Raw genomic sequence first — 111,758 nt, 5'->3', positions numbered from 1 at the left:
CAAAGCATTGGGTACTTTTGGACATTTAACCTATCTACACCGTATTCAAACGGGTCATTTTGATCTTAACCCAAGCTTTACCATTGAATATTTAGAGAGTCTGTCCGAAGCTGAGCGTGAAGCATTATTGCTGCCGGTGTATTCACCTGTCGATCATTTCTGCAAAGTGCAAGCGCCGGAAGGTCGAGCTGAATATTTTAGTCGTGGAATGGAAAGTAATATTGAGCATGCTGCGGAAGCGCAGGTTTTGGTATTTGATGGGGAACGTTGCTTAGGTCTAGCGGAAATTACCGATCGTAAGCGCTTAGTACCAAAACGTGTATTAAATCTTGAATAGTCATCAACAGCCACTGAAGCCAAATTATGGAAATTGAAATCATCTTAAGCCTGCTATTTTTTGCATTTTTTGCTGGTGCAATTGATGCAGCTGTTGGTGGTGGCGGACTGATTCAAATTCCTGCCATTATGAATGCCATGCCGCACTTATCTCCAGCGACCGTATTTGGCACCAATAAGTTGTCTTCGATCTTTGGTACGGCTTCGGCGTCCTATTCTTTTTTACGCCAAGTCAAACTCCGTTGGAAATTACTTGCGGTCATTGCAAGCTGTGCATTTGTTGCTTCCTTTGTGGGAGCAGCCTGTGTATCAATGATTCCAAAAGAAGTCTTACGTCCTTTCGTTTTGGTCATGTTGATTGTGATTGCAATTTATACCTTTGCCAAAAAACAATTTGGTCAGGTGCATGTACGCCAAGAACTGACTCCTAAAATCCTCGGTTTTGCCGCTATTGGTAGTCTGATGATTGGCTTTTATGATGGCATCTTTGGACCTGGCACTGGCAGTTTCTTTATTTTCTTTTTTATTCGTTATCTACAAGCAGATTTTTTACATGCCTCTGCTTTGTCAAAAGTCGCCAACTTAACCACAAATCTAGCTGCACTGAGTTTTTTTGCGCCCACTGGCCATGTGTTATTTGCGATAGGCTTAATGATGGCTATAGCAAATATTTTAGGCTCGATCGTTGGTGTACGTGCGGCGATTAAATACGGCAGTGGTTTTATTCGAATTCTATTTTTGATTTTGGTGAGTATTTTGATTGTACGGTTGGGTTATCAAACCTTTACGGGACAAGCTTAAAACAAATCTTAACAGAGCGTTGCTGAATTCTGTCGCTGAAATGATTAGTATGAAAATAAGCGACTCGTTTGAGTTGTGGATAATAATTAAATTTCATAATACACAATTAGCTAAGCATCAGAGGTCATCACTACAATGAATATATTTGAAGCTTTACGCCAAAGTCATGAAAAGCAACGTGAACTTGCTGAAAAACTCATTCAAACATCAGGGGATACACCTGAGCGTCGAGATTTATTTGAGCTGCTCAAAAATGAGTTATTTGCTCATGCTGTTGGCGAAGATCGTTATTTTTACATCCCGTTAATGATGACTGATTCAGGCTTAAACATCACCCGTCATGCATTGGCAGAACATCATGAGATGGATGAATTATTAGAGCAACTGACGGAAACTGAATTTAGTAATCCAGGTTGGTTGGCGATTGCGAAAAAATTATCTGAAACGGTACATCATCATTTGCAGGAAGAAGAGCACGGCTTTTTTCAGCAAGCAGGTAAAATCTTAGATGAAAAACAAAAGGAAAGTTTAGCCAAACAATATTTGGCGGAATATAAGAAATACAAGAAAGCAGATAAAGACAGTTTGACGGGCTAAACGCAAGTGAAGCCTGAAGACGAATGCAAAATCAAAAAAAAGACGGCAGAGGCCGTCTTTTTGTTTCAACTATAAATATAAAAATTTAGTCTGATACGCTGCTCGGAGTATTGCGAGAGGAACGTAAAGTCACCCCGACGGATGCCAACATAATGCAGACTAAGGCCACCCATTGCCACGTCCCAATATTTTCGCCAAGCAGAACCATACCTGTAATGGCAGCTAATGCAGGCGACAAACTCGATAAAGTCCCATAACTAAGTTTACTGAGGATTTTTAACGCTTTTAAATCCAGTGCATAAGGTATGGCCGTGGCTAAAATCGCAATTAATAAGGCTTTCGGCCAATATTGGGTATCGAGTAGGGCGGGTGCATTGTTATATAGTCCAATCGGGAGCAAGGTCAGTGTGGACAGTGTGATGGCAATCGTTAGCGCATGCATACCAATATTTTGGTGTACGACTTTTTGCCCGAAATAAATATAGAATGCCCAACAGAGTCCCGCTGCTAAGGCATAGGCTGCCCCAAGTATTGAGAAATTACCATCATGAGCTTGTCCCCAAGGCACCATCAAGGTAATGCCTAAGATTGCTAAAAAGACCCAAATATAATCACTGCTGTTTTTAATGGATAACAATGCCAGACCCAAAGGGCCAATAAACTCTAAACCCACGGCAATGCCTTGTGGCAATTTACCCAGTGACATATAGAACAACACATTCATCAAACAGAGTGCCGCGCTATAGCAGAGCAGATCCCACCATTTTAAAAAAGACAGCCGTTTTAAAATGTGCCATGAACGAAACATTAAGCAGATAATAATTGAAGCAAAACAGAGTCGTAAAATGGTCACACTGAGTGGATCAAGCACCAAAAATAATTGCTTGGCGAATGATGCACTGATCTGATAGGAGATCATGGAAAGTACCATGAAAACGACTGCTAATAATTGTGAGTTTGGCATGCGGCACGCTGTGGTGGGGGGAACAAAGTACCCCAATTTTTAATTCTGCTCAGTATAGCGGTTAATATTGAATTATTGATGACTTTTCAGAGGCAGAAATGCAATTTGCAGGTTTTGAATTTAAAAAAATTGAATATAAAAAATCGTCTTTAAATCGCCACCATTTTTAAATTCAAAATAAAAAATGGAGATATTTTCAAAAGATTAAGGCGGTTTGAATTTAAATTGATTTGGTCTTTTGCGTGGTATAAGTACAGCCAATCGAAGCACTGATAATCACTGCTAATGCCAACCATTGTGTCCATAACAATTGTTCATGCAAAAAGATAAAACCCGAGAGAGCGGCAACAGCGGGTTCCAAACTCATGAGTGTACCGAAACTCAGCGCAGTCATGTTACGTAGCGCAATCATTTCTAGAGTAAAAGGTAAAGCACTAGCTAAGGTCGCAAGTGCAATAAAATACAGCAGACTACTTGGCTCAAACGCCTGTGCCGGCATACCTGCAAAGAGTGCGATGGGCATCAAAACACACATGCCGACGAACATGCCTAAGCAAACGGTATGATTGCCTGAGACCCCTGACGGTTTTTGACCAGCCACGATATAGAGTGCCCAACACGCACCTGCGCCAAGGGCGAGGGCAATGCCCAAGGGATCAAGTCGTTGTGCAGCTTGGTCAAAAGGAAAAAGTAGGATAAGGCCTAAAATAGCCAGTCCGACCCAAATAAAGTCAAATTTTCGGCGTGCAGCAAATAGTGCGACACTGAGCGGACCAATAAATTCAAAAGACACGGCAATGCCGAGCGGGAGACGATCAATCGACAAGTAAAATAGCATATTCATGCCTGCAAGAGCACAGCCATAACTGATAATCGCAGACCATTTGACTTGTTTAAAATTGATCTGCCAAACTTTAAAAATGATCGCCAAGATTAATGCACCGAGCAGTAAACGCATCGCGGATACGGTCAGGATGGGAAACTGACCAAACAGGTACTTAGCGAACGAACCACTGCTTTGCATACTGATCATTGCAATAAGCAAGATCAGTGGTGCTTGTAGAGCAGGGGTAATTTTAAAATTTGGCATAGACTAAATTTTTTTCGATGACTCGAATAGCGGGAGATTGGCAAAAGCCAGATTTTAAAAGTCTACTACAATAAAAAACCACAGCCCGAAGGCTGTGGCTTCAGTGTCTAATTAAATTAGAACAATACGCGAACGCGGATGGTACCTTCAACTTCGTGAAGAGTATCCAAAGCTTCTTTAGATGCAGTTGCATCAACGTCCATTACAAGATAACCCACATCACCTTTAGTCATTAAAGACTGACCAGAGATGTTGATACCGTGTTCAGCAAACAAGTTGTTGATTTTTGAAAGAACGCCCGGCACGTTTTTGTGGATGTGAAGTAAACGGTGTTTACCTTCAGTCAACGGTAACGCGATTTCTGGGAAGTTCACTGCAGATAAAGTCATACCTTTATCAGAGTAAGCAACGAATTTTTCAGCAACTTCAAGACCGATGTTCGCTTGCGCTTCCATCGTAGAACCACCAACGTGAGGGGTTAAAATCACGTTGTCTAAGCCACGAAGTGGAGAAACAAATTCTTCACCGTTTGCTTTTGGTTCTTTCGGGAATACGTCTACAGCCGCACCAGCAATATGACCAGATTTGATTGCATCAGCAAGATCTTCAATGATGACACATGTACCACGTGCAGCATTGAGGAAGATTGCGCCTTCTTTCATTTGAGCAAATTGCTCTTTACCGAAGAAGTTACGTGTAGATGGAACGTCAGGAACGTGTAAAGAAACCACGTCTGCATTCGCAAGAAGTTCACCCATAGAACCGACTTGACGTGCATTACCCATTGGAAGTTTAGTTACAGCATCGTAATAAATTACGTGCATACCTAAACTTTCAGCAAGTACAGAAAGTTGCGAGCCAATCGAACCGTAACCAACAATACCTAAAGTTTTACCACGAGTTTCAAATGAACCAACTGCAGACTTGTTCCAACCACCACGGTGAGTTGAAGCAGATTTTGCAGGAACACCACGAAGTAATAGAATCGCTTCAGCAAGTACTAGTTCAGCAACTGAACGCGTATTTGAGTATGGTGCGTTAAATACTGGAATACCGCGAATCATTGCAGCATTTAAGTTCACTTGGTTTGTACCGATACAGAAACAACCCACAGCAATCAGTTTGTTCGCCGCTTCAAAAACTTCTTCAGTTAATTGAGTACGTGAACGAATACCAATGAAGTGAGCATCTTTAACCGCTTCTTTCAACGCTTCACCCTCAAGCGCAGTTTTACGGTAGTCAATGTTGGTGTATCCAGCAGCATTTAGAGTGTCGATTGCGTTTTGGTGAACGCCTTCTAACAACAAGAAACGAATTTTATCTTTAGGTAAAGAAAGATGTTGGCTCATTACGGCTCCGCTACAAAGGCCAAATTTAGTGCGCATATAATAGCATAGGAAGTCGCCTGATATACATTTCCTTTATGACTGACGTCATGGCTATTTTGGCGAATGATGAGTCAATATTTTTTAGATTTGGTCTAATTAACTTGGTCATATTCCTCGTGACATTTTGAAATCACGTTTTTCTTTGGGTTTTGTCAAAAAAAGCCCAGTTATAGCTTATAATGGTGCCGCTCAAAATCATCATGACCAATTCCCTGACATTTTGATGCGCTCTGTTTCAGGCTTTTTCCCTTGAAATATGCGTTACCGCAGTTTTGACTGAATGAAGTCTGGACCTTTAAAAAACTTGTTTACTTCTTGCAAGGTCTGAAAACGATGAATGCTCCAGTCGCTTTAACCCCAGAGTTATTGACCCAATTGACCGCTATTGTTGGCGAAAGCCGAATTAAAACCGATGCGGATAGTCTCCAAAATTGGGGTCGTGACCATACTAAGCACTTCGATCCAAACCCGTCGGTCGTCGTTTTCCCTTCAAGCACAGAGCAAGTTCAACAAATTGTTAAGCTGGCAAACCAATTTAATGTCGCGATTACCCCAAGTGGCGGTCGTACAGGTTTATCAGCAGGTGCTGTGGCTGCTAACGGTGAAATCGTGGTGAGCATGGACAAGATGAATCAAATCTTGGAATTCTTCCCAGCTGACCGTATGGTTCGCGTACAAGCAGGTGTAGTGACTGAACAACTTCAGAACTATGCTGAAGAACAAGGCATGTACTACCCAGTTGATTTTGCATCTTCAGGTTCATCACAAATTGGCGGTAACATCGGTACCAATGCCGGCGGTATTAAAGTGATTAAATACGGCATGACTCGTAACTGGGTGTTGGGCATGACTGTGGTTACTGGTAAAGGTGACATCCTGCGCTTGAATAAAGGCATGATCAAAAACGCGACGGGTTATGCACTTCAACACTTATTTATTGGTGGTGAAGGTACGCTAGGTTTAGTGACTGAAGCTGAAATCAAACTTGAACGTCAACCCCATGACTTACAAGTGTTGGTTCTCGGTGTGCCTGATTTTGATGCGATTATGCCTGTTCTACATGCCTTCCAAAAGAAAATCGACCTGACTGCATTTGAGTTCTTTGGTGAGCTTGCAATGCAAAAAGTATTGGACAATGGTCATGTTCAACGTCCATTTGAAACACCATGTCCGTTCTATGTATTACTTGAGTTTGAAGCACCATTTGAACCGATCATGGATGCGGCAATGGAAATCTTTGAACATTGCATGGAACAAGGTTGGGTACTGGATGGCGTGATGAGCCAAAGCTTAGACCAAGTACACAGCTTATGGCGTTTACGTGAAGACATTTCAGAGTCAATCGCACCGTTCACACCATACAAAAATGACATCTCAGTTCTAATTACACATGTGCCTGCATTTATTAAAGAAATTGATGCAATTGTGGAAGCGAACTACCCAGACTTTGAAATTTGCTGGTTCGGTCATATTGGTGACGGTAACTTGCACTTAAATATTTTGAAACCTGCGGATTTAAGTAAAGATGAATTCTTTGCAAAATGCCAAGTGGTAAACAAATACGTATTTGAAACTGTGAAAAAATATGACGGTTCAATTTCTGCAGAACATGGCGTGGGTATGACTAAGAAGCCTTACCTCGATTACACACGTTCAGCAGAAGAAATCGAATATATGAAAGCATTGAAAAAAGTATTCGATCCAAATGCAATTATGAACCCAGGTAAATTGTTCGATCTTTAATTTTTTAAAGACGATTGGAAACGCATCTTCGGATGCGTTTTTTATGGCTATAGCATGCTTTTTAGCCGCCTATGGATGAGAAACAGCACGGTGATTTTGTGGAGTGAGGTACTTCTTTTACATTGCTTAAATAGTGTTTTGGACAAATGTTCGGCATGATAGGTCTGAATAATAAATTTGAGTTGGTTCTATGTATCGTTTAATTGCTGTGTCTGCATTGTGTGTGGGGATGTTGGCGGGTTGTGCGACAACGCAGAAAATTGTGTCTAAAGTCGGTTCTTCTGCTACGCCACTCGATCAGGTATTAAAAGAACGTCCTGATTTGCGTAAAGAGCTGTCGACTGTGGAAATTCGTCAGTACTTTAACCGTGTTGAGTCGCCAAATGCGGGGCAGGTGAAAGTGACGGAAACGGGTTTGATGGATGATTCAGTGAAATCGGTTCGTACTATTTATAGTTTTAGATTGGTGGATGGTGACTGGCAGCGTGTAAATACACAAAAGGAATATCAGTGCCAACGTGGTAAAAATACTAAGACTTTCCAATCGGCGAAGTGTCCTTAATAAATCTTTGATTTATAGTTGAAATTTAGGCATGTGTGCCTCATAAAAAGCGTATCGATTGATGCGCTTTTTTATTGGGGTAAATAAGAACAATGAATATTTTAATTGTCGGAAACGGTTTTGATTTATCACATTACTTGCCGACGAAGTATGACCATTTTATGGATGTGATGAGAGCAATTATTAAAAAAGATTTAGGAAAACCAATACAAGATGTTTTTAATAATTCAGTTGATACATTTCCAGAGTTAATATCTAAAGTTTTGGATATAAAAAGTGCATTAGATGAAAAAAGTTATCAAATGAATTTTAATGAACTTTTTTTTAAATCAAGAGATATTAAATTTATTAATAAGACTAAACAAATCTATGATACAACGGCTATTGTTGTTGATTTTGAAGATTTAGTGGAATTTCAGTATAAGTTGAAACAAAACTGTTGGTTTCAGTATTTTAATAATCATGTAGAAAAAATTAAAACATGGATTGATTTTGAAATAAAAATTGAAGAGGTTTTGGGCTCTTTTGGAAAATTAATTAATAGTATAGATAGCAATAATTTAGATTTTAATAATCTTGATCTTAATCTATATGATTTTTTAGATAAAAATTGTATTAAAGTGTTGGAGCATTTTCCTATTTTTAAAGAAGTTGGTGGTGTTTATAAAGTTAATGGGAAAAATTTTGCTATGCCGAAACAATTATATTTAAATTCAAAATTTTGTCATGGTGAAGCTGTTACTAATGGATTTTCATCTTCATCATTTTTAGAGTATTTTAATAAGGCAGTTAGACGATTTTATTGAGATTTTTAATTCATATTTGGAATTAATTATAGATAAATTAAAACCTTTAAAAAAATTAGAACTTTTCATGGAGTCTAAATCATTGTTAGAACTAGGCGAAAACTGCTGGATGGAACCGAATGTAATTTATTCTTTTAATTATACAAATACATATCAACGCCTCCATAACTTGGTAAGAACTGAATATTTACATGGAAGTCATGGCGAAAATCAAAACATTGTTTTAGGTATCTCTGATTTAGACGATGATACTCTAAAAAAAATTAAAGCATTTGGTTTTACTAAATATCATCAAAAATTATTTAAAGATACAGATTATTTATTTTTAGATATCTATAAGAAAAAAATTAAACAGCATAATTTAAAGATTGAATATTTTGAAAAAGATTTTGGGGATAGTGATCCAACAGCGAAGAAATTAGCAAGACAAAATTTAATGGATGTTGATAGTAAATTAAATTTAAACGTTCAAGTTTGGGGACATTCGCTAGATGTTTCTGATAAAGATTATATTATTGATTTATTTAGTTTAAATGATGATATGGACCGAAATGTCCGAGTAATAATTTTTTATTTTGATAAGCAAGCAAAATTTTCACTACTCAATAATCTACTCGCCATTTTAGGTAAAGACAAAGTAGAACAATGGATGAAAAATAAATGGCTAGAGTTTAAGCCTAATCCCGAAGTGAAATTCGAAGTTGACTCAAACTTAGAAGAAGCATCCTAAAACTGTGACACTGAAATCCATTTAGCCTATCGAATCAGCTATCTTTGGTAGGCTAAGATCAAACGATCCTAAATACACTTAAAACAATATGAAAACCCTCGCTTTTATTCACGTCAATGACTCAGGCTCACCGGTCGGTGACTTTGCTCCAGTGACTTCAGTATTTTCCCATTATGAATTGGGCAATACCGTTTCACCATTTTTATTGCTCGACCATTTAGGGCCTGGGGTGCTGAAACCAACCAAACTGAAAAAAGGTGTGCTGGAACACCCACATCGAGGGTTTGAAACCGTCACCTTAGTGTTTAAAGGCGAACTTGAACATCATGATACGACTGGCGGCGGTGGTGTCATCGGAGAGGGCGATGTGCAATGGATGACTGCTGCTTCAGGCATACAACACGAAGAAGTTTTTAGCCAAGCCTTTGCACAGCGGGGTGGAGCATTTGAAATCTTGCAACTTTGGGTCAACCTGCCTGCCAAAGATAAAATGAATCCTGCACGCTATCAGAGCTTAGTCAAAGCTCGTATTCCTGTAGTGGATTTAGCAGATAATGCAGGTTATGTACGGGTCATTGCAGGGCATTATTTAACAGCCCACGGCCCCGCAGAAACACATACACCTATGCAAGTATTTGATGTTTTTGTCAGAGCCAATCAAAGCATCACACTGCCTGCACAGGAAGGGGATACCACGCTGGTATATTTACGTTCGGGCAAACTAAAATTTACTGAAACAGATGAACCGTTAAATGCACAGCATATAGCAGTTATGTCGAGCCAAGGAGAAAATGTCGAATTGACGGCCGGCGAAGATAGCCACATGTTGTATTTATCGGCGCAGCCTTTAAATGAACCCATCTATGGGCGAGGTTATTTTGTGATGAATCATTTTGCAGAAGTCATGCAAGCCTATGAGGACCTAAAACAAGGTCGCTTTATCCAAAAAGCAGACAATGAAAAACCATAAAAGTGGCTAAGTAAAAAGACCAATACAACGCCAGCAAACACTGTTAAAATAGTCGGACTCAAACCGACAGATCGGTTCGTTGAAGTTCATTTTATCTCTATCTAGCGTCTAGTGAATACGACGCACATATGGCGAATACGCCGCAAATTCATTTTTAAAATTAATATTACAGTGCTCGTCATTGGGCTGAAGTGTCTCTCCCTATTTGTCATTTCTAGCTCGACAGCACATATTTGATATGTAGATAACAATGCAAAACGTACAAACCACAAAATTAAGTCGTGCCACCTTAATGTTTCCCTTGGCACTGGTTTTATTTGAATTTTCTGTCTATATCGGAAACGACTTAGTCCAACCTGCCATGCTTGCGATTACCCAAGAGTTTGGTGTGAGTAGTGCATGGGCACCCTCGTCGATGTCATTTTACTTATTGGGAGGTGCTTGTGTCGCTGCGATATTAGGACCTTTGTCAGATCGATTAGGCCGTAAAAAAGTCCTGTTAGGTGGTGTGGCATTCTTTAGCTTATGCTGTTTAGCGATATTGCTTACGCATAATATCGAAAGCTTTTTAACGTTGCGTTTTTTACAAGGTTTTGGTTTATCGGTTATTTCTGCTGTGGGCTATGCTGCTGTACAGGAAACTTTTGAAGAGCGAGATGCCATCAAAGTCATGGCGATCATGGCGAATATTTCACTACTGGCACCACTGATTGGCCCTGTCCTCGGTGCTTTTATGATTGATCACGTGTCATGGCATTGGGGTTTTATAGGAATCGCATTTCTATCTTTTCTGAGTTGGTTTGGTTTAAAAGCCAAGATGCCGACTCAGCACATCAGCATCCCAAAGCAACCGGTGGGTTATATTATCGATGACTTTAAACAGGTGTTAAAAAACGAACGCTTTTTGGCACTGACACTGGGTCTACCGATGGTGGCAATGCCACTGATGCTCTGGATTGCGCTATCTCCAGTCATATTGGTGGAGCAGCTAGGATTGAGTAGTATGCAATACGGCATGGCACAGTTTCCTGTTTTGGGCGGTCTGATCCTCGGTAATATTGTCCTGATTAAAATCATCGATAAATTGCCTCTAGGTCAGTCTGTGATGATCGGGCTACCGCTGATGTTACTCGGGACGAGCCTTGTGGTCATTGGGACGATGACTGAAAGTTATTTTCTGACCTTTCTCATACTAGGAATGAGCTTGGTCAGTTTTGGTGAAGGGATTAGCTTTTCAGTGCTCTATCGATTTGCCTTAATGTCGTCTGAAATGTCGAAGGGCACAGTGGCTGCGGCAGTGTCTGTGATCATGATGCTGACGTTCTTTGCCGTGATCGAAATCGTGCGTGTGCTGTATGAAAACTTTGGCCTTTGGGCCTATAGTTTGGCAGGCTTTACCCTCATTATCTTGTGGTTCAGCCTACCACGCTTGGTGGTGCGAGATATTATGCGACAGCGTAAATTAACGGGTGAATTTTAAATTCGAGTCCATGCCATTATAGAAAAAGCCCAATGCTGTGTAGAACAACATTGGGCTTTTTTATTTGCTCTATACCGTCTTAATTTGATGTTGCAGGTTGTTCTGCATTTTTTAATTTGCGATCGAAAATGAAAGGACCAAAAGGCAATATCGATGCAATTAAGCCCATTAGAAATACGCTGAGCGACCATTTTTGCTTTTCACAGACCACAAATAGCACCACCAAGAAGGCAATAAACAAGACGCCATGTCCCATACCGACGTATTTGACCAATATTGGATTATCCATCAGGTACTTCATTGGCATAGCAATGAACAATAATAATAAAAAGGAGATGCCTTCGAGTAGGCCCACAAAGCGTAAGGTCTTGATATTCATGCGAAGTCTAAATTCAAAGTGATTTCAGCCTTGAGTGTACCTGAAAGCACTGCAGGAACGAAGCATTCCCGTTGAAATAATTGATCCGCATATTGAATCTAAGTTGATGTATTTAAAGTTAATTCTGAGTCGTCTGCTCGGATTAACCTTCTAGATCCGTTAAGGCGTCTTCAATCGAACCCTGATCAAATTCATAGTTACAGCCGAATAAAATCATCGGGCTTTTTCCGGTCATTTCAGACAGGCTTAGTTTGTGATTGATGGCATGCAGATCATCTGTTTCAGCTTCCGTACGTAGGATTTTTTCACCACGGAAAAATGGCATATTGGCAAACATTGGATGCTGCTCAATGCCATATTTTTGGGCAAGTTTTTTCACATCGGCTTGTCGATAGATCGCGAATACTGCATTGGAAGACAAGCCAATCTCTTGGGTTGGCATGCCAAAAATTCAACAGGCTGCTTATTTTTATAGATATAAATAAACGGTTGATGTGGGTCATCATGGCGTTTCCAGCCCAATTGCCCCAGAGCCTTTTCATAATCGAGCAAAGTGTCATGGTAGGTGTCGTAATCGGCCTGACATTCCAAAATGCGCTTCAAATCTTGTGCTGTCGGTGCTGCAAAAACAGAAGACGCAGCTAAACATGAGGTCGCCACAATCGTAGGTAATATGAGGCGTCTAAAACCTAAACTAAGCATTTTCATCATGAGTCTCGAATGATTTTATTTAATTTCCGCCTGAATCAGCTGTGTTCGAAGCTGAATCAGTTCGGCTAATGTTTCTAATAATAAACTGATTTGCTTGAGCACCAGTTGTAGGTGATTAGACCGCATTTCTTCAGTGCTGAGTGTTTGAATTTCGAAAAGTTTTTGCTGAATTTTCTCAGGGTTGAGCGGTTTTTGCTGAATTAAGACGTCGTCTAGGGTGCTTTGACACCATTGCAGCAGTTCAAGGACTTGTTGGTCTTGTACCTGTTCACGGTGGCTCCCCAACGCAGAAATATAACTAAGTTGACTATGGCTATAGACCAAATAGCGAAATGCGTGTTGTATTAAGTTCTGGTCAGGATCAGGTTCAGTACTTAAACTAGAAATCATGCTCGACAGTTCAGTTTGAGCATTATGGGCTGAACGACGGGCACGCCGATAAGCAATGCTATTGGTTTTCCCATGGAGATATTGCTCAACTACGGCATCAAAATAATGAAGGGTCGCAGCAGAGCTTTTTTGAATGGTCTTGGAAATATTGCGAAAGTCCCAATCTGGCCAGATGACATTCACAGCGAACCATGCAATAAAACAGCCGAGTAGGGTATCAACGATACGCGGTAAAATAACCGCATAACCAGCGCCTTTTAAATTAAAAATCAGCAAGACCATTAAGGTTGCCATGAGGGTCGCCATGGCATATTTTTTGGCACTCAGATAGAAAAAGCATACGCCAAAAATAATCGTTAGCAGCAATTGACCTTCGACACTCGGCACAAAATACAAAATAGGAATGCCAAGTAAGACCCCTAATATGGTTCCCAAAGTCCGCATTTTTAAACGACTTTTGGTCGCAAAATAGCGCATCTGACAGACAAATAAACTGGTCAATAATATCCAGTAGCCATTTTTGGCAAAGGGCAGTAGTGAAATGGCATAGCCCATAGCAAAGACAAAAGCGATGCGAACAGCATGGCGAAATAAGGCAGATTCTGGACTCAAATGCTGTTTCAGTTTGAGCCATAAATCGTGCAAACCGTGAATGTCGTCGTCGAGTAAATTGAGGTTGTCGATATGCTGCTGATAGGCCTGTTGCTGTGAATGATCTAAATCCTGCACATGCGAAAAGCGTTCTTGCACACTGTCCAAATTACTCAAGATCAGCTGTAGATTTTTCACTTCTATATTTTGCGGATTATTGGCCATCCACTCCTGCAAAGAGGCATGCAAATGTGCCAGTGCTTGCGCAGTAATCGGATCAGGCTGATAGGGCTGTCGATGCAAAATGCAGTAGGCCAACTGTTGGCAAGCCTGCGCTTGTAATCGAATATTTTTTTGAAAACGGAAAATTAAATCGGTACGGCTAAAATTTTGATGAATTTGTTCATAGTGTAAATAATTCGCACTGGCCTGTTCGTGAATATCTTGTGCTAAGAAATATAAATTCAGCCAGTAGATGGTGTTTTTATTGGCCCTTGAGGCTTTTAAACGGGTGAGTAAAGAAGCTTTAGTCGTGTTTAAACTTGGGATGACATCACTGTTTTTGAGTGATAATTCATATAGTAAGTGTTCCACATTGTCGATATTATCTGGGTCAAATAAGCGTGCTTTTGCATTTAGTACTTCGGCGATTTGTAAAAAACAACGCGAAAGATTGTCCTGTACAGGTAGGGTAGGTTTAATCAGGTAAAAGAGAATCGAGGTCAGGCCATACCATAAGGCCCCTAGAACAAAGCAGCTAGGTTGAAAATACCAAGTGTCATATTCGCCCAAGCCGAACATGGTGTAAATCGACAGTAAAATCGTGCCAAAAGAAATCGTGGCATAGCGTTGCCCCAAAGCTCCTAATAAAATAAATACTGCACTGGACAGTGAAAGATACAAGATAAACAGCAGCTTATAGGGAAAGAGAAAATCTAAAATACTACTGACACTAAAGAAGAGTACGCAGACATAGAGCAAATTACGCAGTCGGATGCTGAGCCGGTCATCAAAGTCGGTGAGTGCGGTGGCAATCGCACCTAAGGTGGCGGGAACAATAAAACTATGAAAACCGAGAAAATATAATCCGAGCGTAGTGCCACTCAAAACAATACAAATTTGCAGGCAATACATAATGATTGCACTGGATTGAAACTGTTGAAACCAAGAGAGTCGCGTGTTCACAGAGTTATGAAGTATTCGAATGATTTTGTAAATTAGACTGAGCTTTTTTCTGTGAACTGTCAATTTTTATTCAATAGAAAAGCGGACTTAAAGTCCGCTTGTTCAAATCTATGCATAAGGTCGATTATTGAATCACACCACAGGCAATACGGTCACCGCCACCGCCTAGAGGTTTAGGGTCGTCAGAGTAATTATCACCACCAGCATGGACCATGATGGCTAAGCCTTGTACATCCGCCAATTTCAAACGCGGTGCAATTAAATTCACTTTTGCTGTGCCATCCGTTTGAACTTGAAGGATTGGTAAGTCACCCATGTGACCTGTTAGAGGCGTACCGTGGTGAGGTGCCGCTTTAGGGTTAAAGTGACCACCTGCAGCGAGTGCAGCACCCGCTTTTCCATCTTTTTCAGCAGGGGCACAAGAGCCTTTTTCATGAATATGGAAACCGTGTGGACCCGGAGGAAGCTGGGTTAAATTGGTATGAATAACCAAGCCAGCAGGGCTATCAACCAAGTTAATTTGACCGATGCTTTGACCAATACCTTGAGCAGTCACGGCATTGACCGTCACGGTTTTTGCATTCAGACCTGTAGACGTCGAGGTACTCGCACAGCCTGTAAACATCAGGGCACTGACCGCAGCAAGCGCACCGAATTTAAATAGTGAAGACATGTTTGGCATCCTGTCTGTTTTTATGGAGTTTCAACCATTGAAACAGATGCGGATACAGGATGACAGATAATTTAAGTATTTGATTGTAATATTTGTTTAATGAATTCAAGCCTGAATTAAGGTTGTTCAGGCTTATCATCTATATTGTCTAAGTCATGTGCCAATGTTGCTTTGGGCATCATGACGGCTTCAATTTGGGTTTCATGCAACCATTCACGCCAAATGGCTAACAATACTGCCAAAATCACTGGACCGATAAATAAACCGACAAGACCGAAACTGGCGATCCCACCCAAAACACCAAACATGATTAATAAGAATGGAATCTGCGTTGCCCCTGAAATCACTAAAGGACGAATCACGTTATCGGCTGTACTCACGATACATACACCCCAAGCCATGACGCCAATGGCTTCAATGGTTTGACCTTGTGAAAATAACCACAACGACACAGCGGTATATGAAATCGGTGGACCAAAAGGAATCAGTGCCAACATGAAGGTAATGATGGTTAATAACATTGGGTTAGGAACATCGGCGACAAAATAGCTCACACCGGCAAGTAAAGCTTGGGCAATCGCTGTGAGGCCGATGCCATACACTACGGCACGTGTGGTATCCGAAATAGTGGCAAGATAATGATGAATACGTGGCCCGATCACCATTTCGAGGGCTTTACTGACCTGACTTAAAATGGTTTGACCGTCACGATAGAAGAAAAATAAAGACATCACGGCAAAACACAGCTTAAAGATATTTTTACTGACTTCGCCAACCAAAACTTTACCGTAGTTCAAATGCCCCTGAATCCAAATTTGTACCGATTGAATAATACTGTTCGGGTCATTGTTCAGCTCATGCAGGGTACGACTGACTTCTTTACCAATAAACGGCAGTTGGCGAATAAAATCAGGCACATTGACATGACCCGAGAAGACCTGCTTTTGTAATTCAAAATACAAGTTACGGCCTTCATGTTGTAGCAAGAAGATCGCAAAAATCACCGGCAGACCCACCACGAGCACCACCAGTAAGATCATCAGCGCCGCACTTAGATTTGCACGATTGCCACAAAAACGATGCACCGATTGATACAGCGGCCAAGTCATATAGGCAATAATCGCTGCCCAAACAACGGGCACAATAAAGTATTTGAGTACGCTAAAGCTCAAAAAAATCAGGATAAAAAATAATCCGAACAATAAGACTTTTTGTAATGTAGGTGCGAACGTTGGCAATGCGTGCTCTGATTTTTTCATCATGTTGTGTTCAATCTTAACCGAAAAAAAAGCTCCCGAAAACGAGAGCTTGTTAACTTATGGTGAATATCTTTCAGGCTAGATCCTTGCAAGATTGGCCTTTATATCAGCGAAATGTGGAATGATGGGTTAAAACCACTCGGCTTCGTCTTCAATAATGGCATTGAGCACAGGTTGCCATTGTTGTTGCATACCGAGGTACAATTTTTGCGTTTTGTCAAAAACTGAAAGACCTTGCATGGCAAGTTGACCATAAGCGGTACGTTCAGAAATCCAAGCAACGGGCTGTTGTTCAACTTTATTGAAAAAATCTTGAATTTCTTTGGAATGAGCAGAATTGGGTTTAACACGATTGGCCAGTAATAAGATTTGGACTTTACCTTTACGAATCCGTTTAATTTCTTGCAAATGCTTTAAAAAACGACGGGTCGAGTCGATGTCAAAGAAAGATGGTTGTAGCGGGGTAATGATGGCATGGGCTTCACTGACCAACTGATCTGCATGTTCACCCGATAACGCACCCGGTGCATCGATAATTAGATATTCAATCCCTTTTGGTACATCACCAATCGACTTTTCATGACGCCAATCTAGGCTCTGAATCGGGGCGGCAGTCTCTGGGCGCTGTTTGAGCCATTGACGTGCAGACTTTTGATTGTCAGCATCTGCCAAGGCCACTTTATAACCTTTTTGCGCAAGTGCAGAGGCTAAACTGATTGCTGTGATGGTTTTGCCACAACCACCTTTTTGATTGGCAATTAATATCGTTTTCATCGACCTAAATAGATTTTATTCTGCTCATCCCTAGCATATCATTGTTTAATGCGGGGAATATGACAAAGAACCAAAGTCTAAGTTTTTTCTATACGTTTCGCTGTAATATCTTAAAAAGATTAGGAATTTTTAATGTCTGTCTGGATGGCCATGCTCATTGGCGCGTGTATTGGGATTGTACTGACCACCTTAATTTTAAGTGGCAGTCGCAATGGAAGGATTAAGGCAGAATACGAGCAATATATTGCAGAACTAGAATTGGAACATCAGCAGGCCTTGGCCCATGCACAAAAACGCAGTGTAAATACCAGTCGTGCTGTTTTAAAAGGCAAAATGGCCGAACAAATGGCGCCGATCATGCCTGAATTTCAGTATTTACCTAGCGATGCAAAGTTTCTCGGTGACCCGATCGATTATGTGGTTTTTGATGGCTATACCGACTTTCGTGATGGCGATGGCCTCGCTGAAGACATCGAAGTGGTGCTGATTGATATTAAAAGTGGTGGGGCACGTTTGACCAAAGGGCAACAAGCGATTGCTCAAGCCATTGCCGAAGGGCGAGTGCGTTTTGAAACCATCCGAATTGATTTTGAGAATATTTAAGCTCGCGTGATTCAGGCTCAGAACCGTCGAAAAGTAATAAGGACAGAATATTCACATGGAAAAACTCTTAGCGACTGCAGCCGTTTTTGCGCTCATGCTGTGGATATGGTCTGAATATTTTCGTGCCATTCCACATTTAGAGCAGACAGGTGTGCTGAAAAATTTTCAGGTCACAGCGACTCAGGCATTTTCCGGTGAATATTTGCTGTTGGATAAACGCTACTACAGTGCCAGTAGTCGTACATTACATCCGGCCGCACCGACCGTGGTGGGTGGCTTTCAAGACTTGGCGTATGTCAGCAATATTGATTTGCTACTGGGTTCAGGCGCAAATGATTTCCAGTCTTTAAAATATCATCTTGAATGGTGGCAGCAGAACCGCTGTTTTAACGTGCAAGCGAAAAACGTGCCCTCGACACAAGTTGAACAGCTCAACTCCGAATTGCAAAATGTCAGTGTGATTGCTCAATCCGAAGACGTTGCAAATCGTATTCGTCGTTTAAAATCAGGGGATCGTGTGGAGATTTTGGGTGAATGGGTGGATGTGCATTCCACCAAAACAGGGAAGTCGTATAACACCTATAATGTGTTGAATAAAAAGCCCTGTCATATCCTAAAAATTAATGCCATTCGACTAATCAAAGACTAGGTACTTTTAACTAGATTTGATTGTGCTTAAACATGGCCTTGGACGCTTTAACTCAACTTCCGTGCGCGGGCGAGCAACATGCGCTGTCCAATTTTTGGAATGCCTTCAGCATCAAAATACTGCGTTTCAAAACATTCAAACTGGGCATCTTCAAGCAACTTTTGCATATTACGATCCAGATGACAGCCATCCGCGACTTTCTTTTGAATGGGCGTCAATAAGTGTTGTAACTGCTTAATTTTCCCATTTTCATTGTGTTGTACATGCTCAACCAAATGAAATGTTCCTGTTGGTTTAAGGACACGGTAGATTTCTTCAAGCGCAGTTTCAATATCGGCAATGCTGCATAAGGTCCATGTACTCACGACATGATCTAGACTTTCATCTGCAAAGGGTAATTTTTCAGCACCGGCTAAAATATGCTGTACCTCAAAGGGTGCCGCATGTACACGTTCAGCAGCTAAATGAAAAATATCAGGATTGGGCTCAAGGGCAAAAACCGTATCAACATTTTGATAAAACGCTAAATTCAAACCTGTACCAAAGCCAATTTCGAGTACTTCACCAGACACGGCTAAAAGGAGTTCGCGTCGTTTATCCATCAGGCTCGGTACTTGCATGACTTGATTTAAAAGATGCGGAAAAATGTGTTGTTGATAAAATTTATAAATCATAGCGGGTATTGTTGTTGGCTTTTTTAAAGTGTAAATCATGTCTTTTTAATTTTAAATCATGTGGTAGGGCGTGGATATGGGCCAATTGACTGAATAACAGCATTTTGTTACCAAGTTCATAAGGTTTATGCAGACTGTGTGCGTAATATAGAGTTACAACTAGTAAAAACGACATTCATCACGCTCAACCTCGGGATTTTAAGCTCATGTTCAGGTTGGGGCATTATGTATAGATGAAGTCGGCTCAATTGCAGAATGAAAATTGAGTAATGTGAAGTATTACAGGGTAAGAGGATAACGCGATGATCAAGCGAATTGCATTAAGTACTGTGCTTGCAGGCTTTTTATTGAATGTCGGTGTCCAAGCGTCTTCAGATTATAATATTGCCAAAGGCTTAGCACCTGTTGCCAAAGGCCAGTCAATTTCTACCTTGAAAGAATTTAAAGGTGATTTCCGAATTTTAGGTTCAAAAACCTATCAAACAGATGAACAAGCAAAATTTTCTCCGATCGATTATGCAGTCAGTTGGGGCTTATTTGCAGAGCCAGAAATTGCTCGTACGATTTCAGTCAATCAATATGACCGTTTCTTAAACTGGAAAATGGATCGTGTTCCTGTACCGCAAAAGCAAGCGATGATGATGGTGTCGAATATGCACATCATTCCTGCAAACCCGCAAATTGCGAAACAAATTACTCAAGTAAAACGTGGCGATCTTGTGCGTTTAAAAGGGGATTTGGTTGAGGTGAAAGACAAAGATTTAGTTTGGACTTCATCTTTGACCCCAACAGATACGGGTGATGGGGCTTGTGAGGTTTTTCGTGTAAGTTCGATTCAGTGGATTGAAAAAGTCAAAGGCTAAACTTCGATTACATCGAGATTGTATTGAATTCGGTGTGCATTAGATTCAAGGTAAAATAATTTGATGATGAAAATGACGATAAAGAAAAAGTTTATTTTGAGTCTAATGATGGCGAGTGGTTTGGCGCTTGCTGGATGTACCAGTATGAGTTCAACTGTAGATGGGAAAACCCATGTATTTACTGAACAGCAAAGTTGTCCGACCTTGCTTGAGATGGATCGTGGACAGACTTTGGAAGTGCTGTTAAACGAAAATCCAAGTACTGGTTATGTATGGTCTTTGGCTGAGCAACCGAAACTTTTTAAAGTTGAAGAAGTGTTTCAGTCAGCTCAACAACAAGCTGCTGCGGATACTACACCAGTACTAGGCGCAGGCGGTCAAAAAACTTATCGTTTTACCGCAACGACTGCGGGTGAAGAATTACTACATTTGAAGCATGCACGAGCTTGGGAAAAAACCGCGATGGTTGAATGGACTTGTAGAGTTCGAGTGTCCTGATGTGAATCGATGATGAATGATAAAAAAGCCAGTATTTGTACTGGCTTTTTTATTGCAGACGAACTGATTTAGAACTTCTGCCTAGGCATTATTTCGCGCTGAGCGCTTGACCGTCAAATTGAATACCTTCCCAACCATTTTGCATAAATTGGCGAATGTTTTGGTGGTCAGTTGCGTCTGGTGTCGCCAAAACAGCAGCATAATGTTCAGCAAAAAGACTTAAGGTTTCAGCTTGGTTTAGACCATTCAATTGGGCAAAAGAAAATACTTTGGCACTGCCTTGATTTTCAGTCGCTGCATTGGCTTGTTTGCCATTGGTAAAAGCAGTTGGTGTGTGGTTATAACGCGCTTCAATAAATGCAATCACATCTGAAAATTTCGCAGTCCCTGCTTGAAGTTGATCTAATAATTCCTGAGCCATAATGTCCTCTTTCAATAAAAAATACCGCAAAGTGTTGCAGACTATAGCAAGCTTTGACCCAAACATTTAACACTATTTGCGTAAATTAAATGCGTGTATATTGAAGGGCGACCTTAGGCAGTCTGTTGCCTAAATTGTAGATACCAATGATGTTGAAGTAGGACAACTATGAACTGGCTTTTGGTCGCATGTGGCGGCGCAATTGGAGCAACACTTCGCTATGCAGCAGGACTGTTATTGGCCAAGCCAACAGTACTCTTTCCATGGGCTACATGGTGGGTGAATATTTTAGGTTGCTTTTGTGCAGGTGTGTTGTTTGCATTTAGCCAAAAATATCCCGTTCTACAAAATGAAGCACGCTTATTGCTTATGGTCGGGATCTTAGGTGGCTTTACCACATTTTCCAGTTTCGGCTTAGAAACCTTTCAACTGCTCAGACAAGGGCAAAGTGGGCTGGCATTTAGTTATGCCATTTCCAGTGTGGTGATTGGTGTCATCGTATTGGGGCTGGGATATTACTTATTTCATTCGATTTTAAAAATAGATGTTTAAAACAACGCTTGAAAACCACAAAATTTCAGACATAAAAAAAGAAGCTCAGGCTGGAGGAGGGGAACCCTGAACTTCTTTAATGTTTTTATTTTAAAAGAAAAAACTTAATCGAAGCTGAACTTATTGTGAGCGTTTGAAACGCGCAAAGCGTTTATTAAAGTTCGCAATACGTCCTTCGTTATTCACTTGACGTTGTTCACCTGTATAAAAAGGATGTGATGCACTTGAAATATCGAGTGTCACATATGGATAGGTCTTGCCTTCAAACTCTTTGGTTTGATTGGTGCTTAAGGTACTGCCAATCACAAAAAAGGCATTGGCATTGGTGTCATGAAAGAGCACTTCACGGTATTCGGGATGGATGTTGGCACGCATTCTTCTGTTCCTTAAATTTATTGATTAAAGAAATGTTATAACATAACAATTAAAAATGCAAATATTGCCCGAAATTTATCAGGCAATCAGCGCTTCATGTTCTCTTAAGCGCTAGGTGGGACCAACTCATCAAAGAGATCATTGAAATTGTCATTCACTTTCAAATGAATCAAATTCCAATAATGCCCTGAAACAGTCCGGTTCACCATCAGGGTGTCTGGCGACGGTTTAAACACATCCCAGTATTTAAGAGATGGCTTAATTAATTCTACCCCGTCATGGTGCGCTGAATTTTCAGCAAAGTCGTATTGTGTGGTCAGCGGACGCATCAGTACTTCAAGCCATTGCTCATACAAGTCCACAGGGAATTTACCGAGTTCATTGAGGGAATGTAGGGCATCGAGTTGCTGTTCCATCAGTGGAATATCGTGCTTGCGTGCAGCATTGATCAATTGCTTAAAGTGCGACACGATTTCAGGAGATAGGGTTTTCACACCGCCGTAGTCATATACGATGACTGAACCATCTTCACGAAAGGCGAAGTTGCCCGGATGCGGGTCACAGTGGAAACGTTTAAGGAAGAAAATTTCACGGCCTATAGCACGGAATAAGCGTCTTCCCAAGGCATTTCGGGTTTCTTGTGACCACGTACTGGCAGTTTCTATACTGTCGCCAAGCTCTAGACTTAGAGTCAAAATATGACGTGAAGAATAATCTTTATAGACCTGTGGAATAATGATTTTGTCATCCAGCGCACTATGAAAAGCACGGGCTACATCTAAGTTTTGCGCTTCAATTTCATAGTTCAATTCGTTGTCCAAACTGTCCTGAATTTCACGAAATAGCTTGTCTTGTAACTTCCGATCAATTTTCAATACGCCCATCAAACGAAGTGCAAGCCGAACTTGTTTTAAGTCACTTTCACAGGCTTCTTCGACACCCGGATATTGCACTTTCACCACCACCTGCTGACCATTAGGTAACACGGCTTTATGCACCTGCCCAATGGATGCAGCGGCAAAAGGTTGTTCTTCAAAACTTTTAAAAATCTGCGCGAGGGGCTTGCCGAGTTCTTGTTCTACTTGGGCCTTAATTTCAGCAAAAGGCATGGCTGGCGCTTGGCGTTGTAATTTACTAATGGCTTTTGCGACTTCAGGTGGAAAAATGTCTTTGTACTGCGAGGCAATTTGTCCGACTTTCATCACCGCACCTTTCATTTCACCCAAAGTGTCTGCAATTTGCAGACCGATGTCCTGAAAAAGTTTACTGCGAGATGCATTTTTCTGTTCTTCATCGGCAGTGATATTGCGGATGGAATTGGAAACGGTTTTAGTAGCAATGCTTGCCGTCATACTGGCAAGTTTCATAAAGCGACGACCCGGTGTGCTAGCCGTTTTTGCCATGTGATGTTCCTCAAGATCATCATTTATTATCTATTACCGATCATAGGCGACAAAACACAAACTGCCTACTTTAAATTGTTAAGACTTTATTTCCATTGATAAAATGATGGGCAAAAATGTAAATACTGAAAATAATTCAGGCAAATTTAAGCCACGTGCTGAATGGTTTAAAATATCGCGTCGCTAGAAGAGAACTGAACGATGAAAGTGTATCGCTATTTAACCGGTAAAGATGATGTCAATTTCTGTGCCCGTGTGACCAAAGCTTTAAATGAAGGCTATGAATTGTATGGATCACCGACCATGAGTTTTAATGGGACAGATGTGATTGTCGGGCAGGCGATCGTGAAAGACGTAGAGGACGACAGCCAAGTGCCACAAGGTTTAAAAAATGCCATCGAGGCGCTTAATTAGTTGGTTTTGGTGCTTTGCTTGCTTCACTGATGTTATGCCTGTAAAAGTATTTACGCATTTAAAAAAAGATTTTTAATTTTATTCGACGGAGTCTTTCATCTAGGGATTGAATAAAGGGATTAGCCTTCAGCTGGAGGTACTCTTACGAAACGTTGTTTCTCATTCGGCAAAATGAGAAGCGTGCTTCGCAAGGAAACCATCTTGCGGTGCAATGCACCTCACCGACAAAACTCGTTCGCTAGCGTCTAATTATTTAAAGTATCGCAAAAACATTTTTGATTAGAACTAGTCCTGTCTCAAACAATTGCAGATGACTTTTTTGTGTATCGTTCTTTTTTTGAATCAAATTGAGCAACTGATGTTACTCTGTAACATCAGTTGCTTCAGTTTTTTCCAGTTCTAAATGTGGACTGAGATATTTACTGCATTGGTTATGGTGTAAGTTTTCATTCAAGGTGATGAGGTTTTGCGTCACGATAAAATCCTGATCACCCGCAGAGGCAAACTTTTGATTGGCCTTGATGAAGTCCTGATAGGTATATGCCATACCAGACTGCTGACAACTTAACTTTAAACGTGCGGTATATGAGTCTGCTTGTTGTTCATGATAAAAGCGAAAGGCTGTCCAAAGTGCTTGATTGATGTAATCAAATTCAGGTTGTGATTGGACTTTGATGGGTGCGTAATACAAAGGAAATTCATGTCGGTTGATTGTTTGTTCAGCCTGTAGTGACATGGAGAAGCCCAAGCTCAGACAGAGACTCATCGAGCGAAATACATGGGACATGTTTATCTTCCTCTTCTTCGTATTTTTATTTATGGCATACGCTATGCAGCGTGTTAATTTGCATTAATCTTCTGCATAGCGTAGCCGTCTTTTTAAGTAATGTTTTAGATGCTTTTTTAGGGCTTATCCCGCTTGAGCTAAACGTTTATTCATCATAAATAAACGCGTAAGTAGCAGTATACATGCGACAGTCAGGCCCACAATCAGGCCAATCCAAACGCCTGCAGCACCAGTCGTGGTAAAGCGTGCAAGATAGATTCCGACAGGGAAGGCAATGATCCAATACGCGATCATGGTGATCCACATCGGCCCTTTAGTGTCTTGCATACCGCGTAAACACCCTGCGGCACTGACTTGCCATGCATCCATCAACTGATAGGCAATCGCGAACAAGACCAAATACACGGCAAGCTGAGTCACATCATAGTCATTAGTATACAGTGACACAATTTCATTACGTAAAAGCCAAAGCAGCAGCATGGTAATTAGGGCAAATACCGTCCCTGTCAACATACCGACTTTCTGGACTTTTCGCATCGCTAGCCAGTTTTTTTCCCCATAATAGGTACCGACCCGAATGGTCAGCGCAATCGCTAGTGACATGGGAATCATAAACAATTGCGAGGTAATCGAAATGGCGACTTGATGCGCGGCAATGGTGACTTCGCCCAAAGGACTCAAAACAATAGCGGCTGTACTAAAAATACTGACTTCAAAGAAAATGGCCAGGCCAATGGGAAAGCCAAGTTTTAAGATACGTTTGATCCATTCACTGTTCATTTTTTCAAAAGCAGCGAAAGGTTGGGTTTTTTGATAGGCCGATCCTTTGAAAACGTACATCGCCAAAGCAAAGAACATTAACCATTGCAAAATCGCGGTGGCAAAACCACATCCTGCAGAACCTAATTCAGGGACTGGGCCTAAACCATACATAAAAATAAAGTTCAGTGGAATTAACACCAATAAGGCCAGCAGACTCAGCACAGTGACTGGACGCGGATGCCCCAATGCTTCTGAGTAACCACGTAAAGCTGCGTACATGGTGACAGCAGGCATACCTAAACTAATGGCGTGTAAGAATAAGCTCGCCTTCGGAAGTAATGCTTCAGGGACACCAAGTAAAGGAAGTAAAAGCGGCATTGCCTGTAAAACCAGTGCAGCGATAATGCCAAGAAACAACGCAACCCACAAAGACTGACGGGCGATGGTGGCAATTTTTTCAGGCGTGCGAGCACCATTGGCTTCGGCCACCAATGGGGTGGTGGCAATCATAATGCCGCTAAATAGCAGCATGACTGGTATCCATAAGCCGACCCCGACCGCAATAGCTGCAAGGTCATTGGCGGACATGTGTCCAGCCATGATGGTATCAATGAGACCAAATCCCGCTTGCGCAAACTGCGTGATCAATATCGGGATCATTAAATGAAACAGTTGTTTTAATTCATACTTGCTGCTTGTTACAGCCGTGACAGTAGACACAGAATGTACTCATTTCTTGTGAGGTGCTTAGGAATGAGGTCTTAGCGTTGGAAAGTGAGAAGCACACCAATAAAAATCACCACGCCACCCAATAAGCGTTGCCAGTTAATCGGGGTTTTTTCAGTGCCGAGCAAGCCAAAATGGTCAAATACCATCGACATTAAGATCTGTCCAAAAATAATCAGACCGGAGAGGGATAAAAAACCCAGTTTCGGTGCGGTATAAATACTGATACTGATGGCATAAACACCCAAACATCCCCCCAGCCATAAATACCAAGGGATTTGAGCAAAACTTGCAAAGTCCGGTTTTTCGGCCGATTGAAAAAACACCATAAAGGCGAGGACTATTGTACCAACCAAAAAAGAAAAAAGGGCAGCTTGCAGCGGTGAATATAAATATTCACGCAATTGGCTGTTGATCGCTGTTTGAATGGTCATGGCGATACCAACACCCATCGCGAGCGGCAGTAAGTACAATAAATGGCTGCTTATTTTCATCTTCTAATCATCTAATTCTTCTTTAATTTTATTAGTCTACTGTATTGTGGATGAGTTTTCATAAGCGCTCTGATGCAGTCATGTTAAAATGCGCTTACTTCTTTTGTTCCTTTTGAGCATTTTCCTTGGCTGAATTAAATCCTGCAGTTGTTCCGTTATCTTTATACATTCATATGCCGTGGTGTGTGCGCAAATGTCCATACTGTGACTTTAATTCGCATGCGGTGCCGAATGGTGAATTGTCTTTAGACTTAGAACAAGAATATTTACAGGCGTTGGTTGAAGACTTTAAAACGCAAGTCGATTTTGCTCAGGGTCGCCTGATTCATAGTGTATTTATTGGTGGGGGTACACCATCGCTCATTTCATCCAAAGGCTATCAATGGTTATTTGCTCAACTCAAAGCGTTAGTGCCATTTGAAGCGGACTGTGAAATTACCTTAGAAGCCAATCCGGGCACGGTTGAGCACGATCCTTTTGCCGGTTATTTAGATGCAGGGATTAATCGTCTATCTATCGGTGTGCAAAGTTTTAATACCGACCAGCTGAAAAATCTGGGGCGGATTCATTCGAATGATGATGCGATTTCTGCCATTCAGCATGCAAAAGAGGCAGGTTTTGAACGGATAAATGTCGACTTGATGCATGGCCTGCCTGAACAAACCATTGAGCAAGCGCTTTTGGATTTGAAATTGGCTGTGGAAAATGGGGCAACACATGTGTCGTGGTATCAATTGACCATTGAACCCAATACAGTTTTTTTCCGCACAAAACCAATTTTACCTGTCGATGATGTGCTTGAAGATATTCAAGAACAGGGCGAAGCCTATTTAACAGCGCAAGGCTTTATCAATTATGAAGTATCGGCATGGCGTAAAGAAAAGCCGTCGGCACATAATTTAAATTATTGGCAGTTTGGCGATTATTTGGCGATTGGCGCAGGCGCACATGGTAAAGTGACCATGCCAGACGGGGTGTATCGTTTCCAAAAAACCCGATTGCCGAAAGACTATTTAGCCAAAGTACCTGCTGAACATCTTCAGTTTAAGCGCATCGAAGCAGCCGACATGCCTTTTGAATTTATGATGAATGCACTTCGTTTAAATCATGGGGTGGAAGCCAAGCTATATAGCGAGCGTACAGGGGAAAGTTTAGAGCCGATTGCCGAGTTATTGAACTCATTACGTGAACGTAAATTGATGGTCAATGATCCAACACGTTTGTCTTGTACCGAGCAGGGGCATATCTTTTTAAACTCAGTATTGGAAGAATTCCTGTAATGAAAGCTATGTCAAACTTGTTTTAAAATTTGAGCGACAAGTAATTTTTCATATTTCGAATGTAATTTGCAGAATGTGTATGAAATTATTCAGTTGATAATTGAATTTACATGGCATAAAGGAACTTCAGAAAATGAAATATATTTTAACTGCGACGTTATTAACTATAGCTTTGGGGGGTTGCACCGATAAAAAAGCACCATCAGAACAAAATGTTGCAACAGAGGCAACGGCCACAACTGCACAAAAAAACGATGTTGCAGTAGCTCAAGATGAGCAAGTGATTCACTTTACAGGGCCACAAGATCTAAGCCTTGAGTTAAAAACCAAAGATAATTTTGAAACCGCACAATTGACTGATAATTCTGATCGTGTGTATGAATTGAAACGAGGAGTTTCAGGAAGTGGTGTACGACTTGCCAACGACCAAGGTGTTTCAATTCACTTTAAGAACTTTAATGGTGTGAATGAAGGCACAGTTGAGTTGGTAAAAGATAAACCCATAGAGATTAAAGAATTTATTGCTGATAAAGCAAAGTAAATATTAAAAAAGACCGCATGAGCGGTCTTTTTTTAATTTAGCTTAACGATGTTTCGGTGGTATTGGCGGTAGTTTATGCTGCGAAACAGGTTTGTGTTGATTGCCTTTAAAAGCTACTGCCTTATGATTTTGTTTGGCAAATTTTGCATGAGCGTGTTGATGCTCTTTTTTCACTATTTGCGGCCCAGCAGGTTTGTGATGTGTTGCTTTAGGCGGTACAGGTTTTTTATCGAAGTATGGAGCAGGTGGTGGATTTTTATGATCGAATGCAGGCGCTGCCATTGCAGACATTGTCGCAGTTATTGCAATCAGACCAATCATCAATGAAGACATCAATTTTTCATGGTTACGCTCTCTATGAATCAATGAAGTCATCATAGGGGGAGGCTATGGAGAAGATATGAAGTTGTATGAGATACAAATGTAAAGCTAAAATTATGAAGTTAAATTTACTTTAAGTATTTAATATTTATTAAATAAAATTATGTTTTAGCGATAAGGTGTTCTATTTTTGTTGTAAAATACAACAATATTTCTCCATATAAAGTTCATCTTTATACATTGTTATTACCTCATGAAGAAATTAAGAATACTACTCGTAATTCCTATAGATCAAAATTAAAAGAGAAGACAAAAAAGACCGCCGAAGCGGTCTTTTTATAGAGTCATTTAACTCGGTTTAAAGCTTAGTAGTCAAAGCTAAAGTGTTCAGGAGCCAAAGAAGTCATGGTCTTCGATGGGTTAACCATTGCTTCAGCGTGACCTTGTGAGCGTGGTAATAGACGTTCAAAGTAGAAGTCAGCCACTTTGATTTTTGCTTTATAGAACTCAGGAACTTCTGCACCATTGCCTTCTGCTAATTTTTCAGAAGCTACAGCGGCTTGTTGTGCCCAGAAGTAAGCCATCATCACGTAGCCAGAGAACATCAAGAAATCTACAGATGCAGAAGATACGATGTCACGGTCTTTACGTGCAGCAAGCATGATACGAACAGTTAATGCATTCCACTGTGCGCAAAGCTTCGTTAAGTCCCACGCAAAACGACGCATGTATTTGTTACGTGCATGTTGACCACAGAACTTCAAGATTTCTGCTGTGTAGTCACGAATCACTTTACCTTTAGAGGTCAACAGAACTTTACGACCAATCAAGTCTAGTGCTTGAACACCGGTTGTGCCTTCGTAGAGAGTAGAGATACGTGAGTCACGAACGATTTGTTCCATGCCCCATTCTTTAATATAACCATGACCACCGTATACTTGCATACCATGGTTTGCAGCTTCATAACCCATTTCGGTTAAGAAACCTTTGAGAATCGGTGTGTAGAAGCCTAAGTGGTCATCATGTGCTTCAAACGCTGCTGTATCACCGCGGGTTAAAGCATCAGTCATTTTGTCCGCAATTTGAGCTGCATAGTAAATCATTGAACGGCCGCCTTCAGCGATCGCTTTTTGAGTTAAAAGCATACGACGTACGTCTGCATGGTGAATAATCGCATCGGCTACTTTTTCAGGATCTTTTTTACCTGAAAGTGCGCGCATAGACATACGTTCTTTGGCGTATGGAAGTGCGCCTTGGAATGCCAATTCAGCATGTGCAATACCTTGAATTGCTGTACCAATACGTGCAGTGTTCATGAAGGTGAACATTGCATGTAGGCCTTTGTGTTTTTCACCGATCAAGTAACCAATCGCATTGTCAAAGTTCAGCACAGCTGTTGCCGAAGCACGGATCCCCATTTTGTGTTCAATCGAACCACAAGTCACTGGGTTGCGTTCGCCCACTGAACCGTCTGCTTTCACAAGGAATTTTGGAACGATGAACAATGAAATCCCTTTAGTACCTGCAGGAGCATCTGGAAGACGAGCAAGTACGATATGCACGATGTTCTCTGTTAAATCATGCTCACCCGCAGAGATGAAGATTTTTGTACCAGAAATTGCATAGCTACCATCAGCTTGAGGTTCCGCTTTGGTTTTTACCTGACCTAAGTCGGTACCGCATTGAGGTTCAGTTAAGCACATGGTGCCTGACCAAGTTCCAGCAACAAGGTTCGGTAAATATTGGTTTTTCTGTTCTTCTGAACCAAATTGTAGAATGGTGTTGATACAACCTACGCTGAGACCCGGATACATTTGGAATGACCAGTTTGCTGTACCCATCATTTCAGATTTGATGAGATTCAACGACTGTGGCAAGTTTTGACCGCCAAATTCTTCAGGGAAAGACAGACCTTGCCAGCCACCCTGTACAAATTGGTCATAGGCTTCTTTAAACCCTTTTGGTGTTTTCACATCACCATTTTCAAAATGACAGCCTTCTTCATCACCCGTTTGGTTTAAAGGTGAAAGGATGTTTTCACAAAAATCCGCTGCACCTTCTAAAATCATGTCGACAGTATCTGCATCAGCAGCTTCACCATTAGACAAAGTTTTGTAGTGTGCTGGGTAATCGAGCACTTCATTCATTAAGAAACGAATATCGTGTAAAGGCGCTTTATATGCAGGCATAGTCTTAATCCTAATATCTAAATTTTTTTGGATTATCTGTATTGATGATTTGATTATTCATAATTTCATCCAAAAAACATTGATGAATACGCCCTTAAAAAATGTCAGAAAGGCGAATTGTAATATTTAACCAACATGTGAAAAGTAAACTTCTGATAGACTGGGTGTTGATCTTTTGATCATTTTTTTCTTTTAATAAATCATAAAGAACTTAGGTCTTTCGTACAATTATGCGATTAAAATATATAACACTTTGTTTACTGGGTTTGAGCATTACTGGGTGTGCTCAACATGTCATAAAAACCAATTCAACGGAGCAGTCTCTCGGGCAACAAGCCACTCAAGGCTTAAACGCAATGTTTGAAAATGCCAGTTATGACATGAAAGGGCAATTTTCAATTCAGACCGATATTCAGTTCGATGAAAAAAAGCCTGAAACCAAGTCAAAACCTGCGATAAGCACACAGCCAGAGCTGGATCCTAAACTTAAAAAACAACTGGATCAGTTGATTAAAACCCAAAATATTCCATTTAGCCAAAAAGAAAAGAAACAGCTCTATCAAGCTATTGCCAATGAATCGATCCCACCATCAGCGCGCTATAGCGATGAAGATGATGGCGTTTCTCCGCAATCTAAAATTGCTCAATCACTGCTGAATGTGTTGAATGATTTACAGTTTAGCTATAGCGGTTCAGTACATTTTAGAGAAAAACTTGCTGCCTTAACCTTGCAATTGAGTTATCAAAAACCGACTTTGCAGGTCAATGCACAGTTGCCGATGATCATTGATTTTAATCAACATAAATTTTATACCAACTACTTTGCGTTCATGCCGTTTATGGTAAATCGTGAAAGCCAAAGCAGCTTGGCTTATGTGGATTTTTCAAAACATAAAGACACGATTGCTCAGTACGATTTGAAAAAATTTGCTGACTATTTAAAACAAATGAATGCTTTGCCTTATGTCTTGGCAGAGCCGAATCAAGTGCAAAATATTGCTTTAACACGTGATGAAAAAAATGCAGGGCTGACTAAAAAAATCCGCTATGTGGGTGATCTTAATGCGCTATACACCCAGCTTGAACTTTTCGATTTTGTGAATGCCAACTATTACACCACGCAAATCAAAGGTCAGCGCAATAGTGACGCTGAGCAAGATGAATCTGTGGACGCTGCTGAGCATCTCAGTGCTTCCGAAGAGGCGATGGCTGCGGCTGAAGCGGCGGGAGGGACTGCAGTAGCGGCAGCAGCTGAGGATGAAGACTATGATGCGGCTTATGCATCTGTAGAACGTGTGAATGAGCTGCTCAATGCGAAAATGCATGGCCTGATGTATCACCAACATGAAACGGAAGAAGAACAAACGTCTTCTGCAGCTGAATCTGCTGAATACGCGATCGATACTGCAAGTGCATATGCGGAGGCGACCGCGGGTGATGATGAAGAAGCCTATAATACGGATACTGAAGTAACCGAAGCTTATGCGGCTTCCGAAGAAGATGACGAAACCGCGAACTTATCTGAGGAAGTCTGTCAGGCCTTGATGAACACCAAACAGGTGCCGATTGGTAAAGTCACACTGTGTCAGGATTATCAAGATGTTCGGGTGATACCGCTGCAAGCAGATTCTGTACCATCGGCCTCTGCTGCGGACGCATCCAATACAGATTCAGAGATTTCGGACGCTGTTGAACAGTTAAAGCCGGTATTCCAGCAATATCAAAGTGAACAACTTGTCGATGTAAAACAATTCCAGCAATTATGGCAAAAGCATCAAACTGAAATTGCGCAGGTGCTGAATGCACAGGATAAATCATCTTCGAATGTGGTGATGGATGTAGGCTTAGATCACAAAGGCCGCGTCCAAGTAATGGACTATCAATTGGCCTTTAATGAGCCACATTTAGGTCAATTAAAGCTGAAAAGTAGCAACCAAATTTTGAATTATGGCAATGCGACTAAAATTGATCGTCAAGCCATGAAACAGGCAAAATCCATTGAGGAAGTCAGTAAAGATTCACTCTTTGAAAATATGTTGAAAGGCCTGCTTGCGCCAATCACGGGAAATGATCCTCTGCTTGTTGAAGCAGAAACTGCATCGGTTGATGATGTCCGTGCTGCAAATGAAGAAATCGAACTTCCTGAATATCTCAGTACTGTGGCTTTGCAAAGTTATAAGCGCCATCAATCTGAAGTGAAAGCCTATCAAGCGGCATTTGTCGTGGCATTTGCTAACTATCGTGCTCAGTATGTGCGTTATTACTCGGCCAATGATTTGAATGAAATTGCTGAAGTCTATGCGTATCGATTTGTTGATGGCTTAAAAGAGCCAACAGGCAATGCGCTGAAACGTTTAAATCAATTACGTGATAAGCATGCTTTGCATCGCTATCAAGACTTTGATGACTTAGGTTCTTCAGTCAATCATTATGTGCAGTCGGGGATTGGTGAGTACAAAGCTCAGGTTGAGTGGAAACAATTGCAAAAAACCTATAAGACTGATCAGGCGATTTTTGCACATTTATATCAACAAAACTTTTTAGCCAGCTATGAACTGGAAGGAACTGAAAAAGCGCATTTGGTGAAAGCATCAAAAATCTATGCGCAAGCCTTTGCTGATGATATCAAAGGAAAATTATCAGAAGCGTCATTGCAAGGCCTAGCAGCAGAACACGAAGAGTTGTTCAGCCAATCGGCTTATTATGAGACTTATAAGGCGATACAAAAACATAAGAAGTAAGTTGGATCAAAAAAAGAACCTCAATTGAGGTTCTTTTTTTAGGTGTTTAGCCTGCTCAGAAAGTGAATTGAGCAAATCATTTTGAATTATAGAAAGTCTTTTAGATCAGGTTTAATGCCATTCCAAATGGAAAAAGATTCGATTGCTTGACCAACCAACATGCCAAAACCTTCTGAGGTTGGAACATTGCGTGCTTTGGCTTGATCCAAAAATGTCGATGGTTTGCCATAGGCCATTTCATAGGCGTGGGTGAATTGTAAAGCTTCAGGCAAAATTAGAGCATCACCCGTTAAGCTTGCCGATGTGGCATTAATCACCAGATCAAATTGACCTGCTAAGTCGGCGAGGGCAATGGCTGCAAGTTCGGCATTGGGGACAGCAGTTTTTAAGTCAGCAACCAATTGTTCAGCACGCGCTAAAGTCCGGTTGGCAATCACGATTTTTTTGGCCCCAGCTTGTACCAGTGGGTAAATCACGCCACGTGTCGCACCGCCTGCACCAATAATTAAAATATCCGTTTGTTCTAAATTCCAATCTAAGGCACGGATGGCATCGACTAGGCCTTGTCCATCGGTATTATCGCCATGGAGTGTGCCATCTTGCATCCATAATGTATTGACCGCACCTGCAATTTTGGCACGTTCAGTAAGGACGGCACATTGTGCATAGGCTTGTTCTTTAAACGGAACAGTGACATTCATACCGATGCCACCTTCGGCAAAGAAGGATTCGACGCTGTGCTGAAAACCATCGAGTGGCGCAAGTCGTTTGCTGTACTGAATGTCGAGGCCTGTTTTTTCAGCGAAGGCATGATGAAGTTCAGGTGAGCGTGATTGTTCAATCGGGTTGCCAATCACGGCAAATTGTTTGCTCATTGCACAGCGTCCATGTAAATGTGAAAGAGCAGACAATATACGCCAAAACCGAGGATGGCTAAAGTTCGGGCAGTCTTAAAATCGTGAAATAAAGGCGGAAAATTAAGGATTACAAATATCTAGGACGCTTTGAATCAAGATGCTCGCTGCACTGATGACTAAACCAATCAAGGCAACCACCATGAAGCCAATAGCCAAATTATCATTCAAAGACGTTTCGGAAAAAATATTAGTACTGATAGCGCTGATCAGCACAACAGCAAAGCTCCAAAACACCAAGGCAGTAAGACTGACTGCTTTTTTATTGAGTGTTTGATGTGTCATGTGCGTTGTACTCCGTACAAGAAAATTACAGCCATGAGTTTATTGACACATTGTGCAATGACATAGCTTAAAGCTGTTTAAAAGATGTGTCATTGTTGAGCAATATGATTACAAAGTAAATGCTTAAAAAATTTATTTATGCATCAAGATATTACATACAAATGAATACTCTAATCCTCAGGCAATAAAAAGCCCCTGACGGACAGGGGTAAATACATGTTTATCCGTTTTATTTCAATATATTAAGCCAATCTTGCGGTTTTAAATAAAAGTCAGTCAGTCTTTTTTCAGCAGAATTTTCTTCCCATTCAGGACGATATGACCAGCCTGCCAAAGGTGGCATACTCACTAAAATGGATTCAATACGTCCACCAGTTTGCAAGCCAAATAAGGTGCCGCGGTCATAGACAAGGTTATATTCAACGTAACGACCACGACGGTAAAGTTGGAAGTCTCGTTGTGCTTCGGTATAGGCTTTGTCTTGGTTTCTTTGGAAGATCGGTAAAATCGCCTCTAAATAACCATTACCCACGGCCTGCATATATTTGAAACAGGTTTCAAAGTCCCATTGGTTGAGGTCGTCAAAGAATAAACCACCCACACCACGTTGTTCATCACGGTGTTTTAGATAGAAATAGTCATCACACCATTTTTTATGTTCATCATAGAGTGTATCGCTAAATGGGGCACAAAGATCATGGGCAGTTTGATGCCAAGACAAGACATCTTCATCATTTGGATAAAATGGAGTGAGGTCAAAACCACCGCCAAACCACCAAATCGGATCTTGGCCTTCTTTTTCGGCAACAAATAAACGCACATTGGCATGTGAGGTCGGGACGTTGGGGTTTTTCGGGTGAATCACCAGTGACACGCCCATGGCTTGCGCTTTTGCACCTGCAATAGCGGGATGGCGTTCAGTCGCTGAGGCTGGTAATTTTGAAATGTTGATGTGCGAGAACATCACACCACCTTTTTCAATCACCGTTCCATTTTGAAGAACACGTGAGCGACCACCACCACCTTCAGGGCGCTCCCAGTCATCGATCGCAAATTCGGCACTTCCGCCACCAGCACGTTCTTGCTGTTCCAATGCGGCACAAATCTGTGCCTGTAAATCGCGAAGGAATTCATCTACACGTTGTATATCGGCTGAAGTTGGATTCTGCATGGTGACCTTTATTAAAATAATTTAAAGATAAGTGTCATCAAAGCATAAATTAGGTGAAAACTTAAGGCATTTTTCCCGATACTCAGCATCGGCTCTTTACTTTAAATCTGGAAATCTAGTGATTAAACCAAAAGATCATGCAAAGTTAGCAGCAATTGCTCAGACTGAAATTGGGACTATTCCGACAAATTTGCTAGGTTGAATTCACATCTGAAGCTCAGCACAATAATCATCAGGTAGATTTAAATTGAATCTCATTGATTGAAATGGTGCATCGATGTCTCAGCAGGCGAGTTCTTTAATTCAAAAATATAATGTACCGGGTCCACGCTATACCAGTTATCCAACCGTGCCGTATTGGGAGGAAGCTGAGTTTTCATTACAACAGTGGAAACAGGGATTAAAGCGTTCATTTGATGAGACCAATCACAGCGAAGGCATCAGTCTGTACATCCATCTACCATTTTGTGAAAGCTTATGTACGTTTTGTGGTTGCCATAAAAAAGTCACAAAAAAACATGAGATGGAACTGCCTTATATTCAGGCGGTGCTGAAAGAATGGGACTTATATTGTCAGCTCTTGGTCGACCGGCCAATAATTAAAGAAATTCATTTGGGTGGGGGAACGCCTACTTTCTTTTCTCCTGAGCATCTCACCCAGTTGATTCAAGGTATTCTAGTGCATGCTGATATTGCCGATACACATGAATTTAGCTTTGAAGGGCATCCGAACAATACCACACGTGAGCATTTACAAGCTTTGTATGATGTTGGTTTTCGACGCGTAAGTTATGGAGTGCAGGATTATAATGAGAAGGTGCAAAAAGCCATCCACCGTATTCAGCCCTTTGCACATGTTGAACAAGTGACACAGTGGGCACGTGATATTGGCTATACCTCTATTTCGCATGACTTGGTTTTTGGTTTGCCATTTCAGGATTTAAACGACGTGTTGCATACCATTGAACAGACCAATCGTTTGATGCCAGATCGTTTAGCCTTTTATAGCTATGCGCATGTGCCGTGGATTAAGGGCAATGGGCAACGTGGTTTTAAAGATGCCGATGTGCCGAAAGATGATTTAAAACGTCAATGCTATGAAGAAGGTAAGAAGCAATTACTTGCACATGGCTATCATGAAATTGGAATGGATCATTTTGCATTAATCCAAGATCCAATGTATCAAGCTTTTCAGCAGAGCAGTTTGCACCGAAATTTTATGGGCTATACCGCATCGAAAACCCAAGTAATGATTGGACTCGGCTTATCCTCGATCAGTGATAGTTGGTACAGCTTTGCACAAAATGAAAAGAAAATTGAAGACTATTATGCACGTTTAGAAGCGAATGAAATTCCAGTCTATCGGGGGCATGTGCTGACAGATGAGGACTTAATCATTCGTAAACATATTCTCAATTTGATGTGTACCTTCCAAACTTCTTGGGCAGGTCAAGAAATGCAATTTCCTGAGCTTGATGAAGTATTAGCGCAATTGGCTGAAATGCGAGAAGATGGCTTGCTCGAGATTTTTGATCAGCACATTCAGGTGAGTGATGCAGGCAAGCCTTTTGTCCGTAATATCTGCATGGCTTTTGATTTACGATTAAAACGTCGTGTTCCTGAAAATCGTATTTTTTCGATGACGATTTGAATCTCCCCTAACCCCTCTTTAATAAAGAGGGGAAAGCCTCCCTTTTGTAAAGGGAGGCTTGGAGGGATTAATTTATGGAGAATTTAAATGATTTTTAAAAATCGTCCTTTTGATACATATGCGACATACGATCATGTTTGGTTTTTAAATATTGTTCGTTAAAGGGATTTAAACCCACAGTCAGCGGAACACGATCAACGACATTCACGCCTTGCTCTTGGAGCGCTTCAATTTTTAATGGGTTATTGGTAATGAGACGAACAGCCGTAATGTTGAGATGATTCAACATGATAGGGCACATATCATAACGACGTGCATCGGCAGGAAGATCCAATAATAAATTGGCATCCACTGTGTCATGGCCTTGGTCTTGTAGGGCGTAAGCACGAATTTTATTGGTCAAGCCAATACCGCGACCTTCTTGGCGTAAATATAAAATCACCCCTTGACCTGCTTCATTAATTAATTTTTGGGTCGCTTGAAGCTGTGGGCCGCAGTCACATTTGAGTGAAGCGAAGGCATCACCAGTCAGGCATTCGGAGTGGATACGAACTAAAACAGGTTCAGAGGGAGCTTGTTCTAGTCCTTTAGAGAGTGCGACGTGTTCTTCACCGGTTTCAGGATCCTGAAAAACCGTAATATTGAATTCACCAAAAGCGGTCGGTAATCTTGACGTTGCGACAAATTCTATAGGCACTGCTTAACCCGTTTATTCGATTATAAATTGGCTAAAGTATAGCGTAATGCTTGGACATTGGTAGAATTGCAACGACGAATTTATGCAGAACATTTTCTTTTTTGTATAAAGCGAACGATAATAGTTGATAAATAGGAAGATTATTCAGGATAATCTGACTCATTCAAAATCTCCCCAACGAGATCATTGCTAAAAATTACATCGCTACAAGTTTGGCTGATTGTAAGGTGATACAATTCGACGATATGATCGAGTTACCCATTTAGACCGAGCTTAGGAATTTGCCAGGCTTTAGAAGGCTTTGCCACATTATGCTGTATAAAGAAATACCATTTCAACGCCCTGTAACACCGTTGCTGGATACGATTAACCATCCTCAACAACTTCGTTTACTCGAGCGCAGCCAATTAGAGCAAGTGGCGGATGAGTTACGTCAATTTATTTTGTATGCGGCCGGACAAAGTGGTGGGCATTTTGGTGCCAATCTTGGGGTGATCGAATTAACCGTGGCATTACATTATTGTTTTGAAACGCCACGTGATCGTCTGATTTGGGATGTGGGTCATCAAGCCTATCCGCATAAAGCCTTAACTGGTCGTCGTGAACAATTAGTGACGATTCGTGCCAAAGATGGTTTGGCTGCGTTTCCTGCCCGTGAAGAATCTGAATTTGACACCTTTGGTGTAGGCCATTCATCAACAGCGATTTCTGCTGGTCTTGGGATGTCATTGGCACGTCGCTTCAAGCAAGATCCCTGTCATGTGGTTGCAATCGTGGGTGATGGCGCGATGACAGCGGGCATGGCTTTTGAAGCCATGAACGATGCGGTGGCACACAATGCTGACCTCATGGTGGTATTGAACGACAACGATATGTCGATCTCATGCAGTACTGGTGGTTTTGCTAAGCATTTGGCTGCGATTTGGGAAAGTGGACAATCGGTGAATATTTCTGAAAATGGCGAAGCCTATATTCAACCGCATCCTGAATGGGCGTATAACTCACGCCTACATTGTGCTGCGACCGATGCTGCAGACAACCTATTTAAAGCCATTGGCTTTGACTACTTTGGTCCTTTTGATGGGCACGATGTTGAACAATTAACACACGTGTTTGAAGCCTTAAAAAAACGCAAAGGCCCACGTTTAGTGCATGTCTATACCAAAAAAGGTAAAGGCTTTGCACCTGCCGAAGCAGATCAAATTAAATACCATGCCATCAGTAAAGTGAATGCACCTGCTGCTGTGGCAACTGCACCGAAATATTCAGATGTTTTTGGTCAGTGGTTATGTGATGAAGCTGCACAGGATGATCGTTTATTAGCGATTACTCCTGCGATGTGTGAAGGCTCAGGCATGGTGCAATTTGCAAAGCAGTTCCCTGAGCGTTTTTTTGATGTTGCTATTGCAGAACAACATGCGGTGACTTTGGCTGCGGGTATGGCCTGTGAAGGGGTAAAACCGGTTGTTGCAATCTATTCAACCTTCTTACAACGTGGTTATGATCAACTGATTCATGACGTCGCTTTGCAAAATCTCGATGTGACATTTGGTATCGACCGTGCAGGTTTGGTTGGTGAAGATGGCCCAACGCATGCCGGTGCTTATGATTATGCCTTTATACGTACCGTGCCGAACATGGTGGTCATGGCGCCGAAAGACGAAAATGAATGTCGTCAAATGTTACATACGGCTTATTTGTATAAAGGCCCAGCGGCAGTACGTTACCCACGAGGTAATGGACTAGGTGTCGAGATTCAGCAAGAGATGACCGAGCTTGAAATTGGCCGTGGTGAAGTTCTTGCAAACTTCAATGTTCAGCAAGATGCAACAATTTCGATTTTAGCATTTGGTAGCCGTGTTCAGGCAGCGGTTGAGGCGGCTGAAGTATTGGCTGAAAAACTGGATGTTGCAGTTCGTGTGCTAAATATGCGTTTTGTAAAACCATTAGATACACAGTTGATCGATCAAATCGCGGCAAGCACGCAACTATTTGTGACAGTTGAAGAGCATGCAGTGATGGCGGGTGCGGGTAGTGCGGTAAATGAATATTTAGCGCAGGCTAGTATTGTTAAACCGATGCTGAATTTAGGTTTGTCAGATGAATTTATGCATCAGGCGACACATGCTCAAATGCTACAACAAGCTGGACTAGATGCTGAAGGCATTATCACTTCTGTGACACAAAGCTGGATAAAACATAAGTCAACTGTAGTTTGCTGAATTTCTAATTTTTAGAAACATTTTTTCCCTAAAAGCCCTTATATTTGATAAGATATAAGGGCTTTTATGCATTATTCTTTATCAGTATCTTCAAATTTGTAGTGGGTGTTCAATGGAACCTATGGTGGTTATGGCTGCGCGTGCGGCTCAATTAGTTGGTCAAGAGCTTTTAAAAGCGCATCAAAATCGTCATAAACTCGATCTACAAGTCGAAGAAAAAGGAATTGATGGTCCAGTAACGCGTGTAGACCGTTATTTGGAACAATTGACTATCGATACCCTACGTAAAAGCTATAAAAATCACAGTTTCCTAGGCGAAGAGTTTGGTCTTCAAGAAGGTAAAGGTCATGACGCTGATTGGTGTTGGATCATCGACCCACTTGATGGCACATTAAACTTCGTTAATGGTGTTCCACATTTCTGCATCTCTATCGCAGTTCAACATAAAGGTGTAACTCAGCACGGTGTTATTTATGACCCTGTGAAAGATGAGTTGTTCTCTGCAAGCCGTGGTCGCGGTGCGATGATGAACCAACGCCGTATTCGTGTAAATGTAAAAGACAGCTTAGAAAACACTTTCCTTTCAGTGGGTCATGCGTATCGTAAAATTCGTAATGGCGAAGTGGTTTCTTATGCGAAAAACCATTTCAACTCATTGTTAAATGTGACTGAAGCCGGTGCTCAATACCGTCGTTCAGGTTCTGCTGCTCTTGATCTAGCATATGTTGCTGCCGGTCGTTTCGATGGTTATTTCGAACTTGGTTTGAAACCTTGGGACATCGCTGCGGGTGAACTTATTGTGAAAGAAGCGGGTGGTACTGTGGTTGATGCTCGTGGTGGTAACGACTCAATGGACAATGGTCAAGTACTTGCATGTTCTATGAAAATGCTTAAACCACTTATGCAAGCTGTTGTTCCAGCTTGGGGTGAAGCTGCTAAATAATAGAACGCTTAGTTCGAGTTTATTGACAGAATAATGAAATAAAGCCCTCTTTATGAGGGCTTTATTTTTGTCTAATCGGTCAAAAATAAAGGCTTAAACACCTATAATTTAAAGCTTCTTACAAAAAACATTCTGAAGTTGACTAAAACAGGTGACATTTAAAAACTTTCTGCTATAATCGCCGCACGCACTAAATTTCGTTCATTACCTGAACATTCTCTTCTATCATTGTGTATGCGCGTTCCGGTCCAAAGAGAGGACGATATTTCGCGCCCCACCCAATCGCTAAGCGATTCCTTCAGGTTGCGGCTGTAATCATGTGTGCGTTATACACATCGTCGTTCTCGGATCGCCGCTGATTCTATATTTTCAGCGTTTTTTGCTGTGCCGCTTTTTGCCGATGTCCATCTGAATTTATATTTTTAATGGAGCACCCATTTTTGGGGTGAAATACTCTATGAGCAAAACTTTTGCTGATTTTCCTTTACATGAGTCGTTACAACTAGCATTACAAGGTCTAGGTTTTACTACTCCGACTCCAGTGCAAGAACAATCAATTCCAGCTGCATTAGAAGGTAAAGACCTTCTTGTATCAAGCCAAACTGGTTCTGGTAAAACTGCTGCATTCTTACTCCCAACTGTGAATGCTTTGGCTGGTCAAGACACTTTGATGTCTTTCAAAGAGCGCATGAAAGCGGTAACTGCACCGTCTATTCTTGTACTTTGCCCTACACGTGAATTGGCTCAACAGGTTAGCCAAGACGCAATTGCTTTAGTACGTCATATGAAAGGTGTTCGTATTGCTGCAATTATGGGTGGTATGCCTTTCGGTAAACAAATTCAACAGCTTAAAGGTGCACAAGTTGTCGTAGCGACTCCAGGTCGTCTACTTGACTTGGTGAACCGTCGTCAAATTAAACTAGACAACGTTGATGCGTTAATCGTTGACGAAGCTGACCGTATGCTTGACTTAGGTTTCTCTGAAGACCTAGAAGCGATCAGCGACTTAGCTGCTAACCGTAAACAAACATTAATGTTCTCTGCAACATTTGCGCCGCGTATCATTACACTTGCAGAACGCATGATGAATGATCCACAGCGTATTGCGATTGAAACTGGTCACTCTACAAATACTGACATTACTCAGACTCTTCATTGGACTGACGGTTTCGAACACAAGAAAAAACTTTTGACTCACTGGTTATCTGATGAGTCTGTAGATCAAGCAGTTGTATTCGCATCTACTCAAGAAGATACAGATATGTTGGCTGAAGAACTTGCAGAAGCAGGTCACTCAGTTGTCGCTCTTCACGGTGCAATGCCACAAACTGTACGTAACCGTCGTTTACGCAGCATTCGTGAAGGTCGTGCAAAAATCTTAGTTGCGACTGACGTAGCTGCACGTGGTCTAGACGTACCAACTATTTCTCACGTAATTAACTTCGGACTTCCAATGAAGAACGAAGACTATGTACACCGTATCGGTCGTACAGGTCGTGCGGGACGTACTGGTAACGCGATTACTTTAGCGACTTACCGTGAACGCGGTAAAATCCGTGCTTTAGAAGACTTCTTAGACGCACGTTTAAATGTATCTGAAATTGAAGGTCTTGAGCCATCTCCACCTCCTGCACGCGGTAGCCGTGATGGCGGTCGTGGTCGTCGTGATGGCGGTCGCGGTGGTCGTGGTGGTTTCGGTGGCGGTCGTCGTTTTGAAGGTGAATCAAACTTCAAACGTCGTGAAGGCAACCGTGATGGCGAACGTCGTTCATTCGGTGGCGAAGATCGTCCACGTCGCGAATATAACAACGATCGTCCACGTCGTGAAGGTGGTTTCGAAGATCGTCCACGTCGCGAATTTAACAACGATCGTCCACGTCGTGAAGGCGGTTTCGAAGATCGTCCACGTCGCGAATTTAACAACGATCGTCCACGTCGTGAAGGCGGTTTTGAAGATCGTCCACGTCGCGAATTTAACAGCGATCGTCCACGTCGTGAAGGTGGTTTTGACCGTCGTTCTAACGATGACAACCGTGGTAACCGTGTAGACTACAAACCAGCTCGTGAAGGTTACGGCGATCGTCCAAAACGTTCATTTGGTGAAGATCGTCCACGTCGTGAATTCAACGGTGACCGTCCTCAACGTTCATTTGGTGAAGATCGTCCAAAACGTTTCGGCGATGACCGTCCAAAACGTTTCGGTGATGATAAACCACGTGGCGAACGCACTTTCGGTGAAGACCGTCCACGTCGTAAATTCAATGACTAATTGAATTTCGAAAGAAATATCGAAAAAACCGGTGGAAACACCGGTTTTTTTTATGGATTTAAATTAGCTTTTTAATCAGAAAAATGTATACTTGATCAAACTTTATGTGTTTAATGATAATTAATATGAACGGAAACGCGTTGGCAAATATGCGTATAGTGATGATCGAGGTACTTATGCCTTATATCGGTTTAACACTCTTATTGTGTAATATCGTTTACTATATATACAATTATTTTAACTAAATTCTTCTATTGGGTTGAAAAACACCCTCTATAAAATCGCATTAATAATAAAAAACAATTTACCTGATGGAATGCAGGGATATGCGCTCATGCAATGGTAACATTTTAAACTTCAATCCTTTATAGTATGCATGCTGAAAAAAATGCAGGAAAATCCTCAGCTATGAATAATCAAACGTCTTCTCAAACTCAGGCACTGATCGAAGTGAAAAACCTGAGTTTTAAGCGAGGAGAGCGCGTCATTTATGACAATGTCAGTTTAAAAATTCGTCGTGGTCAGATCACTGCAATTATGGGTCCATCTGGTACAGGTAAAACGACTTTACTCCGTTTAATTGGTGGTCAATTGACTCCCGATAATGGAGAAGTGTTGCTTGATGGGCAGGACATTGCACAGATGTCACGTCAGGAGCTCTTCGCTGCGCGTGCGCGTATGGGGATGTTGTTTCAGAGCGGTGCATTATTTACCGATATGTCGGTATATGAAAACGTAGCCTTTCCAATTCGTGCGCATACCAAGTTGCCAGAGCATTTGATCGCTGAAATTGTTGCGTTGAAATTAGAGTCTGTTGGTTTACGTGGCGCAGAACAAATGATGCCTTCTGAATTATCCGGTGGTATGAATCGTCGTGTGGCTTTGGCCCGTGCAATTGCACTGGATCCTGAGTTGATCATGTATGACGAACCCTTTGCAGGGCAAGACCCGATTGTGATGGGGGTTTTAACTCGCTTGATTCGTTCGCTACGTGAAGCTTTAGATTTAACTACGATTATTGTCTCGCATGATGTGGCTGAAACATTATCAATTGCAGATTACATCTATGTGGTGGCTGAAGGGAAAGTGCAGGGCGAGGGAACACCTGAGCAGTTAAAAGCACATGCCTCGCCTTTTGTGAAGCAGTTCTTGACGGGTTCGGTAGAAGGTCCAGTCGATTATCAATTCAGTCATCAGCCCTATTTAAATCATGAGGTTCGTTCATGAATGCTATTGCCGCATTAGGTAGACGCGTCATTGAACGTGTTCGAGGAATCGGCGTAGCAACCATTATGTTGCTGCAGATTCTTTTTTCCATGCCGACTTTACTTGGCGTGAAATTGTTTATTTATCAGATGTACCGTGTTGGTGTGCTTTCATTACTGATTATTGTGGTATCTGGCTTATTTATTGGCTCGGTACTGGGTTTGCAAATGTATAGCATTCTGTCGACCTTTGGTAGTGAAGCAATGCTCGGTACCGCCGTTGCACTGACGTTACTGCGTGAACTTGCACCTGTGGTGGCGGCTTTACTCTTTGCAGGTCGTGCAGGCTCTGCTTTGACGGCTGAAATTGGTTTGATGAAAGCCACTGAGCAGTTGTCGAGTATGGAAATGATCGGGGTCGATCCATTAAAACGAGTGATCTCGCCTCGACTTTGGGCCGGTATTTTTAGCTTACCAATGTTGTCGGTGATTTTCGCTGCGGTCGGCATCATGGGCGGTAAATTGGTGGGTGTTGATTTTCTGGGTGCAGATGAAGGCTCTTATTGGAGTGGCATCGAGAACAGTGTGCAATTCTTTAAAGACGTCTTTAATGGCACCATCATCAAAAGTTTTGTTTTTGCATTAATTTGTACTTGGATTGCGGTCTATCAGGGTTATGCCTGTGTCCCAACTTCAGAAGGTATTGCAACGTCGACCACACGTACTGTCGTGTATTCTTCGTTGTGTGTTTTAGGTTCAGATTTCGTGTTGACTGCGGTCATGTTCGGAGGTATTTAATGAAATCACGTACGAGTGAACTGGCCGTCGGTTTTTTTGTCATTCTGTTTGCTATCGCTATTTTCTTCTTGGCGATGCGTGTGAGTGGTTTGGTCGGCAATAACATCGAAGACAGTTATGAATTGACCGCGACATTTGAAAATGTAAACGGGATTAAACCCCGTGCCAAAGTCACCTTAAGTGGTGTCAAAGTTGGTCAAGTGGAATCATTGAAACTCGATCCTGTGACGCGCTTAGTGACAGCACATCTGATTATGGATGGCTCATTAACCTCTTATAACGCAGAACAGTTAAAAGAAGTGCAAAAGAATGCACTCGAAGAACTGCGTTACACATCAGACTATGAAGCAGCAACACCTGCGAAACAAAAAGAAATGGAACAGCAACTGATTGCTAACATGAAATCCATCACCAATATCGATGAAGATGCTTACATTATGGTGGCAACCAATGGTTTATTGGGCGAGAAATATTTGAAAATTGTACCGGGTGGTGGTGTCAACTTCTTAAAACGTGGTGACCAAATTGGTAATACCCAAGGTACGATGGAAATCGAAGATTTGGTGTCTAAATTTGTGACCGGTGGTGCAGGGAACAAATCTGACAACACAGCAGATGCTGAACAAAAAACAGAAGCTGCTGACACAACAACGGCAGAAGAACCTGCATTTGTTGAATAATTTTTAGGAGAAATTAAGTGAACACATTGTTAAAACATACGCTTACAGCAAGTATCTTATCAACTATGATGGCAGGTACAGCTTTTGCTGCTCCAAGCGAAGCACCACCTGCATTTGTAAAAAAAGTGGCTGATGGCCTCATTACACGTTTAAAAGCAGACCACGCAAAACTACAAAATAACCCTGCGGCTGTGAAAACGATTGTTCGTCAAAACTTAGACCCGTATATCGATTCACAAGCGTTCACACGTATCGTGATGGGTACTTATGCAACGAATCAATACAGCTCAGCGGCTCAACGTGCGCAGTTTGAACGTAACTTCCGTGCAACACTGATCGAAAACTATGGTTCAGCTTTTGCTAAGTTTAGTAACCAAACATATAGCATGCGTCCTTATAAAGCATCGAACAGTAAGAACCCTGTTGTAACGATTGATTTCCATAACAACGGTGAAAAAATTCCAGTCTCTTTCCAGTTGGCGGATAAAGGTTCACAATGGAAAATCCGTAATATCAACGTTTCGGGTATCGACCTAGGCCTACAATTCCGTAATCAGTTTGCGGCCACTGTAAAACGTAATGGCGGTAACATAGATAAAGCAATTGCGAACTTCAAACCTGATGCTGATGCAGCATTAGACAAGAAAAAATAAGATAGGTGATGTGTGATTAAACTTCATCAACAAGAATTGATGGTTTCAGGCAAAATCGATTACAACAATGCCGAATTGTATTATCAAGACGGCTTGAAATTGATTCAACAACAGCAAGCTTTTCCCTTAGTGGTCAATCTTGCTGAGCTTGAGCATGGCAGTACTTTAGCTTTAGCTGTTTTGGTTCGTTGGTTACGTCAAACGCCAAAAGCGCAAGGTTTGCAGTTTAAAGCAGTCCCTGAAAAAATGATGAAGATTATTCAAGCCTGTCATCTTGAGCATGACTTGCAATTGATCTAAATAAAAAAAGCACCGTAAGGTGCTTTTTTTATTGCAGTGCGATAAGAAGTTCTCGCAAGTCCACGCAATAGGAAAGGATTAAATCCATTTCTTCCAGCGGAAGTACATCAATGGGCCAATAAAGAATGCCACGATGATTAAGCTGACCACGATAAAACTGGTTGTACCATGCGCGAATGGCAGTACATCGGTGTTCATCCCATAGACGCTAGCCACTAACATCGGTGGCGCAAGCATACTTGGTAAAATCGAGAATCGACGAATCGTATCGTTCTGTTCGGTGTTAATGAACCCAGAAGTGGTATCCAGTAAGAATCGAACCTTTTGGAACAAGAAGGCATCATGCTCAACAAGAGAGCGCACGTCTTCACTGAGTTCTCGGATGTCGGCATCATAAATATGACTGCCCAAGGCGCGAGGACGTGATAGGAAGGTGAGAACACGACGTAAATCGATCAGACACAGCTGAGCTTTCCCGAGCATATCTTCTAAATGCGCAAGTCGGGTAATCATGTCATCTAAGTCTAAAATCATCTCACGATGACGGTTATTCAGTACTTCTGTGGAATACTTTTCTAAGTCCTTGTGGATATCTTCCAAGATATCCGCAAGTTCATCGAGTTTGGCTTCTAAAAGACCCAATAAAATCCAAGTTGGATCTTTATAGTCAATTTCATAATCGTTACGACGCGCGCGGGCACGAAAGGCACGGAAAGCCACCAGCTTTTCACCCCGTAAAGTGAATAAGCGTTCTTTATGCAAAATAAAGGCAACTGTCTGCACGGTAGCTAAGGTGCTGGCATTTTCTTCGGGTTCGCCATCGACCTGAAAATTTTTATTTTTCGTTAAAAAATAGGTGCTGATGTGCAAAATACCATCGTCATCACGGTAGAATCGTGCACTCGACGAAATATCTTCTAATGATTTTAATGTAGGTAAATTCTGATCATAGGCATCCATAATCCATTGCTGTTCTTCCTGAGACGGGGCAATGAGATCGAGCCAGACTAAATCCTGATGTAAATCGAAGTCACCATTGATGGTGACATCTTCCAGGCTACCGCGCTCTGTGGCGTAAAAGGCTTCAAGCATGTTGTCTTTTCCCCTTACGCAGTAAGTTAAAAATGAATGGGTGTATTTTAGACAAGGATTTGCTGAAAAACACTGTTCTAATGCTTAATTTATGAAAAAATCTGTTTAAAGTTGATTTTTCCAGCATAGCGTTCCTGATCTGATGGTGATTATAAATGAAATCTATCGCAATTTTCTGTGGTTCCGCCCTTGGTAACAATCCTGCCTATTTACAGGTGGCTGAAAAAGTCGGTCGTCATTTAGCGGCCCAAGGTATTACATTAGTCTATGGTGGTGGCCGTTCAGGTTTGATGGGTGTCGTGGCAGATAGTGCTTTGCGTGCAGGTGGGCAAGTCATTGGGGTGATTCCAAAAGTCTTGGTCGATAAAGAATTGGCACATCCAGATTTAACCGAATTGCATGTGGTAGAAAATATGCAACAACGGAAAACCAAAATGTCTGAACTCTCGGATGGATTTGTAGCGATTCCAGGTGGAGCAGGGACTTTAGAGGAAATTTTTGAGCAGTGGACGTGGGCTCAATTGGGCATTCATTTAAAGCCATGTGCCTTTCTCAATGTAGATGGTTTTTATGACGATTTATTGAATTTTCTAAAAACAACTGCAGAAAAAGGCTTTACCCATCCGCGTTTTATCGAAGGCTTAATTGCAGAAGATAATATTGAAACGATTGTTGAGCAGTTTCAACATTTCACTGCGCCAGAGCCGAAATGGGGCATGGTTGAACGTACAGCCTTTATCGCCGATTTGGAACAAGATAGATGAAAATTATCACTGTTGCCGCAGCCATTATTTTAAATGAACAGCATGAACTTTTAGTGGTTCGTAAAAAACACACGGCATTCTTTATGCAAGTAGGTGGCAAGTTAGAACCCCATGAAGCTCCTGAAATCACCATGCTGCGTGAAATTCAGGAAGAAATTGGCTGCGCTGCGCAGATTGAGCAATTCATTGGTCGTTTTGATACGGCTGCTGCGAACGAAGTCGATCATCTACTGGTGAGTTATGTCTATCTGGTCCAGTTGCAAGGTGAACCGAAAATTGATGCGGAAATTGCAGCGATGCAATGGGTCAGCTTGGATGATACACAAACAAAACTTGCACCTTTAACACGTGAGGTGGTGATTCCTTGGGTGAAGCAGCAGGCGCGATCTCTTGCTGAAAGCTAAACCGCTTCGCGTGTTCATTTTTTTTAGAGGTTGATGTTTGAAACTAAGGCTGTGCCGCAGCAATGCATGCGGCATATACCTGCGTGCAATGTAGCTGATGTAACAGCTTGCTTAATGCATGGATTGAACTTCCCGTGGTCACCACATCATCAATGATGAGGACTTTACGGAAACGGCGTTTTTCAGTTGGGTCGATAATAAATTGTTGTTCGATATTTTCTAGGCGTTCTAGCCGACTCAAGCCTTTTTGAGCGTGCTGTGCTTGACGAATCACGGGTTGCCAAACAGGGATGCATAATTGCTTTGCCATCATGTGTGCAACGAGTAGCATTTGGTTGTACCCACGGTCTTTGAGGCGTTCTACTGAAATAGGCATCGGCACGATGGCTTGAACTCTAGCTAAGCGCATGCTTAAAAGGCTCTGTGCCAGTAAATTTTGATACTGCAATTGTTGCTCATACTTATAGCTTTGGATGATGCGATCTATTGGAAAATCATAGTGAAAGGCACAAGAGATGCTGTGTTCATGGCGATTAACCATTTTTTTAAACCAAGGCAGTTGTTCCCAGCAGTCAGTACAAAGCGAATGATGTTGTTGTCGATCGATACCACAGAGCAGGCAAGGGGAAACGCTCTGCATTCCTTTTCGGATGAAATGTTGGATGGATTGGAGCATATTTTTATTCTAATCATTCTTTTTTGTGTATTTTGCACAGTTTGTGGTGAAGTGCAATCACGACACCACAGAAACCTGTTCGACAAGCTTATTCGTTAAAGCCAATCTGTATAATTAGGATGATCGAACCATCATCCTAATCATACATAGGCATAACGGGGTGCTTCAGGCAGCCATCGTTTTAAAAGCGCTTGAGCCTGTGCAGGATAATCATTTAGGACTTGTTGAGCCACATAGTGTGCCTGATTGAGTAAATGGTCATCTCGCTCTAATTTTGCTACACGAAAGCCCATATCGCCTGTTTGTTTAGTGCCGAGGAGCTCGCCGGGACCACGAATTTCCAAATCTTTTTCAGCAATAATAAAGCCATCATTGGTCTCGCGCATGATGCGTAAACGCTCTTGCCCATTTTGCGATAAGGGATTTTTATACAGCAAGGCACAGAAACTGGCTTTGGCACCACGTCCTACACGACCACGTAGCTGATGCAATTGTGAAAGCCCTAAACGCTCTGCATTTTCAATTACCATGATTGAGGCATTCGGGACGTCAACACCGACTTCAATGACGGTGGTTGCAATCAGTAATTGCAATTCATTATTTTTAAATTGCTGCATCACTGCTTGTTTTTCATCGGCCTTCATTTTGCCATGAACCAGACCAATATTGAGGTCTGGAAAGCGTTCTTTGATTTCATTAAAAGTCGCTTCAGCGGCCTGAGCATCTAAAGTTTCTGATTGTTCAACTAAGGTACAGACCCAATAGGCTTGTTTACCTTCAGCACAATTGCTGGCAATCCGCTGTAGCACTTCTTCACGACGGTCAAGTGGAATAGTGACTGTTTGAATCGGTGTACGACCGGGTGGCAGTTCATCAATCACCGAGGTATCTAAATCGCCATAAGCCGACATAGCCAAGGTACGAGGAATAGGGGTTGCTGTCATCACCAGTTGATGCGGTGTCATGCCATTGAGACCTTTGTTTCGTAGCGCCAAACGCTGATCGACGCCAAAACGGTGTTGTTCATCAATAATCACTAAACCCAATTTGGCAAATTGTACATTGTCTTGAAATAAAGCATGTGTGCCGACCACTAAATTGGCTGAACCATCTTGAATACTTTGTTCTGCCGCAGCTCGAGCTTTACCTTTTTGCTTGCCTGAAAGCCAAGACACGGTCAGCCCCATCGGCTCAAACCATTTTCTGAAATTTAGATAATGTTGTTCGGCCAAAATTTCTGTCGGCGCCATCATGGCCACTTGCCAACCTTCCTCAAGCGCATGACAGGCTGCAACGCCTGCAACCAATGTTTTACCTGCACCTACATCACCTTGTACGAGTCGCAGCATAGGTTTGTTCTTTTTCAGATCGACCGCAATTTCTTTGGACACACGTTTTTGTGCGCCGGTCATTTCAAATGGCAGCGTACTTAAAAGTTGTTTGGTGAAGTTCTTACTTGCAGAGAAAGACGGTGCTTCGATTTGTTGAATATAAGCACGGCGGCTGAGCAAACTGACCTGATGGGCAACCAATTCTTCGAAAATTAAACGTTGCTGTGCAGGATGAGAACCTTGGCTCAGTTGCAACATATTGGCATCGACAGGGGGATGATGAATATAGTCCAAAGCCTGTTTTAGTGCATAGCCATTGGTGAATTTTTCTGGCAGTAATTCAGGTAAGTCATCACTATATAACTGTAGTGCTTGTTTGACGTATTCACGTAATTTGGGCTGTGTTAAGCCTTCGGTTGCAGGGTAAATCGCAGTGAGTTGGGTTTGTGGTAAAGGCGTGTGTTCAGTAATCACCTGTAGTTCAGGATGATACATTTCTAAGCCACGAGCACCAACACGGACTTCACCAAAAATCCGTAAACGATTCCCCAGTTTCACCCGATCAGTAATGCCTTTGTAGATATGGTAAAAACGTAAAGTAACTTTGCCACAGTCGTCATCCAGTAGGGCGGCCATCGATTTACGCTTTCCGGGTGGAAAGTCGATACTTTTGACTGTACCTTCCAGTAAATAACTTCGACCCACGGTCAATTGGTTCATGGGGATGATCGTGCTACGATCTTCATAGTCGCGTGGCAGATGAAACAAAAGATCATCTGTCGTGAAAATATTTAGTTTTTCAAGTAAAGCAGCGGCGGCATTGCCAACCCCTTGCAATTGATGGACGGCAGCCATGTCCCCTCAACTTCGGTTTATATGATCTAAATGGATCAGTTCTGAGAATAGGTCGTTTGATGCATATTCTATTTATCGGTTATGGTAAAACATCGCAACGTGTTGCTAAACAATTATTTCAGCAAGGTCACCAAATTACCACAGTGAGTCGTAGTGCGAAAGAGGATGATTTTGCAGAACATTTAATCCAAGATGTTCACCAACTGGATTTATCGCAGGTTCAACCGATTGATGCTGTCTATGTTCTTTTGGCTCCTGCACGTCATGCTCAATTCAATGCTGTGGATGCTTATCGATACACTTATGTCGATTCTGTACAGCCGATTGTTCAAGCATTAGCAAGTCATCCAATACAACGTTTAATCGTGGTGTCGTCCACTCGTGTCTATGGTGAACATGCGGGGGAGCGCATTGATGATGACACTGTGCCACAACCGATCGATGAGCAGGGGGTGTTGTTACTCGAAATGGAGCATTGCTACTCACAAGCATTTCCTACTGAATGCGTGATCGTACGTCCATCAGGGATTTATGGCACATCGACAACACGAATGCAGAAATTGGCCGAAACAACTCATCGCTATCCCAATATTCATTGGTCCAATCGAATACATATCGATGATTTGGCAAAATTTCTGTGTCATCTACTCCACGTGGAACATCCTGAAAAATCATATATTTGTACTAATAACCAACCTCAACCTTTACATGAGCGAATCTTGGATTTGCAAAGAGCTATGCATTTACCCGAATTGGTTTTAGAGAGCGAAGCAGAAACAGGGAAAAAGATTTATGCAACGCGGATGACGAAGAGTGGTTTTAAGTTAGCGCACGATTGATTGTGATGTGCAGTGTAAAATTGTCGTGACGTATAAAATTCAGTGCAGCTTTGTGAGTATTAAAAGAAATTCTATAAATGAATAAGATAGGTCTTTTACAACATGTATTGTTCAAATTTTCGAATGGATCTCAAAGGATAAAATTTAAATAATGACAAAATCATTTGCTGAACTTACTCAGAATCTACCCCATAGACCGATTTTGGAAAAAGCTTTGAGTTATTTTGAGAATTTACCAAAGATCGCGATTGATTGTGGTTGTGGTGCAGGAAATGAATCATCATTTCTACTCCGTCATCATTTTAAAGTATATGCATTTGATCCATCTGTTGACGCTAAAAATATCTGTCTAAGTAAATTTAAAGACAATAAGAATTTTTTATTTTCTAATCAGGCCTTTGAAGACTATAGCTTTCCTAAAGCTAGTTTAATTATTGCTTTATTCAGTTTATTTTTTTGTTCTACGGATTCGCTTGGAAGTGTTTTAAAGAAAATGCAGGAATCCTTAAGTGAGTAAGGCATCTTACTCATACAACTATTAGGGAAAGATGATGATTGGGTAAATAATTTTTCTGAAAAATTTATAGGTTTTGAGCAGGAAGAGCTTAAACAATTGTTTGATGCGGACTTTGATATTATTTATATCGATGAATTTAAAGGCAATAAACCGCTAGCCAATGGCACTCCAAAATTTTGGAATGTACATACCTTAATTTTAAAAAAGAAAATATTAAATACTTTTGTATAATCCAAAAAAAGAGACAAGTTTTTTACAACTTGTCCCTGATTTTGCTCATCTTCTTCCGCTTTTATGGCGAAAAAATCAGAACGGTTTATTTCTTCTTACGTTTCAAGCGTTTTTTGGCTTGTTCCGCAGCAACTTTATCCAGTGCTTCTTTTAACTCTTCATCACTAAAGGTCGTAATGTGCTGCAACATTTGCAGGGTCACATCATCCAAAACGAGGTTGGCATATTGCGCAACATTTTGGAAATTTTCATCAAACACAATGGCGTTGTTTTCATTGGTGCTGATATAACCTTGTTGTGTTAAGACTTTAATAAAGCTTTGGAATAAGGCCTTATCAAAGAACTCAGGCGAGTTAAATTCATACAACACAGATAGACGTTGACCAACCAAGTGACTGAGTTCTTCAACCTGACGCGTCGAGATATTGCCTGAACCACGTTGTGTGATTAAAGCCAAAGTCATGTAGTAACGCTCAAGACTTTGCATCACAGGTGCAGCTAAGACCACTAACTGATTGTGCTGCTCTGAGTTAGGCGCAGGGGAGATCAGGTTGCCTTCTGCATCTTCAGAAATCAGCTTGGCTTTGATCAGCACTTCAGCATACGCACAGATCTGATCTTTAAGCTCTTCATTATTCCATTTGAGGAATAACTCAGCTTTTAAGAACGGATACAGTGTACGAATGACATTAATCAAATCACCACGGCGAATTGAACCATTATGTTCAACCAAAGCGGCAATGAGTGATGGCAAAATAAATGCGTGCAGGATGTTGTTACGGAAGTAGGTTAACAGCACCGCTTGATTATCAGCAATGGCAATAATATCGCCAAGGACATGATTAACACGTTTGATCAGCTTGAGTTTTAAACCATAAGCAATGATTTCTTTACCTGACAGCGGTGTTACTTGCATGCGCTCATCGTAAGGTAAGGCATTTAAAAGATCGCGATAGGTGTCTAACTGCTTAATGCAAATCTCTTCATCTAAAGTGTGTTTAGATGTTGCCAATAAAATCAGTGAAAGCAATGAAACTGGGTTCACCACTGCTGCACGGTTAATATTTTCTAAAATCACGTGTGCAGAACTGTTAATGGCATCCGAAACTTCTGGCGGAATTGGGTCGTCATTTTTCTCGATTTTGATGTTGCTTGCATTATGCTGTTTCAACATATCATCAAGGAAAACCGGCTCACCAAAGTTCAAATGAACTTTACCGAAAATACGTTCGATCTTACGCAGTGTTTTCATAATCCCGATGATTGATTCGCCTTCTTTTGGCTTACCATTCATTTCGCCAACGTAGGTCGCACCTTCCATTAAACGCTCATAACCAATATAGGTCGGTAAGAACACGATCGGTTTGGCTGGATTACGTAAATGACCATGGACAGTCATCGCGAGCATGCCAGTCTTCGGTGGTAATAAGCGACCAGTACGTGAACGACCCCCTTCGATGAAGTATTCAAGTGGTGTATTGCGCGCCAAAATACTATAGAGGTATTCTTTAAAAACAGTAGTGTAGAGACCATTGCCACGGAATGAACGACGAATAAAGAACGCGCCGCCGCCACGTAAAATTTGCCCGACAAATGGCATGTTTAAGTTATCGCCCGCAGCAATGTACGGCACCATCAAACCACGCTTATAGATCACATATGACAATAATAAATAGTCGATATGACTACGATGACATGGGGTGTAAATGATCTCGTAGTCTTTGGCTAGTTCACGAACGGTACTGAAGTTATGCACTTCGACGCCATCATAAAGCTGTGTCCACAGACGAGTCAGGGCTAAGTCAGCAAAACGTACTGTTGATGCAGAATAGTCAGAAACGATTTCATTTAAATAACCAATCGCACGACGTTCAGCTTCAACCATACTGATTTTACTGCGAATGCTTTCACGACGAATCGCATCTTGCACATCCGTAGATTTGATCAGGCCATGCATCACATTACGACGGTCAGATAAATCCGGACCCAAAACCACTTCACGCTGCGCATCTAAATAATTATTCAGTGTGCTAACAATATAAGTCGCAGGTGACAAGTTTGGATGTGTAGTTTTGGCATATTCAACCAAACGACGCAAAGACTGTGGCTCATGGAATTCAAGGTACGATTGACGACCGTGCAAACCAATATTGACCAGCTGCTTCACTTTGCTTGGTGTAGACCATGTATCGGTAAATAATAATTTAAACCAAGAATCTTCTTTATCGGGTTCACGGCCCCACAGCACGGTTACAGGAACGAGCTCAATATCCGCATCAGGATTTTTTTCCAAAACCTCAATTAAACGCAATAAACGAGGTGGAAAGGCATGTGGCGGTGGATTGAGTAAGTTGTCTTCATCATGATGTTGTAAAAACACCACAGAGGCTTTTTCTGTTTGCGTACCCACAGTCATTGGGTCGAGTGCAGGGTGTAGCTTTAAACGACGGGTTTCACCATCGACAATTAAAGCATTACTCCGTGAATGATTTTGCAGAACGTAGCAGGTAATTTTCGTTGTCTGTACGCCGGTATCTGTATCGGTTTCAGTCACTACAGGTCCTACAGGGACTTCACCTAAAACATGCGGTGTTACCACAAGGTCAAGCAGTTTACTCGAAAGCTTTCGATACATCTGACCAAAGCCGCTCTTGGACATACAAACTCCTACTTTTCATGACCAAACCACAGAGATTCTGAGGGGAATCTATTCTGCGTAATTGTACTTAAAAACTGTATGTCATTTTCTGACAAATTGCATAGATATTGTAAGATTTTATCGTTAAAAAACGTATTTTTAGCAGTTATATTGCATCAGCAAGGTGACAGATCAGTCAGCGAATCTTTAGGGTTTTAGTCTGGATTTATGGCAAAATGGAAAATATATTTAAACATCTGTTGATGTTGCCTGCATTAGCTTAATCCCGAATGATAGATAGGTTTGTTATGAATGCCTTAACACAAGAGTTGGTTGATTTACTCAGCCTTGAAAAATTAGAAGAAAATATTTTTCGTGGGCAAAGCCGAAATTTGGTCGGGAAACGTGTCTTTGGTGGACAGGTTTTAGGTCAGGCGCTACGTGCGGCATCTTATACGACAGATCGACCTGCTCATTCTTTACATGCCTATTTCTTATTTGGCGGTGATATCAGTGCACCAATCATTTATGAAGTGGATCGTATTCGCGATGGACGCAGTTTTGTGAGTCGTCAGGTGCGTGCGATTCAACATGGTAAAACCATTTTTATGTGTATGGTGTCATTTGCAGAGCAAGAAGAAGGGTTGAACTACCAAGTTGCAGAGCCAGAATATCCAGCCGTGGAAGATTTAAAATCTGAAGCTGAGCTGAAACGAATGATGGTGGAATTTGTCCCTGAAAACGTCCGTGCATCTTTTATGCGCGACCGCCATGTGGAAATTCGCCCGATTGATCCGCAAAACCCGTACCAACCGCAGCCTGCTGCGCCATCGTATGCACACTATATTCGTACCCATGACACGATTGCTGCCGATGTTGATGACATCTCTTTACATCAGGCCATTGCAGCATTCTATTCAGACTTTACATTGATGACGACTGCACTACGTCCACATGGTTTAAGTTATTTATCACCAAGTTTACAGTGTGCGAGTATTGACCATGCCATGTATTTCCATAAGCCATTCCGTGTAGATGAATGGATGCTTTATGACATGGATGCCACCGTCAGCGCTAGTTCACGTGGTCTAAATTTTGGTCGCATGTGGCAAAACGGTGAGCTGGTCTGTAGTACGACACAAGAAGGCTTGATCCGTTTACGCGAAATTGAAACCCAATAAGTTTTGAACAAGATGTGTTAAGTCGTAAAAGCTGAATACTGAAAAAACCGAATCAGAAGATTCGGTTTTTTATTACCTTTATTTATCTGTATGAGCCTACTCGTAGATTTGATCTATCTCATTAGTGTCTTTTGGCATAGGTTAAATTAAGCTGAATTCGGGCTTTGCAGAAATGCAGCAGTACATGTGACAAAAAATTCCTCGATTCCCGGTGGGTCGCATGGCATAGTGCCTGAATAAAGGATGATAAATGCAAGGCACAATGAGCTTAAATACGCAGATTTTAATTGCCGCAATATTGGGTGTGGCATTTGGGTTTTTATTAATTCAGTTTCCAGAGACGCAGTTTTTATCCGCCAGCCTGTATGGCTTGGGGATTGCCAGTAGTATTTTTATTGGTTTGCTGAAAATGATCTTGGTTCCGTTGATCTTTAGTTCGATTGTGGTGGGGGTATCGAATTTACAAGCGGGTGGTCAGCTGAGTCGAACGTGGAAAATTACCTTAGCGTGCTGCGTCACCACCACAACTTTGGCACTGATCTTGGGTCTAGCATGCGCGCATATTTTTAAAGTCGGGCAGGGCGTGGACATCGTCATGTTCCAAGATGCAATGCAACAGCATCAAAGTCCTGACACCCTCACAGCAGGTTCATTCTTTACCAATTTTATTCAAAATACACTGATTAATCCGTTTAAAGCCTTTAGTGATGGCAATGTACTCGCTGTCGTGGTGTTTTCACTATTTCTCGGTGTGGCCTTGGTCAAAGGCGGTGAAAAGTTCCGAAGCGTGAGAAAGCTCAGTCAGCAATTTTTCGACATCATGATGATGATCATCGGCTGGGTGATGAAGCTTGCACCGATTGGTATTTTTGCATTATTGGCTAAATTGATTGCTACAGAAGATATTTCGGTGTTGAGTCGCCTCGCGGAGTTTGCTGCCGTAGTCACAGGGACGACGATTTTCCATGGGGCAGTGGTGTTACCTCTGCTGCTATGGATTTTTGGGAAAATGAGCCCACTGACATTTTTTAGAGGAACACGAGCTGCCTTAATCACTGCTTTTGCAACTAGTTCAAGTTCAGCAACGATGCCACTGTCGATGAAATGTGCGCAGGAAAATTTAGGCGTACGTCCTCAAACAGCAGGTTTTGTGATTCCATTGGGCACACAGTTGAATATGGATGGTACAGCGTTGTATGAAGCTGCTGCTGCGTTATTTATTGCCAACTTGATGGGCTTAGATTTAACCTTGGGTCAGCAGTTAATTGTCTGTGCAACCGCCATGATTGCGTCACTCGGCGCACCGGGCATTCCAAGCGCTGGAATGGTGACAATGATTATGGTTTTACAATCAGTCGGACTCCCTGCAGAAGCGATTGCGATTTTACTGCCGATAGATCGACTCTTAGATACGGTACGGACTGTGGTGAACGTACAGGGCGATATGATGATTAGTGTGGTGGTTGATCGTCATACCCGAGATGTAGATGAACCAGCGTTGTCGAATTAAGCAGATAAAGAGCTAAAATGTGGGTTGTAGACGATCTCCCACAGATGCCCGTCTAAGTCTTGAAAATAGCCTGCATAACCACCGTAAAACGTGGGCTGTGCGGGCTTAATTGTCTTTGCTCCAGCGCGTTGGGCTTGTTGCATGATTTGATCGACGGCCGCGGGACTGTTAACGTTATGTCCGAGAGACATTTGAGTCGGACAAAATGCTGATGTATTGATGTCTGTGTCATGACTCAGGCTATCTTGTGGCCAGAGTGCGAGCTTTAAACCGTGTTGTAAATCAAAAAATGCCACAGCGCCATGTTCAAATTCAGTCCCAATAATCCCTGTGCTATTTAGACCTAAACCCTCCTGATAAAATGCGAATGCAGCATGTAAATCTTTCACGGCCAGTGTAATGACGGAGATGTGAGCGTGCATGGAGATGCTCCTGAACGGTGTATTTTTATTTTAGGATAAGGCTGAGTATAAATGCATATTAAAGAGAATAGGGAATTCGGAAGAACTGTACTTTAAACCTTGAACTTATGACGACCCTATTCATCTTAAGTTTGTTGATTGCTCAATAAAAAAATAGAGCGTAATGGAAGTGAGCACAAAAAAAAGCAGGGCGAACCCTGCTTAATACAGATTTTAAATGGTGTTTATGCAACTTTCAGTGCGGCACGTTTTGCAGCAGGAGAGTTGTCGAGGTAAGCAATCGCATCTTCAGTTTTCGCTTCATGCACAGGATCGTACCAAGGCATTAAATACCCCAATTGCTGTGACACTAGCCAAAGCGGATGTGGCAATAAGCGATTGTCTTTTTGCGCGATACGCGCCCATTCACGCCAAATCCACGGTTTATATACGGCAGGTTTAATCGATGCATAGCGCGCGTCTTGCTGCATGATATGTGCTGCACCATCGACCCATAGACCAAGTACGGCTGCAATCACGATCACACTTTGATAATAGCGAGAAATATAGCCCCCACCGAGATGACGATACAAATCAAAGGCCACGGTACGATGCTCAATTTCTTCTGCACCATGCCATTTTACTAGATCGAGCATATTCGGATCAGCACCGAGGCGTTCCCACTCTTTATTATATAAAGCATATTTGCCTAGTACACAGGTCATGTGCTCAACTGTTGCAATTACCCCTAAACGAAAGAGATCCCATTGATGATCCAAAGCTTTAGGTACGTTGAGCCCTAGAGGTTGGTCCGCAAGCAGTTTGCCAAAGAGAAAGTCCATGATCTCAAGGTTGCGTTGAATACTGATATTGCGCTGAGATAAGTATTCTTTATTAGCAGAGTTATGTGCTTGAGCATGCATGGCTTCTTGGCGGATGAATGCTTTAACGTCCTCTGCTAGTTTTTCATCTCTAATTTGTGGCAATACTTTGTTATACAGACGGCAAAACCAAAACTCACCAGCCGGTAAGATCATGTTAATTTCATTAATAAAATAGCTGAAAAAAGGTTGGTTGGGCACCCAGTCAACTTGGGTATCTTGCCACTCAAATTTCACTTTACGTGGTTTAATTTTATATTCGATTGATGATCCAAGTTTTGTGTTTTTCAAGCGGGAGAGTAATTTCATGACCTATCCTTGTTTTTATGTGATCGAGTGCACATCTGATATATTCAGTATCCAAAAAAAATCCTGCATTGTGATTAGCAATACAGGACATTTCATTATCTTCAGATGATACTTTTTGTCAGACAATCATCCTTGCGCTGACTTTAAAAATACTGGATTAGTGGTCTGAATTTTTGTCTTCAGCTTGGGGTAAATCTTCAGATGTAGTGTGGAAGTCATTGAATGCTTCCGCGTCCACATCGATTTCAATATCATCTTCCGATGCTTCAGGTATGCTGTCGAGATCAAACTCTGTGGATTGCTCTAGAGTGAAGTTTAGACGACCCGCCATGACACTCGCTAACTCTTCTAAACCTTGTTTATTCAATGATGAGAACAATTGGATAGAGAAGTTCAGTTTCATTTTTTTCAATGCCGCTTTCACTTCTTGTAGTGCTTTAGAGGCTGGGCCACGGTTTAATTTATCTGATTTGGTGAGCAGTACATGCACGAACAATTTACGTGAATGTGCCCATTCCAACATCATGACGTCAAAATGTTGTAGTGGATGACGGATATCCATCAACAGCACAAGACCTTGTAAACTTTCACGGTGTATCAGATAGTTTTCTAACTCTTTTTGCCACACGATTTTCATCGCTTCAGGTACAGCGGCATAGCCATAACCCGGTAAGTCGACCAAACGTTGATCAGGATTTCCTAGACTGAAAAAGTTGATCATTTGGGTACGACCCGGTTTTTTCGACGCACGTGCCAATTGTTTTTGGTTAGTGAGCGCATTAATAGCACTCGACTTACCCGCATTGGAACGGCCAGCAAAGGCAATTTCATAGCCGGTATCTTCAACGCAGAGGTTGAGTTTAGGCGCACTCATTAAGAACTCAGCTTTGCGTAGCCAGTTGAGCGAGCGCACAGCATATTCAGTAATCGCAGAGTCTACTTTTTTCTCATAAGTAATCTTTTGCTTCGGCGCATTGGCCGCTTTACTGTTTCGTGATTTTCCTCTGTGCTGATGCATAACCCAACTTCAATAACTGATTTAACAACACGCATTATAAAGGAAGTCGGGCAGGCAAGCGAATTTTGTCGCAGGCAAAGTGAAATTAGAGATTGATCATTTGAATTGGAGATTGTGTTGTAAATTTAGATGCGCTGCTTGGTTGTAAGACGTCAGCAAGTTTGTACTGATCGAGACTTTGATAAAACTGTTCTAAAGCTTGGTCTAAGATGCTTTTTAAACCACACTGACTGCGCAGTACGCAGGGTGGGTCGTTACATTCAACAATCTGGTGATTACCTTGCAAAATTCGCACAATTTGACCGAGTTGAGCGTCAAGTGCTTCAGGGTTTAGACGAATACCGCCACCTTTGCCGCGGCTGGTGATTAACCAGTTTTGCTTTGCCATAAAATGCACAATTTTCACCAAGTGATTACGCGAAACGTGCAGGTCTTCTGCAATTTCAGCAATGTTATAAGGCACATCACGAGGACGTGCGATATAGAGCAAAATGCGTAATGCATAATCGGTGAATTTATTGAGTTGCATGATAATACTGTGAGTCTGAGAGAAATAAATAAGGGCTAGTCTAGCATAACTAAACTAACCCTTTGTATTTCAGGTGAATAGCTTAGTTAGTGTTTTACACCACCAGTGCCGAAAGCTTCGCTGTGAATATTGCTAGCAGGAATACCACGAGCAATTAAAGCTTTCTGTTGTTCAGCCATAAATGGCATTGGACCGCAAAGGTAATAATCCGCATTGATCGGTAACAGTGCAGTATCCATGCTGCCTAAGTCTAGACGACCAGCAGCATCATAATCTTCACCTAATTTATCATTAGCATGAGGGAACTCATACGCTGTAAAAGTGCTAAGACGTGGGTATTTTGCTTCCAAATCCTGAATGTGTTTATGCATTGCATGCACTTGTTTGCTACGGCAGGCATGGATAAAGGTTACAGGTTGTGGCATGTCTAAAGTCACCAACTGATTCAGCATCGCAATCATTGGTGTTAGACCTACACCACCACTGATAAAGACATTGCGTTTTTGTGAATCAATCAGGAAGAAATTACCTGTTGGTGCAGACACTTCGATTTCTGAACCGATCTCCAAGCCATGCAGTGTATTTGATACCCAACCTGGAACCAAGTCACCTTTCTGATCTTCACGTTTTACAGAGATACGTAAGTAGTTGTCTTGTGGGCTGGTAGACAATGTATATTGACGTGGTTGTTTTAGACCCAGCTCATCGACCAATACACGTACAGAGATGTACTGACCTGCTTCATATTTTGGTAAATCACCACCATCAGAAGGCTCAAGGTAGAATGAGGTGATTTCATCACTTTCAGCCACTTTTTTCGCGATTTTGAAATTACGCCAACCTAACCAACTGCCTTTAGTTTGCTGATGTTGCTCATAAATCGCTTTTTCAGTGCTGATAAACAAGTCTGCCAATTGTCCATATGCTGCTGCCCAAGCTGCAATCAGTGGATCTTCCATTGAAATGCTTAATACTTCACTGATCGAGTGCAGCAAATTTTCGCCGACAATATTATAGTCTGGCGCTTGAATGTTAAGACTCACATGTTTATGCGCAATTAATTCTACAACTGGTAAAAGTACAGATGGGTCCTCAATATTTTCAGCATAAGCCAATACAGCACCCGCCAAGGCTTGTGCCTGAGCACCGCTGCGCTGATGTCCCATGTTAAAGGTTTCTTTGAGGTCAGGGTTATTGCCCAACATACGATTATAGAAGTAACCAGTCAGCGCGACACCATTTTCACGTAGAACAGGAACAGTAGCTTTTACTAGGTCAATTTGCTGCGGAGTCATAGCTGATCTCTCATGGCTGTTATTTATAAGATGTATTTAAAATACATATTTAAAAATGCATTTGCAATATGTCCCATTGATAAAACCATAAAAAAAATATGGGATATTAAAATATCCCATAAATTAAGCATAGATAATCGAAATGGCGAATTATTTTTTACCAAACAGTGAACCTAGCAAACCGCGTACGATTTTCTGACCTGTCGACCCGCCCAAGCTGCGTGCAGCACTTTTTGCAAAAGTTCCTACCGTGTCTTGAATCAGTTTTTCACGTTGTTTGGCTGCACGCTCAGCTTCTTTTTGTTGTTCGCGCGCAAGGCGTTCTTGTTCACGTGCTTGCTGTTTGGCGAGTGCATCTGCTTCTTTGGCTTGTTGTTTGGCCAACGCTTCTTGTTCTTTGGCTTCTATTTTATCTTGTTCCGCTTGGACGGCTTGTTGTTGGCGCTCCGCCACTTTATTTTGCAAAAGTTCATAGGCACTTTCACGGTCTGCTTCGGTGTCATACACACCTGCAACAACGCTATTTGCCATGAGTGCTTTGCGTTCTTCTACAGCAATTGGACTAAATGAAGAATAGGGTGGCATCACCCAAGCACGTTCAACGATTTGGGGTGTGCCTTGCTCATCTAGACAGCTAATTAATGCTTCACCTACAGCCAGTTCCGTAATCACTTGATCGACTTTAAACGCAGGATTGGTTCGAAAAGTATCTGCTGCCGTCTTAACAGCTTTCTGATCTTTCGGGGTAAATGCACGTAGCGCATGCTGAACGCGGTTACCCAGTTGTCCTAAAACACTCTCAGGTAGGTCAAGTGGATTTTGCGTTACAAAGTAAATGCCGACACCTTTAGAGCGAATCAGACGAACCACTTGCTCAATCTTTTCTTGTAAAGCAGGGCTGGCATTATCAAACAATAAATGTGCTTCATCAAAGAAGAACACCAGTTTGGGTTTATCCATATCTCCAACTTCGGGCAATTGTTCAAACAGTTCTGACAGCATCCAAAGTAAGAAAGTCGCATAGAGCTTAGGGGTATTCATTAACTTGTCGGCTGCGAGCAGGTTGATGTTGCCACGACCTTGTGCATCCGTTTGAATGAAATCCATGATATTGAGCGCAGGCTCACCAAAGAACTTGTCACCGCCTTGATCTGCCAAGGCAAGCAAATTACGTTGAATTGCACCTAAACTTGCAGGCGATAAATTGCCATATTCATTTTTAAATTCAGCTGCATGTTCACTGACGTAGCTAATCATGGCTTTTAAGTCTTTAAAGTCGATGAGCAATAAGCCCTGATCATCGGCAATACGAAAGACCGCAGATAACACGCCTTCTTGCGTGTCGTTTAAATTCAGAATTCGGGCAAGGAGCAGTGGACCAATTTCAGAAATGGTGGTGCGAATGGGATGTCCTTGTTCACCAAACAAATCCCAAAACACCACAGGGGAGGCAGCAAAAGGAATGCTCTCGATATTTAAAATTTTAATTCGTTCGTCAAACTTAGGATTGCTTTCACCTGCTTTGGCAAGGCTAGAAACATCCCCTTTGGCATCAGCTAAAAATACAGGTACACCCAGCCGAGAAAAACTTTCTGCCAACACCTTCAACGTCACCGTCTTACCAGTGCCTGTTGCTCCAGCAATTAAACCATGGCGGTTTGCAAATTGTGAATAAAGCACCACATCTTGTGTGGTGTCTTGTGTTTTTTTGCCAATAATTATTGGTGTACCCATAGATGTTCCTGTATTTATTCGAGTTGCTGTTTATTTAAATGTTGTAGTGCGTTATCTATATCTTGTATTAAATCTGCAGGATGTTCTAGTCCTATACAAAAGCGAACAAGTAAGCCAGCTTGAATGTGTGAATGTTCGAGTATACGCATATCTTTTAAGTTATATAGCATGACTAAACTGACTGGGCCACCCCAGCTAAAACCGAGCTTAAATAGTTTCAGCGCATCGCAAAAGCGGCGTACATCTTGCAAACTATATTTTTCATTAAATATCACGCTGACCAAACCGGCACTGTGTTGTTCTGTACAAATTTCTTTCCAATACTGATGTCCTGCGGAAGCTTCATCAGCAGGATGTAAAACCTGTACAAAGGCTGGCTGTTGTTTTAGCCAATTTAATAAAGTTAAAGCACTTTGTGACTGGTGTTCATAGCGCAGGCGCATAGAAGCCAGACTGCGTTGTATTTGCGCGGCATCATCACCAGAGATGCTAATGCCTTGAATGGCGTGCGCACGAAACAGTTTGTGATGAAGCTTTTTATCTCGTGTAATTACCGAGCCCATTAAAATATCGCCACCGCCACTTGGGTATTTGGTCAAGGCATGCACACTGATATCGACACCCAGATGCTCAGCACTAAAATCAAAAGCATTAAAGGCAAGTCCTGCGCCCCACGTATTGTCCAGTGCAGTGAGAATGTTCTGCGCTTGAGCTTTTTTGACCAAGCCGACTAAATCTGGAAACTCTAAAGTGACAGAACCCGCAGCTTCTAACCAGATAAGCTTGGTTTGCGCTGAAGGGCTAAATGAATCGACATCAATAGGGTTATAAACCTTGACCACGATGCCATAGCGGGTTTCTAAATTGCGTAAATGTTCCATATTTGGGCCATAGATATTATCTGCGACCCAAACTTCATCCCCTTGACTTAAAAAACATGAATTGACCAAATTAATTGCAGATAAACCGCTTGGTGCCAGTAAGTGATACAAGCCACCTTCAATCTGAGCAAGCTGATCACCTAGGGTGAATGTCGTGGGGGTACCATGTGTGCCATAGCTATAGTCATAATCATCAGTCCAATGGCGATTATAAAGCGCATCTGTATTTTCGAAAATTATAGTGGATGCACGAAACAGGGGAGGTTGAACACTATTGATGTATTGCGGTGCCTTTCTTGGTGCATGAATGAGTTCGGTTTGAGGATTCTTTTTCACGTGGCGCTCTGAAATGATCAAAATAATAATGAATGATCAAAAGAATAAGACTAAAACGCATGGATTTACGATGCTTTTGTATAGAAAATTAAGTGAAAAGCAAAGTTGGCTTCATTCTTGCAAAACCGATATCAGAGCAACAACAATAGGTTTAGCGCATGAAGTCGCATTTAAAAGTACATTATTTTCAGCATATTGCTGGCGAAGGGTTCGGCAGTTGTTATGAATTTTTAAAACAGCATCAGGCCAAAATTACGGCCACAGAATTCTTTGCATTACCGGTCGATCAAGCCTTAGATCTCGAAGCTTTGCCGCATGTTGAAGATGTCGATTTACTTATCATTATGGGTGGAACCATGAGCGTAAATGATGAGGCAAATTTCCCATGGTTAAAAATAGAAAAGCGTTGGCTGCGACGCTATTTAGCCCTCGGTAAACCCGCAATCGGGCTTTGTTTAGGTGGGCAATTGATTGCTAATGCTTTGGGTGGTGCGGTGAGTCGAAATGCACAACAAGAGTTGGGTTGGACGACCATCCGTAAGGTCGCTAACGTACCGCATGGCTGTTTCAAACTACCGGAAGAGTTTAAAGTCATGCAGTGGCACAGTGAAACATTTGAAATTCCCAAAGGAGCGGTATTACTGGCGGAAAATGATGCATGTCGTAATCAAATGTATCAAATTGGACAAAATGTTTTGGGCTTTCAATTTCATCCTGAAATTACCCCTGAAGTACTCGATTTATTTTTGGAAAATGATGAAGAGGTGGCATTTTTTTCAGGAACACATGTACAGCCAGTACATGATCTGCGGAAAAGCGCAAAAAACAAATTTATTGAGGGAAATCAAATACTAAACCAAGCAATAGAGTATGTATTAAGAAAAAATGCCTGTTGATTAAAAGTTAAGCAATTGATCTTGCATAAAAAATGAAAAATATAAGAAAAACAGCAAAAGGGATTTGCTTATGCATTAAACAATAGCTATAATGGGCGACCCTTTGATGAAGGGGGTTAGCTACGAATAAAGTAGTTAACATCGTGACAGTCACGGCATCGATCGTGACCTTAGTGATATTTCACTGCTCTTGACACTTGCCTCTTTTAAAGTGGGGTGAGATGCGTCAAGGGTGATTCTTTATATATTTGGCTTGGAGTTAACTGGTATGTCTAACCAGAGAATTCGTATCCGTCTTAAGTCTTTTGATCATCGTTTAATTGATCAATCAGCTCAAGAAATCGTAGAAACAGCAAAACGTACTGGTGCACAAGTTTGTGGTCCAATCCCGATGCCTACACGTATCGAACGTTTTAACGTTTTAACATCACCACACGTTAACAAAGATGCGCGTGACCAATACGAGATCCGCACTTACAAACGTTTGATCGACATCGTTCAACCTACAGATAAAACTGTTGATGCATTGATGAAGTTAGATCTTGCAGCTGGTGTTGATGTTCAGATCGCTTTGGGTTAAGGCTTTCGGTTAATTAACGCTCTAAGTTAATTAGGCCGCTTTTTTAGAGGTTTATGCACATGGCTATTGGTTTAGTCGGTCGCAAGTGCGGTATGACACGTATCTTTACAGATGCTGGTGTTTCTGTACCTGTAACAGTGATTGAGGTTGATCCTAACCGCATCACACAAATCAAAACGCTTGAAACTGATGGTTATCAAGCGATTCAAATCACTACTGGTGAACGTCGCGAATCTCGCGTAACTAATGCTCAGAAAGGTCACTTTGCGAAAGCTGGTGTTGCTGCTGGTCGTCTAGTTCAAGAATTTCGCGCTACAGAAGCTGATCTTGAAGGTCGTGAAGTTGGCGGAACTATCGGTGTAGATGTGTTCACAGTGGGTCAAATTGTTGACGTTACTGGTACATCTAAAGGTAAAGGTTTCCAAGGTGGTGTTAAGCGTTGGAACTTCCGTACTCAAGACGCTACACATGGTAACTCTGTATCTCACCGTGTTATCGGTTCTACAGGTCAAAACCAGACTCCTGGTCGCGTGTTCAAAGGCAAAAAAATGCCTGGTCACTTAGGTGCTGAACGTGTAACTACACAGGGTCTTGAAATCGTTGCTATCGACGCAGAACGTTCAGTTCTAGTTGTTAAAGGCGCGGTTCCTGGTGCTACTGGTGGCGACGTTACTGTTCGTCCTACTATCAAGGCCTGAGGGGAAATAACGTGAATTTAAATACTGTTTCCGGCTCTGCTGTTGAGTTATCTGAAGTTGCGTTTGGTCGTGATTTTAACGAAGCTCTTGTACACCAAGTTGTTACAGCTTACTTAGCTGGTGGTCGTCAAGGTTCTAAAGCGCAAAAATCACGTGCTGACGTTTCTGGCGGTGGTAAAAAACCTTTCCGTCAAAAAGGTACTGGCCGCGCTCGTGCTGGTTCTATTCGTAGCCCAATCTGGGTTGGCGGTGGTAAAACTTTTGCTGCTCGTCCACAAGACTGGTCTCAAAAAGTAAACCGTAAAATGTATCGCGGTGCTATGCAATGCATCCTGGCTGAGCTTGTTCGTCAAGATCGCCTTGTTTTAGTTGAAGAGATTGCTGTTGCAGCTCCAAAAACTAAAGAATTGCTTGCAAAACTTAACGACTTGAATGCACCTCGTGCATTAATCGTTACAGATGCTGTTGATGAGAACTTGTATCTTGCTGCTCGCAACATTCCACACGTTGATGTGGTTGATGCTGCTGCAATCGATCCTGTTAGCTTGATCGCGTTCGATAAAGTTGTTATGTCTGTTGCTGCTGCTAAGAAAATTGAGGTAGAACTCGGATGAACAACGAACGTATCTATCAAGTCCTACAAGGACCTGTATTCTCAGAAAAAGCACAAGTTTTAGGCGAAACTGCTGGTGTTCAAGTGTTCAAAGTTGCACTAGATGCAAACAAACTTGAAATCAAAAAAGCCGTTGAGCAACTATTTGGTGTTCAAGTTGTTAAAGTTAACACAACGATCACTAAAGGTAAGACTAAACGCTTTGGTAAAACATTAGGACGTCGTTCTGATGTTAAAAAAGCATACGTCACCCTGAAAGCTGGCCAAGATGTTGAAATGGCTGACTTGGGCGATACCGCTGAAAACGCAGCGGAATAAGGACGAAAATTATGCCGATTCAAAAATGTAAGCCAACGTCTCCAGGACGTCGCTTTGTAGAGAAAGTGGTTCATAACCACCTTCACAAAGGCGCGCCATATGCTCCGTTGGTTGAAGCTAAAAAACGTACTGGCGGTCGTAATAACAACGGTCACATTACAACTCGTCACGTTGGTGGTGGTCATAAACAGCACTACCGTATCGTAGACTTCAAACGTAACAAAGACAGCATCCCAGCTGTAGTTGAGCGTATTGAATACGATCCAAACCGTACAGCTCATATTGCTTTATTGAAATATGCTGACGGTGAACGTCGCTATATTATTGCACCTAAAGGCCTTCGCGCTGGTGATCAAGTTCAGTCTGGTAACGATGCTCCAATCCGTCCAGGTAACTGCTTGCCACTTCGCAACATGCCTATCGGTTCTACTCTTCACAACATCGAGCTTAAAATCGGTAAAGGCGCACAATTAGTACGTTCTGCTGGTACATCTGCTCAATTGTTGGGTCGTGACGGTTCTTACGCTATCATTCGTCTTCGTTCAGGCGAAATGCGTAAAGTACACGTTGAATGCCGTGCTGTGTTAGGTGAAGTTTCTAACTCAGAAAGCAACCTTCGTTCACTTGGTAAAGCAGGTGCATCACGCTGGCGTGGCGTTCGTCCTACCGTACGTGGTATGGCGATGAACCCAGTAGACCATCCACATGGTGGTGGTGAAGGACGTAACAAAGGTATTCAACCTGTAAGTCCATGGGGTCAAAAAGCTAAAGGGTACAAAACACGTACCAACAAGCGTACGACTAAGATGATCATTCGCGACCGTCGCGTTAAGTAACAAGTAAAGGAATCTGACAATGCCTCGTTCTCTGAAAAAAGGCCCATTCGTCGATGCGCACTTGTTCGCTAAGGTTGAAGCGGCTATCGCGGCTAATAACCGTAAGCCGATCAAAACTTGGTCGCGTCGTTCGATGATCTTACCGGATTTTGTTGGTCTAACAATTTCTGTACACAATGGCCGTAACCATGTTCCAGTGATTGTATCTGAGCATATGGTTGGTCATAAATTAGGTGAATTCGCGCCAACTCGTACCTATCGTGGTCACGGTGTTGACAAGAAGTCTAAACGTTAATAGGTGCTATGATGGAAGTAACTGCTAAATTACGCGGTGCCGCTATCTCGGCACAAAAAGCACGTTTGGTTGCAGACCTAATTCGCGGCAAATCTGTTGCGCATGCTTTGAATATCTTAAACTTCAGCAACAAAAAAGCTGCAGTTTTAGTTAAAAAAGCATTGGAATCTGCGATTGCAAACGCTGAACACAATAACAGTTTAGATGTAGACGACCTTAAAGTTTCTACGATCTACGTTGATGAAGGCATGAGCCTGAAACGTATTTTGCCACGTGCTAAAGGCCGTGCAGATCGTATTACTAAGCGTACTTGTCACATTACCGTTAAGGTAGGGGTTTGATATGGGTCAGAAGGTTCATCCAATCGGTATCCGCCTAGGTGTTGTGAAACGTCATAACGCTAACTGGTATGCGAATCCGAAACAATATGCTGAATATTTGCTAAAAGATCTTCAAGTTCGTGAGTTTTTAACTAAAAAACTTAAGAATGCGATGGTAAGCAATATTCTTATCGAACGCCCTACAGGCGCAGCTAAAGTAACTATTAGCACTGCACGTCCTGGTATCGTGATCGGTAAAAAAGGCGAAGACATTGAGAAATTACAACGCGAATTAACAGCCATTATGGGTGTTCCTGCGCAAGTAAGTATCAACGAAATCGATCGCCCAGATTTAGACGCTCGTTTAGTTGCTGAAGCAATCGCTTCTCAATTAGAAAAACGTGTAATGTTCCGTCGTGCTATGAAGCGTGCGGTTCAAAACTCTATGCGTGCTGGTGCTAAAGGTATCAAAGTGGAAGTTTCAGGCCGTCTAGGTGGTGCTGAGATTGCTCGTACTGAATGGTATCGTGAAGGTCGTGTACCTCTTCATACTCTTCGTGCTGACATCGACTATGCTACTATGCGTGCTGAGACTACTTACGGTACGATCGGCGTTAAAGTATGGATCTTCCGTGGTGAGATCTTGGGCGGCATGAAACAAGTCATGAACCCAGCTCCAGCTGAAGAACGTCCAGCTAAACGTGGCCGTGGTCGTGGTGAAGGTCAAGAGCGTCGTGGTCGTCGCAATGATCGTTCTGCTGAAAAAGGAGAATAATCCATGTTACAACCTAAACGTACTAAATTCCGTAAAGTGCAAAAAGGCCGTAACACTGGTCTAGCACATCGCGGTAGCTCAGTATCTTTTGGTACTATTGCACTTAAATCAGTTGAACGTGGTCAAATGACAGCACGTCAAATTGAAGCAGCGCGTCGTACAATCAGCCGTCGTATTAAACGTGGTGGTAAGATCTTTATCCGTGTTTTCCCAGACAAACCAATTACTGAAAAACCATTAGAAGTTCGTATGGGTAAAGGTAAAGGTTCTGTGGAATACTGGGTTTGCCAAATCAAACCAGGTAAAGTCTTGTACGAAATTGATGGTGTTAACGAAGAACTTGCTCGCGAAGCGTTTACGCTTGCTGCTGCAAAACTTCCGTTTAAAACCACTATCGTGACTCGGACGGTAATGTAATGAAAACTAATGATCTACGTGAAAAGTCGGTAGAAGAGTTGACAGCTTTGCTTGATGAGCAACAGCTTAACCAATTCCGTCTTCGTATGGCGAAAGCAACTGGTCAATTGGGTAAATCGCACGAAGTTGCGCTTACTCGTAAGACAATTGCTCGTATTAAGACCCTCCTTACCGAAAAACAGGGGAACGGACAATGAGTGAACAAACAGTTCGCACGTTAACCGGTAAAGTAGTTAGCGACAAGATGGACAAGTCTATCGTTGTTCTTATCGAACGCCGCGTTCAACACCCGTTGTATGGCAAATTAATCCGCCGTTCAACTAAATTACACGCTCATGATGAAAACAATGTTGCTAAAGTTGGCGACGTAGTAAGCATCAAAGAAAGCCGCCCAATGTCTAAAACTAAGTCTTGGACTTTAGTTGAAGTTGTTGAAGCTGCTGCTGAGTAATTAAACGTTCTTGCATCATCGGTCAATTTCGAGTACTCTTTGAGCCTTTCGAAATTGCGACCGGTGATGCTCGGTTTTGGAGTAGGGCAATGATTCAAACCGAAAGTATGCTCGACGTAGCAGACAACAGTGGTGCTCGCCGCGTACAATGTATTAAAGTACTTGGTGGTTCACATCGTCGTTATGCTTCTGTTGGCGACATTATTAAAGTTACTGTAAAAGAAGCTATTCCACGCGCACGTGTTAAAAAAGGTGACGTGATGAATGCTGTAGTTGTACGTACAAAATTCGGCATCCGTCGTGCAGATGGTTCAGTTATTCGTTTCGATGATAACGCAGCTGTTATTTTGAACAACAACAAAGCGCCGATTGCAACTCGTATTTTCGGACCAGTGACTCGTGAACTTCGTACTGAACAGTTCATGAAAATTATTTCATTGGCTCCTGAAGTTCTATAAGAGGCACTCATGGCTAAGATTAAAAAGGGCGATCAAGTAATTGTGATCGCAGGTAAAGAAAAAGGCAAACAAGGTACTGTTTTGTCTGTTTCAAATGACCGTGTTAAGGTTGAAGGCCTTAACTTGGTAACGAAGCATCAAAAGCCTAACCGAGCTACTGGCGCTGAAGGCGGCATCGTAACTCAAGAAGCTGAGCTTCATATCTCTAACGTGGCAATTTTTAATGCTACAACCCAAAAGGCTGACCGTGTTGGTTACCAAGTGATTGAAGGCGTGAAAACTCGCGTATTCAAATCTAATGGTGAATCAGTGGCGGTAGCGAAGTAATAGGTTGACTAGGCAATGGCCAGACTTAAAACGCGTTACAACGACGAACTTAAGGCTCAATTAAAAGAAACATTGGGCGTTAAGAATGTGATGGATATCCCTCGCATTACAAAAATTACCATCAACATGGGTGTTGGTGCTGCATCAGCTGACAAGAAATTGTTAGATGGCGCTCTTTCTGATATGCAAGCAATTGCTGGTCAAAAACCAGTACTTACTTTAGCTCGTAAATCTATCGCTGGTTTCAAAATCCGTGATGGTTGGCCGATCGGCTGTAAAGTTACTTTACGTGGCGAACGTATGTACGAATTCTTAGACCGTTTGATCTCTATCGCGATCCCTCGTATCCGTGACTTCCGTGGTTTCTCTGCGAAATCATTTGATGGTCGTGGTAACTACTCAATGGGTCTTAAGGAACAAATCATGTTCCCTGAAATCGATTTTGATAAGATTGATCGTATTCGTGGTATGGACATTACCATCACTACGACTGCTCGCACCGATGACGAAGGCCGTGCGCTTATGCGTGCATTCGGCTTCCCGTTCAAATAAGAGGTCGATATGGCTAAGAAAGGTATGATTAATCGCGAATTGAAACGCGAAGCTACTGTTGCTAAATACGCTGCGAAACGTGCTGAATTAAAAGCAATTATCGCAAACGTAAATGCATCAGACGAAGAACGTTTCGAAGCGATGATGAAATTTCAAGCATTACCACGTAATGCGTCTCCAGTACGTCTACGTAACCGTTGTGGTTTAACTGGTCGTCCTCATGGTTACTTCCGTAAGTTCGGTTTAAGCCGTAACAAATTACGTGAAACAGTAATGCAAGGTGATGTACCGGGCGTTGTTAAGGCAAGCTGGTAAGGAGCACTATAAATGAGTATGCAAGATACCGTTGCCGACATGCTAACACGTGTTCGTAACGCACAAATGGCAAAGAAACAAACTGTTTCTATGCCAAACTCAAAGTTGAAAGTTGCGATTGCTAACGTACTTCAACAAGAAGGTTATATCGCTGATGTAGCTGTTGCTGATAATGAAGGCAAAGCGACTTTAACGATTACTTTAAAATATTTCGAAGGCAAACCAGTTATTGATACTGTGAAACGCGTAAGCCGTCCAGGTCTACGTCAATATCGCGGTAAAGATGCACTTCCTAGCGTTAAGCAAGGTTTAGGTATTGCAATTGTTTCTACAAGCAAAGGCATCATGACTGATCGCGCTGCACGTGCTGCAGGTATCGGTGGTGAAGTTATTGCTTTTGTTTCTTAATAGGTGATTCCTCATGTCTCGTGTGGCTAAAGCCCCAGTAACTGTACCTAACGGTGTTACAGTTACTCAGAACGGCCGGCAGGTCGAAGTGAAAGGCAGCAAAGGTACATTGTCTTTCAACCTGCATGCGCTGGTCGAGCTAAAACAGGAAGACGGTACTCTAGTTATTGCTCCTAAAGCTGAATCTAAAGATGCTTGGATGCAGGCTGGTACTGCTCGCGCTGTGCTTAACAACCTTGTAAAAGGTGTTAACGAAGGTTTCGAACGTAAGTTACAGCTTATCGGTGTTGGTTATAAAGCTGCGGTTAAAGGTAACATTGTTAACCTTAACCTTGGTTTCTCTCACCCGATCGATTACAACCTTCCTGAAGGTGTAACTGCAGAAACTCCTACTGCAACTGAAATTGTACTTAAATCAGCTGATAAAGCTAAATTAGGTCAAGTTGCTGCAGAAATCCGTGGTTACCGTCCGCCAGAGCCTTATAAAGGTAAAGGTGTTCGTTATTCTGACGAAGTTGTACTTCGTAAAGAAGCTAAGAAGAAATAAGGCGCGAGGTTCTTATGAACGAAAAGAAACAATCCCGTTTGCGTCGTGCGAAAAGCACACGCTTGCACATCCGTGCATTGGGTGCGACTCGTTTGTGTGTAAACCGCACTCCGCGTCACATCTATGCTCAAGTTATCTCTGCAGATGGTGGCAAAGTATTAGCGCAAGCTTCTACTTTAGATGCTACTTTACGTGCTGGTACTACTGGTAACGTTGAATCGGCTCAGAAAGTTGGTGCTTTAATTGCAGAACGTGCTAAAGCGGCTGGTGTAACTAAAGTTGCATTTGACCGTTCTGGTTTCAAATATCATGGTCGTATCAAAGCCTTGGCTGATGCTGCTCGTGAAAACGGCTTGGAGTTCTAATCATGGCTAAAGTTGAACAAAACGAAGGTCTTGTTGAAAAGCTGGTTGCCGTTGATCGTGTAGCCAAAGTTGTTAAGGGTGGTCGTATCTTCTCTTTCACAGCATTAACTGTTGTGGGTGATGGTAATGGTCGCGTAGGTTTTGGTCGTGGTAAAGCACGTGAAGTTCCAGCTGCTATTTCTAAAGCACTTGAAGCTGCTCGTCGCAACATGATTACTGTTGACCTTGTTGACGGTACTGTTCAGCACCCTATCAATGCTCGTCACGGTGCAAGCCGCGTTTACATGCAACCTGCTTCTGAAGGTACTGGTGTAATTGCTGGTGGCGCTATGCGTGCAGTTTTAGAAGCTGTAGGTGTACGTAACGTATTAACTAAGTGTTATGGTTCTACTAACGCTGCTAACGTAGTAAACGCAACTTTTAACGGTTTGCGTGATATGACTTCTCCTGAGAAAGTTGCTGCGAAACGTGGTTTATCAGTAGCACAAATTCAAGGGTAATCAATCATGAAAACGATTAAAGTTACCCAGACTAAATCTTCATCGCATCGCTTGAAAAATCACAAGCTTAGCCTTAAAGGTTTAGGTCTGCGTCGTATTGGTCATACAGTTGAAGTGCAAGATACGCCTTCTAACCGTGGTATGATCAACCAAGTTTACTATATGGTTAGTGTAGAGGAATAAGCCATGACTCTGCGTTTAAATACAATTGCACCTGCAGAAGGTGCTAAGCGTGACAACCTACGTTTAGGCCGTGGTATCGGTTCTGGCGTAGGTAAGACTGGTGGCCGTGGTGTCAAAGGTCAAAACTCACGTAAGAGCGGTGGTACACGTCCTGGTTTCGAAGGTGGTCAAACTGCGTTATATCGTCGTTTACCTAAATTCGGTTTCACTAGCCAAATGGCTTTGAAAACTGCTGAAGTACGTTTATCAGAACTCGCTAAAGTTGAAGGCGACATCGTGTCTCTTGAAACTTTAAAAGCTGCTAACGTTGTACGTAAAGATATGTTACGTGCACGTATCGTACTTTCTGGTGAAATTACTCGTGCGTTCACTGTTCAAGGTGTTGCATTGACTAAAGGCGCTAAAGCTGCTGTTGAAGCTGCTGGCGGTAAAGTCGAGGAGTAATCCCCAGTGTCTATGACTCCTAGTTCGACAGGTCATGTTAACATGATGAAAGGCCAGCCTTTTCATGTGAAATATCGTGAAATTATCCGCCGTATGATGTTCCTCATCGGGGCGTTGTTGGTTTTTCGACTGGGAGCACATATTCCAGTACCGGGCATTAACAATGCCGCACTAGAGAATCTGTTTAATGCAAACCAAGGTACGATCCTTGGTTTGTTTAACATGTTCTCAGGTGGTGCATTAGAGCGTATGTCAATTCTTGCTCTTGGGATTATGCCGTATATCTCTGCATCGATTATTGTGCAGTTAATGTCTACGGTTGTTCCTTCGCTGGAAGCTTTAAAGAAAGAAGGCGAACAAGGTAAGCGTAAGATCAATCAATATACGCGACAAGGCACATTGTTTCTTGCACTTGTGCAAGCTGTTGGGATGTGTGCAGGTCTGATTAGTCAAAATATTACTTTGACTAGTGGACTTGCTTTTTACGTTCCTGCTGTAACTTCTTTAGTTGCAGGTACAATGTTCCTGATGTGGTTAGGTGAGCAAATTACAGAGCGTGGAGTAGGGAATGGTATTTCCATGATCATCTTCGCTGGTATTGTTGCTGGTTTGCCGAACTTGGTTCTGCAATCTTTAACCTCAGTAGATAATGGCCAATCAAGTTTAATTGGTCTTGCAATTTTTGCATTGCTGTCTGTTGCAGTGTTAGCAGCAATTGTGTTTATTGAGAAGGCGCAGCGTCGTATTCCGGTAAACTATGCTCAAAAACAACAAGGTCGTCGTGTATTTACTGCCCAGCAAACACATTTGCCATTAAAAATTAATATGGCGGGTGTGATTCCTGCAATTTTTGCTAGTTCATTGCTATTGTTCCCAGCGAGCTTAGGGCAATGGGTAGGCAGCGCAGATCCAAATGCTGGCGTGATTAAACGTGGCCTACAAGATTTGGCACTCGTATTGTCGCCGGGTCAACCGATGTATTTGGTGCTATTTGGCGCATTAATTATCTTCTTCTGTTACTTCTATACTGCGCTAGTATTTAGCCCGAAAGAAGTGTCAGAGAATTTAAAACGTAGTGGTGCTTATGTACCGGGTATTCGTCCTGGTGAGCAAACTGCACGCTATTTAGATCATATTTTGAATCGTTTGACTTTTATTGGCGCGGTTTATATCACAATCATCTGTTTAATGCCGATGATTCTACAAAGTTCATTTGGTATTCCATTTAGCTTAGGTGGTACGTCTTTACTGATCGTAGTGGTGGTGGTGATGGACTTTATGGCTCAGCTTCAAGCTCATCTCACATCGCATCAATATGACAATCAATCGTTAATGCGTAAAACGACTGCTCATCCGAAAGGATAAGCGCACTTAGAGGTTTCATTATGAAAGTTCAAGCTTCTGTAAAGAAAATTTGTGGTAGCTGTAAAGTTATCCGTCGTAATGGGGTTATTCGCGTAATTTGCAGCGCAGAACCTCGTCATAAGCAGCGTCAAGGTTAATCTGATCAAGACCTGTTGATTTCAGTAGGCTAATTAGGTTATTATCCGCCCCTCAAAGATTTTGTCGGGCGGTTGATTATCTTAACTGCCTTTTTGGAGAAAATTGAATGGCTCGTATTGCCGGTGTAAACATTCCGGATAACAAGCATGCTGTTATCTCTCTAACGTACATTTTTGGTATTGGTCGCCACACTGCAAAAGCTATCTTAGCTGCTGCTGGTATTGCACCAACAACTAAAATTCGTGAATTAGATGACGCTCAGCTTGATGCGATTCGTGCAGAAGTTACTAAGGTTCCTACCGAAGGTGATTTACGTCGCGAAATTTCCATGAACATTAAACGTTTAATGGATTTAGGCTGCTACCGCGGTCTTCGTCATCGTCGCAGCTTGCCTGTCCGTGGTCAACGCACCAAAACTAACGCACGTACCCGTAAAGGTCCGCGCAAACCTATTAAGAAATAAGATTTCTGGAAGCTAAAAGATGGCTAAAGATACTCGCACACGCAAGAAGGTCACTCGTACCGTCTCTGAAGGTGTTGCACACATTCACGCTTCTTTTAATAACACCATTGTGACTATTACCGATCGTCAAGGTAATGCACTGGCTTGGGCTACCTCTGGTGGACAAGGCTTCCGTGGATCACGTAAATCAACTCCGTTTGCTGCTCAGGTAGCTGCTGAGGTTGCTGGTAAAGCTGCTTTAGATTACGGTTTGAAAAACTTGGACGTCCTTGTAAAAGGTCCTGGTCCAGGTCGTGAATCTGCGGTTCGTGCTTTAGGTGCAGTGGGTTATAAAATTAACAGCATTACCGATGTGACGCCAATCCCGCACAACGGTTGCCGTCCACCTAAAAAACGTCGCGTGTAAGGAGAAACATTCATGGCTCGTTATATTGGTCCAAAATGCAAACTCTCTCGCCGCGAAGGGACAGACCTGCAATTAAAATCTGGCGTTAAACCATTTGACGTCAAAACAAAAAAAGCTGCTAAAGCACCTGGCCAACATGGTGGCGCTCGTGGCGGCAAACAATCTGAGTACTCACTACAATTACGTGAAAAACAAAAAGTACGTCGTATGTACGGTGTTTTAGAGCGTCAATTTAGTAACTACTACAAAGAAGCTGCTCGTGTTAAAGGCGCAACAGGTGAAAACTTGTTGAAACTTCTTGAAAGCCGTCTAGATAACGTTGTTTATCGTATGGGTTTTGGTTCTACACGTGCAGAAGCTCGTCAGCTTGTATCTCACCGTTCAATCACTTTAAATGGTCGTCGTGTTAATATCGCGTCTATCCAAGTTAAAGCTGGTGACGTTGTTGCAGTTCACGAAGGCGCTAAACAACAATTGCGTATCAAAAACGCAGTTGAGTTAGCGACTCAACGTGGCATTCCATCTTGGATTGAAATTGATCATTCTAAATTGGAAGGTACATTCAAAGCTGCACCAGATCGCTCTGATTTACCTGCTGAAATCAACGAAAGCTTGATTGTAGAATTGTATTCTAAATAATCCTTGAGGTAGCAATAATGACGCGTACTGCAAATGAGTTTCTAACTCCGCAAGCGATTAAGGTCGAAGCGGCAAGCGGGACCTCGGCAAAAGTTATTCTAGAACCATTAGAGCGTGGCTTTGGTCATACTCTTGGTAATGCTTTACGTCGTATCCTTTTGTCTTCTTTACCTGGCGCAGCCGTGGTTGAAGTAGAGATTGAAGGTGTCGAGCACGAGTACAGTACTTTGGAAGGCTTGCAGCAGGACATCGTCGAGCTCTTGCTGAACCTAAAAGGATTGTCTATTAAGCTGTTCGATCAAAATGAAGCTTATCTGACATTGGAAAAACAAGGTCCTGGCGACGTTACAGCCGCTGACCTACGTTTACCACACAATGTTGAAGTGGTTAACCCTGAACATTTGATCGGTACTTTAAGTGCTTCTGGCTCATTAAAAATGCGCCTGAAAGTTTCTCAAGGTCGTGGTTATGAGACTTCTGATTCACGCTTCCCTGAGGGCGAAACTCGCCCAGTGGGTCGTTTGCAATTAGATGCTTCTTACAGCCCAATCAAACGTGTGTCTTACACAGTGGAAAACGCTCGTGTAGAACAACGTACTGACCTTGATAAACTGATCATTGATCTTGAAACCAACGGTACTGTTGATCCTGAAGAAGCTATCCGCAAAGCGGCAACAATCTTGCAACAACAAATTGCAATTTTTGTTGATCTTCAGAAAGATCAAGCACCAGTTGCTCAAGAGCCTCGTGAAGAAGTTGATCCGATTTTGCTTCGTCCAGTAGATGATCTAGAGCTTACTGTTCGTTCTGCTAACTGTTTGAAAGCAGAAAATATTTACTACATTGGCGATCTTGTTCAACGTACTGAAGTTGAGTTGCTTAAAACTCCTAACTTAGGTAAAAAATCGTTGACTGAGATTAAAGATGTTCTGGCATCGAAAGGCTTGCAATTGGGCATGCGTTTAGAGAACTGGCCACCGGCTAGCCTCCGCATGGACGATCGCTTTGCTTATCGTAGCCGTTAATTAAGTAGGACTATCACCATGCGTCATCGTAATAGTGGTGTGAAATTAGGCCGTACAAGCAGTCATCGTAAAGCGATGTTCCAAAACATGGCTAATTCTTTGTTCGAACACGAGTTAATTAAAACTACTGTTCCTAAAGCAAAAGAATTACGTCGTGTTGCTGAGCCTTTAATCACTTTAGCTAAAGTCGATTCTGTAGCAAACCGTCGTTTAGCGTTTGCTCGTACTCGTTCAGCTGCAACTGTTGGTAAATTATTTACCGTTCTTGGCCCTCGTTACAAAGAACGTAACGGCGGTTATCTACGTGTTCTTAAAGCGGGCTTCCGTGCAGGTGATGCTGCACCGATGGCTTACGTTGAGCTAGTAGATCGCGAAGTTAACTAATTTCGTGAAGAGCAGCGTACGTTGTTCTAAAAAAGGTCGGTTTTTAACCGACCTTTTTTAATGTCTGAAATTTTGTATTGGCTGTATATTGTTAGACAATAATTCAATTTGTCCTTAAAAGATAAAAATAAAACGCCTTTTGCTTAAACTTGACATTGTGCATTGTCAAAAATGTGATTTAATAAATATAAATCTAAGATAGGTTAAAAGAACAACATGGAAAAACAAGTTGATATTCTCATTGTAGGTGCAGGGATTTCCGGTGTAGGTTTGGCTGCGCATCTTTCAAAAAATTGTCCAAATCGTTCATTTGAAATTATTGAACGTCGTGAAAGTTTCGGTGGAACATGGGATCTATTTAAATATCCGGGTATTCGTTCTGATTCGGACATGTCAACTTTTGGCTTTAATTTTAAGCCGTGGAAAAAATCTAGTGTGCTTGCAGACGGGCCTTCAATTAAAGGCTACCTATCTGAAGTGATTGATGAATATAAAATCAAAGAAAAAATTCATTTTCAACATCGTGTTGTGAGTGCAAATTACGACTCACAAACTCGTAAATGGTCTGTTGTTATTGAAGATGCGAAGAAGAAGCAACAAACCTGGGTTGCAAATTTCGTCTTTGGCTGTACGGGTTATTATAATTATGACCAAGGGTTCCAACCTGAGTTTAAAGGGCAGGAAAACTTTAAAGGTACCTTCATTCATCCACAACATTGGCCTGAAAATTTTAATTATGCAGGCAAAAAAGTGGTGATTATTGGCAGTGGAGCAACAGCGATTACATTGGTACCAGCTATGGCAAAAGGCGGTGCTGGGCATGTGACCATGCTACAGCGTTCTCCAACCTATATTGCCTCAGTACCTTCTATTGACATCATTTATGACAAGATGCGTAAAGTATTGCCTGAAGATGTTGCTTATAAACTGACCCGTGCACGAAATATCGGTGTCCAACGGGCTGTTTATGCTGTTGCACAAAAGCAACCTAAATTACTCCGTAAGTTTTTATTAAAATCAATTGAGTTGCAGTTGAAAGGTAAAGTGGATATGAAGCACTTTACCCCAGATTATAATCCTTGGGATCAGCGCCTTTGTGTGGTGCCAGATGGTGATTTGTTTAAAATTTTACGTGAAGGCCGTGCATCTGTTGAAACTGATCAAATTGAAAGTTTTACTGAAAATGGCATTCAATTGAAATCAGGTAAACATCTTGATGCAGATGTAGTAATTTCTGCTACAGGTCTCAACATTCAAATTTTAGGCGGGATCAGTGCCACAATTGATGGAGAACCACTGAATACCTCTAAACATATGTTATATCGTGGTGTTATGGTCAGTGATGTACCCAATATGGCGATGATTATTGGCTATATTAATGCTTCATGGACATTAAAAGTTGATATCGCTTCTGAATACATCTGTAAATTGATTAACTATATGGATCAAAATGGTTACAACCAAGTGATTCCTCAAGGTGATGCGACCGAGTTGTTAGAAGATACGGTGATGGGCAGTTTGACCTCAGGCTATATTGCACGTGCAGCAGATGTGATGCCAAAACAGGGTAAACATGCACCGTGGAAAGTCAGCAATAACTATTTGGCAGATCGTAAAGAATTAAAGTATGCTTCATTTGAAGATGGAGTGCTGAAATTTGAAAAAAAGTCAGATCAAGTGGCGGCTAAACCCAGATTAGTTTCTTAAGGCAGTTATAGAAAAAGGAGCATCATGCTCCTTTTTTTTGCTTTAGATGAGTGACTTTAGGGTTTTATTTGATGCGCTTTATTTGTTGAAAAATATATCATGTTGAAAATAAGGAAAAGCACACAGGGTTAATGTGAATATTCAAGAACATTCAGAATTTATAAAATTAAATGATTATGAGCTATATACCCAAGCTTGGCAGCCTGAAACAGCAGATAAAGATGTAACTTTGGCCCCGATTATATTGATGCATGATTCACTGGGGAGTGTGGATTTGTGGCGTGATTTTCCTGCGCAATTGGCTTCTGCGTCTGGCAGAAAGGTCATTGCTTATGATCGGTTGGGTTTTGGTCGTTCGTCAGCAAATCCTGATGTATTAAGTACTGATTTTGTCTATGCCGAAGCACAGCAGGGCTTTAAGGCGCTTCTTCAACATTATTCCATTCAACAGTTTATTGTGATGGGGCATAGTGTCGGTGGGGGAATGTCTGTTGTGATTGCCAGTGAATATACTGAACAATGTCGAGGTCTGATCTCCATAGCAGCACAGTATGAAGTGGAAGAACTGACATTATCGGGTATACGTGAAGCTAAAACAGGGTTTGCGCAGCTGGGACAACTTGAACGCTTGGCTAAATATCATGGGGATAAAGCCCAATGGGTTTTGGATGCTTGGACTGAAACGTGGCTCTCACCGAGTTTTCGTCAATGGAACCTCGAGCATTATGTTGGAAAAGTACAGTGTCCGAGCTTGGTTATTCACGGAGAACTTGATGAATACGGGACGACAGCACAAGCTCAGAAACTTTTTTCGGGTATACAAGGTGATGCTGAACTAGAGATTTTGGAAGGGCTTCATCACATGCCGCATAAAGAGCAACCCGCATTGGTCACTGCACTGATCTGTGATTTTGTGAATGATTTAAGTTGATATCGAAAGAATGAAAAAAGCCCATCAGATGATGGGCTTTGTTGTTATAAAGAGCGGGAAATCAGCTCTTTCATAATTTCATTGGTACCTGCATAAATACGATTGGCTCGATTGTCGATATAAGCCCGTGCAATTGGATATTCAAGCATATAGCCATAGCCACCATGCAATTGCAGACATTCATCCACAACTTTGGAAAACATTTCTGAAATTTTGTATTTAGCAGCGGCTGCAGCGTCAATACCGAGCTGTTCCTCAAGTTGTAGTTCCATACAGCGATCTAGATAAGCTCGACAAAAATCGATCTCAGTACGTAGTTCTGCCAATTTAAAACGAGTGTTTTGGAAACTTGATACGGTCTTGCCAAATGCCTTACGTTCTTTGGTGTATTGAACTGTGTGCGCAAAGGCTGCTTCTGCACCGGCTTGACAAATAATCGCAACCAACATGCGCTCCCAAGCCAATTCCTTCATCAGCATCATAAAGCCCATACCTTGCATGCCGAGTAAGTTGCTTTTAGGGACGCGGACATTATCAAAAAACAGTTCACAGGTATCCTGACCTTTCATGCCAATTTTGTTTAAAGGTTTGCCTTTACTAAAACCGACGCGATCTGCTTCGACGATAATTAGCGATAAATTGGCTGAACCTTTTTCACTATTACCTGTCTTGCAGACCACAATCGCCATGTCACATAAATAGCCATTGGTGATAAAGATTTTTGACCCATTAATAATATAGTCATCACCATCTTCTGTAGCGGTTGTGCGTACGGCTTGTAGGTCTGAACCTGTGCCCGGTTCGGTCATTGCAATGGCAGTCACGGTTTCGCCAGATGCCATTTTCGGCAGCCAATGCAACTTTTGTTCTTCATTGCCAAAGTTATGAATGTAATTGGCCACAATGTCGGAGTGCAGTGAAAAGCCGGTAGAGGAGTCCATAGCATAGGCCTGCTCTTCAATCAGAATCATGCTATAGAGTCGGTCTACACCATAGCCGCCATAAGCTTCGGGCATGGTCGGGCAAAGCAAGCCCATGGCACCGGCTTTATTCCATAAGTCACGGTCAACATGTTGTTGTTTTTCATATTTTTCGATATTGGGCACAACTTCTTTTTCATAAAATTTTCGTACTGTTTCACGAAATGCATCATGTTCTGCATTAAATAATTGACGTGGCAGCATGTTATTGAGTGGGCGAATCGCTCCAGATTGCATTTTGAATATCCTATTCATTTTTATGGCTTTGTCTCAACTTATAAGATGCAGCGTGTGACTACAATGTGCAGAACATTCAAAAGCAAGAATTGCGATGAAGGATTCGGTCAATCTTTGAAAACACTCCACTTCAATGGGGTGGATGAGTTACACTAGACGGGTTCAACGATTGGGGAAGACAATGACTGATGAAATCAGCTTAGAAGAGCGTAAAGTGATCTACCGTGCACGTCGTGGTTTAAAAGAGATTGATGTTTATTTTGATCCCTACGTCAAAAATTACTATTTACAAGCCGATGCAGCTGAAAAAGACATGTTTGCAGAACTCGTTGCTGCAGAAGATCCAGATTTGTTGGATTGGTTTATGGAAGTTAGTGAACCGCCACGTCCTGAATTAAAAACGTTTATTCAAAAATTAAAACATTACGTTCATGGATAATCGGCAATTCAAACTGAAACGCAGTTTTTTATCGCATGCGTTTCAGTTTTTTATTTTTGCGGTATTGATGACGCTGCTTTATCAGTTACTAACACCCATGCTTTGGGGGATATTTTTCCTCATCGGGCTAGTGGTTTATGTTCTGTTTTTCCGTAAGCATTTACACGTCACCAGTCTAGATTATTTGGATGGAACTGATTGGTCTTTGCAACGACTGAACCGCCCAGTGCAACGCGTTCAAATTAGCCATATTTTGGATCATCAAATGTATATCGTGGTGTATTTTATGCATGCGCGTGCAAAACCGGTGATTATTTGGCGCGATCAATTGTCATTGAAACAGTGGAAATCACTCAAAGTATTGGCCAAAATGATCTAATTGTTAGACAGCCTGTATTTTTAAAATTCTATAAAATGTAAATATTTCATTACCTTGTGTTGTGGTTAAAATGATCTTGTCTGACAGGATTGGATTTTATTGGCAAAATATTTAAATTGTCTGACAATTTTAAGCTGTGCGGTGATTCTCTGCCTATATATTAGCCTTACCAACAGCCGTTAAAGGAAATCATCATGATGATGCCAACTTGGATGTTTCTGGTAATAGCGATTGTGTTAGCAATTGTTATAGGACGACTAGGAACAGTGCTGAAGGAACAGTTAACTCAAAAATAAGCAGTCAAACGCTTTCACAGTTAATAAGTAGCATGTGCCGAACCGTCGCTATGCTACTTTTTTTTGCCTAAAATTTAGTCTTTGTAAAAAATCAGTCAATTGCATTCAGCTTGATTCGTGGCACAGTGGGTCGTTCAAATTAGAGCAAATACTCTTTTATTCATTTTTTGCTTCTGATATGTTTGTCGTGATGGACATAAACACAATTATAGAGGACAGGAAAATGTCGAGCGTCCAAAAAATATGCCAGGGTGTGGCAGTTGTAGCAATAACAAGTACATTATTCGCGGGTTGTTCGCAGGTTGTAAAAACCGGTGCTAATGTTGCACTCGGATTTACCGAAAAACATATTGTGCCACCAATTTTAGCCATGGAAGATGCTGAAATGGTGTGTAATTCAGGTAATTCATTAACCCCAGCCATTATGGCCACTAAAGATATGGGCGCAGACCCAACACGTGTGGCAGTGTTGATGTATTCAGCAGCAGGAATATGTGCAGAACAAAAAGCCTTAGATGCAGAGTTACGCTATTTACGTGCATCTAAAGCCAACCAAGTGACAGAAGCACAAGATGCCCGTGTTGAGCAAAAACGTTGGGCGGCACTTGCGGCACAGCGTCAATATACCGGCTATCAATTATTTCAAGATCGTTTTGAAAAGAAGTATAAGAAAAGTCTAGGTGAAGGCTGTCCAAAAATGAACAGTGACATTGACCAAACAGTGTATATGTTGGGAATGTTAAGTGGCTTACAGGCCATGACCAATGATATTAACTCAGGTGGGGCGGTAAACGTTCCTAAAGACATTGCTGCCATCGTTGAACGCGGTATGGTTTGTCTGAATAATGAAAAATTCTGGGGCGCACCAAATGCAACCCGCGCTGTGATCTGGACGTTATTGCCGGGTGCAGGAGATGGAAAACCTGATCCATACCAGACCTTAAAACAATCCGCGCAAATTGGTGAGCAAAAAGGCGTAAGACTGTCACATGCGTTATATGCAGTTGCTGCACAAGCCAGTGGCGATGATGCGAAAATCCGTGATGCCTTACGTACCTTTGCACAAGCGCGTAGCGATGAAAAACCTGTTAATCCACAATTTAAGCTCATCGATAGTATGGCTGAAAGCATGGTGAAAGGGATTTCAGATCGCTATTGGACTGAACATACAGGCGTTCGTACCGGCGATGATGGTATGGAACATTTCTGGGATGAAAGTGCCAATAGTTCAGAACTCGATGATTTATTTAGTGGCGATGCTGAAACCAGTGGTGCTACAGAAACGAGTGGCGCTGCAACAAATTAATAAAGCATGTAGTCCAAATGTGAGGTACAGGAGGAGCGAAAATGAAAACACAATTTTTAATTCCGAAAATTGTCTTTCTTGCTGTATTCGTTTCGATCTGTGCCTCGCTACAGGTATTTAAAGACTATTTTATCTACTGGCAAGATGATTTATTTCATGACTTTTGGCGCTTATGGACGGCCCATTGGGTTCACGTCGGTTGGATTCATTTTGCTTTAAATATGTTGGCCTTTATCTGCTTACCGTTTATTTTTCCAAGAGTTTCAATATGGTATTTTGTTGCCATTTTATTGATTTTATCCCCTTTAATTAGTCTGAGTTTCTATTTTTTCCTCCCCGATATTGAAGCCTATGCAGGATTATCTGGTGTCTTGCATGGCGCTTATGTTGCAGTCGCTTGCGTACATTTAATGTATAAACGGGAGCGAAATTTTGCAGCCTTTGTTCTCTTGCTGATTTTGGCAAAATTGGTCTGGGAAAATACCGTGGGAAACACCGGAACGGCTGAATTAATAGGAAGCCCCGTTTTAGTCGAAGCTCATTTATTGGGGGTGATTTGGGGCATTGTCATCGCGGTGTTTTATCTTATTGGTAATTATTTCTGGGATCGCTAGCGCACTTTAGGTGATTGGGTTGACAAAAAAAACCGAAAAGAAAATACATATTGTCATTTTAATGTTTTGAATATTGATGCAAATTTAAACGTAATAATAAAACAGTTAGGTCAGGGAAAGGAACTTCTCGAGCCGATAAGGAAAAGGATGCTTGGCTCCGCTAGGCTCCAAAATAAAAAATAGGAAGACTCATGCAAAATGATGCACAAAACAGATCCGGCATCGTCGGGCTGTTAAGGTATGTCTGGACAGAATGGATTTCGACTCTAGTCGTGTTGATCTTGCTTCTGCTTACATTGATTATCGGGACAGGGGAGATGATTCATGGTCAGCTTCTGCGTACTGGTGAGCGTTTGTATGGTAATGAAAGCATTGGGATGCAGTATTCATTTTTACGTGCAGAACCGACCAAGCCAGATTGTGACCGCCACCCAGATGTAGATAAAATGGTGCAAACGCAAATGAAAGCCAATGCGGCTGACGAATTTGCTGACATTTTTGGTACAGCATCTGAATCCGATGTACGTGCATCAGTCATGGCAGGTGTACAGCAATGTGAAGAAAAATTCCAATTTTATGACAAAGCAAAAGCTTATTTAGATGAGCATCCAAGTATTCGTACTTATCGTGCGATTGAAACGACATTCTTTGGTATCTTTAAATTTGGTTCTGAAAACCGTGTATTGATTCTTTTATTGATGGTCTTGGTATCTGCCATTACCGCTTCAGTGAAATTTCACCATATCGGTCTACGTGCGCCAACAACACGCTTGGATTATAAAGTCTATGCTTTATTCATGGCGATTGGTAATGGTCTGTTAACCTTCTCGGTATATAGCCAATTTAATTCAGTCCTGAATTCTGGGGTGAAATCGACCACAGAAACTTTGGCGGTATATTGGTTGTGGTTAGCCCTGTTTGGTATTGTCACCCTCATCAGTATTTATCAGTTCTTTAAACCACCTGCGGCGAAAGAGCCGGGGGCGGGGAATATTGGTTTTGCGCTATTGAGTGTACCGTTGTATGCCTTTATGGCGATTATTACGGGTGTAGCATTTACCTTCTTTATGGACTACCCAATGGGTCAGGGGATTTACCTCGGACAATTGGTCGAGTTCTCCGGGATTTTCCTAAACCTTGCATTGTTTATTTGGGCCGGGATGTTATTGACGCAAACGCGCGTAATGGATTTGTTCTTGGGGATTTTACGTCCATGGAACTTAGCACCAGAAACTTTGACGTGGTTAATTCTGATTGCCGCGGCGATTCCAACCGCTTATACCGGCGCTTCAGGGATCTTCGTTGTAGCAGCCGGTGCAATTATTTATAAAGAAGTGTGGAACTCTGGCTCTCGTCGTCAGTTCGCACTCGCTGTATCGGCAATGTCAGGTTCCTTAGGTGTGGTCATTCGTCCATGTCTATTGATTATCTTGATCTCGATGCTTGATAGCCGCCATGTCACCTCAGATGAACTATTTGATCACGGTATCTATGTGTTCTGGCTCACAGCATTCTTGTTCTTGGGTATTTCACTGTTCTTGGCAGAAACACGTTTCCGTGTGGCATCGCCGAAAGTGGCTATTCCGGGCATGCTGAAAGCGTTCATTCCTGTGATTCCGTATATCGTACTGACCTTGCTTGTCATTGCTTTCTACAAGTACGGTTTAGATACACAAATGGATGAGTTCACCGCGCCTGTGGTTCTACCGATCATTCTGATTGTTTACATTATGTTTGACCGTTGGTTTGCTGATCGTTTTACTTCGCAAACTGTAGATGCACATGAACAACTCAGCTTACAACATGAGCAAAGTTCTGAGTTCATGCGTGAACATGGTGGACATGGGGCTAACCGTCGTGGTTTCGGTAGTTCAATTTGGTTTGCCTCTTCAGAAACGGTTGGACACATTGGCGCATTAATTATCTTAATGGCCTTGTCGGCAAGTGTCGGCGGTTTGATTGAACGGACAGAAATCGTTGAATTATTACCAACGCATTTGGGCAATATCTATATTTCGTTGGCCTTTATCGCATTGTTATTGGCGATTATTGGTATGACGACAGATCCATTCGGGGCAGTAATTTTGGTTGCAGCAACGATTGCACCAGTAGCCTACGAAAATGGTATCCATCCGATTCACTTCTGGATGATCGTTTTGGTTGCCTTCGAGCTCGGTTATGTTTCGCCACCTGTAGCGCTGAATCACTTGCTGACACGACTCTCCGTCGGGGATGAAGAGGTACGGGCAGCAGATGCAGAAGCAAAAGCCCAATACACCAATTTCTATTATCGCTATGAACGTTGGATTTTACCGATCCTTGTATTGTTCCCAGCTTTGGTGATCGTGACTTATGCGCCTTATATTCTGAAACTGTTTGGTTGGTACCAATAAGTTCGCAGTGAGCCATTAAAAAAGCACCTTCGGGTGCTTTTTTATTGAATAAGGGGCTGTGCGATTGATGGTAAATGAATGAGACTATTATGACTCTTTAAATTTATTTTGTAGGATCGGACTACAAAGCAAAATCGCTAAAAATATAAAAGCAAAGCCGAATAGGCTGTAAATATCTGGCAATTCTTGCCACAGTGTAAAGCCCCAAATACCGGCAAAAATAATCGCGATATAGTTGACGGGACCAATTTGACCTGCGGGTGCAAGCTTATAGGCATTGGACATAAAAATTTGACTGATATTGGCCAAAAGTCCCGCTGTAATCAGAAAAGCTAACTCCTTTAAACTATAAGGACGCCAGAGCCAGAGCATCGGGATCATCGATATGAGCGTGCCAAAAAAGCAGAAATAAAACACGATGCGTTCAGGTGGTTCAGTTGCTGTAAGGGCACGGACAGTGACAAATGCCATGGCTGCCAAGAAGCTTGCGGTTAGTCCGATGAGTGATAACTGATTGAACATTCCTGCATCGGGCTTTGCGACGAAGAGGACGCCAATCAAACCAATGACTGCGGCAATGAGCATTCTCAGGGTCATTTTTTCTTTTAAAAATAACCATGCAATTAAGGGAATGAAGATCGGCGAGGAATAGGTGAAGACCATGGCATTGGAGAGTTTTAAGTGTGCGATGGCATAAAAAAAGCCATACATTGCCACCAAGCCTACGATTGAACGCCAGGTATGCATCCACAGTTTTTCAGTTCTAAAAAACGTGCTGCCTTTTTGCAAAATCAGGGGTAAAAAGATCAATAAGCCAACCACATTGCGAAAAAATACGATGGTGGCATTATCTACGGTGTGAGATGCGTAGCGTATACAAACCCCCATGATGGAAAAAAGCAGCGCTGATAGCATGAGAAAGCCAATTGCTTTGGGGATATTTTGTGGTGTAGTAGTGGACATAACAAAAAGGCTAGAAAATCTGATGATATTCTAGCCTATAAGTACGCATGGTGTAGCAGAAGTCGGTTATTTTGCTTGTTGTGCTAACTGGGCTTCAAGTAATTTAATTTGTTCTTCTTTCAGTTTAATCAGCTCATCTGCATCAGAATGCTGCTGTTTTAAACTTTGCTCCTGATCATTCAATTGTTGTTGAATGTCATCTAATTTGGCAATTTCCTCTTTGGCTAAAGAGGCATTTTCAGGTACAGCTGCATCTAAAATGTCTTCTTCGACCAATTTAAGGGTTTCAGTCTCTGCGACAGGGACTGATGCTTCAGTTTCAGATTGGACTGGGACTGCAACAGGCGGTTTAGCCGGTGCAGCGACCATTTCTTCTTGAAGCGCAGATTTATCTGCTGTACTGCTGCTTAACCATTGATATGCAAAAAAGATAGCAATCAATAACGTTAAGCCCCCAATGATTCCAACTAACAATTTTGGATTATGTCTTTGATCTTCTGTCATTGCTTGACCTTAATTTTTATTTAGGCTGACGTGGCTTAAATTGGATCACACCGATATCGTCTGGCACGGCGGGTTGTTCAGGTTGATCGACATGAGTCGGTCGATTTTCACTGTAACCACAATCAATGCATTCGATCCATTCGTTTTCGCCAGAGGTCAGCATGACAACTCGGTCCATCGCTTGGCATTTTGGACATTTTGCACCTGCAATGAAGCGTCGTTTAATGGTCATCATACTTACCTTGAATCTAACTAAGGTCCCTAGTTTAAGCGTTTTTAGATGCGTTCGTCCAACCTTGATGACGCAGCAAAGCATCTATTTTTGGCTCGCGTCCGCGGAAATTGATAAATGCGTCAAGTGCCGTATCTTTTCCGCCAACTGCTAGAATAAATTGTCTAAACGACTTGCCAGTCGAAGTATTAAAAATTCCTTCATTTTCGAATCGGTCGAAGGCATCACTTGCCAAAACCTCTGCCCATTTGTATGAATAATAACCAGCAGCGTAGCCACCTGCGAAGATATGACTGAAACCATGTTGGAAACGGTTGTACGAAGTGGTGGGTGCAACTGCATATTTTTGACGAATATCATCTAAGGTTTTTTGGATGCCTGTAGCGTCCAAAGCAGGGTTGGCCTTATGGATATTTAAGTCAAACATGGCAAATTCAATTTGACGTAACGTTTGCATCCCTGACTGGAAGAAACGCGCATCTTGTAGTGCTTTTAACAGATCGGCTGGTAAAGTTTGCTTTGATTCTATATGTTCACTGAGTAAATCTAAACTTTCTTGATCCCAAGTCCAAAATTCCATGAATTGACTTGGCAGCTCTACTGCATCCCACGCCACGCCATGTGTACCGGCCACAGCAATATTATCGACTTCAGTGAGCATGTGATGTAAGCCATGACCAAATTCGTGGAACAGCGTCGTTACTTCATCATGGGTAAGTAAAGCAGCTTGCTCACCGACAGGTGGGGTAAAGTTGCAGACCATGTAGCAAATTGGTTTTTGCAGACCATTTTCAGTTTGCATGCGTGAACGGAAGCCGCTCATCCATGCGCCGCCACGTTTACCGCTTCGTGCATACAGGTCAAAGTAAAAACCGCCAATCACGCTGCCTTGATCTTCAAGTTCAAAATAACGTGCATCAGGATGCCAAACAGGCGCTTCACGCTCGATTACATTGATGCCATAGAGACGATTTACAATGCTGAACAAGCCTTGAATAATTTTAGGTGCAGGGAAATAGGGCTTCAGGTCTTCTTGTGACAAATTAAACTGTTGAACTTTGAGTTTTTCTGAATAGAAAGTGGCATCCCACGGTTGTAACTCAGTGATACCGTCTTGCGCTGCAATGGCTTTCAATTCAGCAATTTCTTTCTCTGCTGGCGCACGCGCATGTTCTGCCAGTTCAATCAGGAACTGATCTACAGTTGCCACATCGGGTGCCATTTTGCTTGCTAAAGACAATTCGGCGTAATTGTTAAAACCAAGCAGGCTTGCCATTTCCTGACGTAGCTTCAAGATTTCTTCCATGACCGCTGTATTGTCAAATTCAGCAGAGTCTGCCTGATCAGAAGCACGTGTGGTATAGGCTTTATAAAGTGCTTCACGGACTTCGCGGTCTTCGGCATAGGTCATAATGGCAATATAAGACGGGAAGTCGAGTGTTGCTACAGCCTGTTCGAGTTCACGTTGCTGACCATATTGTTTCAGAAGTTCAATACTGCCTTGAGGTAACCCTTTGAGCTGCGCTTCAGTTAATGGTTTGAAGTAGGCTTGGGTGGCATCCAATACGTGGTTGGAAAAGTCGGATGATAACTGTGAAAGGCGTGCAGAGATTTCTGCATAGCGTTTTTTCGCTTCACCTTCTAAGGCTACGCCTGAAAGTTTAAAATCTCGTAACGCAAGTTTAATTGCGCTTTGCTGTGCCGCAGGGAGCGTGTCAAATACACTGTTGTCATGTACATGCTGATAGGTTTGATACAGCGCTGTATGTTGACCTAGCTGCGTATAGTACTCACTCAGGCCGGGTAGTAAAGATTGGTAAAGTTCACGAGTTTCAGCATTATTCATCACGGCATTTAGATGCGAGAGCACACCCCAAGCTTCACTCATATTATTTTCAAGGTCATCGACCTGTTCTAACGTATTTAGTTGTTTTTGTACCGAATCTGGAACAACTGTCAGTTCATTTAGAAATTGTTGACCGTGTTGAATCGCATTTTGAATTTTTTCTTTGAGTTGATCTAAGGTAATTTGATCAAATTGAGGAACGGGCAAAGTTGCCTTTTCTAAAGTCATATTTTCTACTTCATATAAATCCTGAGTTATTTATAGATGTAGGGTTTGTTGCGGGTTAAATCAAGGTTTATATTTTTATTCTTTATTATGAAATAAAAAGCCTACATGTAATGCAGGCTTAATGATGAATTAACAATCAGGATCAATCACTAAACTTGTTTGATTGAATTTCTGCCACGAGCCTGTTGCCGCACCATCAACCACTAAAATAGAAATAATTCCCCAGTCGACTAAAACCCCGAGAAGGGTTGTAGGGTCAAACGTTTTTGTAGGAACGACTGTAGTCGTTTTACAGCCTGTTTTTTCAGCCTTTAAAACATAGTTTTCTTTCTTTTTAAAAGTATAAACAGTATTGTTTTTACCCATATACTCTTCATTTACATAGAGTTTTGCATCGGCATCGTTACTACGAATGTTGACCGTTTGAGATGAACCATTAAACATGGTTGCACACCCTGTGCTGAATAAAATTGAACATGTTAGTAGTACAGTAAATATTGTTTTCATAATAACCGCCGTTAAAAGACGGCTAGAAGATAGTAATATTTGTTGAAATATCAAACATTTAATTTTAATTTCAGAATCAAAAAGAGCGCCGAAGCGCTCTTTTCTTTCAACCTTAATCCGCAGCTGATTTAGCATTGGATTTTTTCTTTTTCGGTTTAGATTTTTTCTTCACTTTATCTTTAGCCTTCGCTTCAGATTTGCTTGCAGATTTTTTAGCAGGCTTTTTACCGAATGAACTGGGCTTAGATTTTGACTTTTTGCGTCGTATGGGCTGTTCTCCATCTTCAGCAACGTTGGTTTTACGTTCTGAAAAGACTTCTTCTTTGGCTGTAGGTTTTGCAACACGAGGGGCACGTGCGCGAATAGCGCGACCTGCATGGCTCAATTGTTGAATCAATTCAAAGTCGATTTTGCGCTCTTCTAGATTTACGCCAGCGACTTTAATTTTCACTTCATCGCCGAGACTGAAAACTTGACCTCGAGATTGACCAATTAAGCTCTGACTCGGTTGGTCATAGACAAAGAAGTCATCACCCAATTGGCTGACGTGGATCATGCCATCAACATATAAGTCTTTGAGCGTTACAAAAAGGCCAAATTCAGCAGTTGCACTGATGGTGCCGACAAACTCTTCACCCAAATGCTGCTGCATATAATGGCACTTCAACCACGTAGTGACAGAACGTGAAGCTTCATCTGCACGGCGCTCTGTCGCAGAGAAGTGTTCACCTGCATCATCCAGCGAAGCGCCAGAAATTGGGTAAGGTTTTTTCTTCAATTGTGCTTTGATGGCACGGTGAAGTAACAAGTCTGGATAACGACGGATTGGAGATGTGAAATGCGTATACGCTTCATAAGCCAAGCCAAAGTGACCTGCATTGTTCGCGCCATAATAAGCTTGCATCATTGAGCGGAGTAAAACGGCATGAATGCTTGGAGCATCAATACGGTCTTTGGTGGCATCAATCACGGCTTGATAGTCAGCTTGAGTCGGCTGTTCAGGGAATGGTAGCCCCAATAACTTCACAAAATCACGAACCTTTTGAATGCGTGAAAACTCAGGTGGCTCATGCACACGGTACAGCATTGGAATTTCATTTTTTAATGCATATTCTGCCGCTGCGACGTTTGCCAGCAACATACATTCTTCAATCAGTTTGTGTGCATCATTACGGCTACGCGGTAGGATTTCGTTAATACCGCCTAGCTCATCAAAGGTCATATAAGTTTCAACGGTTTCAAATTCCATCGCGTGGCGTTCAGCACGTAAGCCTTTCAACACTTGATACAATTGGAATAAGGTATTGACCGATTTACGTACATCACGGTCTTCAGGAATGGCTTGACTATTACCCTTAAAATATTCGGCCACTTGAGTATAGGTCAAACGAGCTTTTGAATGCATTACACCCGGATAGAACTCAAACTTAGTGACACGACCCGCGCGAGATAAGTTTAAATCACAGACCATACATAAACGGTCTACGTGTGGGTTCAAAGAACATAAACCATTCGACAGCGCTTCAGGCAACATCGGCAATACAAAATGAGGGAAGTACACCGATGTACCGCGCTCTTGAGCTTCGTCATCGAGCGGTTTACCCGGACGTACATAATGGCTGACATCGGCAATTGCTACCACAACGCGATAACCACCACCCGGACGTTTTTCCGCATACACGGCATCATCGAAGTCACGGGCATCTTCACCATCAATGGTGACAAGTGCTAAATCACGTAAATCGACACGACCTTCACGGTCTTGTTCTGACGGTTCTTTAAAGCTGTCGGCTTCTTGTTGTACTGCTTCAGGGAATTCGTAAGGTAAACCAAATTCTAAAATGGTTTGCGGAATAATAATTTCAGTGTCTGCTTTATCAGCCATCGACTGAACAATATGACCTGTCGCAAATTCTTCTTTGGTTGGGTAGCTGTCAATCGCAATACGTACAGAGTCACCGAGTTTGACTTTGGCATGCTCGATTAATTCTCTTTCTAACGTAATCGGTTGGTGTGCATTGGGATTTGCCGGCTGAATAAAATATTCACCTTCATACACAGACACTTTACCGATAATTTCTTTGACACGATGCTGTAGAACTTCAGTAATAAAGCCCCATGCTTTGCCTTTACGGTCTACCGAAGTTTGGCGGACTTTAACACGGTCACCATTAAACACCTGACGTAACTCACGCTCAGGAAGTAAAATGTCATCTTCACCGCTAATATTGGCTGTGCCTAAACCTTTTGAGTTGATATAAACCGTTGCTTCATGAGTCGGTTGCTCAGCTGCAAGCTGGAACTTAAATCCATCTTTCATCAACTGACCATCTCGAACCATCGCAATCAGACGATGACTCAGTGCATCAATACTTTTTTGATCGGCAATTTCAAAATGTTCTACAAGATCGGCATGCGACATTGCAGTTTTCAGTTGTTCAATCGTCTCTTGAATTAGAGTACGGCTTGGAATTGGATTGTCATAACGTTCGGCTTCAGCTTTTGCTTCAGGGTCGACCCAGTTTTTCATATGTATTTGGCTTCAAATCAGAAGATTAGGATTAGCATAAGTCATGCAAGCAGATACTGCACGCAATTGATTGCAATAAAGTGTTTTATGCCGATATTTTATAATGTTTAAAGCTGAAAAGTAGGGGACAGCAGTGTGTGCTGAACTAATTTTGCACTAATTTTTTGAAAATCGTTTAAAAAATATCTAATTGAGTAAAAAAATGAAAAAAATATAACGACTGTGCTTGCAGTCGTATCATGATCTTTGTATTATGGCGGCACGTTACGGTGAGATGGGTGAGTGGCTGAAACCACATCCCTGCTAAGGATGCATACGGGCAACTGTATCGAGGGTTCGAATCCCTCTCTCACCGCCACGATTTACTTATGTCGCGCTCATAGCTCAGCTGGATAGAGCACTTGGCTACGAACTAAGGGGTCGGGAGTTCGAATCTCTCTGAGCGCACCAATAAGTAAATCTGAAAACGTAGTCTTTTAAGACGACACAAGTACGCGCTCATAGCTCAGCTGGATAGAGCACTTGGCTACGAACTAAGGGGTCGGGAGTTCGAATCTCTCTGAGCGCACCAACTTGAAAAAATTACCGCACATGTTGCGGTTTTTTTGTGCTTGTGATTTATCGCTTTGATATAGCTGTCTTTTGTCTTTTGTCTTTTGTCTTTTGTCTTTTGTCTTTTGTCTTTTGTCTTTTGCTTGGATTGTATAAAAAAAATCTTTTGTCATAAGACAACCCATCAGTAAATTTGATTTTGCTTTTTTCAGCAGATAAACCCTCATTTCAGATGTTCATGGCGATGCATTTTTTAAAGCTAGATAAAGAAAAAGTTGGGTGAGTTAAAGCCGCGATTCAATGATGGCGATAGATTTGTTATCTATCTTGAGCATTTATACGTGAGTATTGCTAAGTTTAAATTCCAAACTTGTGATGAAAAAGCCATTAAAAAAGTAAATCAGGATGATTTTGAACGTGTTTAAAGAGTAATTGTTTATTTGCTGTGCGTTTAGTTAAATTTATATGAAAAAGCTCTTAACAAAAAATAAAAATCACGTATAATGAGCCTCATCAAGACATCGCGCTCATAGCTCAGCTGGATAGAGCACTTGGCTACGAACTAAGGGGTCGGGAGTTCGAATCTCTCTGAGCGCACCAACTTGATCAAGATTGAAAAAACCGCACATGTTGCGGTTTTTTTGTGTCTGAAATATAGCTAAAACCAATAAATTCAGCTTATCAATTAAGGTTCTAATTTAACTTCTGTTTAACTTTGAGTGCAAAGACTGTATTGCCACCTAAAGCCGGCAACATGTCGTGATACGGCATACTGCGCATAGCACGAAGTAAAAACGGTGCTTTGTCATCAATCTTCACCGCACTGGTCAATTGTAATAGCGACCCTTGTTGTAAGGGTCGAATATGCATAGCACCTCGGACAAACTTTAAGTCCCCACCGGTTGCGGTGTATTGATTTTGCAATAAATCGGGATAGTTAAAACGCATTTTAAAATCAAAGGGAATATTGATCACGCCTAAACCCACCGAAATTTTATAGTCGGCATCCATCAGGTGCGGATTAATTTTCTGCACTTGCATATGTTTAACTTGTCTTGGAAATAAATGCTTGAACGAAGACACATTAATCCAACGCTGTAAGCTCGAAGGCTTTTGTGCATAATATTGAAAACTGGTGCTAAAGCGCATCAATTCATAATTTTGCCCAAAGGGAACGCGCTGCGCTGTCAAAATAAAGGACACAGGTTCTTTCGAGCTTTGACTTAATTGGGTGACTTTGTCGAGTTGAGAGGCATTTAATTTGAGTTCAGGTAATTGATTTGCAGCGAGAGTTTCGCTGCTAAAGGCTTTAAATCGACGCTGTAATGATTCGAGTAAAAAACCATTGGTTCCCGCAGGAATCCCTAATTTAGCATCGGGTAAGGCATTTAATATTTTGCTAAACAAAAAACCTTTGGGCTGATTTAAATCGCCCCATTGGGTCACACTAATCAAGGTGTGTTGAGCATCGATCTCAAACCATTCAATTTTCCCTGCACCAAAGGGCACCGGTGCTTGTAGAACCAAACTATTAATGCTGTTGTGATCAATTTGGTGCTGCATCACCACGGTTTCTTTAAAGTTTAAAACCGGAATAGGTGTCGGGATATGGATGCGGTATTCAACTTGGCTGGTTGAACCTTGCTGTTGCAAAACCTCAGCAGATTTTAGCGTGGGAAATAAGCCAGCATAGTTTGGATAATTACTGAGTAATCTGGACACATTTTTGCTGTTGGTTGGGACAACCACGGCGGCACTTTGAAATTTACCAACGACTTTTTGACCTGCTTTCATCGTGGGCAGACTAATCTGCTGTGAAGGATGTGCAAAAATCACGATGTGATCACCGGCAAGATTTGCCAAGGCTTTGGCATTGCCATTAAACAAGTCCAAACTACTAGGAATCTGGGGTTGCCATTGAACGAATTTGGCCCAACTGGTCGATATGCTCAGTCCACTCAGAAACGCTAGCATCATGATTATTTTTGTTATCTGCATGTCACATCCTGCGTATGCAATCTTTTATTTGTTGCTGTTTTTAACGTATTTCTAGGTGGAAGGGAAGTAGTGAAGTGTTACAACCGACCATCAAAAAGCATGAAGCAAGTTTGAATTGTGGTGTAGTATTTAGCGCAATTCATTTTTAAATATTCATACGCTTATGTCTGAGAATCTACCTGCATTATCGCTGCGCTATTTTTTAAATCTAGAAGAATCACAGGATGGTTTTGCACTAGCTACTTTTGGCAAAAAGCAATTTACGCGTTTTTTAACGCCAGCCATTAGCCTTGGGATTATCATCTGGGGTTTTTACTTGGGTGTAAATGGTGTCGGTGCCTACTATGTTGGGCTGGGTGCTTTCTTTTTACTTCTTCAAGGTATCATGCGTTATTGGTTTTTACCGATGATGTTTAAACGCCAGTTTGTAAAATACCAATTAGGAAAAAGTGAACAAGGTATTGATTTATTTCAAGACTATGCAGAAATTCATGCCAATGGTCGTAAGAATATCTTCCATTATGCTGAAGTGGCCAATTTTGCTGAAGGCAAATTGACCTATATGCTTGAGCTGAAAAATAAAACCGTGATTATTGTGCCGAAAAGTGCATTTAAAGATACTGCGGACCAAGCGATTTTTAGCAATACTTTTCAGCACTAAGACAATCTATTCATAACAAAAGAGGGAGTAGTATGCAGTCACGTCCATCTAAAATTGTTTGCGTCGGTCGTAGTTATGCAGATCATGCCAAAGAATTAGGCAATGCAATTCCTGACCGTCCTGTACTTTTTATGAAGCCGCCAAGTGCATTAACCGCATTAGACCAAGGCATCTCATGGAATCCTGCATGGGGCAGTTGCCACTATGAATGCGAATTAAGTTTACGTATTGATCGTCCTTTATCGGCTGAAACTGATCCTCTCAAAGCCTTAGAAGCAGTTGGAGCTGTGACTTTGGGCCTAGACCTGACTTTACGTGATCTACAAGATGACTTAAAGAAAAAAGGTCAGCCGTGGGAACGTGCCAAAGCTTATGATGGTTCTTGTATCCTTGCGGATTGGGTCGATGTCCAAGAGGTGGTTCAAGATTGGAAAGATGTGCATTACACCTTGCATGTCAATGATGAACTGCGTCAGAACGGTGATACTGCATTGCTGATTTTTGATGTGGGTACATTACTGGCCGATATTAGCCAAGTGTTTAGTCTTGAAGCGGGTGATGTGGTCATGACAGGTACGCCTGCAGGTGTCGCGGCACTACAGTCAGGTGAGCAGTTGAAAATGACCCTAAAAGGAAAAAATCAGGACTATATCTGGACAACTTTTGTCAAATAAACTGTGAACGAAATACAAAAAAGGCTGCTTAATGCAGCCTTTTTTGATTGACCTATTCATGACTGTTTGGCGGTGGTTCATTGGGTTGTAAGGGGCCTGTCTCTTTCCATGTTTCATAGGTGTCGGCCATATGCTGTGAGTCGGTGTCTCCCAATGCACCTGCTTTGGCATACCATTGTCGCGCTTTTTCACCATTTCGAATATCATAATGATAATAATGTGCCATTTTCATCGCTGCGTCAGCATCTTGCCCTTGTTCTGCGGCATAGCTTAAATATTCAGCTGCTTTGTCGGGTGTTGACGAAGGATGTTCAGAAAAATAATGTTGATTTCCCAAGACTTTGATCGCTTCGACATTCTTTTGTTTGGCTGCTTTTTCATACCAAATTTGCGCTTGGTGCTTATCTTGAATTAAGCCTTTTCCAGTGTCGTACATCCAACCAACGGTATATTCAGCAGCAGGATCATGAGTCTTTTTTGCAAGGTCTAGCACCCAGTGTGCAAGGAAAATATTGCCATCTTGCTGCATCTTTCGAATCACTTGATCTGCATGCGGGTTTCCTTGGTAGGCTTGAGTCATCAACCATGCGAATGCGTCCGTAGTGCCTTGATCCGCAGCAGCTTTGTACCAATGTACACTTTGTTCGATATTTTGTTCTGTGCCCGTTCCAGTGAGGTATAAATCACCCACTTTCATTTGCGCAGTCGCATCACCACTTTGAGCTATTTTGAGTGCAGATTTAAATTCACGCTGTTCTTTGGAACTACAAGCCGTTAAAAATACGGCAGATAAACACAGCGCTAAAATGGTTTTTTTATTCATTTGAAATGGAATTATTATCATTTTCGTAGATTTTTTGATCTTAACGGATTGTTGAATCACTTTATAGAGACACTTATAGCTAAATTTAAACACATTTAGGGCTTTAAAGTGGATTTCCTAAACTGATCTGGGGTGCAAAGCATCCATTTTTTAAACATATTTATAAACGCTGAGGCATTGGCATAGCCAAGTTCTAAGGCAATATTTTCGACGGTTTGGCCTGCGTTGAGCATGGACATGGCTTTCATGACTTTGAGACGTTGTCGCCATTCATGCAGGGACATCCCAAGTTCTTTTTGACAATAACGCGCCAGAGTACGTTCCGTCATATTTATCCGCTTTGCCAATTGCTCAAGCGCGCTCTGATCTGCAGGATGTTGATGTAAATAATCAAGCAGTTGTTTGAGGGCAGGGTGTTCCGAATGCGGTAAATAACTACTGACCAATTTGGCTTGATGTAGCTGATCTAAGATCACATGAAGCAAGCGTTGATATTCGTCCGTATTTTCCATGAGGTCGGCTTGTTGGTGTAAGAGACGCAAATGGCTGAAGATCGCGGTGACTAATGGTGAGCTGAGTAAAATCCCCGGTTGTTTCGGTAAGTGAGTACATAGCGATTCATGTACATATAAGGTTCCATGTGAAACCGCTGTACGATTTAAACCACTATGTTCTAAATGTGGGGGAAGCCAGATGCCATAAGGTGGAGGGGTAATATAGTCTATCTGGTTGATGTTCACTTCCATTACGCCATTAAAGGCATAGACAAACTCGCCCCAAGCATGTCCATGGACGGGATAAACAGACAGTGCAGGATCGTCACGAAAACTGATCCACAGCGCTGCTTGAATTTCATCGTTGGTGGGAAGTTGTTGCAACTGCGTATGATCTGCACGAGCTTTATGACCCATAAGAAATTTTGCCTGAATAAGAAGATCACTTGTCTATTTTGAAGTATATATTTTATTTCTGACAGTTCTATAGTGTTGCTTGTCGTATTGTCGAGTAAATAGTGTGGAACAGCGTAAGGCGCTAGATGCAAAAGCTTCTGGTTTGATGATTATTTTGTGCATGATTTTAGGGATTCAACAGGTCATTTTGAAATTGGCCGCGGTTGATATTGCGCCGATCATGCAAATTGCCATCCGATCGGGTTTGGCTGCGCTGTTGGTCTTTCCACTGATTCGTCTTAAGCCGGGGACACATTTATATACTCGAGAATACTTGCTGCCGGGTATCTGGTTGGCGTTTTTATTTTCAGCCGAATTTATTTTAGTGGCAGAATCCCTGCGCTATACCTCTGCATCACATACCGTTGTCTTGCTCTATACCGCACCGATATTCGTGGCACTAGGTTTACATTGGAAGTTGCCTGAAGAAAAGCTTACAGCGATCCAATGGGTCGGTATTTTTATTGCCTTTTCAGGAATAGTACTGTCGTTTATGGGACGTGAAAGTAGTACTACAGTCAACACTCAAGCCCTGTTGGGTGATGCGATGGCATTACTTGCTGGGGTGATGTGGGCCTTGACCACCATTTCATTAAGACTCACCAAACTCTCTGATGCACCTCCGACTCAGACCTTGTTTTATCAGCTAGTTGGTGGTTGTGTATTTTTATTACCCGTGGCGTGGCTGACAGGACAAATGACTGTACATTGGACGGTGTTGTCCATCAGCAGTATGATTTTTCATGTGCTCATTATTTCATTTTTTAGCCTGATGCTTTGGTTTTGGCTGTTAAGTAAATATCTGGCCAATGGTCTGGGCGTTTTTTCATTCCTTACCCCAATCTTTGGACTGGTCTTTGGCGTATTGATCTTAAACGAAACGATTGAACTGAATTTTATCTTGGGGACGGCCTTAGTAATGGTCGGAGTGATGACGGTAACCTTGCATCGGTGGTTGTCTAAATTGATGGGACGTCAGCGCACAGCGACCTAAGATCATGTATAAATAAAAAAGGAGAGCTACGGCTCTCCTTTTTTTATTTACGCTTATTTTTCTTCAAAAATAGTCGCAAGTGGAATCGAGAGTTTGGCCGCGAGATAATCATCCGATTCGACCAGTTGCGGCCCAATTTTTTCCATCCAAACATCATCTGGATCGACGCGACCTAAATCTTGCCGTTTAGGGAGCGGATAGGGCAGCTTACTGTAAAAACTCCAAAAGTCCACTTGGGTTAAATTACGAACTAAAACATAATGATCATCATCTGTACGTTTAATCAGGTGTTGCTCTTCAAACAATAAAATATAGCTTGGCAGGCGGCCGATTTCATCACGCCCTAAAACCTCAAGCGCTTCTTTTTCTGTCACGCTCTGACCGAGTTTTTGCTTTTTATAAAATAATTCAAGCAAATCCATCAACATAATAACAGGATGACGTTTTTGGTCGTTGCCCGAATTGAAAGCGGTCAGTGCATAACTAATTTCTACCCCAATCAGCACGATATTCCATGAAAGGAATATCCAAAGCAGGAAAATTGGCACTGCAGCAAAAGCACCGTAAACGATTTGATAACTGGTGAAATTTGACATGACAAAACCAAAGAGGTTTTTGAGTAATTCAAATACCACGGCACTAAAGACACCCGCGATCAGCGCCGCCTTAATCGGCACACTGCGGTTGGGAATCGTCCAATACAGAATGAAAAAACCTAAAATGGTCAATGAAAAAGACAAGATCCACAGCAGAAAAGCCCCATCTAGTTCATAGCCGGCAAAATTATTGCTGAGGACATTCATAGAGGCCACAGTGGATGACACAACAAATGCACTACCCAGTAAGATTGGGCCTAATGAAATAATGGTCCAATAGCGCATAAAGCCAATAATGCCACCACGTGTCTCACGCACCCGCCAAATTCGGTTAAATACCGTCTCAATACTGGTCAGCATCATGACTGTGGTAATGAATAAAAACAGCACACCTATCACGGTCAAGTTACTGGATTTATCGGTGAAGGCATTTAGCGCTTTATCGAAAGCAATCGTCGTTTTCGGTAGGAAATTACTATAAATCAATTGTTGAAGCTGTTGACGAGCAGGTTCTAAAGCTTTAATTGAGGAGATGATGACCAAGAATACGGTCAACATGGGTACCACTGCAAACAAGGTGGTATAGGTTAATGATCCTGCTTGTTCACGGCAGCGATCGGCTTCAAAACGTCGAATGACAAATAAAACAAACTGAAACCATTTCTTGTCGTAAAAGGGAAGTTTTTTTAAAAATGCTTCGATCATTCGTTCAAGTCTCGAGTTATTTTAGTCATGTTTATGCAATTTTCATCACTTAGCTTAACCAAAAAATAGGAAAAATACCGTATAGTTTTCTTTTTTCATTGAATTTATAAAAATGACGCAAGCTTATGTACTGGTGCTGTATTACAGCAAATATGGTTCAACACGTGAGATGGCACATTTAATTGCCAATGGAATTGAAGCGTCTGGAATGGCAGTAAAAATACGAACCGTTCCAAATTTATCTACTGTGGTGACTGACGTGCAGCCCAGTATTCCTGCCGAAGGCGATATTTACTGTAGCTTAGATGACTTAGCGCATTGCTCAGGTTTAGCCCTTGGTTCGCCAACACGTTTTGGTAATATGGCGTCGGAAATGAAATATTTCTGGGATCAAACCACAGCGCTTTGGCTCAATGGCGCATTACATGGCAAACCTGCCTGTGTGTTTACCAGTTCAGGTTCAATGCATGGGGGACAGGAAAGTACTTTGCTGACCATGCTGCCACCTTTGTTTCATCACGGAATGATGGTTATGGGTTTAAGTAATGCCCATCCTGCATTATCGAATACCAAAACGGGTGGTACACCTTATGGTGCAAGCCATGTCAGTGGTCCACGCCATGATCAGTCATTGAGTCAAGATGAGCGTAACTTGTGTGAAGAGCTGGGTAAACGCCTAGGCGAAGTCGTCAAAAAGTTGATTTGATACTTACTTGCTCTAGGAAGTTGCGCTAACTTTGTAGCGAACGGGCAAGAAAAGGCTTAAATATTGCACTTTTCTTGCTTTATTTACGTGTGACGTCTTTTTATTTATGACGTTGTATACCACCCAAAATATAAAAATAAATCTGTCGAACCATTCCTGAAATATTAAAAATAAATGTTATCAACAATATATTGAAAGTTTTTAAATACAGCCTGCTCAGTGATGGTTTCGAGTCGAATATAGCTGTCTCTTTGGGCGCGTTATTTTTATTTTTTGATTACATGATTTGTATTTAAATTTCTTCTTTGGGGTATGTGATGTCTATTATTAATTTTCGAATGATTTTCTTGTGTTCCGTATTGGCTGCATCTTCCTTGTGTACGGCAATGCCAGTTTTATACAGTATGGATTTCCCGCAAGAGAACAAAGACGAAGAAAAAGAATTTTTGGCGAAAAAAGATCAAGTTAAAGTGGACTCAAAATCTTTAACTGATGTTTCAAAATAATTGATTCGCCATGGTTTTCGAATAGCATTTCAATAGACTAGAAATACATATTAGAAAAACAATAACCTATAAAAAAAGAGCGCTGATGCGCTCTTTTTTAATTTCGAAATTAGTCTTGATCCGAAGTCTTTGCAGCGTCTTCAGGCTGTTGCTCAATTTCAAAGCGCTGTTTGCAATCTAAACATTGGTAGTCGAGAAAAATATTTTGATCGACGATCACGCCGGCTTTTTTACCAAAACGGTGTCCGAGAAAACCGCCTGTAATGCCGACGCTAATTGCACCAACAAAAGTCCCGATGGTTCCGCCCATAATCACGCCAAGTGGGCCAGCAGTCACGCCACCAATCGCAGCACCAATAGATGCGCCAGATGCCGCACCACCGACAGTCCCTGCAGCAGTTCCTGCACCACTGAGTAAGACCCCACCAATTTTTTGTAAGTTTTGTTCATGGTTACGCTTTTCAATATGGGTTGATCCACATTTTGGACATTTAACTGTCGTTTCCATGTTTTGCTCTTCTGTATTCATAACTTTCCATAGCCTTAAAAAATAAAGTGGCCGAATTTATGGTGCAGCATAATGTAATTTGACAGATGAGTAGTTGACCCATTCGATCAAATGCAACGATTTTCCTGAATTTTATCGAGTTTTGCACACCGATGTTTTGTCTGCTTGTAACTAAGGCGTTAAAAAGTGCGCTTTATGTCACCTTAATCGCAAATTTTTAGTAAAAAAAAAGAACACATGATGTGTTCTTTTTTCTTTTGAACGCAAACTAGTCACGAACAAATTCAACTGTACCATTCGCCAGTGATTTCACACGTGCCAATGATTCAACGCGATAGCCTTTTTCAAGCAAAATATCACGACCAGGTTGGAATGATTTTTCAATCACGATACCGATACCCAATACTTCAGCACTTGCTTGATGAATAAGATCTGCAAGACCTAAAGCCGCTTGACCATTGGCCAAAAAGTCATCAATCACTAAAACTTTATCTTCAGCATTGATGTGCTTTTTAGAAATTGCGATCGTGCTTTCAGTTTGTTTGGTAAAAGAAAACACTTTTGAGCGATACAAATCATCTTTTAACGTCAAAGATTGATATTTACGTGCAAAAATCACAGGAACACCAAGTTCAAGACCAGCCATTACTGCAGGTGCAATACCTGATGCTTCAATCGTAATGATTTTTGTGATGCCAGCATCTTTAAAAAGACGGGCAAATTCTTGACCAATTTGCTGCATCATCACAGGGTCAATTTGGTGGTTCAGGAAAGAATCGACTTTCAGAACTTCTTCAGAGAGAACGATACCTTCAGCTAAGATTTTCTGTTCCAGAGCGTGCACGGGAGAATCCTCGAGGGGGCAGGTGCTTTTTAAAGCAAAAGCGTATTTTAAAAAGCACCATGAAAAATGCAAGCGAAATTGATCAAATCAATTAATTTGTTGCACCTTTATAGCCCGTTAACAATAAACCGTAAGAGGTTTTATTGTCTTGGTGGGAAACTTTGACAGGTAGATAATCTAGTTTTGGTGCTAACCAGAAAGTCGTTTGACGGCCTGGTTTGTCATGACGCATCACGACTTTAACGGTGTCAAAAGTTCCATAAGTGGTTTTCACTTTTTCAGTGCCTTGTTTCAAGAACTTACGAGCTTCAACCTCTTTGGCATCGGCAATGTAGTAATTCGATTTCAAACCACCATTTTTTAAATCTTCACGAATTTGCAATTCAGCATTGAGTTCATCTAACACACCTGATTTCCACGCAAATGAACGCGCTTTATCATCTTTTTTGGTATTAATGGTTTTTGCGCCAGCATTAAAATTAATATTCATGGTGTTGTTGTGCACCAAAATTTTGCTGCTGCGGCTAAAGCTGTTCGAGTGAATTTGGCTGCCATTTAAACTAAAACGACTGGTTTCAGTTGCAGAGGCCATCGCACCAGCTTTTGCTGCGAAAACATAGGTCCAGTTATTCCCAGATTGTTTTAGGGTACGTGTTGCAGAACCCAAATTTTTGCCATTGTAGTTAAATTGGTAGTTGGCTTGGAATGGACTCATGGCAAATGACTGACTTGAGAAACCAGTCAAAAGCAGTGTAGTCGATACCCCAGCAACAAGACCTAAATTTTTCAAAACTGAATGTGCCATAAGTATGGTTTTCCTATTCAATAGAAGTGCGGTGGACTAAACCACCTGATATGTTTATTATGCGGCTGGATTGTGGAGAATCACGTCACAAATCCGTGCCTAATGTATATGTTGTGTAGCGTTTTATAGGCTCAAGATATCTAAGTACAGGATAAGTCTAGCTTTCCTTTTGCTTAATTGGCGTGACTTCATCGTCTTTTAAATTTGAATCATCCCAGTCTTCAATCCGTTCTTGCGACATCTTGGTGAACAATGCGGTTAAATTAACATTACCAATCACCACCAATTCGGCCTCACGTAAAACAGCATGGTTGACATGGACTTTGCCCAATGTGTCGATAATCGATCGACTTTTACCGAGCCAGCGATTCAGGTCTAAATACAGTAAATCATCTTTAACTTTGATCACATTGAGCTTTTCCAAAATCATACCCAATGGATCTTGGTTGAGTACTTTTTGATAGAACCATAACGCCATGCGCACGCCCATCTTATACAGAACATTTGGATACTTCGCTTCAATCACTTGTGTATCACTAATTTGTTCAAATACGATCAATTGGGTTTGTTTGTTGAGTTCCATCTGTACCAGTTTTAAATCAACAGAGAGTGTTATGATCAGCCCGTTATAATCCAATGTGGCATACAGTCGAAGCCAGTCATCATGCAGGTCAGCATGCAAGTCTTTGAGCATTTTCACATTATCGGTCACAAAGCGCTGAAATGTCGCATTTAAAAACACTTGAGACATTGGGAATTCACGCTCATCTTCAATAAATCCTTCAGCTTTTTGGTACACTTGGCGTATACGTTTAGCGATATTGGAAACTAGCGTTTGCATAAGAAGTGCATCCTGACAAATTATGTTTTTTAACGATGTTTATCTTGTCGATTTCTATAAAAACACAAGGTTTTGATCTTGCAGTTTAGCAAAATAAATTGCACCATTTTCATGATTTTAATTGTGCATTATCTATGTGTTGATGGATTTCTCGTTTTCATCAAAAAATGAATACGAGTTTTATTTTATACTGTTTTAAGCAGTTTGGGGAATGCGGCAAATTGTCGGTTTAATGTGATGCTGAAAAAAATAACGTTCATGCCCTTGATGAAAGAGTGGTGGAAAGATCCCATATTTGCAACTGCATTGGCGTTTGCTGCTGTGTTGCATTTGGCTTTTTTAACCATGCAATTTTCCATGCCCCAAGAGGCGGATTATAACACCAAAGAAATTGCAGTTTCTTTACGTTCTACGACGGAAAAAATTGAACATGCAGACTTTTTAGCACAAGCCGATCAGCAGGGCTCTGGGACATTCCGTGAGTCACATCGTATGTCGAGTGACATGCCTGCACCGATGATCGAACAAAAAGCCGGGGAGCAAAAAAGCGAAGCTTTAGAACAACTGCAACAAAAGAAAGAGCTGAGCTTTGAAGACAAAGTGTTGATGACAACCTTGAGTTGGCAAAAACAAGCGGAAGAAAACAGTCGCAAAAAAGCCGTTGAGGAGTTGAATAGTCAGTTTCAGGCCAAGGCTGCGATGGTGGCGAGTATCGAAGCTCAATATTTACAACGCCAGCAAAACTTTAGCCGTCAGCAAAAAATTAAAACCATTGATGGTATTCAAGCCAAGCAAGATGTTTCTGCTGCTTACATGGAAAAGTTTCGCGAAAAAGTCGAGTTTTACGGTAACCGTTATTATCCTGAAGCAGCAAAACAGCAGCAGCTACGCGGTGAAGTACGCTTAATGGTTATTTTGAACAGTAATGGCGGGATTCGTGCCATTCGTTTGATCGAAAGTTCAGGTTCAAACTTATTGGACGAAGCTGCAAAAACCTCTGTACGTAAGGCGGCACCTTTTGGTTTGTTTGATGCCAAAATGAAAGACATCTCAGAACTTCGTATTGTGCGTACTTGGCGCTTCGATCCTGCAGAAGCAGAGTTTGAGGTGCGTTAATCAGTCGCGATAGCGTCGCAAAACTTCGCAGATTTCGACGCTAAAATTCGTATACCATTGGTTTTTTCCCAATTGCTGCGCCACTAGATGTTGTGCATCTTGTTGCCAAGCTCGAATGTCTTCTAATGTATTCCAGTAGGAAAGGGCGATTTCATGCTCATCCTCTGTCAGCGCTTCAAAATGTTGACAGTTAAAGTGTGTCGTAAGCGTCCGCTGAACACACCTTCTGAATTCATCCTATAAGCCTTAATTTAGTCCCCACTTAGAAACAAGTGGGGACTTAAATTTATGACTACAAATCATCAGACATCCATCGCATCTCTTGCGAAAAAACGAAGAACATACAGTGCTGAATTTAAACAGCAGATCGTTCAGGCTTGTAAAGCACCGGACGTTTCAATTGCTTCAGTCGCTTTGCAACATGGATTGAATACAAATCTTGTATCCAAATGGATTCGCTTAATTGATGCTAAGCCAGGGAGTGATCGCTCACCACTACCGAATAAACCTGCATTTATTGCCTTATCTTGCTCTGCACCATTAGATCCTACTCCTACTGACATGTTAAAAGTTCAAATTACTTTACCCCACTCAAAAGCAGAAATTGGCTTGAAATGGCAAGTATCAGAAATACCTGCCTTGGCAGAATTACTCAAGGTGCTGGCAACATGATCCGTATCGATGAAATCTGGCTTTCTACCCAACCTCTGGATATGCGAGCAGGGATGGATACTGTC

The 111,758-nt window shown here is 41.9% G+C and carries 125 protein-coding genes, 4 tRNA genes and 2 pseudogenes (1 of these 131 running past the window's edge); 80 read left to right on the top strand and 51 right to left on the bottom strand.

The genetic code is table 11. The features are described from left to right. The 3 genes from truB to FTT99_RS07280 all read left to right on the top strand — a co-directional run. Positions 1-337: the final stretch of a tRNA pseudouridine(55) synthase TruB gene (truB, locus tag FTT99_RS07290; RefSeq protein WP_180062885.1), read on the top strand. 572 nt of this gene lie to the left of the window's left edge; the window shows 337 of its 909 coding nt (coding positions 573-909); its start codon lies beyond the left edge, outside the window; the stop codon is at positions 335-337. Between the two features lie 26 nt (positions 338-363). Next, positions 364-1,137, top strand: coding sequence for a TSUP family transporter (locus FTT99_RS07285; RefSeq protein ID WP_180132082.1), 774 nt, complete (start codon positions 364-366; stop codon positions 1,135-1,137). A gap of 135 nt (positions 1,138-1,272) precedes the next feature. Then, positions 1,273-1,734, top strand: coding sequence for a hemerythrin domain-containing protein (locus FTT99_RS07280; protein WP_078192502.1), 462 nt, complete (start codon positions 1,273-1,275; stop codon positions 1,732-1,734). 85 nt (positions 1,735-1,819) lie between these two features. On the opposite strand, the gene FTT99_RS07275 is transcribed toward FTT99_RS07280, so the two are convergent. The 3 genes from FTT99_RS07275 to serA form a co-directional block, all read right to left on the bottom strand. Next, positions 1,820-2,698 carry a DMT family transporter gene (locus FTT99_RS07275; RefSeq protein ID WP_180132081.1) on the bottom strand — a complete coding sequence of 293 codons (879 nt, stop codon included), beginning with the start codon at positions 2,696-2,698 and terminating at the stop codon, positions 1,820-1,822. Positions 2,699-2,918: 220 nt separating this feature from the next. Beyond that, complete coding sequence (locus tag FTT99_RS07270; protein ID WP_180132080.1) at positions 2,919-3,788, bottom strand: DMT family transporter; 870 nt, start codon at positions 3,786-3,788, stop codon at positions 2,919-2,921. A 116-nt stretch (positions 3,789-3,904) separates the two neighbouring features. After that, the gene (serA, locus tag FTT99_RS07265) at positions 3,905-5,137 is read right to left on the bottom strand and encodes a phosphoglycerate dehydrogenase (RefSeq protein WP_180021554.1); all 1,233 of its coding nucleotides are present in this window, start codon (positions 5,135-5,137) and stop codon (positions 3,905-3,907) included. A 372-nt stretch (positions 5,138-5,509) separates the two neighbouring features. On the opposite strand from serA, the gene FTT99_RS07260 reads away from it, so the two are divergent. The 6 genes from FTT99_RS07260 to FTT99_RS07235 all read left to right on the top strand — a co-directional run bounded on the left by FTT99_RS07260 (position 5,510) and on the right by FTT99_RS07235 (position 11,467). Beyond that, positions 5,510-6,919 carry an FAD-binding oxidoreductase gene (locus tag FTT99_RS07260; protein WP_078189543.1) on the top strand — a complete coding sequence of 470 codons (1,410 nt, stop codon included), beginning with the start codon at positions 5,510-5,512 and terminating at the stop codon, positions 6,917-6,919. 190 nt (positions 6,920-7,109) lie between these two features. Continuing rightward, positions 7,110-7,481: a hypothetical protein gene (locus FTT99_RS07255; protein ID WP_180004761.1), complete on the top strand. Its 372-nt coding sequence runs from the start codon at positions 7,110-7,112 to the stop codon at positions 7,479-7,481. Positions 7,482-7,573: 92 nt separating this feature from the next. Next, the gene (locus FTT99_RS07250; RefSeq protein WP_180161340.1) at positions 7,574-8,287 is read left to right on the top strand and encodes an AbiH family protein; all 714 of its coding nucleotides are present in this window, start codon (positions 7,574-7,576) and stop codon (positions 8,285-8,287) included. A gap of 16 nt (positions 8,288-8,303) precedes the next feature. Beyond that, a complete protein-coding gene (locus FTT99_RS07245) occupies positions 8,304-9,017 on the top strand; it encodes an AbiH family protein (protein ID WP_218954502.1) in 714 nt (237 codons plus the stop codon). An 88-nt stretch (positions 9,018-9,105) separates the two neighbouring features. Further along, entirely contained in the window at positions 9,106-9,987 is an 882-nt protein-coding gene (locus FTT99_RS07240) for a pirin family protein (RefSeq protein WP_180130677.1), read from the top strand. Positions 9,988-10,237: 250 nt separating this feature from the next. Continuing rightward, on the top strand, positions 10,238-11,467 hold the full coding sequence (locus FTT99_RS07235; RefSeq protein WP_180130674.1) for an MFS transporter: 1,230 nt from the start codon (positions 10,238-10,240) through the stop codon (positions 11,465-11,467). A 79-nt stretch (positions 11,468-11,546) separates the two neighbouring features. On the opposite strand, the gene FTT99_RS07230 is transcribed toward FTT99_RS07235, so the two are convergent. From FTT99_RS07230 to FTT99_RS07200, 7 genes are all read right to left on the bottom strand, one after another. Further along, the gene (locus tag FTT99_RS07230; RefSeq protein WP_078189335.1) at positions 11,547-11,846 is read right to left on the bottom strand and encodes a DUF3817 domain-containing protein; all 300 of its coding nucleotides are present in this window, start codon (positions 11,844-11,846) and stop codon (positions 11,547-11,549) included. A 142-nt stretch (positions 11,847-11,988) separates the two neighbouring features. Beyond that, the gene (locus tag FTT99_RS07225) at positions 11,989-12,267 is read right to left on the bottom strand and encodes a hypothetical protein (RefSeq protein WP_180161338.1); all 279 of its coding nucleotides are present in this window, start codon (positions 12,265-12,267) and stop codon (positions 11,989-11,991) included. Further along, entirely contained in the window at positions 12,222-12,557 is a 336-nt protein-coding gene (locus FTT99_RS07220) for a hypothetical protein (RefSeq protein ID WP_180130669.1), read from the bottom strand. The genes FTT99_RS07225 and FTT99_RS07220 overlap by 46 nt, the downstream gene beginning before the upstream one ends. Before the next feature lie 15 nt (positions 12,558-12,572). Beyond that, positions 12,573-14,723, bottom strand: coding sequence for a YccS family putative transporter (gene yccS / locus FTT99_RS07215; RefSeq protein WP_373684575.1), 2,151 nt, complete (start codon positions 14,721-14,723; stop codon positions 12,573-12,575). A 124-nt stretch (positions 14,724-14,847) separates the two neighbouring features. Beyond that, positions 14,848-15,396 carry a superoxide dismutase family protein gene (gene sodC / locus FTT99_RS07210; RefSeq protein WP_180026077.1) on the bottom strand — a complete coding sequence of 183 codons (549 nt, stop codon included), beginning with the start codon at positions 15,394-15,396 and terminating at the stop codon, positions 14,848-14,850. A 116-nt stretch (positions 15,397-15,512) separates the two neighbouring features. After that, positions 15,513-16,634: an AI-2E family transporter gene (locus FTT99_RS07205; protein WP_180130685.1), complete on the bottom strand. Its 1,122-nt coding sequence runs from the start codon at positions 16,632-16,634 to the stop codon at positions 15,513-15,515. Between the two features lie 150 nt (positions 16,635-16,784). After that, the gene (locus FTT99_RS07200) at positions 16,785-17,429 is read right to left on the bottom strand and encodes a ParA family protein (protein WP_078192493.1); all 645 of its coding nucleotides are present in this window, start codon (positions 17,427-17,429) and stop codon (positions 16,785-16,787) included. A gap of 132 nt (positions 17,430-17,561) precedes the next feature. Here FTT99_RS07200 and FTT99_RS07195 point away from each other — a divergent pair, with 132 nt between their 5' ends. Further along, on the top strand, positions 17,562-18,032 hold the full coding sequence (locus tag FTT99_RS07195) for a Holliday junction resolvase-like protein (RefSeq protein ID WP_180130667.1): 471 nt from the start codon (positions 17,562-17,564) through the stop codon (positions 18,030-18,032). A 55-nt stretch (positions 18,033-18,087) separates the two neighbouring features. Continuing rightward, positions 18,088-18,681, top strand: a complete 594-nt coding sequence (locus FTT99_RS07190) for a hypothetical protein (RefSeq protein WP_180161336.1) — start codon at positions 18,088-18,090, stop codon at positions 18,679-18,681. A gap of 47 nt (positions 18,682-18,728) precedes the next feature. Here FTT99_RS07190 and FTT99_RS07185 read toward each other — a convergent pair whose 3' ends face one another. Together FTT99_RS07185 and FTT99_RS07180 are read right to left on the bottom strand one after the other, a co-directional pair. Further along, positions 18,729-19,355 carry a class I SAM-dependent methyltransferase gene (locus FTT99_RS07185; RefSeq protein ID WP_180161334.1) on the bottom strand — a complete coding sequence of 209 codons (627 nt, stop codon included), beginning with the start codon at positions 19,353-19,355 and terminating at the stop codon, positions 18,729-18,731. Beyond that, entirely contained in the window at positions 19,345-19,530 is a 186-nt protein-coding gene (locus FTT99_RS07180; RefSeq protein WP_180161332.1) for a hypothetical protein, read from the bottom strand. The genes FTT99_RS07185 and FTT99_RS07180 overlap by 11 nt, the downstream gene beginning before the upstream one ends. Positions 19,531-19,657: 127 nt before the next feature. Here FTT99_RS07180 and FTT99_RS07175 point away from each other — a divergent pair, with 127 nt between their 5' ends. Continuing rightward, complete coding sequence (locus tag FTT99_RS07175) at positions 19,658-20,218, top strand: hypothetical protein (RefSeq protein ID WP_111884184.1); 561 nt, start codon at positions 19,658-19,660, stop codon at positions 20,216-20,218. 72 nt (positions 20,219-20,290) lie between these two features. Beyond that, positions 20,291-20,716 (top strand): protease inhibitor I42 family protein, encoded by a 426-nt coding sequence (locus tag FTT99_RS07170; protein WP_180161330.1) that lies wholly within the window; start codon positions 20,291-20,293, stop codon positions 20,714-20,716. An 88-nt stretch (positions 20,717-20,804) separates the two neighbouring features. Here FTT99_RS07170 and FTT99_RS07165 read toward each other — a convergent pair whose 3' ends face one another. Next, the gene (locus tag FTT99_RS07165; RefSeq protein WP_078192490.1) at positions 20,805-21,137 is read right to left on the bottom strand and encodes a HopJ type III effector protein; all 333 of its coding nucleotides are present in this window, start codon (positions 21,135-21,137) and stop codon (positions 20,805-20,807) included. Between the two features lie 168 nt (positions 21,138-21,305). On the opposite strand from FTT99_RS07165, the gene crcB reads away from it, so the two are divergent. Continuing rightward, a complete protein-coding gene (gene crcB, locus FTT99_RS07160) occupies positions 21,306-21,689 on the top strand; it encodes a fluoride efflux transporter CrcB (RefSeq protein ID WP_078192489.1) in 384 nt (127 codons plus the stop codon). A gap of 120 nt (positions 21,690-21,809) precedes the next feature. On the opposite strand, the gene FTT99_RS07155 is transcribed toward crcB, so the two are convergent. Continuing rightward, a complete protein-coding gene (locus FTT99_RS07155) occupies positions 21,810-22,064 on the bottom strand; it encodes a type B 50S ribosomal protein L31 (RefSeq protein WP_078189321.1) in 255 nt (84 codons plus the stop codon). 104 nt (positions 22,065-22,168) lie between these two features. After that, a complete protein-coding gene (locus FTT99_RS07150; protein WP_180161328.1) occupies positions 22,169-23,467 on the bottom strand; it encodes an AarF/ABC1/UbiB kinase family protein in 1,299 nt (432 codons plus the stop codon). Between the two features lie 201 nt (positions 23,468-23,668). On the opposite strand from FTT99_RS07150, the gene FTT99_RS07145 reads away from it, so the two are divergent. Beyond that, entirely contained in the window at positions 23,669-23,881 is a 213-nt protein-coding gene (locus FTT99_RS07145; RefSeq protein WP_078189319.1) for a DUF1737 domain-containing protein, read from the top strand. Between the two features lie 361 nt (positions 23,882-24,242). On the opposite strand, the gene FTT99_RS07140 is transcribed toward FTT99_RS07145, so the two are convergent. The 3 genes from FTT99_RS07140 to FTT99_RS07130 all read right to left on the bottom strand — a co-directional run bounded on the left by FTT99_RS07140 (position 24,243) and on the right by FTT99_RS07130 (position 26,650). Then, positions 24,243-24,668 (bottom strand): hypothetical protein, encoded by a 426-nt coding sequence (locus FTT99_RS07140; RefSeq protein ID WP_180024327.1) that lies wholly within the window; start codon positions 24,666-24,668, stop codon positions 24,243-24,245. A gap of 123 nt (positions 24,669-24,791) precedes the next feature. Further along, entirely contained in the window at positions 24,792-26,150 is a 1,359-nt protein-coding gene (locus tag FTT99_RS07135; protein ID WP_326489498.1) for an MATE family efflux transporter, read from the bottom strand. A gap of 41 nt (positions 26,151-26,191) precedes the next feature. Further along, positions 26,192-26,650, bottom strand: a complete 459-nt coding sequence (locus FTT99_RS07130) for a DMT family transporter (RefSeq protein WP_180003411.1) — start codon at positions 26,648-26,650, stop codon at positions 26,192-26,194. A gap of 125 nt (positions 26,651-26,775) precedes the next feature. Here FTT99_RS07130 and hemW point away from each other — a divergent pair, with 125 nt between their 5' ends. Further along, positions 26,776-27,930: a radical SAM family heme chaperone HemW gene (gene hemW, locus FTT99_RS07125; RefSeq protein ID WP_180130650.1), complete on the top strand. Its 1,155-nt coding sequence runs from the start codon at positions 26,776-26,778 to the stop codon at positions 27,928-27,930. Between the two features lie 133 nt (positions 27,931-28,063). Continuing rightward, a complete protein-coding gene (locus FTT99_RS07120) occupies positions 28,064-28,471 on the top strand; it encodes a hypothetical protein (protein ID WP_180130648.1) in 408 nt (135 codons plus the stop codon). A 42-nt stretch (positions 28,472-28,513) separates the two neighbouring features. Here FTT99_RS07120 and FTT99_RS07115 read toward each other — a convergent pair whose 3' ends face one another. Together FTT99_RS07115 and FTT99_RS07110 are read right to left on the bottom strand one after the other, a co-directional pair. Beyond that, positions 28,514-28,849: a hypothetical protein gene (locus FTT99_RS07115; protein WP_257229277.1), complete on the bottom strand. Its 336-nt coding sequence runs from the start codon at positions 28,847-28,849 to the stop codon at positions 28,514-28,516. Positions 28,850-29,157: 308 nt separating this feature from the next. After that, a complete protein-coding gene (locus FTT99_RS07110) occupies positions 29,158-30,981 on the bottom strand; it encodes an acyl-CoA dehydrogenase C-terminal domain-containing protein (RefSeq protein ID WP_180121426.1) in 1,824 nt (607 codons plus the stop codon). Between the two features lie 230 nt (positions 30,982-31,211). Here FTT99_RS07110 and FTT99_RS07105 point away from each other — a divergent pair, with 230 nt between their 5' ends. After that, positions 31,212-33,722, top strand: coding sequence for a hypothetical protein (locus FTT99_RS07105; RefSeq protein ID WP_180161326.1), 2,511 nt, complete (start codon positions 31,212-31,214; stop codon positions 33,720-33,722). An 86-nt stretch (positions 33,723-33,808) separates the two neighbouring features. Here FTT99_RS07105 and aroE read toward each other — a convergent pair whose 3' ends face one another. The 3 genes from aroE to hemF form a co-directional block, all read right to left on the bottom strand. Continuing rightward, positions 33,809-34,597, bottom strand: coding sequence for a shikimate dehydrogenase (gene aroE, locus FTT99_RS07100; RefSeq protein WP_180026070.1), 789 nt, complete (start codon positions 34,595-34,597; stop codon positions 33,809-33,811). Positions 34,598-34,699: 102 nt separating this feature from the next. Next, complete coding sequence (locus FTT99_RS07095; protein WP_078189308.1) at positions 34,700-34,921, bottom strand: hypothetical protein; 222 nt, start codon at positions 34,919-34,921, stop codon at positions 34,700-34,702. Positions 34,922-35,150: 229 nt separating this feature from the next. After that, a complete protein-coding gene (gene hemF / locus FTT99_RS07090) occupies positions 35,151-36,092 on the bottom strand; it encodes an oxygen-dependent coproporphyrinogen oxidase (RefSeq protein WP_180160130.1) in 942 nt (313 codons plus the stop codon). A 277-nt stretch (positions 36,093-36,369) separates the two neighbouring features. Here hemF and hemN point away from each other — a divergent pair, with 277 nt between their 5' ends. Then, positions 36,370-37,743 (top strand): oxygen-independent coproporphyrinogen III oxidase, encoded by a 1,374-nt coding sequence (gene hemN / locus FTT99_RS07085; protein WP_180130639.1) that lies wholly within the window; start codon positions 36,370-36,372, stop codon positions 37,741-37,743. 94 nt (positions 37,744-37,837) lie between these two features. Here the strand turns inward: hemN and ribA are convergent, their stop codons facing one another. Beyond that, positions 37,838-38,440, bottom strand: coding sequence for a GTP cyclohydrolase II (ribA, locus tag FTT99_RS07080; RefSeq protein WP_180130636.1), 603 nt, complete (start codon positions 38,438-38,440; stop codon positions 37,838-37,840). 311 nt (positions 38,441-38,751) lie between these two features. Between ribA and dxs the strand changes: the two genes are divergently transcribed. From dxs to FTT99_RS07040, 8 genes are all read left to right on the top strand, one after another. After that, the gene (gene dxs, locus FTT99_RS07075) at positions 38,752-40,662 is read left to right on the top strand and encodes a 1-deoxy-D-xylulose-5-phosphate synthase (protein WP_180130633.1); all 1,911 of its coding nucleotides are present in this window, start codon (positions 38,752-38,754) and stop codon (positions 40,660-40,662) included. 112 nt (positions 40,663-40,774) lie between these two features. Continuing rightward, on the top strand, positions 40,775-41,605 hold the full coding sequence (locus FTT99_RS07070) for an inositol monophosphatase family protein (RefSeq protein WP_078189303.1): 831 nt from the start codon (positions 40,775-40,777) through the stop codon (positions 41,603-41,605). A 457-nt stretch (positions 41,606-42,062) separates the two neighbouring features. Beyond that, positions 42,063-43,874 carry a DEAD/DEAH box helicase gene (locus FTT99_RS07065; RefSeq protein WP_078189302.1) on the top strand — a complete coding sequence of 604 codons (1,812 nt, stop codon included), beginning with the start codon at positions 42,063-42,065 and terminating at the stop codon, positions 43,872-43,874. Positions 43,875-44,282: 408 nt separating this feature from the next. Beyond that, positions 44,283-45,101, top strand: a complete 819-nt coding sequence (locus tag FTT99_RS07060) for an ABC transporter ATP-binding protein (protein ID WP_111885426.1) — start codon at positions 44,283-44,285, stop codon at positions 45,099-45,101. Continuing rightward, positions 45,098-45,877 carry a lipid asymmetry maintenance ABC transporter permease subunit MlaE gene (gene mlaE, locus FTT99_RS07055; RefSeq protein ID WP_078189301.1) on the top strand — a complete coding sequence of 260 codons (780 nt, stop codon included), beginning with the start codon at positions 45,098-45,100 and terminating at the stop codon, positions 45,875-45,877. Before FTT99_RS07060 ends, mlaE begins: the two co-directional genes overlap by 4 nt. Further along, entirely contained in the window at positions 45,877-46,557 is a 681-nt protein-coding gene (locus FTT99_RS07050) for an outer membrane lipid asymmetry maintenance protein MlaD (RefSeq protein ID WP_180024337.1), read from the top strand. The genes mlaE and FTT99_RS07050 overlap by 1 nt, the downstream gene beginning before the upstream one ends. A 17-nt stretch (positions 46,558-46,574) precedes the next feature. Further along, positions 46,575-47,210, top strand: a complete 636-nt coding sequence (locus tag FTT99_RS07045; RefSeq protein ID WP_078189299.1) for a phospholipid-binding protein MlaC — start codon at positions 46,575-46,577, stop codon at positions 47,208-47,210. Between the two features lie 39 nt (positions 47,211-47,249). Beyond that, a complete protein-coding gene (locus tag FTT99_RS07040; RefSeq protein ID WP_218945760.1) occupies positions 47,250-47,510 on the top strand; it encodes a lipid asymmetry maintenance protein MlaB in 261 nt (86 codons plus the stop codon). Between the two features lie 78 nt (positions 47,511-47,588). On the opposite strand, the gene FTT99_RS07035 is transcribed toward FTT99_RS07040, so the two are convergent. Next, positions 47,589-48,602 carry a CorA family divalent cation transporter gene (locus FTT99_RS07035; RefSeq protein ID WP_078189297.1) on the bottom strand — a complete coding sequence of 338 codons (1,014 nt, stop codon included), beginning with the start codon at positions 48,600-48,602 and terminating at the stop codon, positions 47,589-47,591. Between the two features lie 155 nt (positions 48,603-48,757). Between FTT99_RS07035 and FTT99_RS07030 the strand changes: the two genes are divergently transcribed. Both FTT99_RS07030 and FTT99_RS07025 read left to right on the top strand, forming a co-directional pair. Beyond that, a complete protein-coding gene (locus FTT99_RS07030) occupies positions 48,758-49,366 on the top strand; it encodes a TIGR00730 family Rossman fold protein (RefSeq protein WP_180024338.1) in 609 nt (202 codons plus the stop codon). Continuing rightward, entirely contained in the window at positions 49,363-49,770 is a 408-nt protein-coding gene (locus tag FTT99_RS07025) for an NUDIX domain-containing protein (RefSeq protein WP_180130630.1), read from the top strand. The genes FTT99_RS07030 and FTT99_RS07025 overlap by 4 nt, the downstream gene beginning before the upstream one ends. 43 nt (positions 49,771-49,813) lie before the next feature. Here FTT99_RS07025 and FTT99_RS07020 read toward each other — a convergent pair whose 3' ends face one another. Next, positions 49,814-50,446, bottom strand: a complete 633-nt coding sequence (locus FTT99_RS07020) for a ComF family protein (protein WP_180130628.1) — start codon at positions 50,444-50,446, stop codon at positions 49,814-49,816. A 140-nt stretch (positions 50,447-50,586) separates the two neighbouring features. Further along, positions 50,587-52,632 carry an ATP-dependent DNA helicase RecG gene (gene recG / locus FTT99_RS07015; RefSeq protein WP_180130625.1) on the bottom strand — a complete coding sequence of 682 codons (2,046 nt, stop codon included), beginning with the start codon at positions 52,630-52,632 and terminating at the stop codon, positions 50,587-50,589. Between the two features lie 59 nt (positions 52,633-52,691). Between recG and FTT99_RS07010 the strand changes: the two genes are divergently transcribed. Together FTT99_RS07010 and FTT99_RS07005 are read left to right on the top strand one after the other, a co-directional pair. Then, a complete protein-coding gene (locus tag FTT99_RS07010; protein ID WP_180130623.1) occupies positions 52,692-53,471 on the top strand; it encodes an NAD-dependent epimerase/dehydratase family protein in 780 nt (259 codons plus the stop codon). Between the two features lie 151 nt (positions 53,472-53,622). Next, positions 53,623-54,219, top strand: a pseudogene (locus FTT99_RS07005) (methyltransferase domain-containing protein). 85 nt (positions 54,220-54,304) lie between these two features. Here FTT99_RS07005 and plsB read toward each other — a convergent pair. Beyond that, positions 54,305-56,878 (bottom strand): glycerol-3-phosphate 1-O-acyltransferase PlsB, encoded by a 2,574-nt coding sequence (gene plsB, locus FTT99_RS07000; RefSeq protein ID WP_180130620.1) that lies wholly within the window; start codon positions 56,876-56,878, stop codon positions 54,305-54,307. Positions 56,879-57,165: 287 nt separating this feature from the next. Here plsB and FTT99_RS06995 point away from each other — a divergent pair, with 287 nt between their 5' ends. Together FTT99_RS06995 and FTT99_RS06990 are read left to right on the top strand one after the other, a co-directional pair. Continuing rightward, a complete protein-coding gene (locus tag FTT99_RS06995; protein WP_180092996.1) occupies positions 57,166-58,038 on the top strand; it encodes an acyl-CoA thioesterase II in 873 nt (290 codons plus the stop codon). A 250-nt stretch (positions 58,039-58,288) separates the two neighbouring features. Then, on the top strand, positions 58,289-59,548 hold the full coding sequence (locus tag FTT99_RS06990) for a dicarboxylate/amino acid:cation symporter (protein WP_171525930.1): 1,260 nt from the start codon (positions 58,289-58,291) through the stop codon (positions 59,546-59,548). Here FTT99_RS06990 and FTT99_RS06985 read toward each other — a convergent pair. The 7 genes from FTT99_RS06985 to FTT99_RS06955 form a co-directional block, all read right to left on the bottom strand. Beyond that, on the bottom strand, positions 59,545-59,970 hold the full coding sequence (locus tag FTT99_RS06985; protein WP_180130618.1) for a VOC family protein: 426 nt from the start codon (positions 59,968-59,970) through the stop codon (positions 59,545-59,547). The two genes, FTT99_RS06990 and FTT99_RS06985, sit on opposite strands and share 4 nt — an antisense overlap. A gap of 224 nt (positions 59,971-60,194) precedes the next feature. After that, positions 60,195-61,139, bottom strand: coding sequence for a metal-dependent hydrolase (locus FTT99_RS06980; protein ID WP_180161324.1), 945 nt, complete (start codon positions 61,137-61,139; stop codon positions 60,195-60,197). Between the two features lie 157 nt (positions 61,140-61,296). Next, entirely contained in the window at positions 61,297-62,157 is an 861-nt protein-coding gene (gene yihA, locus FTT99_RS06975) for a ribosome biogenesis GTP-binding protein YihA/YsxC (RefSeq protein ID WP_180130612.1), read from the bottom strand. 85 nt (positions 62,158-62,242) lie between these two features. Next, the gene (locus FTT99_RS06970; protein ID WP_078189285.1) at positions 62,243-62,686 is read right to left on the bottom strand and encodes an Rrf2 family transcriptional regulator; all 444 of its coding nucleotides are present in this window, start codon (positions 62,684-62,686) and stop codon (positions 62,243-62,245) included. An 86-nt stretch (positions 62,687-62,772) separates the two neighbouring features. Further along, positions 62,773-63,981 (bottom strand): NO-inducible flavohemoprotein, encoded by a 1,209-nt coding sequence (gene hmpA / locus FTT99_RS06965; RefSeq protein ID WP_078192460.1) that lies wholly within the window; start codon positions 63,979-63,981, stop codon positions 62,773-62,775. Between the two features lie 150 nt (positions 63,982-64,131). Further along, the gene (locus tag FTT99_RS06960) at positions 64,132-65,715 is read right to left on the bottom strand and encodes a helicase HerA-like domain-containing protein (protein WP_180130607.1); all 1,584 of its coding nucleotides are present in this window, start codon (positions 65,713-65,715) and stop codon (positions 64,132-64,134) included. Between the two features lie 14 nt (positions 65,716-65,729). Beyond that, positions 65,730-66,932 carry a PLP-dependent transferase gene (locus FTT99_RS06955; protein WP_180130605.1) on the bottom strand — a complete coding sequence of 401 codons (1,203 nt, stop codon included), beginning with the start codon at positions 66,930-66,932 and terminating at the stop codon, positions 65,730-65,732. A 158-nt stretch (positions 66,933-67,090) separates the two neighbouring features. Between FTT99_RS06955 and FTT99_RS06950 the strand changes: the two genes are divergently transcribed. From FTT99_RS06950 to FTT99_RS06800, 31 genes are all read left to right on the top strand, one after another. Then, complete coding sequence (locus FTT99_RS06950; protein WP_180130602.1) at positions 67,091-67,828, top strand: type 1 glutamine amidotransferase; 738 nt, start codon at positions 67,091-67,093, stop codon at positions 67,826-67,828. A gap of 268 nt (positions 67,829-68,096) precedes the next feature. After that, positions 68,097-68,408 carry a 30S ribosomal protein S10 gene (gene rpsJ, locus FTT99_RS06945; RefSeq protein ID WP_000070912.1) on the top strand — a complete coding sequence of 104 codons (312 nt, stop codon included), beginning with the start codon at positions 68,097-68,099 and terminating at the stop codon, positions 68,406-68,408. A gap of 59 nt (positions 68,409-68,467) precedes the next feature. Further along, the gene (gene rplC, locus FTT99_RS06940; RefSeq protein WP_078189280.1) at positions 68,468-69,106 is read left to right on the top strand and encodes a 50S ribosomal protein L3; all 639 of its coding nucleotides are present in this window, start codon (positions 68,468-68,470) and stop codon (positions 69,104-69,106) included. An 11-nt stretch (positions 69,107-69,117) separates the two neighbouring features. Further along, a complete protein-coding gene (rplD, locus tag FTT99_RS06935; RefSeq protein ID WP_078189279.1) occupies positions 69,118-69,720 on the top strand; it encodes a 50S ribosomal protein L4 in 603 nt (200 codons plus the stop codon). Further along, positions 69,717-70,037, top strand: coding sequence for a 50S ribosomal protein L23 (gene rplW, locus FTT99_RS06930; protein WP_005012992.1), 321 nt, complete (start codon positions 69,717-69,719; stop codon positions 70,035-70,037). Before rplD ends, rplW begins: the two co-directional genes overlap by 4 nt. Positions 70,038-70,048: 11 nt before the next feature. Then, the gene (rplB, locus tag FTT99_RS06925; RefSeq protein ID WP_078189278.1) at positions 70,049-70,873 is read left to right on the top strand and encodes a 50S ribosomal protein L2; all 825 of its coding nucleotides are present in this window, start codon (positions 70,049-70,051) and stop codon (positions 70,871-70,873) included. A gap of 19 nt (positions 70,874-70,892) precedes the next feature. After that, the gene (rpsS, locus tag FTT99_RS06920; protein ID WP_004281508.1) at positions 70,893-71,168 is read left to right on the top strand and encodes a 30S ribosomal protein S19; all 276 of its coding nucleotides are present in this window, start codon (positions 70,893-70,895) and stop codon (positions 71,166-71,168) included. 11 nt (positions 71,169-71,179) lie between these two features. Then, on the top strand, positions 71,180-71,509 hold the full coding sequence (gene rplV, locus FTT99_RS06915; RefSeq protein ID WP_035265103.1) for a 50S ribosomal protein L22: 330 nt from the start codon (positions 71,180-71,182) through the stop codon (positions 71,507-71,509). Between the two features lies 1 nt (position 71,510). Continuing rightward, a complete protein-coding gene (gene rpsC, locus FTT99_RS06910) occupies positions 71,511-72,263 on the top strand; it encodes a 30S ribosomal protein S3 (RefSeq protein WP_078189277.1) in 753 nt (250 codons plus the stop codon). Positions 72,264-72,266: 3 nt separating this feature from the next. After that, positions 72,267-72,680, top strand: coding sequence for a 50S ribosomal protein L16 (rplP, locus tag FTT99_RS06905; protein WP_068909575.1), 414 nt, complete (start codon positions 72,267-72,269; stop codon positions 72,678-72,680). After that, positions 72,680-72,877, top strand: coding sequence for a 50S ribosomal protein L29 (gene rpmC, locus FTT99_RS06900; protein ID WP_005012982.1), 198 nt, complete (start codon positions 72,680-72,682; stop codon positions 72,875-72,877). The genes rplP and rpmC overlap by 1 nt, the downstream gene beginning before the upstream one ends. Next, on the top strand, positions 72,874-73,131 hold the full coding sequence (gene rpsQ / locus FTT99_RS06895) for a 30S ribosomal protein S17 (protein WP_078192456.1): 258 nt from the start codon (positions 72,874-72,876) through the stop codon (positions 73,129-73,131). The genes rpmC and rpsQ overlap by 4 nt, the downstream gene beginning before the upstream one ends. Positions 73,132-73,220: 89 nt before the next feature. Beyond that, entirely contained in the window at positions 73,221-73,589 is a 369-nt protein-coding gene (gene rplN / locus FTT99_RS06890; RefSeq protein ID WP_005012978.1) for a 50S ribosomal protein L14, read from the top strand. A gap of 9 nt (positions 73,590-73,598) precedes the next feature. Beyond that, positions 73,599-73,916, top strand: coding sequence for a 50S ribosomal protein L24 (rplX, locus tag FTT99_RS06885; protein ID WP_078189274.1), 318 nt, complete (start codon positions 73,599-73,601; stop codon positions 73,914-73,916). Between the two features lie 15 nt (positions 73,917-73,931). After that, positions 73,932-74,468: a 50S ribosomal protein L5 gene (gene rplE / locus FTT99_RS06880; protein ID WP_067762907.1), complete on the top strand. Its 537-nt coding sequence runs from the start codon at positions 73,932-73,934 to the stop codon at positions 74,466-74,468. 9 nt (positions 74,469-74,477) lie between these two features. After that, positions 74,478-74,783: a 30S ribosomal protein S14 gene (gene rpsN / locus FTT99_RS06875; protein WP_067762906.1), complete on the top strand. Its 306-nt coding sequence runs from the start codon at positions 74,478-74,480 to the stop codon at positions 74,781-74,783. Between the two features lie 12 nt (positions 74,784-74,795). Then, positions 74,796-75,191 carry a 30S ribosomal protein S8 gene (gene rpsH, locus FTT99_RS06870; protein WP_078189273.1) on the top strand — a complete coding sequence of 132 codons (396 nt, stop codon included), beginning with the start codon at positions 74,796-74,798 and terminating at the stop codon, positions 75,189-75,191. 13 nt (positions 75,192-75,204) lie between these two features. Then, complete coding sequence (gene rplF / locus FTT99_RS06865; protein WP_078189272.1) at positions 75,205-75,738, top strand: 50S ribosomal protein L6; 534 nt, start codon at positions 75,205-75,207, stop codon at positions 75,736-75,738. Between the two features lie 14 nt (positions 75,739-75,752). After that, the gene (gene rplR, locus FTT99_RS06860; RefSeq protein WP_067762903.1) at positions 75,753-76,103 is read left to right on the top strand and encodes a 50S ribosomal protein L18; all 351 of its coding nucleotides are present in this window, start codon (positions 75,753-75,755) and stop codon (positions 76,101-76,103) included. A gap of 2 nt (positions 76,104-76,105) precedes the next feature. Further along, positions 76,106-76,603: a 30S ribosomal protein S5 gene (gene rpsE / locus FTT99_RS06855; protein ID WP_067762902.1), complete on the top strand. Its 498-nt coding sequence runs from the start codon at positions 76,106-76,108 to the stop codon at positions 76,601-76,603. A gap of 6 nt (positions 76,604-76,609) precedes the next feature. Then, positions 76,610-76,786 (top strand): 50S ribosomal protein L30, encoded by a 177-nt coding sequence (rpmD, locus tag FTT99_RS06850; RefSeq protein WP_005012961.1) that lies wholly within the window; start codon positions 76,610-76,612, stop codon positions 76,784-76,786. A gap of 3 nt (positions 76,787-76,789) precedes the next feature. Beyond that, positions 76,790-77,230 carry a 50S ribosomal protein L15 gene (rplO, locus tag FTT99_RS06845; RefSeq protein ID WP_078189271.1) on the top strand — a complete coding sequence of 147 codons (441 nt, stop codon included), beginning with the start codon at positions 76,790-76,792 and terminating at the stop codon, positions 77,228-77,230. A 45-nt stretch (positions 77,231-77,275) separates the two neighbouring features. Beyond that, positions 77,276-78,595 (top strand): preprotein translocase subunit SecY, encoded by a 1,320-nt coding sequence (gene secY / locus FTT99_RS06840; RefSeq protein WP_171263746.1) that lies wholly within the window; start codon positions 77,276-77,278, stop codon positions 78,593-78,595. A 20-nt stretch (positions 78,596-78,615) separates the two neighbouring features. Beyond that, positions 78,616-78,732, top strand: a complete 117-nt coding sequence (gene rpmJ, locus FTT99_RS06835; RefSeq protein WP_000867907.1) for a 50S ribosomal protein L36 — start codon at positions 78,616-78,618, stop codon at positions 78,730-78,732. A gap of 107 nt (positions 78,733-78,839) precedes the next feature. Continuing rightward, positions 78,840-79,196, top strand: a complete 357-nt coding sequence (rpsM, locus tag FTT99_RS06830) for a 30S ribosomal protein S13 (RefSeq protein WP_078189269.1) — start codon at positions 78,840-78,842, stop codon at positions 79,194-79,196. A gap of 19 nt (positions 79,197-79,215) precedes the next feature. After that, on the top strand, positions 79,216-79,602 hold the full coding sequence (gene rpsK / locus FTT99_RS06825; protein WP_001040166.1) for a 30S ribosomal protein S11: 387 nt from the start codon (positions 79,216-79,218) through the stop codon (positions 79,600-79,602). A 12-nt stretch (positions 79,603-79,614) separates the two neighbouring features. After that, positions 79,615-80,241, top strand: a complete 627-nt coding sequence (gene rpsD, locus FTT99_RS06820) for a 30S ribosomal protein S4 (RefSeq protein ID WP_078192454.1) — start codon at positions 79,615-79,617, stop codon at positions 80,239-80,241. A 17-nt stretch (positions 80,242-80,258) separates the two neighbouring features. Further along, complete coding sequence (locus FTT99_RS06815; RefSeq protein WP_004650465.1) at positions 80,259-81,266, top strand: DNA-directed RNA polymerase subunit alpha; 1,008 nt, start codon at positions 80,259-80,261, stop codon at positions 81,264-81,266. 18 nt (positions 81,267-81,284) lie between these two features. Then, positions 81,285-81,650 carry a 50S ribosomal protein L17 gene (gene rplQ, locus FTT99_RS06810; RefSeq protein ID WP_005012953.1) on the top strand — a complete coding sequence of 122 codons (366 nt, stop codon included), beginning with the start codon at positions 81,285-81,287 and terminating at the stop codon, positions 81,648-81,650. 216 nt (positions 81,651-81,866) lie between these two features. Then, positions 81,867-83,357, top strand: coding sequence for an NAD(P)/FAD-dependent oxidoreductase (locus FTT99_RS06805; RefSeq protein WP_180130599.1), 1,491 nt, complete (start codon positions 81,867-81,869; stop codon positions 83,355-83,357). A gap of 133 nt (positions 83,358-83,490) precedes the next feature. Further along, positions 83,491-84,288, top strand: coding sequence for an alpha/beta fold hydrolase (locus FTT99_RS06800; RefSeq protein WP_373684574.1), 798 nt, complete (start codon positions 83,491-83,493; stop codon positions 84,286-84,288). A gap of 44 nt (positions 84,289-84,332) precedes the next feature. Here FTT99_RS06800 and FTT99_RS06795 read toward each other — a convergent pair whose 3' ends face one another. Beyond that, positions 84,333-85,505 carry an acyl-CoA dehydrogenase family protein gene (locus FTT99_RS06795; RefSeq protein ID WP_168379120.1) on the bottom strand — a complete coding sequence of 391 codons (1,173 nt, stop codon included), beginning with the start codon at positions 85,503-85,505 and terminating at the stop codon, positions 84,333-84,335. 181 nt (positions 85,506-85,686) lie between these two features. Between FTT99_RS06795 and FTT99_RS06790 the strand changes: the two genes are divergently transcribed. From FTT99_RS06790 to FTT99_RS06770, 5 genes are all read left to right on the top strand, one after another. Continuing rightward, positions 85,687-85,944, top strand: coding sequence for a succinate dehydrogenase assembly factor 2 (locus tag FTT99_RS06790; protein WP_078189264.1), 258 nt, complete (start codon positions 85,687-85,689; stop codon positions 85,942-85,944). Further along, positions 85,937-86,323, top strand: a complete 387-nt coding sequence (locus FTT99_RS06785) for a hypothetical protein (RefSeq protein WP_078189263.1) — start codon at positions 85,937-85,939, stop codon at positions 86,321-86,323. Before FTT99_RS06790 ends, FTT99_RS06785 begins: the two co-directional genes overlap by 8 nt. Positions 86,324-86,842: 519 nt before the next feature. Further along, positions 86,843-87,925, top strand: coding sequence for a hypothetical protein (locus FTT99_RS06780; RefSeq protein WP_180123908.1), 1,083 nt, complete (start codon positions 86,843-86,845; stop codon positions 87,923-87,925). 41 nt (positions 87,926-87,966) lie between these two features. Further along, on the top strand, positions 87,967-88,539 hold the full coding sequence (gene rrtA, locus FTT99_RS06775) for a rhombosortase (protein ID WP_180130595.1): 573 nt from the start codon (positions 87,967-87,969) through the stop codon (positions 88,537-88,539). Positions 88,540-88,730: 191 nt separating this feature from the next. Then, positions 88,731-90,932 carry a TRAP transporter large permease subunit gene (locus FTT99_RS06770; protein WP_180130593.1) on the top strand — a complete coding sequence of 734 codons (2,202 nt, stop codon included), beginning with the start codon at positions 88,731-88,733 and terminating at the stop codon, positions 90,930-90,932. Between the two features lie 87 nt (positions 90,933-91,019). Here FTT99_RS06770 and FTT99_RS06765 read toward each other — a convergent pair whose 3' ends face one another. From FTT99_RS06765 to rnr, 6 genes are all read right to left on the bottom strand, one after another. Next, complete coding sequence (locus FTT99_RS06765) at positions 91,020-91,895, bottom strand: DMT family transporter (RefSeq protein WP_180131844.1); 876 nt, start codon at positions 91,893-91,895, stop codon at positions 91,020-91,022. Between the two features lie 66 nt (positions 91,896-91,961). After that, positions 91,962-92,399, bottom strand: coding sequence for a hypothetical protein (locus tag FTT99_RS06760; protein ID WP_078192446.1), 438 nt, complete (start codon positions 92,397-92,399; stop codon positions 91,962-91,964). A 16-nt stretch (positions 92,400-92,415) separates the two neighbouring features. Further along, positions 92,416-92,625, bottom strand: a complete 210-nt coding sequence (locus FTT99_RS06755; RefSeq protein WP_180131899.1) for a YheV family putative zinc ribbon protein — start codon at positions 92,623-92,625, stop codon at positions 92,416-92,418. Positions 92,626-92,665: 40 nt separating this feature from the next. Beyond that, entirely contained in the window at positions 92,666-94,705 is a 2,040-nt protein-coding gene (locus FTT99_RS06750) for a M3 family metallopeptidase (RefSeq protein ID WP_180161322.1), read from the bottom strand. A 129-nt stretch (positions 94,706-94,834) separates the two neighbouring features. Then, on the bottom strand, positions 94,835-95,347 hold the full coding sequence (locus FTT99_RS06745; RefSeq protein WP_257229302.1) for a hypothetical protein: 513 nt from the start codon (positions 95,345-95,347) through the stop codon (positions 94,835-94,837). Beyond that, on the bottom strand, positions 95,325-97,742 hold the full coding sequence (gene rnr / locus FTT99_RS06740) for a ribonuclease R (RefSeq protein ID WP_180131849.1): 2,418 nt from the start codon (positions 97,740-97,742) through the stop codon (positions 95,325-95,327). Before rnr ends, FTT99_RS06745 begins: the two co-directional genes overlap by 23 nt. A gap of 268 nt (positions 97,743-98,010) precedes the next feature. On the opposite strand from rnr, the gene FTT99_RS06735 reads away from it, so the two are divergent. The 4 genes from FTT99_RS06735 (at position 98,011) to FTT99_RS06720 (ending at position 98,894) form a co-directional block, all read left to right on the top strand. Next, positions 98,011-98,100 (top strand) — tRNA-Ser (locus FTT99_RS06735). 15 nt (positions 98,101-98,115) lie between these two features. Further along, positions 98,116-98,192: transfer RNA gene (locus tag FTT99_RS06730), tRNA-Arg, on the top strand. Positions 98,193-98,236: 44 nt separating this feature from the next. Beyond that, a tRNA-Arg gene (locus tag FTT99_RS06725) sits at positions 98,237-98,313 on the top strand. A gap of 504 nt (positions 98,314-98,817) precedes the next feature. Next, positions 98,818-98,894, top strand: a tRNA-Arg gene (locus FTT99_RS06720). 93 nt (positions 98,895-98,987) lie between these two features. Here FTT99_RS06720 and FTT99_RS06715 read toward each other — a convergent pair. Then, entirely contained in the window at positions 98,988-100,271 is a 1,284-nt protein-coding gene (locus FTT99_RS06715; RefSeq protein ID WP_373684800.1) for an SRPBCC family protein, read from the bottom strand. 184 nt (positions 100,272-100,455) lie between these two features. On the opposite strand from FTT99_RS06715, the gene FTT99_RS06710 reads away from it, so the two are divergent. Then, positions 100,456-100,953 (top strand): YcxB family protein, encoded by a 498-nt coding sequence (locus FTT99_RS06710; RefSeq protein ID WP_180008423.1) that lies wholly within the window; start codon positions 100,456-100,458, stop codon positions 100,951-100,953. A 32-nt stretch (positions 100,954-100,985) separates the two neighbouring features. Next, a complete protein-coding gene (locus FTT99_RS06705; protein ID WP_180131855.1) occupies positions 100,986-101,627 on the top strand; it encodes a fumarylacetoacetate hydrolase family protein in 642 nt (213 codons plus the stop codon). Between the two features lie 52 nt (positions 101,628-101,679). Here the strand turns inward: FTT99_RS06705 and FTT99_RS06700 are convergent, their stop codons facing one another. Next, positions 101,680-102,450 carry a tetratricopeptide repeat protein gene (locus FTT99_RS06700; protein ID WP_180131858.1) on the bottom strand — a complete coding sequence of 257 codons (771 nt, stop codon included), beginning with the start codon at positions 102,448-102,450 and terminating at the stop codon, positions 101,680-101,682. Between the two features lie 95 nt (positions 102,451-102,545). After that, complete coding sequence (locus FTT99_RS06695) at positions 102,546-103,361, bottom strand: helix-turn-helix domain-containing protein (protein WP_180131861.1); 816 nt, start codon at positions 103,359-103,361, stop codon at positions 102,546-102,548. A 103-nt stretch (positions 103,362-103,464) separates the two neighbouring features. Here FTT99_RS06695 and FTT99_RS06690 point away from each other — a divergent pair, with 103 nt between their 5' ends. Then, entirely contained in the window at positions 103,465-104,394 is a 930-nt protein-coding gene (locus tag FTT99_RS06690) for a DMT family transporter (protein ID WP_180084625.1), read from the top strand. A 53-nt stretch (positions 104,395-104,447) separates the two neighbouring features. On the opposite strand, the gene FTT99_RS06685 is transcribed toward FTT99_RS06690, so the two are convergent. After that, positions 104,448-105,695 carry a YihY family inner membrane protein gene (locus tag FTT99_RS06685; RefSeq protein WP_180131864.1) on the bottom strand — a complete coding sequence of 416 codons (1,248 nt, stop codon included), beginning with the start codon at positions 105,693-105,695 and terminating at the stop codon, positions 104,448-104,450. A gap of 112 nt (positions 105,696-105,807) precedes the next feature. On the opposite strand from FTT99_RS06685, the gene wrbA reads away from it, so the two are divergent. After that, a complete protein-coding gene (gene wrbA, locus FTT99_RS06680; protein WP_180010538.1) occupies positions 105,808-106,401 on the top strand; it encodes an NAD(P)H:quinone oxidoreductase in 594 nt (197 codons plus the stop codon). A 317-nt stretch (positions 106,402-106,718) separates the two neighbouring features. After that, a complete protein-coding gene (locus tag FTT99_RS06675) occupies positions 106,719-106,907 on the top strand; it encodes a hypothetical protein (RefSeq protein ID WP_180131872.1) in 189 nt (62 codons plus the stop codon). 109 nt (positions 106,908-107,016) lie between these two features. On the opposite strand, the gene FTT99_RS06670 is transcribed toward FTT99_RS06675, so the two are convergent. The 4 genes from FTT99_RS06670 to FTT99_RS06655 form a co-directional block, all read right to left on the bottom strand. Next, positions 107,017-107,415, bottom strand: a complete 399-nt coding sequence (locus FTT99_RS06670) for a hypothetical protein (protein ID WP_180093188.1) — start codon at positions 107,413-107,415, stop codon at positions 107,017-107,019. 268 nt (positions 107,416-107,683) lie between these two features. Further along, positions 107,684-108,259 (bottom strand): xanthine phosphoribosyltransferase, encoded by a 576-nt coding sequence (locus FTT99_RS06665; protein ID WP_078189246.1) that lies wholly within the window; start codon positions 108,257-108,259, stop codon positions 107,684-107,686. A 91-nt stretch (positions 108,260-108,350) separates the two neighbouring features. Continuing rightward, positions 108,351-109,064 carry a DUF3108 domain-containing protein gene (locus tag FTT99_RS06660; protein ID WP_180131875.1) on the bottom strand — a complete coding sequence of 238 codons (714 nt, stop codon included), beginning with the start codon at positions 109,062-109,064 and terminating at the stop codon, positions 108,351-108,353. 157 nt (positions 109,065-109,221) lie between these two features. Then, positions 109,222-109,905 (bottom strand): hypothetical protein, encoded by a 684-nt coding sequence (locus FTT99_RS06655; RefSeq protein WP_078192433.1) that lies wholly within the window; start codon positions 109,903-109,905, stop codon positions 109,222-109,224. 258 nt (positions 109,906-110,163) lie between these two features. Between FTT99_RS06655 and FTT99_RS06650 the strand changes: the two genes are divergently transcribed. Continuing rightward, positions 110,164-111,021 carry an energy transducer TonB gene (locus FTT99_RS06650; RefSeq protein ID WP_213066202.1) on the top strand — a complete coding sequence of 286 codons (858 nt, stop codon included), beginning with the start codon at positions 110,164-110,166 and terminating at the stop codon, positions 111,019-111,021. Here the strand turns inward: FTT99_RS06650 and FTT99_RS16465 are convergent. Continuing rightward, positions 111,022-111,222 (bottom strand): annotated as a pseudogene (locus FTT99_RS16465) (antibiotic biosynthesis monooxygenase); the annotation flags it as partial. An 87-nt stretch (positions 111,223-111,309) separates the two neighbouring features. Between FTT99_RS16465 and FTT99_RS06645 the strand changes: the two are divergent. Further along, the gene (locus FTT99_RS06645) at positions 111,310-111,693 is read left to right on the top strand and encodes a transposase (protein WP_004828545.1); all 384 of its coding nucleotides are present in this window, start codon (positions 111,310-111,312) and stop codon (positions 111,691-111,693) included. Positions 111,694-111,758 lie beyond the last annotated feature (65 nt).

The sequence above is a fragment of the Acinetobacter sp. YH12040 genome (assembly GCF_013420005.1).
GTDB lineage: Bacteria > Pseudomonadota > Gammaproteobacteria > Pseudomonadales > Moraxellaceae > Acinetobacter > Acinetobacter amyesii.
Note: the sequence above shows the minus strand (reverse complement) of the source record. Positions and strands in the feature narration are given on the sequence as shown.

What these genes read in the sequence shown, in the direction of transcription:
- FTT99_RS07285 (WP_180132082.1), top strand. Translation starts at nt 364, where the DNA reads ATGGAAATTGAAATCATCTTAAGCCTGCTATTTTTTGCATTTTTTGCT.
- FTT99_RS07280 (WP_078192502.1), top strand. Translation starts at nt 1,273, where the DNA reads ATGAATATATTTGAAGCTTTACGCCAAAGTCATGAAAAGCAACGTGAA.
- FTT99_RS07275 (WP_180132081.1), bottom strand. Translation starts at nt 2,698, where the DNA reads ATGCCAAACTCACAATTATTAGCAGTCGTTTTCATGGTACTTTCCATG.
- FTT99_RS07270 (WP_180132080.1), bottom strand. Translation starts at nt 3,788, where the DNA reads ATGCCAAATTTTAAAATTACCCCTGCTCTACAAGCACCACTGATCTTG.
- serA (WP_180021554.1), bottom strand. Translation starts at nt 5,137, where the DNA reads ATGAGCCAACATCTTTCTTTACCTAAAGATAAAATTCGTTTCTTGTTG.
- FTT99_RS07260 (WP_078189543.1), top strand. Translation starts at nt 5,510, where the DNA reads ATGAATGCTCCAGTCGCTTTAACCCCAGAGTTATTGACCCAATTGACC.
- FTT99_RS07255 (WP_180004761.1), top strand. Translation starts at nt 7,110, where the DNA reads ATGTATCGTTTAATTGCTGTGTCTGCATTGTGTGTGGGGATGTTGGCG.
- FTT99_RS07250 (WP_180161340.1), top strand. Translation starts at nt 7,574, where the DNA reads ATGAATATTTTAATTGTCGGAAACGGTTTTGATTTATCACATTACTTG.
- FTT99_RS07240 (WP_180130677.1), top strand. Translation starts at nt 9,106, where the DNA reads ATGAAAACCCTCGCTTTTATTCACGTCAATGACTCAGGCTCACCGGTC.
- FTT99_RS07235 (WP_180130674.1), top strand. Translation starts at nt 10,238, where the DNA reads ATGCAAAACGTACAAACCACAAAATTAAGTCGTGCCACCTTAATGTTT.
- FTT99_RS07230 (WP_078189335.1), bottom strand. Translation starts at nt 11,846, where the DNA reads ATGAATATCAAGACCTTACGCTTTGTGGGCCTACTCGAAGGCATCTCC.
- FTT99_RS07220 (WP_180130669.1), bottom strand. Translation starts at nt 12,557, where the DNA reads ATGATGAAAATGCTTAGTTTAGGTTTTAGACGCCTCATATTACCTACG.
- sodC (WP_180026077.1), bottom strand. Translation starts at nt 15,396, where the DNA reads ATGTCTTCACTATTTAAATTCGGTGCGCTTGCTGCGGTCAGTGCCCTG.
- FTT99_RS07200 (WP_078192493.1), bottom strand. Translation starts at nt 17,429, where the DNA reads ATGAAAACGATATTAATTGCCAATCAAAAAGGTGGTTGTGGCAAAACC.
- FTT99_RS07195 (WP_180130667.1), top strand. Translation starts at nt 17,562, where the DNA reads ATGTCTGTCTGGATGGCCATGCTCATTGGCGCGTGTATTGGGATTGTA.
- FTT99_RS07190 (WP_180161336.1), top strand. Translation starts at nt 18,088, where the DNA reads ATGGAAAAACTCTTAGCGACTGCAGCCGTTTTTGCGCTCATGCTGTGG.
- FTT99_RS07185 (WP_180161334.1), bottom strand. Translation starts at nt 19,355, where the DNA reads ATGATTTATAAATTTTATCAACAACACATTTTTCCGCATCTTTTAAAT.
- FTT99_RS07180 (WP_180161332.1), bottom strand. Translation starts at nt 19,530, where the DNA reads ATGTCGTTTTTACTAGTTGTAACTCTATATTACGCACACAGTCTGCAT.
- FTT99_RS07175 (WP_111884184.1), top strand. Translation starts at nt 19,658, where the DNA reads ATGATCAAGCGAATTGCATTAAGTACTGTGCTTGCAGGCTTTTTATTG.
- FTT99_RS07170 (WP_180161330.1), top strand. Translation starts at nt 20,291, where the DNA reads ATGACGATAAAGAAAAAGTTTATTTTGAGTCTAATGATGGCGAGTGGT.
- FTT99_RS07165 (WP_078192490.1), bottom strand. Translation starts at nt 21,137, where the DNA reads ATGGCTCAGGAATTATTAGATCAACTTCAAGCAGGGACTGCGAAATTT.
- crcB (WP_078192489.1), top strand. Translation starts at nt 21,306, where the DNA reads ATGAACTGGCTTTTGGTCGCATGTGGCGGCGCAATTGGAGCAACACTT.
- FTT99_RS07155 (WP_078189321.1), bottom strand. Translation starts at nt 22,064, where the DNA reads ATGCGTGCCAACATCCATCCCGAATACCGTGAAGTGCTCTTTCATGAC.
- FTT99_RS07150 (WP_180161328.1), bottom strand. Translation starts at nt 23,467, where the DNA reads ATGGCAAAAACGGCTAGCACACCGGGTCGTCGCTTTATGAAACTTGCC.
- FTT99_RS07145 (WP_078189319.1), top strand. Translation starts at nt 23,669, where the DNA reads ATGAAAGTGTATCGCTATTTAACCGGTAAAGATGATGTCAATTTCTGT.
- FTT99_RS07140 (WP_180024327.1), bottom strand. Translation starts at nt 24,668, where the DNA reads ATGTCCCATGTATTTCGCTCGATGAGTCTCTGTCTGAGCTTGGGCTTC.
- FTT99_RS07130 (WP_180003411.1), bottom strand. Translation starts at nt 26,650, where the DNA reads ATGAAAATAAGCAGCCATTTATTGTACTTACTGCCGCTCGCGATGGGT.
- FTT99_RS07120 (WP_180130648.1), top strand. Translation starts at nt 28,064, where the DNA reads ATGAAATATATTTTAACTGCGACGTTATTAACTATAGCTTTGGGGGGT.
- FTT99_RS07115 (WP_257229277.1), bottom strand. Translation starts at nt 28,849, where the DNA reads ATGATGACTTCATTGATTCATAGAGAGCGTAACCATGAAAAATTGATG.
- FTT99_RS07110 (WP_180121426.1), bottom strand. Translation starts at nt 30,981, where the DNA reads ATGCCTGCATATAAAGCGCCTTTACACGATATTCGTTTCTTAATGAAT.
- FTT99_RS07105 (WP_180161326.1), top strand. Translation starts at nt 31,212, where the DNA reads ATGCGATTAAAATATATAACACTTTGTTTACTGGGTTTGAGCATTACT.
- aroE (WP_180026070.1), bottom strand. Translation starts at nt 34,597, where the DNA reads ATGAGCAAACAATTTGCCGTGATTGGCAACCCGATTGAACAATCACGC.
- FTT99_RS07095 (WP_078189308.1), bottom strand. Translation starts at nt 34,921, where the DNA reads ATGACACATCAAACACTCAATAAAAAAGCAGTCAGTCTTACTGCCTTG.
- hemF (WP_180160130.1), bottom strand. Translation starts at nt 36,092, where the DNA reads ATGCAGAATCCAACTTCAGCCGATATACAACGTGTAGATGAATTCCTT.
- hemN (WP_180130639.1), top strand. Translation starts at nt 36,370, where the DNA reads ATGTCTCAGCAGGCGAGTTCTTTAATTCAAAAATATAATGTACCGGGT.
- dxs (WP_180130633.1), top strand. Translation starts at nt 38,752, where the DNA reads ATGCTGTATAAAGAAATACCATTTCAACGCCCTGTAACACCGTTGCTG.
- FTT99_RS07070 (WP_078189303.1), top strand. Translation starts at nt 40,775, where the DNA reads ATGGAACCTATGGTGGTTATGGCTGCGCGTGCGGCTCAATTAGTTGGT.
- FTT99_RS07065 (WP_078189302.1), top strand. Translation starts at nt 42,063, where the DNA reads ATGAGCAAAACTTTTGCTGATTTTCCTTTACATGAGTCGTTACAACTA.
- FTT99_RS07060 (WP_111885426.1), top strand. Translation starts at nt 44,283, where the DNA reads ATGAATAATCAAACGTCTTCTCAAACTCAGGCACTGATCGAAGTGAAA.
- mlaE (WP_078189301.1), top strand. Translation starts at nt 45,098, where the DNA reads ATGAATGCTATTGCCGCATTAGGTAGACGCGTCATTGAACGTGTTCGA.
- FTT99_RS07050 (WP_180024337.1), top strand. Translation starts at nt 45,877, where the DNA reads ATGAAATCACGTACGAGTGAACTGGCCGTCGGTTTTTTTGTCATTCTG.
- FTT99_RS07040 (WP_218945760.1), top strand. Translation starts at nt 47,250, where the DNA reads ATGGTTTCAGGCAAAATCGATTACAACAATGCCGAATTGTATTATCAA.
- FTT99_RS07035 (WP_078189297.1), bottom strand. Translation starts at nt 48,602, where the DNA reads ATGCTTGAAGCCTTTTACGCCACAGAGCGCGGTAGCCTGGAAGATGTC.
- FTT99_RS07030 (WP_180024338.1), top strand. Translation starts at nt 48,758, where the DNA reads ATGAAATCTATCGCAATTTTCTGTGGTTCCGCCCTTGGTAACAATCCT.
- FTT99_RS07025 (WP_180130630.1), top strand. Translation starts at nt 49,363, where the DNA reads ATGAAAATTATCACTGTTGCCGCAGCCATTATTTTAAATGAACAGCAT.
- FTT99_RS07020 (WP_180130628.1), bottom strand. Translation starts at nt 50,446, where the DNA reads ATGCTCCAATCCATCCAACATTTCATCCGAAAAGGAATGCAGAGCGTT.
- recG (WP_180130625.1), bottom strand. Translation starts at nt 52,632, where the DNA reads ATGGCTGCCGTCCATCAATTGCAAGGGGTTGGCAATGCCGCCGCTGCT.
- FTT99_RS07010 (WP_180130623.1), top strand. Translation starts at nt 52,692, where the DNA reads ATGCATATTCTATTTATCGGTTATGGTAAAACATCGCAACGTGTTGCT.
- plsB (WP_180130620.1), bottom strand. Translation starts at nt 56,878, where the DNA reads ATGTCCAAGAGCGGCTTTGGTCAGATGTATCGAAAGCTTTCGAGTAAA.
- FTT99_RS06995 (WP_180092996.1), top strand. Translation starts at nt 57,166, where the DNA reads ATGAATGCCTTAACACAAGAGTTGGTTGATTTACTCAGCCTTGAAAAA.
- FTT99_RS06990 (WP_171525930.1), top strand. Translation starts at nt 58,289, where the DNA reads ATGCAAGGCACAATGAGCTTAAATACGCAGATTTTAATTGCCGCAATA.
- FTT99_RS06985 (WP_180130618.1), bottom strand. Translation starts at nt 59,970, where the DNA reads ATGCACGCTCACATCTCCGTCATTACACTGGCCGTGAAAGATTTACAT.
- FTT99_RS06980 (WP_180161324.1), bottom strand. Translation starts at nt 61,139, where the DNA reads ATGAAATTACTCTCCCGCTTGAAAAACACAAAACTTGGATCATCAATC.
- yihA (WP_180130612.1), bottom strand. Translation starts at nt 62,157, where the DNA reads ATGCATCAGCACAGAGGAAAATCACGAAACAGTAAAGCGGCCAATGCG.
- FTT99_RS06970 (WP_078189285.1), bottom strand. Translation starts at nt 62,686, where the DNA reads ATGCAACTCAATAAATTCACCGATTATGCATTACGCATTTTGCTCTAT.
- hmpA (WP_078192460.1), bottom strand. Translation starts at nt 63,981, where the DNA reads ATGACTCCGCAGCAAATTGACCTAGTAAAAGCTACTGTTCCTGTTCTA.
- FTT99_RS06960 (WP_180130607.1), bottom strand. Translation starts at nt 65,715, where the DNA reads ATGGGTACACCAATAATTATTGGCAAAAAAACACAAGACACCACACAA.
- FTT99_RS06950 (WP_180130602.1), top strand. Translation starts at nt 67,091, where the DNA reads ATGAAGTCGCATTTAAAAGTACATTATTTTCAGCATATTGCTGGCGAA.
- rpsJ (WP_000070912.1), top strand. Translation starts at nt 68,097, where the DNA reads ATGTCTAACCAGAGAATTCGTATCCGTCTTAAGTCTTTTGATCATCGT.
- rplC (WP_078189280.1), top strand. Translation starts at nt 68,468, where the DNA reads ATGGCTATTGGTTTAGTCGGTCGCAAGTGCGGTATGACACGTATCTTT.
- rplW (WP_005012992.1), top strand. Translation starts at nt 69,717, where the DNA reads ATGAACAACGAACGTATCTATCAAGTCCTACAAGGACCTGTATTCTCA.
- rplB (WP_078189278.1), top strand. Translation starts at nt 70,049, where the DNA reads ATGCCGATTCAAAAATGTAAGCCAACGTCTCCAGGACGTCGCTTTGTA.
- rpsS (WP_004281508.1), top strand. Translation starts at nt 70,893, where the DNA reads ATGCCTCGTTCTCTGAAAAAAGGCCCATTCGTCGATGCGCACTTGTTC.
- rplV (WP_035265103.1), top strand. Translation starts at nt 71,180, where the DNA reads ATGGAAGTAACTGCTAAATTACGCGGTGCCGCTATCTCGGCACAAAAA.
- rpsC (WP_078189277.1), top strand. Translation starts at nt 71,511, where the DNA reads ATGGGTCAGAAGGTTCATCCAATCGGTATCCGCCTAGGTGTTGTGAAA.
- rplP (WP_068909575.1), top strand. Translation starts at nt 72,267, where the DNA reads ATGTTACAACCTAAACGTACTAAATTCCGTAAAGTGCAAAAAGGCCGT.
- rpmC (WP_005012982.1), top strand. Translation starts at nt 72,680, where the DNA reads ATGAAAACTAATGATCTACGTGAAAAGTCGGTAGAAGAGTTGACAGCT.
- rpsQ (WP_078192456.1), top strand. Translation starts at nt 72,874, where the DNA reads ATGAGTGAACAAACAGTTCGCACGTTAACCGGTAAAGTAGTTAGCGAC.
- rplN (WP_005012978.1), top strand. Translation starts at nt 73,221, where the DNA reads ATGATTCAAACCGAAAGTATGCTCGACGTAGCAGACAACAGTGGTGCT.
- rplX (WP_078189274.1), top strand. Translation starts at nt 73,599, where the DNA reads ATGGCTAAGATTAAAAAGGGCGATCAAGTAATTGTGATCGCAGGTAAA.
- rplE (WP_067762907.1), top strand. Translation starts at nt 73,932, where the DNA reads ATGGCCAGACTTAAAACGCGTTACAACGACGAACTTAAGGCTCAATTA.
- rpsN (WP_067762906.1), top strand. Translation starts at nt 74,478, where the DNA reads ATGGCTAAGAAAGGTATGATTAATCGCGAATTGAAACGCGAAGCTACT.
- rpsH (WP_078189273.1), top strand. Translation starts at nt 74,796, where the DNA reads ATGAGTATGCAAGATACCGTTGCCGACATGCTAACACGTGTTCGTAAC.
- rplF (WP_078189272.1), top strand. Translation starts at nt 75,205, where the DNA reads ATGTCTCGTGTGGCTAAAGCCCCAGTAACTGTACCTAACGGTGTTACA.
- rplR (WP_067762903.1), top strand. Translation starts at nt 75,753, where the DNA reads ATGAACGAAAAGAAACAATCCCGTTTGCGTCGTGCGAAAAGCACACGC.
- rpsE (WP_067762902.1), top strand. Translation starts at nt 76,106, where the DNA reads ATGGCTAAAGTTGAACAAAACGAAGGTCTTGTTGAAAAGCTGGTTGCC.
- rpmD (WP_005012961.1), top strand. Translation starts at nt 76,610, where the DNA reads ATGAAAACGATTAAAGTTACCCAGACTAAATCTTCATCGCATCGCTTG.
- rplO (WP_078189271.1), top strand. Translation starts at nt 76,790, where the DNA reads ATGACTCTGCGTTTAAATACAATTGCACCTGCAGAAGGTGCTAAGCGT.
- secY (WP_171263746.1), top strand. Translation starts at nt 77,276, where the DNA reads ATGAAAGGCCAGCCTTTTCATGTGAAATATCGTGAAATTATCCGCCGT.
- rpmJ (WP_000867907.1), top strand. Translation starts at nt 78,616, where the DNA reads ATGAAAGTTCAAGCTTCTGTAAAGAAAATTTGTGGTAGCTGTAAAGTT.
- rpsM (WP_078189269.1), top strand. Translation starts at nt 78,840, where the DNA reads ATGGCTCGTATTGCCGGTGTAAACATTCCGGATAACAAGCATGCTGTT.
- rpsK (WP_001040166.1), top strand. Translation starts at nt 79,216, where the DNA reads ATGGCTAAAGATACTCGCACACGCAAGAAGGTCACTCGTACCGTCTCT.
- rpsD (WP_078192454.1), top strand. Translation starts at nt 79,615, where the DNA reads ATGGCTCGTTATATTGGTCCAAAATGCAAACTCTCTCGCCGCGAAGGG.
- FTT99_RS06815 (WP_004650465.1), top strand. Translation starts at nt 80,259, where the DNA reads ATGACGCGTACTGCAAATGAGTTTCTAACTCCGCAAGCGATTAAGGTC.
- rplQ (WP_005012953.1), top strand. Translation starts at nt 81,285, where the DNA reads ATGCGTCATCGTAATAGTGGTGTGAAATTAGGCCGTACAAGCAGTCAT.
- FTT99_RS06805 (WP_180130599.1), top strand. Translation starts at nt 81,867, where the DNA reads ATGGAAAAACAAGTTGATATTCTCATTGTAGGTGCAGGGATTTCCGGT.
- FTT99_RS06795 (WP_168379120.1), bottom strand. Translation starts at nt 85,505, where the DNA reads ATGCAATCTGGAGCGATTCGCCCACTCAATAACATGCTGCCACGTCAA.
- FTT99_RS06790 (WP_078189264.1), top strand. Translation starts at nt 85,687, where the DNA reads ATGACTGATGAAATCAGCTTAGAAGAGCGTAAAGTGATCTACCGTGCA.
- FTT99_RS06785 (WP_078189263.1), top strand. Translation starts at nt 85,937, where the DNA reads ATGGATAATCGGCAATTCAAACTGAAACGCAGTTTTTTATCGCATGCG.
- FTT99_RS06780 (WP_180123908.1), top strand. Translation starts at nt 86,843, where the DNA reads ATGTCGAGCGTCCAAAAAATATGCCAGGGTGTGGCAGTTGTAGCAATA.
- rrtA (WP_180130595.1), top strand. Translation starts at nt 87,967, where the DNA reads ATGAAAACACAATTTTTAATTCCGAAAATTGTCTTTCTTGCTGTATTC.
- FTT99_RS06770 (WP_180130593.1), top strand. Translation starts at nt 88,731, where the DNA reads ATGCAAAATGATGCACAAAACAGATCCGGCATCGTCGGGCTGTTAAGG.
- FTT99_RS06765 (WP_180131844.1), bottom strand. Translation starts at nt 91,895, where the DNA reads ATGTCCACTACTACACCACAAAATATCCCCAAAGCAATTGGCTTTCTC.
- FTT99_RS06760 (WP_078192446.1), bottom strand. Translation starts at nt 92,399, where the DNA reads ATGACAGAAGATCAAAGACATAATCCAAAATTGTTAGTTGGAATCATT.
- FTT99_RS06750 (WP_180161322.1), bottom strand. Translation starts at nt 94,705, where the DNA reads ATGACTTTAGAAAAGGCAACTTTGCCCGTTCCTCAATTTGATCAAATT.
- FTT99_RS06745 (WP_257229302.1), bottom strand. Translation starts at nt 95,347, where the DNA reads ATGCTAAATCAGCTGCGGATTAAGGTTGAAAGAAAAGAGCGCTTCGGC.
- rnr (WP_180131849.1), bottom strand. Translation starts at nt 97,742, where the DNA reads ATGAAAAACTGGGTCGACCCTGAAGCAAAAGCTGAAGCCGAACGTTAT.
- FTT99_RS06715 (WP_373684800.1), bottom strand. Translation starts at nt 100,271, where the DNA reads ATGATGCTAGCGTTTCTGAGTGGACTGAGCATATCGACCAGTTGGGCC.
- FTT99_RS06710 (WP_180008423.1), top strand. Translation starts at nt 100,456, where the DNA reads ATGTCTGAGAATCTACCTGCATTATCGCTGCGCTATTTTTTAAATCTA.
- FTT99_RS06705 (WP_180131855.1), top strand. Translation starts at nt 100,986, where the DNA reads ATGCAGTCACGTCCATCTAAAATTGTTTGCGTCGGTCGTAGTTATGCA.
- FTT99_RS06700 (WP_180131858.1), bottom strand. Translation starts at nt 102,450, where the DNA reads ATGAATAAAAAAACCATTTTAGCGCTGTGTTTATCTGCCGTATTTTTA.
- FTT99_RS06695 (WP_180131861.1), bottom strand. Translation starts at nt 103,361, where the DNA reads ATGGGTCATAAAGCTCGTGCAGATCATACGCAGTTGCAACAACTTCCC.
- FTT99_RS06685 (WP_180131864.1), bottom strand. Translation starts at nt 105,695, where the DNA reads ATGATCGAAGCATTTTTAAAAAAACTTCCCTTTTACGACAAGAAATGG.
- wrbA (WP_180010538.1), top strand. Translation starts at nt 105,808, where the DNA reads ATGACGCAAGCTTATGTACTGGTGCTGTATTACAGCAAATATGGTTCA.
- FTT99_RS06675 (WP_180131872.1), top strand. Translation starts at nt 106,719, where the DNA reads ATGTCTATTATTAATTTTCGAATGATTTTCTTGTGTTCCGTATTGGCT.
- FTT99_RS06670 (WP_180093188.1), bottom strand. Translation starts at nt 107,415, where the DNA reads ATGGAAACGACAGTTAAATGTCCAAAATGTGGATCAACCCATATTGAA.
- FTT99_RS06660 (WP_180131875.1), bottom strand. Translation starts at nt 109,064, where the DNA reads ATGGCACATTCAGTTTTGAAAAATTTAGGTCTTGTTGCTGGGGTATCG.
- FTT99_RS06655 (WP_078192433.1), bottom strand. Translation starts at nt 109,905, where the DNA reads ATGCAAACGCTAGTTTCCAATATCGCTAAACGTATACGCCAAGTGTAC.
- FTT99_RS06650 (WP_213066202.1), top strand. Translation starts at nt 110,164, where the DNA reads ATGCCCTTGATGAAAGAGTGGTGGAAAGATCCCATATTTGCAACTGCA.
- FTT99_RS06645 (WP_004828545.1), top strand. Translation starts at nt 111,310, where the DNA reads ATGACTACAAATCATCAGACATCCATCGCATCTCTTGCGAAAAAACGA.